This is a genomic window from Variovorax endophyticus (assembly GCF_025376855.1).
Classification (GTDB): domain Bacteria; phylum Pseudomonadota; class Gammaproteobacteria; order Burkholderiales; family Burkholderiaceae_C; genus Variovorax.
Genome location: NZ_JAHUTH010000020.1, coordinates 1 through 107,531, shown reverse-complemented (window position 1 = coordinate 107,531; position 107,531 = coordinate 1). Strand labels below are relative to the sequence as shown.

124 protein-coding genes, 1 tRNA gene and 1 pseudogene (1 of these 126 running past the window's edge) are annotated in these 107,531 nt (G+C 69.7%); 54 read left to right on the top strand and 72 right to left on the bottom strand.

Going from position 1 to position 107,531, the window contains the following annotated elements:
• From KV106_RS24680 to KV106_RS24670, 3 genes are all read right to left on the bottom strand, one after another.
• Window positions 1-390, bottom strand: partial view of a hypothetical protein gene (locus tag KV106_RS24680; RefSeq protein WP_261212994.1) — the 5' portion only. Its footprint begins 354 nt before the window's first position; only the first 390 of its 744 coding nucleotides appear in the window; its start codon is at window positions 388-390; the stop codon falls past the left edge of the window.
• A 72-nt stretch (window positions 391-462) separates the two neighbouring features.
• Window positions 463-1,365 (bottom strand): WYL domain-containing protein, encoded by a 903-nt coding sequence (locus KV106_RS24675; protein WP_261212992.1) that lies wholly within the window; start codon window positions 1,363-1,365, stop codon window positions 463-465.
• 89 nt (window positions 1,366-1,454) lie between these two features.
• Complete coding sequence (locus KV106_RS24670; protein WP_261212991.1) at window positions 1,455-2,012, bottom strand: helix-turn-helix domain-containing protein; 558 nt, start codon at window positions 2,010-2,012, stop codon at window positions 1,455-1,457.
• Here KV106_RS24670 and KV106_RS24665 point away from each other — a divergent pair.
• The 18 genes and pseudogenes from KV106_RS24665 to KV106_RS40110 all read left to right on the top strand — a co-directional run.
• Window positions 2,004-2,231 carry a hypothetical protein gene (locus KV106_RS24665; protein WP_261212988.1) on the top strand — a complete coding sequence of 76 codons (228 nt, stop codon included), beginning with the start codon at window positions 2,004-2,006 and terminating at the stop codon, window positions 2,229-2,231. The two genes, KV106_RS24670 and KV106_RS24665, sit on opposite strands and share 9 nt — an antisense overlap.
• A gap of 47 nt (window positions 2,232-2,278) precedes the next feature.
• Window positions 2,279-2,494: a hypothetical protein gene (locus tag KV106_RS24660; RefSeq protein ID WP_261212985.1), complete on the top strand. Its 216-nt coding sequence runs from the start codon at window positions 2,279-2,281 to the stop codon at window positions 2,492-2,494.
• 46 nt (window positions 2,495-2,540) lie between these two features.
• Window positions 2,541-2,750, top strand: a complete 210-nt coding sequence (locus KV106_RS24655; protein ID WP_261212982.1) for a hypothetical protein — start codon at window positions 2,541-2,543, stop codon at window positions 2,748-2,750.
• Window positions 2,747-3,142 (top strand): Ogr/Delta-like zinc finger protein, encoded by a 396-nt coding sequence (locus tag KV106_RS40010; RefSeq protein WP_314733650.1) that lies wholly within the window; start codon window positions 2,747-2,749, stop codon window positions 3,140-3,142. The genes KV106_RS24655 and KV106_RS40010 overlap by 4 nt, the downstream gene beginning before the upstream one ends.
• Window positions 3,143-3,249: 107 nt before the next feature.
• A complete protein-coding gene (locus tag KV106_RS24645; protein WP_261212981.1) occupies window positions 3,250-3,870 on the top strand; it encodes a hypothetical protein in 621 nt (206 codons plus the stop codon).
• A gap of 3 nt (window positions 3,871-3,873) precedes the next feature.
• Window positions 3,874-4,239: a hypothetical protein gene (locus KV106_RS24640; RefSeq protein ID WP_261212979.1), complete on the top strand. Its 366-nt coding sequence runs from the start codon at window positions 3,874-3,876 to the stop codon at window positions 4,237-4,239.
• 8 nt (window positions 4,240-4,247) lie between these two features.
• The gene (locus KV106_RS24635) at window positions 4,248-6,299 is read left to right on the top strand and encodes a replication endonuclease (protein ID WP_261212977.1); all 2,052 of its coding nucleotides are present in this window, start codon (window positions 4,248-4,250) and stop codon (window positions 6,297-6,299) included.
• 41 nt (window positions 6,300-6,340) lie between these two features.
• Window positions 6,341-6,616 (top strand): hypothetical protein, encoded by a 276-nt coding sequence (locus tag KV106_RS24630; RefSeq protein WP_261212975.1) that lies wholly within the window; start codon window positions 6,341-6,343, stop codon window positions 6,614-6,616.
• Window positions 6,613-6,786 (top strand): hypothetical protein, encoded by a 174-nt coding sequence (locus KV106_RS24625; RefSeq protein ID WP_261212973.1) that lies wholly within the window; start codon window positions 6,613-6,615, stop codon window positions 6,784-6,786. The genes KV106_RS24630 and KV106_RS24625 overlap by 4 nt, the downstream gene beginning before the upstream one ends.
• Window positions 6,783-7,238 (top strand): hypothetical protein, encoded by a 456-nt coding sequence (locus KV106_RS24620; protein WP_261212971.1) that lies wholly within the window; start codon window positions 6,783-6,785, stop codon window positions 7,236-7,238. Before KV106_RS24625 ends, KV106_RS24620 begins: the two co-directional genes overlap by 4 nt.
• A complete protein-coding gene (locus KV106_RS24615; protein ID WP_261212969.1) occupies window positions 7,235-7,345 on the top strand; it encodes a DUF3789 domain-containing protein in 111 nt (36 codons plus the stop codon). The genes KV106_RS24620 and KV106_RS24615 overlap by 4 nt, the downstream gene beginning before the upstream one ends.
• A complete protein-coding gene (locus tag KV106_RS24610) occupies window positions 7,345-7,548 on the top strand; it encodes a hypothetical protein (protein ID WP_261212967.1) in 204 nt (67 codons plus the stop codon). Before KV106_RS24615 ends, KV106_RS24610 begins: the two co-directional genes overlap by 1 nt.
• On the top strand, window positions 7,545-7,802 hold the full coding sequence (locus KV106_RS24605) for a hypothetical protein (RefSeq protein ID WP_261212964.1): 258 nt from the start codon (window positions 7,545-7,547) through the stop codon (window positions 7,800-7,802). The genes KV106_RS24610 and KV106_RS24605 overlap by 4 nt, the downstream gene beginning before the upstream one ends.
• 13 nt (window positions 7,803-7,815) lie before the next feature.
• Complete coding sequence (locus tag KV106_RS24600) at window positions 7,816-8,091, top strand: hypothetical protein (protein WP_261212963.1); 276 nt, start codon at window positions 7,816-7,818, stop codon at window positions 8,089-8,091.
• A 25-nt stretch (window positions 8,092-8,116) separates the two neighbouring features.
• Complete coding sequence (locus KV106_RS24595) at window positions 8,117-8,524, top strand: DUF4406 domain-containing protein (protein ID WP_261212961.1); 408 nt, start codon at window positions 8,117-8,119, stop codon at window positions 8,522-8,524.
• Between the two features lie 89 nt (window positions 8,525-8,613).
• Complete coding sequence (locus tag KV106_RS24590; protein ID WP_409976557.1) at window positions 8,614-10,251, top strand: DNA cytosine methyltransferase; 1,638 nt, start codon at window positions 8,614-8,616, stop codon at window positions 10,249-10,251.
• A gap of 44 nt (window positions 10,252-10,295) precedes the next feature.
• Complete coding sequence (locus KV106_RS24585) at window positions 10,296-10,697, top strand: hypothetical protein (RefSeq protein WP_261212956.1); 402 nt, start codon at window positions 10,296-10,298, stop codon at window positions 10,695-10,697.
• A 132-nt stretch (window positions 10,698-10,829) separates the two neighbouring features.
• Window positions 10,830-11,216, top strand: a pseudogene (locus KV106_RS40110) (recombinase family protein); the annotation flags it as partial.
• A gap of 12 nt (window positions 11,217-11,228) precedes the next feature.
• Here the strand turns inward: KV106_RS40110 and KV106_RS24575 are convergent.
• Window positions 11,229-11,366, bottom strand: coding sequence for a hypothetical protein (locus tag KV106_RS24575; protein ID WP_261212953.1), 138 nt, complete (start codon window positions 11,364-11,366; stop codon window positions 11,229-11,231).
• Between KV106_RS24575 and KV106_RS40105 the strand changes: the two genes are divergently transcribed.
• Complete coding sequence (locus KV106_RS40105) at window positions 11,313-12,428, top strand: recombinase family protein (protein ID WP_409976556.1); 1,116 nt, start codon at window positions 11,313-11,315, stop codon at window positions 12,426-12,428. The two genes, KV106_RS24575 and KV106_RS40105, sit on opposite strands and share 54 nt — an antisense overlap.
• On the opposite strand, the gene KV106_RS24565 is transcribed toward KV106_RS40105, so the two are convergent.
• From KV106_RS24565 to rplN, 18 genes are all read right to left on the bottom strand, one after another.
• Window positions 12,385-12,461, bottom strand: a tRNA-Met gene (locus KV106_RS24565). The genes KV106_RS40105 and KV106_RS24565 overlap by 44 nt on opposite strands.
• A 21-nt stretch (window positions 12,462-12,482) precedes the next feature.
• Window positions 12,483-12,884 (bottom strand): 50S ribosomal protein L17, encoded by a 402-nt coding sequence (gene rplQ, locus KV106_RS24560; protein WP_057593155.1) that lies wholly within the window; start codon window positions 12,882-12,884, stop codon window positions 12,483-12,485.
• A gap of 87 nt (window positions 12,885-12,971) precedes the next feature.
• A complete protein-coding gene (locus KV106_RS24555; protein ID WP_057593154.1) occupies window positions 12,972-13,961 on the bottom strand; it encodes a DNA-directed RNA polymerase subunit alpha in 990 nt (329 codons plus the stop codon).
• 145 nt (window positions 13,962-14,106) lie between these two features.
• Window positions 14,107-14,730, bottom strand: coding sequence for a 30S ribosomal protein S4 (rpsD, locus tag KV106_RS24550; RefSeq protein WP_057593153.1), 624 nt, complete (start codon window positions 14,728-14,730; stop codon window positions 14,107-14,109).
• 130 nt (window positions 14,731-14,860) lie between these two features.
• On the bottom strand, window positions 14,861-15,265 hold the full coding sequence (gene rpsK, locus KV106_RS24545) for a 30S ribosomal protein S11 (RefSeq protein WP_009124825.1): 405 nt from the start codon (window positions 15,263-15,265) through the stop codon (window positions 14,861-14,863).
• A gap of 13 nt (window positions 15,266-15,278) precedes the next feature.
• Entirely contained in the window at window positions 15,279-15,644 is a 366-nt protein-coding gene (rpsM, locus tag KV106_RS24540) for a 30S ribosomal protein S13 (RefSeq protein ID WP_013544105.1), read from the bottom strand.
• A gap of 23 nt (window positions 15,645-15,667) precedes the next feature.
• The gene (rpmJ, locus tag KV106_RS24535; RefSeq protein WP_038201958.1) at window positions 15,668-15,781 is read right to left on the bottom strand and encodes a 50S ribosomal protein L36; all 114 of its coding nucleotides are present in this window, start codon (window positions 15,779-15,781) and stop codon (window positions 15,668-15,670) included.
• Window positions 15,782-15,832: 51 nt separating this feature from the next.
• Complete coding sequence (gene secY, locus KV106_RS24530) at window positions 15,833-17,146, bottom strand: preprotein translocase subunit SecY (RefSeq protein WP_057593152.1); 1,314 nt, start codon at window positions 17,144-17,146, stop codon at window positions 15,833-15,835.
• A gap of 32 nt (window positions 17,147-17,178) precedes the next feature.
• The gene (rplO, locus tag KV106_RS24525) at window positions 17,179-17,610 is read right to left on the bottom strand and encodes a 50S ribosomal protein L15 (RefSeq protein ID WP_057593151.1); all 432 of its coding nucleotides are present in this window, start codon (window positions 17,608-17,610) and stop codon (window positions 17,179-17,181) included.
• A gap of 11 nt (window positions 17,611-17,621) precedes the next feature.
• The gene (gene rpmD / locus KV106_RS24520; RefSeq protein ID WP_057593150.1) at window positions 17,622-17,807 is read right to left on the bottom strand and encodes a 50S ribosomal protein L30; all 186 of its coding nucleotides are present in this window, start codon (window positions 17,805-17,807) and stop codon (window positions 17,622-17,624) included.
• Window positions 17,808-17,842: 35 nt separating this feature from the next.
• Window positions 17,843-18,361: a 30S ribosomal protein S5 gene (gene rpsE, locus KV106_RS24515; RefSeq protein WP_057593149.1), complete on the bottom strand. Its 519-nt coding sequence runs from the start codon at window positions 18,359-18,361 to the stop codon at window positions 17,843-17,845.
• Between the two features lie 18 nt (window positions 18,362-18,379).
• Window positions 18,380-18,745 carry a 50S ribosomal protein L18 gene (gene rplR / locus KV106_RS24510; RefSeq protein WP_057593190.1) on the bottom strand — a complete coding sequence of 122 codons (366 nt, stop codon included), beginning with the start codon at window positions 18,743-18,745 and terminating at the stop codon, window positions 18,380-18,382.
• A 14-nt stretch (window positions 18,746-18,759) separates the two neighbouring features.
• Entirely contained in the window at window positions 18,760-19,293 is a 534-nt protein-coding gene (gene rplF, locus KV106_RS24505; RefSeq protein WP_057593148.1) for a 50S ribosomal protein L6, read from the bottom strand.
• A gap of 24 nt (window positions 19,294-19,317) precedes the next feature.
• On the bottom strand, window positions 19,318-19,713 hold the full coding sequence (rpsH, locus tag KV106_RS24500) for a 30S ribosomal protein S8 (RefSeq protein WP_057593147.1): 396 nt from the start codon (window positions 19,711-19,713) through the stop codon (window positions 19,318-19,320).
• A gap of 20 nt (window positions 19,714-19,733) precedes the next feature.
• Window positions 19,734-20,039, bottom strand: coding sequence for a 30S ribosomal protein S14 (rpsN, locus tag KV106_RS24495; protein ID WP_057593146.1), 306 nt, complete (start codon window positions 20,037-20,039; stop codon window positions 19,734-19,736).
• Window positions 20,040-20,047: 8 nt separating this feature from the next.
• Window positions 20,048-20,587 (bottom strand): 50S ribosomal protein L5, encoded by a 540-nt coding sequence (gene rplE, locus KV106_RS24490; RefSeq protein WP_057593145.1) that lies wholly within the window; start codon window positions 20,585-20,587, stop codon window positions 20,048-20,050.
• Between the two features lie 11 nt (window positions 20,588-20,598).
• Window positions 20,599-20,931 (bottom strand): 50S ribosomal protein L24, encoded by a 333-nt coding sequence (gene rplX / locus KV106_RS24485; protein WP_057593144.1) that lies wholly within the window; start codon window positions 20,929-20,931, stop codon window positions 20,599-20,601.
• Window positions 20,932-20,944: 13 nt separating this feature from the next.
• On the bottom strand, window positions 20,945-21,313 hold the full coding sequence (rplN, locus tag KV106_RS24480; protein WP_057593143.1) for a 50S ribosomal protein L14: 369 nt from the start codon (window positions 21,311-21,313) through the stop codon (window positions 20,945-20,947).
• Between the two features lie 225 nt (window positions 21,314-21,538).
• Here rplN and KV106_RS24475 point away from each other — a divergent pair, with 225 nt between their 5' ends.
• Both KV106_RS24475 and proC read left to right on the top strand, forming a co-directional pair.
• Window positions 21,539-22,723 carry an esterase-like activity of phytase family protein gene (locus KV106_RS24475; RefSeq protein WP_261212928.1) on the top strand — a complete coding sequence of 395 codons (1,185 nt, stop codon included), beginning with the start codon at window positions 21,539-21,541 and terminating at the stop codon, window positions 22,721-22,723.
• The gene (gene proC / locus KV106_RS24470) at window positions 22,720-23,577 is read left to right on the top strand and encodes a pyrroline-5-carboxylate reductase (protein ID WP_261212925.1); all 858 of its coding nucleotides are present in this window, start codon (window positions 22,720-22,722) and stop codon (window positions 23,575-23,577) included. Before KV106_RS24475 ends, proC begins: the two co-directional genes overlap by 4 nt.
• 6 nt (window positions 23,578-23,583) lie before the next feature.
• Here the strand turns inward: proC and KV106_RS24465 are convergent, their stop codons facing one another.
• From KV106_RS24465 to KV106_RS24440, 6 genes are all read right to left on the bottom strand, one after another.
• The gene (locus tag KV106_RS24465) at window positions 23,584-24,099 is read right to left on the bottom strand and encodes a MaoC/PaaZ C-terminal domain-containing protein (RefSeq protein ID WP_057593140.1); all 516 of its coding nucleotides are present in this window, start codon (window positions 24,097-24,099) and stop codon (window positions 23,584-23,586) included.
• Between the two features lie 25 nt (window positions 24,100-24,124).
• Window positions 24,125-25,024, bottom strand: a complete 900-nt coding sequence (ubiA, locus tag KV106_RS24460) for a 4-hydroxybenzoate octaprenyltransferase (RefSeq protein ID WP_057593139.1) — start codon at window positions 25,022-25,024, stop codon at window positions 24,125-24,127.
• A complete protein-coding gene (locus KV106_RS24455) occupies window positions 25,021-25,602 on the bottom strand; it encodes a Dps family protein (protein WP_057593138.1) in 582 nt (193 codons plus the stop codon). Before KV106_RS24455 ends, ubiA begins: the two co-directional genes overlap by 4 nt.
• Before the next feature lie 158 nt (window positions 25,603-25,760).
• Window positions 25,761-26,726, bottom strand: a complete 966-nt coding sequence (locus tag KV106_RS24450; protein ID WP_057593137.1) for a LysR substrate-binding domain-containing protein — start codon at window positions 26,724-26,726, stop codon at window positions 25,761-25,763.
• A gap of 74 nt (window positions 26,727-26,800) precedes the next feature.
• Window positions 26,801-27,196, bottom strand: a complete 396-nt coding sequence (locus KV106_RS24445; protein ID WP_261212921.1) for a tautomerase family protein — start codon at window positions 27,194-27,196, stop codon at window positions 26,801-26,803.
• A gap of 30 nt (window positions 27,197-27,226) precedes the next feature.
• Window positions 27,227-28,030: an SDR family NAD(P)-dependent oxidoreductase gene (locus KV106_RS24440; RefSeq protein WP_261212920.1), complete on the bottom strand. Its 804-nt coding sequence runs from the start codon at window positions 28,028-28,030 to the stop codon at window positions 27,227-27,229.
• A 190-nt stretch (window positions 28,031-28,220) separates the two neighbouring features.
• On the opposite strand from KV106_RS24440, the gene KV106_RS24435 reads away from it, so the two are divergent.
• Window positions 28,221-29,165, top strand: a complete 945-nt coding sequence (locus KV106_RS24435; protein WP_261212918.1) for a GlxA family transcriptional regulator — start codon at window positions 28,221-28,223, stop codon at window positions 29,163-29,165.
• Between the two features lie 9 nt (window positions 29,166-29,174).
• Here the strand turns inward: KV106_RS24435 and KV106_RS24430 are convergent, their stop codons facing one another.
• Window positions 29,175-30,107, bottom strand: a complete 933-nt coding sequence (locus KV106_RS24430; RefSeq protein ID WP_261212917.1) for a LysR substrate-binding domain-containing protein — start codon at window positions 30,105-30,107, stop codon at window positions 29,175-29,177.
• 70 nt (window positions 30,108-30,177) lie between these two features.
• Between KV106_RS24430 and KV106_RS24425 the strand changes: the two genes are divergently transcribed.
• The 4 genes from KV106_RS24425 (at window position 30,178) to KV106_RS24410 (ending at window position 33,074) form a co-directional block, all read left to right on the top strand.
• Window positions 30,178-31,245, top strand: coding sequence for a GntG family PLP-dependent aldolase (locus KV106_RS24425; protein WP_261212915.1), 1,068 nt, complete (start codon window positions 30,178-30,180; stop codon window positions 31,243-31,245).
• Between the two features lie 25 nt (window positions 31,246-31,270).
• Complete coding sequence (locus KV106_RS24420) at window positions 31,271-32,251, top strand: tripartite tricarboxylate transporter substrate binding protein (protein ID WP_261212914.1); 981 nt, start codon at window positions 31,271-31,273, stop codon at window positions 32,249-32,251.
• A gap of 135 nt (window positions 32,252-32,386) precedes the next feature.
• Window positions 32,387-32,944 (top strand): thioredoxin family protein, encoded by a 558-nt coding sequence (locus KV106_RS24415; RefSeq protein ID WP_261212912.1) that lies wholly within the window; start codon window positions 32,387-32,389, stop codon window positions 32,942-32,944.
• Between the two features lies 1 nt (window position 32,945).
• Window positions 32,946-33,074 (top strand): hypothetical protein, encoded by a 129-nt coding sequence (locus KV106_RS24410; RefSeq protein ID WP_261212911.1) that lies wholly within the window; start codon window positions 32,946-32,948, stop codon window positions 33,072-33,074.
• Here the strand turns inward: KV106_RS24410 and KV106_RS24405 are convergent.
• Complete coding sequence (locus KV106_RS24405; RefSeq protein ID WP_057597879.1) at window positions 33,071-33,811, bottom strand: response regulator; 741 nt, start codon at window positions 33,809-33,811, stop codon at window positions 33,071-33,073. The genes KV106_RS24410 and KV106_RS24405 overlap by 4 nt on opposite strands.
• Window positions 33,812-34,077: 266 nt before the next feature.
• On the opposite strand from KV106_RS24405, the gene KV106_RS24400 reads away from it, so the two are divergent.
• The 3 genes from KV106_RS24400 to KV106_RS24390 all read left to right on the top strand — a co-directional run bounded on the left by KV106_RS24400 (window position 34,078) and on the right by KV106_RS24390 (window position 37,820).
• Window positions 34,078-34,497, top strand: a complete 420-nt coding sequence (locus KV106_RS24400) for an organic hydroperoxide resistance protein (RefSeq protein WP_261212908.1) — start codon at window positions 34,078-34,080, stop codon at window positions 34,495-34,497.
• A gap of 56 nt (window positions 34,498-34,553) precedes the next feature.
• Window positions 34,554-35,927 (top strand): ATP-binding protein, encoded by a 1,374-nt coding sequence (locus KV106_RS24395; protein ID WP_261212906.1) that lies wholly within the window; start codon window positions 34,554-34,556, stop codon window positions 35,925-35,927.
• A 114-nt stretch (window positions 35,928-36,041) separates the two neighbouring features.
• Window positions 36,042-37,820, top strand: a complete 1,779-nt coding sequence (locus KV106_RS24390; protein WP_261212904.1) for a cytochrome c biogenesis protein DipZ — start codon at window positions 36,042-36,044, stop codon at window positions 37,818-37,820.
• Between the two features lie 15 nt (window positions 37,821-37,835).
• On the opposite strand, the gene KV106_RS24385 is transcribed toward KV106_RS24390, so the two are convergent.
• From KV106_RS24385 to KV106_RS24360, 6 genes are read right to left on the bottom strand one after another with little or no spacing between them, the layout of a single operon-like run.
• Entirely contained in the window at window positions 37,836-39,287 is a 1,452-nt protein-coding gene (locus KV106_RS24385; RefSeq protein WP_261212902.1) for an aldehyde dehydrogenase, read from the bottom strand.
• A 30-nt stretch (window positions 39,288-39,317) separates the two neighbouring features.
• A complete protein-coding gene (locus tag KV106_RS24380) occupies window positions 39,318-40,043 on the bottom strand; it encodes an ABC transporter ATP-binding protein (RefSeq protein WP_261212901.1) in 726 nt (241 codons plus the stop codon).
• Window positions 40,040-40,798 carry an ABC transporter ATP-binding protein gene (locus tag KV106_RS24375; protein WP_261212899.1) on the bottom strand — a complete coding sequence of 253 codons (759 nt, stop codon included), beginning with the start codon at window positions 40,796-40,798 and terminating at the stop codon, window positions 40,040-40,042. Before KV106_RS24375 ends, KV106_RS24380 begins: the two co-directional genes overlap by 4 nt.
• Window positions 40,791-41,723, bottom strand: a complete 933-nt coding sequence (locus KV106_RS24370) for a branched-chain amino acid ABC transporter permease (protein WP_261212898.1) — start codon at window positions 41,721-41,723, stop codon at window positions 40,791-40,793. Before KV106_RS24370 ends, KV106_RS24375 begins: the two co-directional genes overlap by 8 nt.
• Window positions 41,720-42,595: a branched-chain amino acid ABC transporter permease gene (locus tag KV106_RS24365; RefSeq protein WP_261212896.1), complete on the bottom strand. Its 876-nt coding sequence runs from the start codon at window positions 42,593-42,595 to the stop codon at window positions 41,720-41,722. Before KV106_RS24365 ends, KV106_RS24370 begins: the two co-directional genes overlap by 4 nt.
• 4 nt (window positions 42,596-42,599) lie before the next feature.
• Window positions 42,600-43,733, bottom strand: a complete 1,134-nt coding sequence (locus KV106_RS24360; RefSeq protein WP_261213089.1) for an amino acid ABC transporter substrate-binding protein — start codon at window positions 43,731-43,733, stop codon at window positions 42,600-42,602.
• A 268-nt stretch (window positions 43,734-44,001) separates the two neighbouring features.
• Here KV106_RS24360 and KV106_RS24355 point away from each other — a divergent pair, with 268 nt between their 5' ends.
• Together KV106_RS24355 and KV106_RS24350 are read left to right on the top strand one after the other, a co-directional pair.
• A complete protein-coding gene (locus KV106_RS24355) occupies window positions 44,002-44,958 on the top strand; it encodes an AraC-like ligand-binding domain-containing protein (RefSeq protein WP_261212894.1) in 957 nt (318 codons plus the stop codon).
• 62 nt (window positions 44,959-45,020) lie between these two features.
• The gene (locus KV106_RS24350; RefSeq protein ID WP_261212893.1) at window positions 45,021-45,650 is read left to right on the top strand and encodes a LysE family translocator; all 630 of its coding nucleotides are present in this window, start codon (window positions 45,021-45,023) and stop codon (window positions 45,648-45,650) included.
• 82 nt (window positions 45,651-45,732) lie between these two features.
• On the opposite strand, the gene recG is transcribed toward KV106_RS24350, so the two are convergent.
• From recG to KV106_RS24335, 3 genes are read right to left on the bottom strand one after another with little or no spacing between them, the layout of a single operon-like run.
• Window positions 45,733-47,889, bottom strand: a complete 2,157-nt coding sequence (recG, locus tag KV106_RS24345; RefSeq protein ID WP_409976555.1) for an ATP-dependent DNA helicase RecG — start codon at window positions 47,887-47,889, stop codon at window positions 45,733-45,735.
• An 11-nt stretch (window positions 47,890-47,900) separates the two neighbouring features.
• Complete coding sequence (locus tag KV106_RS24340) at window positions 47,901-49,385, bottom strand: TIGR01777 family oxidoreductase (RefSeq protein WP_261212889.1); 1,485 nt, start codon at window positions 49,383-49,385, stop codon at window positions 47,901-47,903.
• Window positions 49,382-50,053, bottom strand: coding sequence for a DUF4166 domain-containing protein (locus KV106_RS24335; protein WP_261212887.1), 672 nt, complete (start codon window positions 50,051-50,053; stop codon window positions 49,382-49,384). Before KV106_RS24335 ends, KV106_RS24340 begins: the two co-directional genes overlap by 4 nt.
• A gap of 141 nt (window positions 50,054-50,194) precedes the next feature.
• Here KV106_RS24335 and queA point away from each other — a divergent pair, with 141 nt between their 5' ends.
• From queA to KV106_RS24320, 3 genes are read left to right on the top strand one after another with little or no spacing between them, the layout of a single operon-like run.
• A complete protein-coding gene (gene queA, locus KV106_RS24330) occupies window positions 50,195-51,247 on the top strand; it encodes a tRNA preQ1(34) S-adenosylmethionine ribosyltransferase-isomerase QueA (protein WP_261212885.1) in 1,053 nt (350 codons plus the stop codon).
• Between the two features lie 5 nt (window positions 51,248-51,252).
• Window positions 51,253-52,425 (top strand): tRNA guanosine(34) transglycosylase Tgt, encoded by a 1,173-nt coding sequence (tgt, locus tag KV106_RS24325; protein ID WP_261212883.1) that lies wholly within the window; start codon window positions 51,253-51,255, stop codon window positions 52,423-52,425.
• Between the two features lie 59 nt (window positions 52,426-52,484).
• Window positions 52,485-53,261 carry an SDR family NAD(P)-dependent oxidoreductase gene (locus KV106_RS24320; RefSeq protein WP_057596195.1) on the top strand — a complete coding sequence of 259 codons (777 nt, stop codon included), beginning with the start codon at window positions 52,485-52,487 and terminating at the stop codon, window positions 53,259-53,261.
• Between the two features lie 74 nt (window positions 53,262-53,335).
• On the opposite strand, the gene KV106_RS24315 is transcribed toward KV106_RS24320, so the two are convergent.
• From KV106_RS24315 to KV106_RS24285, 7 genes are all read right to left on the bottom strand, one after another.
• Window positions 53,336-53,728 (bottom strand): DUF3597 domain-containing protein, encoded by a 393-nt coding sequence (locus KV106_RS24315; protein ID WP_057596196.1) that lies wholly within the window; start codon window positions 53,726-53,728, stop codon window positions 53,336-53,338.
• Window positions 53,729-53,827: 99 nt separating this feature from the next.
• Window positions 53,828-54,919 (bottom strand): zinc ribbon domain-containing protein, encoded by a 1,092-nt coding sequence (locus tag KV106_RS24310; RefSeq protein WP_261212881.1) that lies wholly within the window; start codon window positions 54,917-54,919, stop codon window positions 53,828-53,830.
• Window positions 54,920-54,956: 37 nt separating this feature from the next.
• Window positions 54,957-55,751 carry a DUF2145 domain-containing protein gene (locus KV106_RS24305; RefSeq protein ID WP_057596198.1) on the bottom strand — a complete coding sequence of 265 codons (795 nt, stop codon included), beginning with the start codon at window positions 55,749-55,751 and terminating at the stop codon, window positions 54,957-54,959.
• Window positions 55,748-56,227, bottom strand: a complete 480-nt coding sequence (locus tag KV106_RS24300) for a hypothetical protein (RefSeq protein ID WP_261212879.1) — start codon at window positions 56,225-56,227, stop codon at window positions 55,748-55,750. Before KV106_RS24300 ends, KV106_RS24305 begins: the two co-directional genes overlap by 4 nt.
• Before the next feature lie 32 nt (window positions 56,228-56,259).
• The gene (locus KV106_RS24295; RefSeq protein ID WP_057596200.1) at window positions 56,260-56,757 is read right to left on the bottom strand and encodes a YiaA/YiaB family inner membrane protein; all 498 of its coding nucleotides are present in this window, start codon (window positions 56,755-56,757) and stop codon (window positions 56,260-56,262) included.
• Window positions 56,758-56,945: 188 nt separating this feature from the next.
• Window positions 56,946-58,886 carry an MFS transporter gene (locus KV106_RS24290; RefSeq protein WP_057596201.1) on the bottom strand — a complete coding sequence of 647 codons (1,941 nt, stop codon included), beginning with the start codon at window positions 58,884-58,886 and terminating at the stop codon, window positions 56,946-56,948.
• A gap of 71 nt (window positions 58,887-58,957) precedes the next feature.
• A complete protein-coding gene (locus tag KV106_RS24285) occupies window positions 58,958-59,815 on the bottom strand; it encodes a hypothetical protein (protein ID WP_057596202.1) in 858 nt (285 codons plus the stop codon).
• A gap of 157 nt (window positions 59,816-59,972) precedes the next feature.
• Between KV106_RS24285 and KV106_RS24280 the strand changes: the two genes are divergently transcribed.
• Window positions 59,973-60,707 carry a helix-turn-helix domain-containing protein gene (locus tag KV106_RS24280; protein ID WP_057596203.1) on the top strand — a complete coding sequence of 245 codons (735 nt, stop codon included), beginning with the start codon at window positions 59,973-59,975 and terminating at the stop codon, window positions 60,705-60,707.
• A gap of 16 nt (window positions 60,708-60,723) precedes the next feature.
• On the opposite strand, the gene pyrF is transcribed toward KV106_RS24280, so the two are convergent.
• The 6 genes from pyrF to KV106_RS24250 all read right to left on the bottom strand — a co-directional run bounded on the left by pyrF (window position 60,724) and on the right by KV106_RS24250 (window position 65,561).
• Entirely contained in the window at window positions 60,724-61,548 is an 825-nt protein-coding gene (gene pyrF, locus KV106_RS24275; protein ID WP_057596204.1) for an orotidine-5'-phosphate decarboxylase, read from the bottom strand.
• Between the two features lie 44 nt (window positions 61,549-61,592).
• Window positions 61,593-62,420 carry a uracil-DNA glycosylase family protein gene (locus KV106_RS24270; RefSeq protein WP_261212874.1) on the bottom strand — a complete coding sequence of 276 codons (828 nt, stop codon included), beginning with the start codon at window positions 62,418-62,420 and terminating at the stop codon, window positions 61,593-61,595.
• A complete protein-coding gene (gene rimI / locus KV106_RS24265) occupies window positions 62,417-62,971 on the bottom strand; it encodes a ribosomal protein S18-alanine N-acetyltransferase (RefSeq protein WP_057597908.1) in 555 nt (184 codons plus the stop codon). The genes KV106_RS24270 and rimI overlap by 4 nt, the downstream gene beginning before the upstream one ends.
• Window positions 62,968-63,696, bottom strand: coding sequence for a tRNA (adenosine(37)-N6)-threonylcarbamoyltransferase complex dimerization subunit type 1 TsaB (gene tsaB, locus KV106_RS24260; protein WP_261212873.1), 729 nt, complete (start codon window positions 63,694-63,696; stop codon window positions 62,968-62,970). The genes rimI and tsaB overlap by 4 nt, the downstream gene beginning before the upstream one ends.
• A complete protein-coding gene (locus KV106_RS24255) occupies window positions 63,689-64,723 on the bottom strand; it encodes a DMT family transporter (protein ID WP_261212872.1) in 1,035 nt (344 codons plus the stop codon). Before KV106_RS24255 ends, tsaB begins: the two co-directional genes overlap by 8 nt.
• Before the next feature lie 67 nt (window positions 64,724-64,790).
• Window positions 64,791-65,561, bottom strand: coding sequence for a DeoR/GlpR family DNA-binding transcription regulator (locus KV106_RS24250; RefSeq protein WP_261212871.1), 771 nt, complete (start codon window positions 65,559-65,561; stop codon window positions 64,791-64,793).
• A 79-nt stretch (window positions 65,562-65,640) separates the two neighbouring features.
• On the opposite strand from KV106_RS24250, the gene KV106_RS24245 reads away from it, so the two are divergent.
• From KV106_RS24245 to KV106_RS24235, 3 genes are all read left to right on the top strand, one after another.
• The gene (locus KV106_RS24245) at window positions 65,641-66,228 is read left to right on the top strand and encodes an NUDIX domain-containing protein (RefSeq protein ID WP_261212870.1); all 588 of its coding nucleotides are present in this window, start codon (window positions 65,641-65,643) and stop codon (window positions 66,226-66,228) included.
• An 8-nt stretch (window positions 66,229-66,236) separates the two neighbouring features.
• Entirely contained in the window at window positions 66,237-67,685 is a 1,449-nt protein-coding gene (gene dacB, locus KV106_RS24240; protein ID WP_261212869.1) for a D-alanyl-D-alanine carboxypeptidase/D-alanyl-D-alanine endopeptidase, read from the top strand.
• Between the two features lie 119 nt (window positions 67,686-67,804).
• Entirely contained in the window at window positions 67,805-69,403 is a 1,599-nt protein-coding gene (locus tag KV106_RS24235; protein WP_261212868.1) for an alpha/beta hydrolase family protein, read from the top strand.
• A 26-nt stretch (window positions 69,404-69,429) separates the two neighbouring features.
• On the opposite strand, the gene KV106_RS24230 is transcribed toward KV106_RS24235, so the two are convergent.
• The 3 genes from KV106_RS24230 to purE are packed head-to-tail and all read right to left on the bottom strand — an operon-like array spanning window position 69,430 to window position 72,159.
• Window positions 69,430-70,431 (bottom strand): L-threonylcarbamoyladenylate synthase, encoded by a 1,002-nt coding sequence (locus KV106_RS24230; RefSeq protein ID WP_057594390.1) that lies wholly within the window; start codon window positions 70,429-70,431, stop codon window positions 69,430-69,432.
• 7 nt (window positions 70,432-70,438) lie between these two features.
• Window positions 70,439-71,620 (bottom strand): 5-(carboxyamino)imidazole ribonucleotide synthase, encoded by a 1,182-nt coding sequence (locus tag KV106_RS24225; RefSeq protein ID WP_261212867.1) that lies wholly within the window; start codon window positions 71,618-71,620, stop codon window positions 70,439-70,441.
• Window positions 71,617-72,159: a 5-(carboxyamino)imidazole ribonucleotide mutase gene (gene purE / locus KV106_RS24220; protein WP_261212866.1), complete on the bottom strand. Its 543-nt coding sequence runs from the start codon at window positions 72,157-72,159 to the stop codon at window positions 71,617-71,619. The genes KV106_RS24225 and purE overlap by 4 nt, the downstream gene beginning before the upstream one ends.
• A gap of 36 nt (window positions 72,160-72,195) precedes the next feature.
• Here purE and KV106_RS24215 point away from each other — a divergent pair, with 36 nt between their 5' ends.
• The 4 genes from KV106_RS24215 (at window position 72,196) to KV106_RS24200 (ending at window position 75,450) form a co-directional block, all read left to right on the top strand.
• Window positions 72,196-73,116, top strand: a complete 921-nt coding sequence (locus KV106_RS24215; RefSeq protein ID WP_261212865.1) for a tetratricopeptide repeat protein — start codon at window positions 72,196-72,198, stop codon at window positions 73,114-73,116.
• A gap of 131 nt (window positions 73,117-73,247) precedes the next feature.
• Window positions 73,248-73,547 (top strand): helix-turn-helix transcriptional regulator, encoded by a 300-nt coding sequence (locus KV106_RS24210; protein WP_057594386.1) that lies wholly within the window; start codon window positions 73,248-73,250, stop codon window positions 73,545-73,547.
• A gap of 41 nt (window positions 73,548-73,588) precedes the next feature.
• Window positions 73,589-74,890: a type II toxin-antitoxin system HipA family toxin gene (locus KV106_RS24205; RefSeq protein WP_261213088.1), complete on the top strand. Its 1,302-nt coding sequence runs from the start codon at window positions 73,589-73,591 to the stop codon at window positions 74,888-74,890.
• A 113-nt stretch (window positions 74,891-75,003) separates the two neighbouring features.
• The gene (locus KV106_RS24200) at window positions 75,004-75,450 is read left to right on the top strand and encodes an META domain-containing protein (protein WP_057594385.1); all 447 of its coding nucleotides are present in this window, start codon (window positions 75,004-75,006) and stop codon (window positions 75,448-75,450) included.
• Window positions 75,451-75,504: 54 nt separating this feature from the next.
• Here the strand turns inward: KV106_RS24200 and KV106_RS24195 are convergent, their stop codons facing one another.
• The 4 genes from KV106_RS24195 to KV106_RS24180 form a co-directional block, all read right to left on the bottom strand.
• Window positions 75,505-76,410 carry a phosphoribosylaminoimidazolesuccinocarboxamide synthase gene (locus KV106_RS24195; protein ID WP_261212864.1) on the bottom strand — a complete coding sequence of 302 codons (906 nt, stop codon included), beginning with the start codon at window positions 76,408-76,410 and terminating at the stop codon, window positions 75,505-75,507.
• Window positions 76,411-76,512: 102 nt separating this feature from the next.
• Window positions 76,513-77,577, bottom strand: a complete 1,065-nt coding sequence (gene fba / locus KV106_RS24190) for a class II fructose-bisphosphate aldolase (RefSeq protein ID WP_057594383.1) — start codon at window positions 77,575-77,577, stop codon at window positions 76,513-76,515.
• A 66-nt stretch (window positions 77,578-77,643) separates the two neighbouring features.
• A complete protein-coding gene (locus KV106_RS24185; RefSeq protein ID WP_082322028.1) occupies window positions 77,644-78,573 on the bottom strand; it encodes an alpha/beta hydrolase in 930 nt (309 codons plus the stop codon).
• Between the two features lie 82 nt (window positions 78,574-78,655).
• Entirely contained in the window at window positions 78,656-79,195 is a 540-nt protein-coding gene (locus KV106_RS24180; RefSeq protein ID WP_261212863.1) for an Lrp/AsnC family transcriptional regulator, read from the bottom strand.
• Between the two features lie 151 nt (window positions 79,196-79,346).
• On the opposite strand from KV106_RS24180, the gene KV106_RS24175 reads away from it, so the two are divergent.
• Complete coding sequence (locus KV106_RS24175) at window positions 79,347-80,363, top strand: 1-aminocyclopropane-1-carboxylate deaminase (protein WP_057594381.1); 1,017 nt, start codon at window positions 79,347-79,349, stop codon at window positions 80,361-80,363.
• Here KV106_RS24175 and pyk read toward each other — a convergent pair whose 3' ends face one another.
• The 3 genes from pyk to KV106_RS24160 form a co-directional block, all read right to left on the bottom strand.
• A complete protein-coding gene (gene pyk / locus KV106_RS24170; protein WP_057594380.1) occupies window positions 80,364-81,812 on the bottom strand; it encodes a pyruvate kinase in 1,449 nt (482 codons plus the stop codon).
• Between the two features lie 100 nt (window positions 81,813-81,912).
• On the bottom strand, window positions 81,913-83,106 hold the full coding sequence (locus KV106_RS24165; RefSeq protein WP_057594379.1) for a phosphoglycerate kinase: 1,194 nt from the start codon (window positions 83,104-83,106) through the stop codon (window positions 81,913-81,915).
• 89 nt (window positions 83,107-83,195) lie between these two features.
• Complete coding sequence (locus KV106_RS24160; RefSeq protein ID WP_093351278.1) at window positions 83,196-84,104, bottom strand: LysR family transcriptional regulator; 909 nt, start codon at window positions 84,102-84,104, stop codon at window positions 83,196-83,198.
• A gap of 106 nt (window positions 84,105-84,210) precedes the next feature.
• On the opposite strand from KV106_RS24160, the gene KV106_RS24155 reads away from it, so the two are divergent.
• From KV106_RS24155 to KV106_RS24125, 7 genes are read left to right on the top strand one after another with little or no spacing between them, the layout of a single operon-like run.
• On the top strand, window positions 84,211-84,756 hold the full coding sequence (locus KV106_RS24155) for a VOC family protein (protein WP_057594377.1): 546 nt from the start codon (window positions 84,211-84,213) through the stop codon (window positions 84,754-84,756).
• On the top strand, window positions 84,749-85,870 hold the full coding sequence (locus KV106_RS24150) for an alpha/beta hydrolase family protein (RefSeq protein WP_057594376.1): 1,122 nt from the start codon (window positions 84,749-84,751) through the stop codon (window positions 85,868-85,870). Before KV106_RS24155 ends, KV106_RS24150 begins: the two co-directional genes overlap by 8 nt.
• A gap of 15 nt (window positions 85,871-85,885) precedes the next feature.
• Complete coding sequence (locus KV106_RS24145; RefSeq protein ID WP_261212861.1) at window positions 85,886-87,541, top strand: FAD-dependent monooxygenase; 1,656 nt, start codon at window positions 85,886-85,888, stop codon at window positions 87,539-87,541.
• The gene (locus KV106_RS24140; RefSeq protein WP_261212860.1) at window positions 87,538-87,747 is read left to right on the top strand and encodes a DUF2783 domain-containing protein; all 210 of its coding nucleotides are present in this window, start codon (window positions 87,538-87,540) and stop codon (window positions 87,745-87,747) included. The genes KV106_RS24145 and KV106_RS24140 overlap by 4 nt, the downstream gene beginning before the upstream one ends.
• Window positions 87,744-88,718, top strand: a complete 975-nt coding sequence (locus KV106_RS24135; RefSeq protein WP_261212859.1) for an MBL fold metallo-hydrolase — start codon at window positions 87,744-87,746, stop codon at window positions 88,716-88,718. The genes KV106_RS24140 and KV106_RS24135 overlap by 4 nt, the downstream gene beginning before the upstream one ends.
• Window positions 88,719-88,765: 47 nt before the next feature.
• Window positions 88,766-89,749, top strand: a complete 984-nt coding sequence (locus KV106_RS24130; RefSeq protein WP_208512578.1) for a Bug family tripartite tricarboxylate transporter substrate binding protein — start codon at window positions 88,766-88,768, stop codon at window positions 89,747-89,749.
• Window positions 89,750-89,784: 35 nt separating this feature from the next.
• Window positions 89,785-90,729, top strand: coding sequence for an NAD(P)-dependent oxidoreductase (locus KV106_RS24125; RefSeq protein WP_261212854.1), 945 nt, complete (start codon window positions 89,785-89,787; stop codon window positions 90,727-90,729).
• On the opposite strand, the gene KV106_RS24120 is transcribed toward KV106_RS24125, so the two are convergent.
• The 5 genes from KV106_RS24120 to def are packed head-to-tail and all read right to left on the bottom strand — an operon-like array spanning window position 90,713 to window position 93,780.
• A complete protein-coding gene (locus KV106_RS24120; RefSeq protein WP_057594370.1) occupies window positions 90,713-91,051 on the bottom strand; it encodes an AzlD domain-containing protein in 339 nt (112 codons plus the stop codon). The two genes, KV106_RS24125 and KV106_RS24120, sit on opposite strands and share 17 nt — an antisense overlap.
• The gene (locus KV106_RS24115) at window positions 91,048-91,788 is read right to left on the bottom strand and encodes an AzlC family ABC transporter permease (RefSeq protein ID WP_261212852.1); all 741 of its coding nucleotides are present in this window, start codon (window positions 91,786-91,788) and stop codon (window positions 91,048-91,050) included. The genes KV106_RS24120 and KV106_RS24115 overlap by 4 nt, the downstream gene beginning before the upstream one ends.
• Before the next feature lie 7 nt (window positions 91,789-91,795).
• On the bottom strand, window positions 91,796-92,755 hold the full coding sequence (gene fmt, locus KV106_RS24110) for a methionyl-tRNA formyltransferase (RefSeq protein ID WP_261212850.1): 960 nt from the start codon (window positions 92,753-92,755) through the stop codon (window positions 91,796-91,798).
• The gene (locus tag KV106_RS24105; RefSeq protein ID WP_261212848.1) at window positions 92,752-93,255 is read right to left on the bottom strand and encodes a hypothetical protein; all 504 of its coding nucleotides are present in this window, start codon (window positions 93,253-93,255) and stop codon (window positions 92,752-92,754) included. Before KV106_RS24105 ends, fmt begins: the two co-directional genes overlap by 4 nt.
• A gap of 3 nt (window positions 93,256-93,258) precedes the next feature.
• Window positions 93,259-93,780 (bottom strand): peptide deformylase, encoded by a 522-nt coding sequence (def, locus tag KV106_RS24100; protein WP_057594367.1) that lies wholly within the window; start codon window positions 93,778-93,780, stop codon window positions 93,259-93,261.
• Between the two features lie 160 nt (window positions 93,781-93,940).
• Between def and KV106_RS24095 the strand changes: the two genes are divergently transcribed.
• The 3 genes from KV106_RS24095 to KV106_RS24085 all read left to right on the top strand — a co-directional run bounded on the left by KV106_RS24095 (window position 93,941) and on the right by KV106_RS24085 (window position 96,972).
• The gene (locus KV106_RS24095; RefSeq protein ID WP_261212847.1) at window positions 93,941-95,155 is read left to right on the top strand and encodes a LysM peptidoglycan-binding domain-containing protein; all 1,215 of its coding nucleotides are present in this window, start codon (window positions 93,941-93,943) and stop codon (window positions 95,153-95,155) included.
• Window positions 95,156-95,171: 16 nt separating this feature from the next.
• On the top strand, window positions 95,172-96,326 hold the full coding sequence (gene dprA / locus KV106_RS24090; RefSeq protein ID WP_261212846.1) for a DNA-processing protein DprA: 1,155 nt from the start codon (window positions 95,172-95,174) through the stop codon (window positions 96,324-96,326).
• A gap of 127 nt (window positions 96,327-96,453) precedes the next feature.
• Window positions 96,454-96,972 carry a Smg family protein gene (locus KV106_RS24085; RefSeq protein ID WP_057594364.1) on the top strand — a complete coding sequence of 173 codons (519 nt, stop codon included), beginning with the start codon at window positions 96,454-96,456 and terminating at the stop codon, window positions 96,970-96,972.
• A 13-nt stretch (window positions 96,973-96,985) separates the two neighbouring features.
• Here the strand turns inward: KV106_RS24085 and KV106_RS24080 are convergent, their stop codons facing one another.
• The 5 genes from KV106_RS24080 to KV106_RS24060 form a co-directional block, all read right to left on the bottom strand.
• The gene (locus KV106_RS24080; RefSeq protein ID WP_057594363.1) at window positions 96,986-99,352 is read right to left on the bottom strand and encodes a DUF1631 family protein; all 2,367 of its coding nucleotides are present in this window, start codon (window positions 99,350-99,352) and stop codon (window positions 96,986-96,988) included.
• Between the two features lie 165 nt (window positions 99,353-99,517).
• Window positions 99,518-100,471 (bottom strand): protein translocase subunit SecF, encoded by a 954-nt coding sequence (gene secF, locus KV106_RS24075; protein ID WP_093351319.1) that lies wholly within the window; start codon window positions 100,469-100,471, stop codon window positions 99,518-99,520.
• Window positions 100,472-100,483: 12 nt separating this feature from the next.
• Window positions 100,484-102,376 carry a protein translocase subunit SecD gene (secD, locus tag KV106_RS24070; RefSeq protein ID WP_261212845.1) on the bottom strand — a complete coding sequence of 631 codons (1,893 nt, stop codon included), beginning with the start codon at window positions 102,374-102,376 and terminating at the stop codon, window positions 100,484-100,486.
• A gap of 93 nt (window positions 102,377-102,469) precedes the next feature.
• Window positions 102,470-102,802 (bottom strand): preprotein translocase subunit YajC, encoded by a 333-nt coding sequence (yajC, locus tag KV106_RS24065; protein WP_057594360.1) that lies wholly within the window; start codon window positions 102,800-102,802, stop codon window positions 102,470-102,472.
• Between the two features lie 331 nt (window positions 102,803-103,133).
• Window positions 103,134-106,736 carry an indolepyruvate ferredoxin oxidoreductase family protein gene (locus KV106_RS24060; RefSeq protein ID WP_261212843.1) on the bottom strand — a complete coding sequence of 1,201 codons (3,603 nt, stop codon included), beginning with the start codon at window positions 106,734-106,736 and terminating at the stop codon, window positions 103,134-103,136.
• Between the two features lie 178 nt (window positions 106,737-106,914).
• On the opposite strand from KV106_RS24060, the gene KV106_RS24055 reads away from it, so the two are divergent.
• Window positions 106,915-107,391: an Lrp/AsnC family transcriptional regulator gene (locus KV106_RS24055; protein ID WP_057594358.1), complete on the top strand. Its 477-nt coding sequence runs from the start codon at window positions 106,915-106,917 to the stop codon at window positions 107,389-107,391.
• Window positions 107,392-107,531 lie beyond the last annotated feature (140 nt).

The window sequence follows — 107,531 nt, the reverse complement described above, 5'->3', positions numbered from 1 at the left end:
TTTGTCAAACTCTACATTTGCCCAGAGTGCGTACTGCTCCTTCAGCTTTGTCCAGCCTCCTTGACCGTCTACTTCCATTTGAAATCGGAAAAGCAAAATCTCCATCGGCCCTTTACTAGTCCGCCCTTGTGATATTCCCAATTTAACCTGCTCTTCAACTTCATCCCAAATCTTCTCAGACAAGGCGCTTCGCAAAGCACCTTCGACAATTGAAGCGTTGAGATTCAGCAATGCCAAAGAGTATCTGTAGTTTCCATAATTCTGAGAGAGTCGGACTTTCCCGCCTTCGCTAATGGGATCGTGCGGCTTCTGTTTTTGCTTGTATTCGAGCGCAAGACGCTCGTAGGCCTGAAGCAAGCTAAAACTGGTCTCAAAGCCCTTGAAGTGCATATGATGATTTTCTTATTAAGAAATACAAAATTCGTCCTTTTGCCGATTTATTAAACAAGACTTGATCGGCAATCAAACCATGCCTCTGAACGCGGCCTCATCAATAACCGCGATGCCGTGCGCCTCGGCCTGCGCAAGCTGCTGTCGGCCTGCCAAATTTCCGGTCACCACGTAGTCGACCGTGCGACTGATCCTGACGCGGACATCCATGTCTGCAGCTTCAGCCAATTCCGCGAGTTCGGCATACTGGTTCGCGCCGAAGCCTGCGAAGAAAATCGAAGTCTGCCAACCGGGCCGACGCACGCGGCCAGCTTCTTCTTGCTCAGCAACAAAGCTGCTGACCTCAAGCGACCTTGCCGGGCGACCGAGGCGTCGATACATCTCTGCTGGAGAAACCAGCTCGCCGGTGGCCATGATCGTCACCTGCCCCTGAATTCTGTCCAAGCGGAAGGTTCGAGACGCACGCGCCTCGCTGCAATGACCTTCGACGTACTCATCGTGACCTTCGAAGCCGTGACGCTCGACTCGAACGGTCCGGCGACCCTCGGAACCGTCCGACTTGCGATAAGCGAATGCGACGGTGTTTTCCGCTGAACGGTCCTTGGGCTTCTGTTGCGGCGCAGCGGCTAGAGGAAGAGGCGGAGCTGCCCGCTTGGCGACTTCGTCCGGCACGGCTGGGGCCTTCTTTAGGCTCGTCGGGAATTCGTGCGCCGTCACTCGCCAGTACGCGAAGAGCACCACGAGGACGGCGAAGAGGAAGGCAAGCCGATCGACGAGCGCTATCCCCTCCGCGGCTCCCATGGCCAACGTCAGCAACGCAAGTGCAGCGGCAACGCCCCCCGACGCGGCAGCGAGGAAATGGGCAGGAAGCGAGCGCCAGCCGCGCCGAGAAAGCGCTGCACGGGTGCGACGCCAACCCCAGGTGCAACCTGCGACCGTCACAAGCAAGAACGTCAGCGCCCAAGCGGTTCGCATTCGGCAGTCCCTAATCCGCCGCGTCGGGTGCGGCATCCCTCATCGTTATCAGCACCCAACGCACGAGCGTTGTGACCGCCCACCCCCAACTACCCGTTGGCCCTCTTCGGCTGCGGTTGCGCGAGCGCATCAAGAACGCTGCGCGCAGCTGCGCGTCCTCGTTCATCGGCCGCGCCGTAGTTGTCCAAAAGCGCAGCTTCTTCGCGAGTCACTTCGCGCATCACGGTTTCCCCCGCCGCGTCACCATCCTGCTGGCCAGCTTCAACGGAAGCCCTGGCACGCCGGGCTCGGACTCCCGTCACCAGATAGGCGACATCGACGCCGAGCGCAGCGATGCGCTCCAGATAGGCGGCATCCGGCGAGCGGTGGCCGTTCTCATAGTTGGACTGTGAGTTCAAGCCAACACCGCCAGCCTTCGCCATCGCGGCCTGAGAAAGCCGCAGCCGGTCGCGCTCGGCTTTCAAGCGTTCAGAAAAATCAGGCATCCGCCCCCAACGCCCGCGCACCTCGGGCACCCACTGCACACACGAAATCGCATCGGAACCCACACGAAACCGCACAAATCGTTTGACACATGCGGTTTCGTGGGTGTAAATTCCGCCGCGCACACACATTAAACCGTTCGGGATATTAAACGCATGGCTCACACCGCCCGCCGCCGTGGTCGCCCGCAGCTAGCTCCGGAAAACCGCCTCGTCAACGAAGCGCCGATCGCCATGCGTCTGGCCCCTGCCGAAAAAGAGCGCACCCAGCAGTACGCCGCGCAGGAAGGCCGATCCCTCGGCAACTTCGCGCGCCTCGTCTACCTCAAGGGCCTCGACCAGTACGAAGCCGAGCGCGCCCGCACCGGCGCCGCTACCGCCTAACCCGCACCACCAGCCACACACCTCCTTTGCCCGAAGGAATTTCAACGATGTACCCCGACAACAAGCGCCTCCGCGACAAGCGTCTCACCGTGCGTTTCGACGACTACGAGGAAAAGCTACTGCGCGCGCTGGCCAACTACCTGGGCGAGCAGCCGACCACGCTCGTTCGCGAGTTGGCGCTCCGTCAGGCAGAAGAACTGCTCGGAGTGAGCCGCGAGCCGATGGCTGACGGCTCCGTGAGTCTGCCCCGCGCCGCGGGTTAAAGCCAGTCGCCAAATCGAGGCGCAGAGCCTGCCGCAACACCGCCGAATGGCAGACAAAAAGATGACGTGTCACCAGATCGACCTTAACGACGCCGAGCACGCGATGCTCGACCGGGTGCGTCGTGCCAAGGGTCTGGACACCATCGCGGACACCGTCGTCTGGCTCGCCAAGGCGCGTTTGCGCAAGGGCGTCGAGAACATCACCGGCCGCCGCCGCGGCCCGCGCTTGGTCGCATCAGGGGGGAAGTCGAAATGACCGCATGCGATCACGATCAGGCGGCCGACGCCAGCAACCGCTACATGCGGATCACCATCGAGTGCCCGCACTGCGGCACGCGCTGCGTCGCCGTCGACAGCCGCGCCATGAGCAAGACCATGCGCGAGATCACCTATCGCTGCCGCAACTGGGCATGCGGGTTCACGGGGGTCGCAACGCTCGAATTCCAGCGCGTGCTGGTGCTCTCCAGCATCCCCGCGGCAGACGTTTCGCTGCCGCTCTCGCGCCACATCAAGCGCGGCCAGTTGGCTCTGCAGCTGGCGGACGAAGGCAACGTCGCCGACGACGAAGCCGCGTACCTCGCGAACCTGCACACGCCCATCAGCGACTGGGGCACCGGCAGCGCCATGCCGGCGGCCCCGCCGGACTGATCTAGTCCCGCGCCCCTCGGCGCGCCTGCCCCCACCACGCAACCGCCACGCGCCTTTTTCAAGGCGTGCGGCCCTTCTCACGCCTTTTTCGCCCTGGAGTCGCTGTCATGTCCACCAACGCCCGCCGCTATAGCCCCGCCACTGAGCGCATCAAGGTGCCGACGCTGCCGAAGATCACCCGCGAGGAATCGGAGCGCCTGCCGCTGCTCGATCGCGTGCTGCTGCAGGAGCACACGCGCCATGCGCACCGGCTGGCCGAGATCCGCCGCGTGGCCGACAAGCTGGCCGACCTGGACCCGATCGTCCGCGCCGCCAAGGCCGACGGTGCAGACATCGACGTCAACGCCCTGACCACCGGGTACGGCCGCTATGGAGCGGCGGAAGAGTACAGCCGCAACGGCGTGCAGCCCGTGGTCCTGAAGACACACGACGGCTTCATCAGCTACCGCAATCCCGCCGTGCAGAACGCCGTGGCCAACGCGCTGTTGCGCGCCGGCTGGCGCATCGTGCACGTCAGGGCTGAGGGAAGCCCGATCACGCGGGATCAACTGGTCTTCATGCGTGGCCGTCGGGCAGTGGAAACGACATGCCTGCGCGAGTGGGTCGCTGAGGCGATCGAGGCCGGCCACATCACAGCCGCCACGCATGGGAAGCACCCGGCGCAGGACACCGGCACGCCGCTGAATGCGGGCCTTGCCGGCGACGCGCGTGCCGCCTGCGCTCCCTGACGCATGCCCGCCGAGCCACCAGAGCACCCAGCGCCCAGCGGTCCACCCGAGCCAATCGTCTACATCCCCGATGGCAAGCCGAACCCCTTCTATGCCAGGCACGCCGCGCGTCTCGCAGAGCTGCGAGAAGAGTTCGCGCGCGGCACATGCAGCGCCAGAAACATCGTCGCCGCAGAACGCGAGTGGGAGGGTATCTCCGAGCGCTCGCGCGCAATGCTGCTCTTCTGGGCCGGCTACGACGTCGACGGCATCCGCGTGGCCGTCAAGCGCGCATGGCGCGAGCTGCCGCCTCTTGAACGCACTGCCGTCAGCGACGCCATCCGCGAGCTGCAGAGCGAGCTGCGCACGGTCTTCGCGCTGACCTTGTAGGCCACACCATGCGCGTCGTCGTCACCCGCCACACCAAGCCCGATCCGGTCTTCTGGATGCGGAAGAGGTCCAGCCTCCCGCACGACCAGCACGTTGCGAAAGTGGCGCGGGGGATGGACGCGCGACTACGCGGCGGACTGCCGCCGCAGTGGGCGCCGGCCTTCGATCTCATCATGCCGCTCAAGCCGACCGTACGCGCCATCGGCGGCGACTGGCTGAGCTGGAACCTCGCGCGTGTCGACGCGATGCGTGCTTTCGAGCACGAGCACAAAGACATCCTCCATTGGGCCGTCGGCGATTCCGAGGTCTGCGCCCGCGCCCGCCGCTGCGCAAGCACCATCGACGACATGCTCAACGGGCACTCGATGCCAATGAGCCTGCAGGACCGGCTCGACGTGGTGCTCGACTACTGCGAGCGCCTCGGCGTCGACAAGCCCAACGCGAAGACGCCCGAGGGTCTGATCGCCCGCGGCCTCAACGAACAGTGGTGGCGGCGCGCGCTGCGCCGCAAGGTCGCGCGCACTGTGGAGCACGCGGCCATCAAGCTCGCCGTCGTCCATCACAAGAACGGCGGCTATGCGAGTGACGAAGCGTGCCGACGCCGCGTCGACCAGAACAAGCGCAATGCCGAACTGCTGGCCCGCGTGAAGATGCGCAACGAAGCCGGCCAGGTCTACAGCTTGGCCGAGCTGGCGGCCCTGTCGCCCAGCAACCGCGACATCCGCCGCGGCGAGCTGATGACGCGCATTCGCGGCTGCGAGGAATTCGCCGATGCCAACGGGCATCACGGTCTCTTCTTGACGCTGACGTGTCCAAGCCGCTTTCACGCCGTGCTGTCGGGCGGAAAGTCGCGCTGGGCCAAGCCGACACGCAACGGCAAGTACGAGGGCGAGTCGCCGCGCGACGCACAGCAGTGGCTGTGCGGCATGTGGGCCAAGGCCCGCGCCAAGATGGCACGCAAGGGCGTGGCCGCCTATGGCTTCCGCGTGGCCGAGCCGCATCACGACGGGTGCCCGCACTGGCATGCGCTGCTGTGGTTCCACACGCCCGAGGATGCGCAGCTCGCGAAAGACATCATCAGCGGCTACTGGCTGAGCGATGCGGGGGATGAGCCCGGCGCCGTGCGCAACCGCTGCAAGTTCATCGCGATGACACGCGGCGGCGCCGCCGGCTACGTCGCGAAGTACGTGGCCAAGAACATCGGCGCCGAGGACGGCGGCGACGCTGGCGTCGGTCAGCACACCGACACCATCGACGGCTTCGAGCACGTGATGGACACCCGCGAGTTCAAAGGCTGGCAGCGCGTCGACGCCTGGGCCAGCACCTGGGGCATCCGTCAGTTTCAAGCGATCGGCCAGCCGAGCGTGACGGTGTGGCGCGAAATGCGGCGCATCACCAAGGACCAGATCGAACACGCGCAGCTGCGCCTCGACTTCGGCGACAGCGCGGCCATCAAAGCATGGTGGGCCTGCCACAAGCAAGGCGCGATCCAAGCCTCATGGGAGGGCTACGTGCGCGCGCAAGGCGGCATGTGTCGCAAGCGCCGCGACTGGATGCTGCGCGCCGCGGTTCGTGTGACCGAGGGCAGCACGAACTGCTACGGCGAGACCATCGACCGCAAGGCTGTCGTCGGCGTCGAAACGCGCGTCGGGCACTGGCTCGTGAGCCGCCGGCAGGCGTGGCTTTCCTGCGCCGGCGAAGCCGCGCAGGACAAGGGCCAGCGCGAAGCGCTGGGCCGCCCTTGGACTCGTTTCAATAACTGTACGGTCCGCCTCACGGGCGAGCCGCAAAAACTGCTGATGCGCGGCGGCGAGGCTTGGCCCGAGGCCTTCGACACCCTCGAAATCGAGGCCCCCGAGCCGCCGAAGCCCACCACGCCGGCACCGGCCGAGCAGATTCACGACATCGAAGGCGAGCGCACCACGTTCCGCATGCCTCGGTGCGTCCAGATCACGCCCGCCGCACCCGTGGCCAGCACCGCCAACAGCCTCGACGCGCTGCTCGCGCGCATGAAGGCCTTCGCTCCGCACATGAGCGAGCTGGGCGCCGGCGGCCAATGAATCCCCCCACCAGCTCAACCACCAACCGGAGCCGCATCACCATGCCACGCACCAGCACTGCCGCCGTCGTTCCGATCGCGCAGCACAAGCCCTACGTTCCCCCGATGGCGCACAAGGTGCACATCACCGCGCCCTACCTGCCGGCCTGCGCCACCGACGTGGCCGCCACCATCGAGCGCGTGCGCAATCTGCTCGCGAGCCAGGCGGCCAGCCGGCGCAAGCCGCGGCGCGCCGGCGCCCGTCCCGAGTCGCAGGCCGACATGTTCCCGTCGACCGCCCTGCGCGTCGTTGAGGTGCCGCGGAGGAAGGCGGCATGAACGCGCACCGTCTGAACCATCACGACATTCAGGCCGTGAAGACCTTCGAAGCGCGCGCCGAGCGCAAGGCACGCGCGAAGAGGTTCGCGGATCGCATCGCCGTCGTGGCCAGCGCGCTGATCGTGCTGGCGCTGCTGGTCCCGAGCATCTTGGGATGGGCGACGCGATGAGTGCCGCACGGCGCACGCCGCCGACTTTGACGCACCGCGAGCGCGGCCTCGTCGACGCGCTCGGGCGCGCGCGCTCGCTGCTTGCCACTGTCGAGGGGCAATACACCGGCGAGTTCCAACAACGCATTCGAGACGTCGTTGAGCTGTCGCGGCTTCTTCTGTCTGAGGCTACCGGTGCATTCGATGGAGAGGCGCGCGCCGTGCGACACACGCCGGGCGGCCAGTGCGACGAGTGCGAAGGGTTTTGTTTGGTGCGCACCGCGCAGCACACGACGGCACCGCTGGCGGACCGCGAGCGCGCGATCCTCGGCGCGCTCAAGGTCATCAAGTCGAACCTGCTGCATCAGCGCCGTTTCGGTTCCGAGTCGCTTGGCGCGTGGCGCATGAGCGCGACGAATGCCGAGGCTGACATCGAAGAAGTCATAGCCAGGGCGGCTGGGAGCGGCGCATGAACGCGCTCTCCTTCTTCGTCGGCCTGATCGTTGGCACGTTCATCGGCGTTGCAGTGATGTGCCTGATGCGCGTGGCTGGGAGCGAGAGAGTGGAGGGGACGGACTGATGTTCGGCGTTCGCTTCTTCAAGCTCAAGCCACCGCCCGAGGTCGACTTCCTGCTGCGGCTGGTTGGAACTACCGATCTGCTGCTGCTCGCCGACATGTTCGCAGAGGCACGCGACCAGTTCGGCGACCTTCGACTGATGGACGCGGTCAACGCGCGCATGCAAGAGCTGATCGCTCGCACTGCGAAAGGATCGCGCGCGTGAACGCATCGACCATCACCATCATGGCCGTGTCGCCGCTTTGCGTCGGCCACGGGACGCCGATGAGGTCATCGCTGGCCACTCCGTTTCGAGCATGCGAGCTGTGCATGCACTCGATGTCGGAGCGGCAGCAGCTGCTCTGCGACAGCGCCGCGACGCGCCTCGCCGGCGGTCCGCAACCCGTCGACGTCGCGCGCTCGACGTTCGGCAGCTGTGGCCCGAATGCTCGGCACCTCGACATGCCGGCCTGGCACTGAGGTCCCCACTGCAATGGCCTCGCCACTCGATCCCACCGAACAGCAGCTGCGCGATGCGTGCGCGCGCATGGCGCAGCGCTTCGGATGGACCGATGGCTTTGACGTCGTGATGCAGGACGCGCGCCGTGGTCGCCTTGTGCGACTTGCAGTCGCGCACCCGAGCGCCGCCGACCTTGCCACAGCGCATGCATCGCGCTCCCGCGCGCGGCCCACCTTCCAGCCGCCTCCCGCTGGCGTGCCCTTCCTCGATCGCAAACGCGCTGCCTCGGGCGAGCGCGACGACGACTGAATTTTTCACCTCAACCGCTGAGACTATGACCACCAAGCCAACTCCCACGTTCATCGGCGTCGACCTCGGGCACGAGCGAGACATCTCCTTCGCCTGTGCATTGCCGCCCGTGCATCGCGTCTATGTCGCTGGGCCGATGACCGGCTACGCCGAACTCAACTTCCCGGCGTTCCAGACCGAGGCCGCCGCACTGCGCGCCGCCGGGCTGTTCGTCATCAACCCCGCCGAGATCAACGTCGACCCCAGCGCCGGCTGGAGCGCATGCATGCGCGCCGACATCGCGCAGCTCGTGACCTGCGACCGCATCCATCTGCTGCCCGGCTGGTCGCGAAGCACGGGCGCAACGCTGGAGCATCACATCGCGCGCGCGCTGGGCCTGGTCGTCACGCTGGCCGAAGGCGCCGAAGCCACTGTGCAGGAGGCGCGGCAGTGAACAGCACCATTGAAATCCTGCATGGCCACCTGTTTTGCGGCCTGGGCGGCGGAGCCAAGGGCTTCAACGCGGCGAGGCCGAAGCTCGGGATGCAGCGCGCACGCTTCCGCTGCGCCGGCGGCATCGACAACGACGCCGCGGCAATCCGAGACTTCACGCGCGCCGCGGGCGTGGCCGGCACCGTGCTGGATATGTTCGACCGCGATCAATACATCGCGTTCCATGGCGTGCAGCCTCCCGCCGACTGGCGCGAAGCCACGCCGGCGGACATACACGCGGCCTTCCATCACGAGCGGCCGCACATCGTTTTTCTCTCGGCCCCCTGCAAGGGCTTCAGCGGCCTGCTCGCGGAGGGCAAGAGCAAGACCGAAAAATATCAGGCGCTCAACCGCTTGACGTTGCGCGGCATCTGGCTGCTGCTCGAAGCGTACAAGGATGACCCGGTCGAGTTGCTGCTCTTCGAGAACGTGCCGCGGATCGCGACGCGTGGCCGCCATCTGCTAGATCAGATCGGCGACCTGTTGCGCGCCTATGGCTATGCGGTCGCGGAGACCACGCACGACTGTGGCGAGCTGGCCGGCCTGGCACAGAGCAGGAAGCGATTCCTGCTGGTGGCTCGCCACGTCGGCAAGGTCGCGCCGTTCCTCTACGAACCGGCGAAGAAGTCGCTGCGCGCCGTAGGCGACGTGCTGGGCCGCATGCTGCTGCCTGGCGATCTGCGCGCCGGCCCGATGCACCGCGTTCCGTCGCTCCAGTGGAAAACGTGGGTTCGGCTCGCGTTCGTGCGAGCCGGCGGCGACTGGCGAAGCCTGAACGGCTTGGCTGTGGAGGACGGCTACCTGCGCGACTACGCGATCGCGCGGCAGCTGCCGGCGGCGGCGGTCGCGGTTGATGACATTCGCTTCGTGCAGTCGCACCTGTGGAAGGATGGTCAGGCGCTGGGCGTTCGGCGGTGGGAAGACAGCACCGGCGCGATCGCTGGTCAACAGGGCCCGCTTCAGGGTGCCTACAGCGTGGCCGATCCTCGCCATGCCGGGCCTGCGAAGCATTCGAACGAGTTCCGCATCGTTGACTGGGGCGGAGCATCCAATGCAGTGACCAGTGCGCACGGCACCGGGCAGGCAGTGGCGGACCCGCGGCCGGGCTGGGAACGCCACAGCAACAACCTCGTCGTCGAAGACTGGGAAGCATCTTCGCGCGCTGTCATCGCAGGGGGGAAGGGCGTGCAGGGCGGATGGCTCTCGGTAGCTGACCCCCGGCCGGACATGCACCGCTCCGCGGGCGATGCCTACCTGACGGGGGGCCACTACGGTGTCATCGCGTGGGAGGGCCTGAGCGGCGCAGTTAGCGCGTCGGCATGCCACGACAACGGCAGATGGAGCGTTGCCGATCCAAGGCCGATGCCAGCGCAGGCCGAGAAGATGGTGTGCCGCATCGAGGCGCTGGACGGTACATGGCACCGGCCCTTCACCACGCTGGAGCTTGCCGCACTGCAGTCGCTGGTCGATCCCGAGGAACAGCTCGAACTCGACGGGCTGAGCGATCAGGCCTGGCGCGAGCGCATCGGCAATGCTGTCCCGCCAGCAGCGGCAACGGCGATCGCCGAGGAGATGGGGCGTACGCTCATGCTCGCGTGGAGCGGCGAGACCTTCGCGCTCGGCAGCACGCCGATATGGGTGCGCAATGTCGCTGTCGCGCTGAGCCTGCCCGGAGGTGCCACGCAATGAAGAGCCGCCCGGCATTCAGCCTTGACCGCCGCTGCAGCGCTGCCATGCGCCGCATCGATGCCTTCATCGATGAGCGGGTTGAGGCGGAGAAAGCACACGTCGCGTCTGACTTTCAGCGGCTGCGCCGCGCGCGTGGACTTCCACCGATCGCGCTTGCCGGCTGGAAGCACTACCGCATGCCCGAGCGATTCGCCTGCCCGGAGTGCGGCGGCCGCGTTGCCATCGAGGTGGACGAATGGAGCGAGGCCACCGGCATTCCTTCCGCTGGCGGCGTGCGAGTCTTGTGCATCGCCGAAGAGGACGAACTCGATCGTGCGATGCAGGCGGGCGATGATCTGACATGGATGCACCGCCACTGGCAAGACCTCGGATGGATGGGTTTGATTCGACGCGTCGAGCGGTTCTGCGCTTCTTCGGTGCGCGTGGTCGAGGAGGCCAGCCGGTGAAAGAACGAGCTGTGCCGGCCCGAAATCCGGGCGCGGCTACCATGCGCCACCCAGCAGACCGCGCCGCCGCTCGTTCTCGGCTGGTCGAAATCATCGCCCGTCAACTCGTCAACCAGACCATCCAAGAACGACATGCGAACCTGCCTGTACGCCCGATACAGCACTGACAACCAGAGCCAGAACAGCATCGAGGACCAGCTACGCGCGTGCCGCGAGCGCGCTGCTCGCGAGGGCTGGACGATCGCGATGGTCCACGCCGACGAAGGCATCAGCGGCGCGACGCCTGTGGCTCTGCGCGCTGGCGGAAAGGCATTGCTGGCCGACGCGCTGGCCGATCGGTTCGACGTCTTGATCGTCGAAGGGCTCGACCGCATCACCCGCGACCTGGCGGAGCAAGAGCGCACCGTCAAGCGACTGGAGCACCGAGGCATCCGCCTTATTGGCACCGCAGACGGCTACGACACCCAGGCCGCCGGCCGCAAGGTGATGCGCATCGCGCGCGGGCTGGTGAACGAGCTGTACCTCGATGACCTACGCAAAAAAACTCACCGCGGCCTGCAGGGACAGTTCGAGCGCGGTATGGCCGCGGGCGGACGGACCTACGGATACACCAGCGTGCCGGTCGAGGGTGGCCACCGCATCGTGATCGACGAAGAGCAGGCGAAGCATGTGCGCTGGATCTACGAGCAGGTTGCCGCCGGCGTCACGCTGCGCAGCATCGTCTACACGTTGAACGCTCAAGGCGTGCCGAGCCCGCGCGGCAACGGCTGGGCCGCCAGCGCATTGGTGGGCAATGCCAAGATGGGCGACGGCCTGCTCAACAATGAGATCTACATCGGCCGCCTCGTGTGGAACAGGCGCCAGTGGCTCAAGGACCCGGACACGGGGAAGCGCCTACCGGTGGCGAGGCCTCGCGAAGAATGGCTCGTGCGCGAATCGCCGGACCTGCGCATCATCGACCAGGCGCTTTGGGACCAGACCCGCCCGAACGAACTCAAGCGCGGCAATCCGACACGCGGCCGCCCGCATGGCACGCTGTTCGGTGGCCTGCTCCGCTGCGACGCGTGCGGCGGTCCCATCACGGCGATCAATGGGAGCCGATACGGCTGCAGCGCGCACAAAGACAAGGGACCGACCGCGTGCGGCAGCTCGGCAACCTGGCGCCGGACCGATGTCGACCAGCGCCTGCTGGCAGAGCTGCGCGAGGATCTGCTCAGCCCGGAAGCACTCGCCGAGGTTCAGACCACCGTCAAGCGCCTGCTGGCCGAGCTGGATGGCGGGCAGGAGCGTGCGCAGGCGGCCGCTCGCCGGCGCGGCGTTGAGCTCGACCGCGAGATACAGCGCATCGTGGATGCCATCGTCGCCGTTGGCGCAAGCGAGGCACTGGCGGCACGCCTTCGCGATGCGGAGCTCGAGCGGAAGACTTTGCAGGCCACGCTGGAACAGTCGCCCGCGCCGCTGGCCAGCGCCGGCGAGATCGCTGCGCGCTACCGGCAGCTGGTCATGAACCTGAAGGAGACGCTGAGCGGCGATGCGACCACTGTGTCGCAGGCCAGGCCCGTCATCGCGGGCCTGCTCGGCTCGGTCACGCTGCTGCGTGACGCGGACACCGGCGAGAGCTGGGCCCGAATGAAAAATCCCGCCGAGCAACTGCTCGTAGCAGCTGCTGGCGGGACGTCTCTAATGATGGTTGCGCGAGCAAGATTTGAACTTGCGACCTTTGGGTTATGAGCCCAACGAGCTACCAGGCTGCTCCATCGCGCGGCAAGAGATAAATTATAGCACTTATTCCGCGGCGTTCTGCTCGGTGGCAGCAACTTCGCTCACTTCAGGGCGATCGACGAGTTCGACCAGCGCCATCGGCGCGTTGTCGCCCACGCGGAAACCCATCTTGAGGATGCGGGTGTAGCCACCGGGACGCGCGGCGAAGCGCGGGCCCAGTTCGCCGAACAGCTTCACGACGGAGTCGCGGCTGCGCAGGCGGTCGAAGGCCAGGCGCTTGTTGGCGACGGTGGGCTTCTTGGCGAGCGTGATCATCGGCTCGATGACGCGGCGCAGTTCCTTGGCCTTGGGGACCGTGGTCTTGATGACTTCGTGCTCGATGAGCGAGTTCATCATGTTCTGCAGCATCGCGAGGCGGTGCGAGCTGGTGCGGTTGAGTTTGCGGAGTCCGTGTCCGTGACGCATGGTGCTTTCCTTTGCTTTTTGAAGAACGGGCAGCCGTGTCAGGTACTGCCCGGTGCACTGGCCCTTTTCAGAGGGCCGTTAAAAAAATCAACGCTTGTCGAGGCCGGCCGGCGGCCAGCTTTCGAGCTTCATACCCAGGGTCAGGCCGCGCGAGGCGAGCACTTCCTTGATTTCGTTGAGCGACTTGCGACCCAGGTTCGGGGTCTTGAGCAGCTCGTTCTCGGTACGCTGGATCAGGTCGCCGATGTAGTAGATGTTTTCGGCCTTCAGGCAGTTGGCCGAACGCACGGTGAGCTCGAGCTCGTCGACCGGGCGCAGCAGGATCGGGTCGAACTGCTGTGCGCTGCGCGGTGCCGGGGCATCGAAGGCGGCCAGTTCGCCGCCTTCGAGCTGCGCGAACACGGCGAGCTGCTCGACCAGGATCTTGGCCGAGGCGCGCACGGCGTCTTCGGCGGTGATCGCGCCGTTGGTCTCGATTTCGACCAGCAGCTTGTCGAGGTCGGTGCGCTGTTCGACGCGGGCGCTTTCGACGGTGTAGCTCACGCGCTTCACGGGCGAGAACGAAGCATCGAGAACGATGCGGCCGATCGACTTGGTCGGCTCGTCCGCATAGCGGCGCATCGTGCCGGGCACGTAGCCGCGGCCCTTCTCGACCTTGATCTGCATGTCGAGCTTGCCGCCTTGCGACAGGTGGGCGATCACGTGGTCGGGATTGATGATCTCGACGTCGTGCGGGGTCTGGATGTCCGATGCCAGGACCGCGCCTTCGCCGTCCTTGCGCAGGCTCAGCGTGACTTCATCGCGGTTGTGGAGCTTGAACACCACGCCCTTGAGGTTCAGCAGGATGTTGACGACGTCTTCCTGCACGCCATCGATCGACGAGTACTCGTGCAGAACGCCGGCGATCGTGACTTCGGTGGCCGAATAACCGACCATGGACGACAGCAGCACGCGACGCAGCGCGTTGCCGAGCGTGTGGCCGTAGCCGCGCTCGAAAGGCTCGAGCGTCACCTTGGCCTTGTTGGCCGCGAGTTGCTCGACCTGGATGGTCTTGGGTTTCAGCAGGGTGGTTTGCATGCAGACTTCCTCTCAATACCCCCGGCTCGTTACACCGGTAAGGCTGGTGAAGCGCCTGGCCCGCAGCGCGCGTGCGGCACGAACCAGGAACGGGAACAACAAAAACAGGACTCCCGCCGCCGCTTGCGCGGTGCGGGAGTGGAAATCAACGCGAATACAGTTCGACGATCAGCGATTCGTTGATGTCCGCGGCGAACTCGTCGCGGTCCGGGACCTTCTTGAAGGTGCCTTCGGCCTTGTCGGCATTCACGTCGACCCAGCCGGGGATACCGACTTGCTGGGCGAGTTGCAGCGCTTCGACGACGCGGTTCTGCTTCTTCGACTTCTCGCGCACGGCGATCACGTCGCCGGTCTTCACCAGGTACGACGGGATGTTGACCGACTGGCCGTTCACCGTGATCGCCTTGTGCGACACGAGCTGGCGCGCTTCGGCGCGGGTCGAGCCGAAGCCCATGCGGTAGACGACGTTGTCCAGGCGCGACTCGAGCAGGAACAGCAGGTTGGCGCCGGTGTTGCCACGGCGGCGATCGGCTTCTTCGAAGTAGCGGCGGAACTGCTTCTCGAGCACGCCGTACATGCGCTTGACCTTCTGCTTCTCACGCAGCTGCAGACCGTAGTCCGAGGTGCGCTGACCCGAGGTGCGGCCATGCTGGCCGGGCTTGGAGTCGAACTTGGCCTTGTCCTGGATCGAGCGGCGGGCGCTCTTCAGGAACAGGTCGGTGCCTTCGCGGCGGGAGAGTTTGGCCTTGGGGCCGAGGTAGCGTGCCACGTCTTTTCCTTTGTTTGCTGCCGCAGTCGCCTGCGGGAGCCATCGACAACAGAGCGCCGATGGCGGTGGGCTTAGTTAAAAAACAAATGCGCAGCCGCTTTGAAACGGCTGCGCCTGAGGGGGCTGACGCTCAGATGCGACGACGCTTCTGGGGGCGGCAGCCGTTGTGCGGAACGGGCGTCACGTCGGCAATGGAATTGATCCGGATGCCGAGCGCAGCCAGTGCGCGCACCGACGATTCGCGACCGGGGCCGGGGCCCTTGATCTCGACGTCGAGGTTCTTGATGCCTTGTTCGACAGCAGCACGGCCGGCCACTTCCGAAGCGACCTGCGCGGCGAACGGGGTCGACTTGCGCGAGCCCTTGAAGCCCTGGCCACCCGACGAAGCCCACGACAGGGCGTTGCCCTGGCGATCGGTGATCGTGATGATGGTGTTGTTGAACGAGGCGTGCACGTGGGCGATGCCGTCCGCAACGTTCTTGCGAACCTTCTTGCGAACGCGCTGTGCGGCGTTGTTGGCAGGAGCTTTAGCCATGCTGTTTCAATCCTTACTTCTTCAGGGACTGCGCTGCCTTGCGCGGACCCTTGCGGGTGCGGGCATTGGTGCGCGTGCGCTGGCCGCGCATCGGCAGGCCGCGACGATGACGGAAGCCGCGGTAGCAGCCGATGTCCATCAAGCGCTTGATGTTCATCGTCGTCTCGCGGCGCAGGTCGCCTTCGATCGTGAACAAGGCGATCTGGTCGCGGATCTTCTCGAGATCGGCGTCGGTCAGATCCTTGATCTTCTTCGAATATTCGATGCCGCTCGCTTCGCAGATCTGACGGGCGCGGGTGCGACCGATACCGAAGATGGCGGTCAGGCCGATCTCAGCGTGCTTGTGCGGCGGAATGTTGATGCCAGCAATACGTGCCATGTGCGTCCTCTAATACTCTTTGATCAACCCTGGCGCTGCTTGTGGCGCGGGTCGGTACAGATCACGCGCACCACACCCTTGCGGCGGATGATCTTGCAATTACGGCAGATGGTTTTGACCGAAGCCGAAACTCTCATTTCACTCTCCTAAATCTCTGTTCAACCGGCGGGGGGACGGTGCCCTGTGCCTTACGAAGTCTTGAAATTGGCCTTCTTCAGCAGCGACTCGTACTGCTGGGACATCATGTAGTTCTGCACCTGGGCCATGAAGTCCATCGTGACGACCACGATGATCAACAGGGAGGTACCGCCGAAGTAGAACGGAACGTTGTACTTCAGGATCAGGAACTCGGGCAGCAGGCAGACGAAGGTGATGTACACCGCGCCGGCCAACGTCAGGCGAACCAGGATCTTGTCGATGTAGCGCGCCGTCTGGTCACCCGGGCGGATGCCCGGAATGAACGCACCGCTCTTCTTCAGGTTGTCGGCGGTCTCGCGGCTGTTGAACACGAGGGCCGTATAGAAGAAGCAGAAGAACACGATCGCGGCGGCATACAGCAGCACGTAGATCGGCTCGCCCGGGCGCAATGCGCTCGCCACGTCCTTGATCCAGCGGAACCCGCCTTCGCCGGTGCTGAACCAGCCCACCACCGTCGCCGGCAGCAGAATGATCGAGGACGCGAAGATCGGCGGAATCACGCCGGCCATGTTCAGCTTCAGCGGCAGGTGCGACGACTGACCGCCATACACCTTGTTGCCGACCTGGCGCCGCGCATAGTTCACGAGGATCTTGCGCTGGCCGCGTTCGACGAACACCACGAAGTAGGTGACCAGCACCACCACCGCGACGATGAACAGCGCGATGATCACGTTCATGGCGCCGGTACGCACCAGCTCCAGCAGACCGCCGATGGCGTTCGGCAGGCCGGCCGCGATACCCGCGAAGATCAGGATCGAGATGCCGTTGCCCAGGCCGCGTTCGGTGATCTGCTCGCCGAGCCACATCAGGAACATCGAACCGGCCGTCAGGCTCACCATGGCGGTGATGCGGAAGCCGAAGCCGGGCGAGATCACCAGGCCGGCCGACGACTCGAGCGCCACCGCGATGCTGAACGACTGGAACAGCGCCAGACCCAGTGCACCGTAGCGGGTGTACTGCGTGATCTTGCGACGGCCCGCCTCGCCTTCCTTCTTCAATTGCTCGAAGCTCGGAAGCACGTAGGTCATCAGCTGCATGATGATCGACGCCGAGATGTACGGCATGATCCCCAGCGCAAACACCGTGAAACGCGACAGCGCGCCACCCGAGAACATGTTGAACAGGCTCAGGATGCCGCCCTGCTGCCCCTGGAACAACGCCGCGAGCTGGTCGGGGTTGATGCCGGGCACGGGAATGTGCGCGCCGATCCGGTAGACCACGAGCGCGAGCAGCAAGAAGACCAGCCGGCGACGCAGGTCGCCGAACTTGCCCGTCTTTGCGATCGTTGCCGCGTTAGTTGCCACGAGGAGCTTCTTTCAGTCCGAAGGTCTGTCGATCAGGCGACGCTGCCGCCGGCCGCTTCGATCGCGGCCTTGGCACCAGCGGTGGCACCGACGCCCGTCAGCTTGACGGCCTTGGTGAGTTCACCGGTCTTGATGACCTTCACCACCTTGGCGAGCTGGCCCACGAGGCCGGCTTGCTTCAGGGCGAGCACGTCCACTTCGGCCAGGCCGAGCTGCTCGAGAGCGGCCAGCGTGACTTCGGCGTTGAACTTGAGCGATTGCGACTTGAAGCCACGCTTCGGCAGACGGCGCTGCAGCGGCATTTGACCGCCTTCGAAGCCGACCTTGTGGAAACCGCCTGCGCGCGACTTCTGGCCCTTGTGGCCGCGACCCGAGGTCTTGCCCAGGCCGGAACCGATACCGCGGCCGACACGGCGCTTGGCGTGCTTGGCGCCATCCGCCGGCTTGATGCCATTGAGTTCCATGTCAGTCTCTCTTACAGAACTTTGACCAGATAACTGATCTTGTTGATCATGCCGCGCACCGCGGGGGTGTCCTGCAGCTCGCTCACGCTGTTGAGCTTGCGCAGACCCAGGCCACGGACGGTGTCCCGGTGCGATTGCTTGGTGCCGATCGGGCTCTTGACCAGTTGCACCTTCAGGGTTTGTTGTTGCGTCGTCATTTGAATGCTTCCTTCAGCCTTGCAAGAGCTCGCGCTCAGGCGAAGAGTTCTTCGACGGTGAGGCCGCGCTTGGCAGCCACTTCGGACGCGGTCGTCGAGTTCTTCAACCCGTCGAGCGTGGCACGAACCATGTTGTAGGGATTCGACGAACCATGGCTCTTGGCCACGATGTCGGTGATGCCCATGACTTCGAACACGGCGCGCATCGGGCCGCCGGCGATGATGCCGGTACCCTTGGGAGCCGGGTACATCACGACCGTCGAGGCACCGTGGTGGCCCTGCACCTGGTGATGCAGCGTGCCGTTCTTGATCGGCGCCTTGAACAGGTTGCGACGGGCTTCTTCCATCGCCTTCTGCACGGCGGCGGGCACTTCCTTCGACTTGCCCTTGCCCATGCCGACGCGGCCATCGCCGTCACCGACCACGGTCAGCGCCGCGAAACCGAGGATACGACCACCCTTCACCACCTTGGTGACGCGGTTGATCGCGATCATCTTCTCGCGCAGACCGTCCTCGGGGCCTTCGTTCTGCGTTCTTGCCTGAATCTTTGCCATTTTGAATCTCGTGTCCGGTTAGAACTGCAGGCCGGCTTCGCGGGCTGCATCGGCCAGCGCCTTGACGCGGCCGTGGTACGCGAAACCTGCGCGGTCGAAGGCAACCTTCTCGACGCCGGCAGCCTTCGCCTTTTCGGCGATGCGCTTGCCGATGGCCGTGGCCGCAGCGGTGTTGCCGCCCTTGCCCGAGCCGCCGAGCGCGGTACGCACTTCGGCTTCGGCGGTGGAGGCCGTGGCCAGCACCTTCGAGCCGTCGCCGGAGATGACGGTCGCGTAGATGTGCAGGTTGGTGCGGTTCACCGTCAGGCGAGCCACGCCCTGCGTCGCGATGCGGATGCGGGTCTGGCGCGAACGGCGGAGACGCTGTGCTTTTTTGGTCAACATCATTTTGCTGCCCCTTACTTCTTCTTGGTCTCTTTGATCACGATCTTCTCGTCCGCATAGCGGATACCCTTGCCCTTGTAGGGCTCGGGCGGACGAACGGCACGGATCTCAGCGGCCACTTGGCCGACGCGCTGGCGGTCGGCACCCTTGATCACGATTTCGGTCGGGGTCGCGGTGGCCACCGTGATGCCTTGCGGCATGTCGATGTTGACCGGGTGCGAGTAACCGACTTGCAGATTCAGCTTGGAACCCTGGGCGGCGGCCTTGTAGCCCACGCCGATCAGGTTGAGCTTCTTCTCGAAGCCCTTGGTCACACCGACCACCATGTTGTTCACCAGCTGGCGGATCGTGCCGCTCATCGCATTCGCTTCGCGCGAATCGTTGGCGGGCTCGAAGTTCAGCTTGCCGTCCTTGCTGACGACGTTGACCAGTGCGTTGCGCGCGAGGCTGAGCGAACCGCCCGTGCCCTTGACGCTGATCTGGTCTTCCTTGATCTGCACATCCACGCCTTGGGGGATGGCGACCGGCGATTTTCCTACTCGGGACATTTCAGTTTCTCCTCGATGTCTCGGTCAGGCGACGTAGCACAGCACTTCGCCACCGACACCGGAGGCGCGCGCCTTGCGGTCGGTCATCACGCCCTGGGGGGTCGTGACGATCGCAACGCCGAGGCCGTTCTGGACTTGCGGAATGGCCGAGCTGGCCTTGTAGACGCGCAGGCCGGGGCGGCTCACGCGTTCGATGCGCTCGATCACCGGACGACCGGCGTAGTACTTCAGCGAAATCTCGAGCTCGCTCTTGCCGGCTTCGGTCTTGACCTGGAAGCCGTCGATGTAGCCCTCGTCCTTCAGGACTTGTGCGATCGCGATCTTCACCTTGGAAGACGGGACCGACACGGTGGGCTTCGCCACCATCTGCGCGTTGCGGATACGCGTCAGCAGGTCGGCAATGGGATCACTCATGCTCATGTTGTTTGCTCCTGCCTGGCTTACCAGCTGGCCTTGATGACACCGGGGATGTCACCGTTGAATGCCAGTTCGCGGATCTTGGCGCGGGCCAGACCGAATTGACGGAAGGTGCCGCGCGGACGACCGGTGATTTCGCAACGGTTGCGTTGACGCGTGGGGTTCGCGTTGCGCGGGAGCTTTTGCAGTGCCAGGCGGGCGGCTGCGCGCTCTTCTTCGGTCTTCTTGAGGTCGTTCGAGGCGGCCTTCAGTTCGGCGTGCTTGGCGGCGAACTTGGCAACCAGCTTGTCGCGCTTGAGTTCGCGCTGGATCAAAGATGCTTTAGCCACGGATCACCTCAGTTCTTGAACGGGAAACGGAAGCCGGCGAGCAGCGCCTTGGCTTCTTCATCGGTCTTGGCCGTCGTCGTGATGCTGATGTTCAGACCACGCAGGGCGTCGACCTTGTCGTACTCGATCTCGGGGAAGATGATCTGCTCTTTCACGCCGATGTTGTAGTTGCCACGGCCGTCGAATGCACGACCCGAGATACCGCGGAAGTCGCGCACGCGGGGCAGGGCCACGGTGACGAAGCGGTCCAGGAATTCGTACATGTGCACGCCGCGCAGCGTGACCATGCAGCCGATGGGCTGGTTCTCGCGGATCTTGAAACCGGCGATGGCCTTCTTCGACTTGGTGACCACGGGCTTCTGGCCGGCGATCTTGGTCAGGTCGGCGACGGCGTTGTCGAGGACCTTCTTGTCGGCGACGGCTTCACCCACGCCCATGTTGAGCGTGATCTTGGTGAGGCGGGGGACCTGCATCGGCGAGGTGTAGCCGAACTTCTCGGTCAGGTCTTTCGCGATCTTTTCGCGATAGTGTTGTTGGAGACGTGCCATCTGAGTACCTCTTAGGCGATCTTGATTTCTTCGCCGCTGGACTTGAAGACACGCACTGCGACGCGCTTGCCTTCGGCATCCTGGCTCACCTTGATGCCCACGCGATCGGCCTTGCCGGTCGCGGCATTGAAGATCGCCACGTTGGATTGGTGAATCGGCATGGCCTTCTCGACGATGCCACCGGTCGTGCCCTTGAGCGGGTTCGGCTTGGTGTGCTTCTTGACGAGGTTGATGCCTTCGACGAGCACGTGCGAGTCGTCCTTGCGCAGCGTGACGACGCCACGCTTGCCCTTGTCGCGGCCGGCCAACACGATGACCTGGTCGCCTTTGCGAATCTTGTTCATGGCGTTGTTGTCCTCAGAGAACTTCGGGTGCCAGCGACACGATCTTCATGAACTTCTCGGTGCGCAGTTCGCGCGTCACCGGTCCGAAGATGCGGGTGCCGATCGGCTCCAGCTTGGCGTTGAGCAGCACGGCGGCATTGCCGTCGAACTTGACGAGCGAGCCGTCGCCGCGGCGGATGCCCTTGGCGGTGCGCACGACCACGGCGCTGTAGATCTCGCCCTTCTTGACGCGACCACGCGGAGCGGCTTCCTTGACGCTGACCTTGATGACGTCGCCCACGCTGGCATAACGCCGCTTGGAGCCACCGAGCACCTTGATACACAGGACGGACTTCGCGCCTGTGTTGTCGGCCACTTCGAGCCGGGATTCAGTTTGGATCATTTCTTGATATTCCCAACTTGTACCAATGCGCGGCCCGGAGGGATTCGCGTGTCTCGCATCGGTCAGTCTTGGGCCCGCCGTCCGCGCCTCGAACCACTCGAAGCGCTTCCCGTTTGGGCTGAAATCTTCGCCTTTTTGAAGCGAAGCCCGCGATTGTGGCACCCGGCTGCGTCGATGTCAACTGCCTTCTTCGGGCCACCCGCCAAGACACTAGACTCGGGCCCCGTGCGCCCTCCAGCCTCCACCCCCTCCTTCTCGACCACCCGCCGCCTCGTGCTGGGCGGACTCGCGGGGGCGGCCGGCGCCCTGGCGCTGGGCACGGCCGGCTGCGGCAGCCCGGCAGCCATGCCCGCCTCCGGCCGGCTGCGCCGCCTCGCGGAAGCGCGCTGGCCGCACCGGCTCTCCATCGGCGGCACGCCGGCGGGCGGACTCTCGGGCATCGACTTCGACGCCCGCACAGGTGAGTACCTGCTGCTGAGCGACGACCGGTCGGATCTGGCACCCGTGCGCTTCTATATGGCGCGCTGGCCCGCGCCCTGGAGCGCCGCGCCCGAAGCCACCGGTGTCGTCGAACTGCAACGCCCGGGCGGAGGCCCCTGGCCTTCGCGCCGCCAGGCCATCGCCGGCCTGCCGGTGCCCGACCCCGAATCGCTGCGCCTGCGGCCCGACACCGGCACCGTGCTGTGGAGCAGCGAGGGCGACCTCGCGCGCGGCTTCGGGCCCGCGCTCTACGAATCGGCGCGCGATGGCCGCTTCCTGCGCGAGTTCGAACTACCCGCCATGTTCCGCCCCGACCCGACCCAGCGCCGCGGCCCGCGCGACAACCTCGCCTTCGAGGGCCTCGCGCTCACGCCCGACGGCCGCACGGCCTGGCTGGCGATGGAGAACGCGCTGATCCAGGACGGCCCCGTGCCCACGATCGACGCCACCGGCGGCCCCTGCCGCTTCACGCGCATCGACCTGGCCAGCGGCCGGGCGACCGGCCAGATCGCCTACGTGCCCGACGCGATCCCCCTGCGTCCGCTGCTGCCGGGCACCTATGCCGACAACGGCGTGAGCGAGGTGCTGATGATCGACGCGCACCGCATGCTGGTGCTCGAGCGCGCCTACGCGGCCGGCACCGGGAACTCGCTGCGCCTCTATGAAATAGACACCCGCGGCGGCGGCGACGTGCTGGGCCTGGAGGCGCTGGCGCCGGGCAACCACCGCCCGGTCGCCAAGACCCTGGTCGCCGATTTCTCCCGGCTCGGGGCCGACAACGGCCTCTCGCGCCTCGACAACAGCGAGGGCATGTGCTGGGGCCCGCCGCTGCCCGGTGGCGGGCGGACGCTGATGATCGTCAGCGACGACAATTTCAACCCGCTGCAGATCACGCAGTTCGCCGCCTTCGAATTCATCGACCGACCATGACCATCGCCGCCACCTTCCTGCCCCGCAACGCCCCCGCGCCGCTGCCGCCCGTCGCCTTCATCGGCGGCGGCAACATGGCCAGCGCCATCATCGGCGGGCTGATCCAGCAAGGCACGCCGGCCGCCTCGTTCGAGGTGGTCGAACCCTTCGAGGAGGCGCGCGCCCGGCTGTCCAACACCTTCGGCATCGCGGCCCAGCCGGCCGCCAGCGAGGCGCTCGCGCGCTGCGCGGTGGTGGTCTGGGCGGTCAAGCCTCAGACCTTCGCCGAGGCCACGCGCCCGGTGCGCGCCTTCGCCGGGAACGCGCTGCACCTGAGCGTGGCCGCGGGCATCCCGTCCGACAGCATCGCCCGCTGGCTGGGCACCGAGCGCGTGGTGCGCGCCATGCCGAACACGCCGGCGCTGGTCGGCCAGGGCATGACCGGGCTGTTCGCGCGCCCCGGTGCCGACGGCGCCGACCGCGCGCTGGTCGGCCAGCTGCTGGCGCCCACCGGCGAGCTGATCTGGGTCGACCAGGAGCCCGCGCTCGACGCCGTGACCGCGATGTCGGGCTCGGGCCCGGCCTACGTGTTCTATTTCATCGAGGCCATGACCGAGGCCGGCATCGAGATGGGCCTCGCGCCCGAGCAGGCGCAGCGGCTGGCGATCGGCACCTTCACCGGCGCCTCGGCGCTGGCCGACAGCGCGCACGAGCCGCCCGCGGTGCTGCGCGAGCGCGTGACTTCCAAGGGCGGCACCACCTACGCGGCGATCAGCGCGCTGCAGCAGGCCGACGTCAAGGGCCAGTTCAAGACCGCGATTCGCGCGGCGCAGAAGCGCGCGGCCGAGCTCGGCGAGGAATTCGGCCGCGGCTGAGAGCCGTCAGGCCGGCGGCGCGTCGAAGGTGCCCGCCAGCGCGCGCGGGCCGAGGAAGAACAGCCAGTCGGCCGCCAGCGTGACGGTGCCGTCCTCCAGCTCGAGCTGCAGCGCTTCCTTCAGCAGGAAGCTGTCGCCGGGCTTGGGCGTGACCTCCGCGATGCGCACGCGCGCCCGGAAGCGCGCGCCCACCGGCATCGGCCGCACGAAGCGCAGGCGGTCGAAGCCGTAGTTCAGCGCATGGTTGGTGTCGAAGGGCAGCAGGCTGCGCATCGCCTCGCCGCTGAGCTTGATCAGGTGCGAGACCTGGAAGAAGCCCTGCACGATGGCGCCGCCGTAGCCGGCCTCGCGCGCCGCGCGCTCCGGATCGAGATGGATCCACTCGCCCTCACCGTCGCCCGAGAGTTCGGCATAGCGCGCCACCATGTCCTGTGTGATGCGGTGCCACTCCGAATGGGCCTCCCGGCCGATCCGGGCGCGCAGCTGCGCCAGGGTGGCCTCGGCGTCGGGCGCGTGCTGCATGCGGTCTCGTTTCCGGGGCCGTGGATCAGCGCAGGCCGTAGCCGGCCACCACGCCGGCGAAGACCGCGAAGCCCAGCCAGTGGTTGAGCCGGAAGGCCTGGAAGCAGCCTTCGCGCGTGCGATCGCGGATCAGCCGCCAGTGCCAGGCCGCCTGCCCCGCCGCGATCGCGATCGCGAGGTAGAACGCGACGCCGAGCCCGCGGCTCGCGCCGGCCCAGGTCCACACGGCGAGAAAGACCGCATAGCTCGCCATCACCGCAGCCACGTCGAAGCGGCCGAAGGTGATGGCCGAGGTCTTCATGCCGATCTTGAGGTCGTCGTCGCGGTCGACCATCGCGTACTCGGTGTCGTAGGCCAGCACCCAGAACAGGTTGCCCGCCAGCAGCCACCAGGCGAAGGCCGGCACCGTAGCCTGCACGGCCGCGAAGGCCATCGGAATGCCGAAGCTGAACGCGATGCCGAGCACCGCCTGCGGGATCGACACGAAGCGCTTCGCATAGGGATAGACCAGCGTGACCGCGAGCGCGGCGAACGACCAGTACACCGTGACCCGGTTGGTCGTGAGCACCAGGCCGAAGGCCACCAGCGCGAGCACGGCGCCGAGCAGCAGCGCCTCGCGCACCGAGATCTCGCCGCTGGTCACGGGCCGCTGCGCGGTGCGCTTCACATGGCGGTCGAAGTCGCGGTCGGCCACGTCGTTGACGCAGCAGCCCGCGCTGCGCATGAGGATCGTGCCGAGCACGAACACCGCGACCAGGTGCCAGCCCGGCCAGCCATCGGCCGCGAACCAGAGCGCGCCGAGGCTGGGCCACAGCAGCAGCAGCCAGCCCGCGGGACGGTTCCAGCGGATCAGGTCGAGGTACACGGCAAAACGCCCGCGGCGTGGCGCGGGCGTGAGGCCGTGGGGAGCGGTGCCGGGGTTCAATCCTCGAGCAGCGAACGCAGCATCCAGGCGGTCTGGTCGTGCACCGTGCAGCGCGCGGTCAGCATGTCGGCCGTCGGATCGTCGCCGGCTTCCTCGGCCACGGGGATGAATTCGCGCGCGATGCGCGACACGGTCTCGTGGCCCTTCACGAGGATGCGCACCATCTCCATCGCCTTGGGCGGGTCCTGCGGCACGTCGGGCACGGTGGCGATCTTGCTGAACTCGGCGTACGAGCCCGGCGCGTAGTGGCCCAGCGCGCGGATGCGCTCGGCGATCACGTCGGTCGAGTTCCACAGCTCGGTGTACTGCGCCATGAACATCGCGTGCAGCGAGTTGAAGTGCGGACCCGTCACGTTCCAGTGGAAGTTGTGGGTGGTGAGGTAAAGCGTGTAGGTGTCGGCGAGCACGCGGCTCAGGCCTTCGGCGATGGCCGCGCGGTCCTGGCGCTCGATGCCGATGTTGATGATCGGCGCATTGCGGCTGCCGGACTCCTGCGCGACCACCGCGCCGCCCTTCTTGGGCACCTTGCCGGCGGAGGAAGCGGGAGAGGGCTTGGTTTTCTTGGGAGCTTTGGCCATGGCAAAAGATCTTTCTTCAAGTTGGGAGTGACACCGGAATTCTCGAAGCCGGCGCGCGGCTTCGCAACAGCGTCACTCTATCGCAGCGTTCGAGATTCCAGGCTTGCGGCGGCGTAGGCCGAGGTCGCGAATTCGCCTGCTCCCGCGCCACATCCAGCTCAGGAGAGCCGCTTCACGCCCGGCAGCTCGCAGGCATAGATCGCGTTGCGCAGCGCCGCGATCGCCTCGTAGCGCGTGAAGGTGCGCCGCCATGCGAGCACCACGCGGCGCGTGGGCGGATCGCGGTCCTGCGCATCGCGCACCGGCAGGTAGCGCACCATCTGCTCCGATTCCTTGCGGCCCTTGCCCCTGGGCTTGAGCGCTTCGGCCGGCACCGACAGCCGCGGCACCAGCGTCACGCCCATGCCCGAGGCCACCATGTGCTTGATGGTCTCGAGCGACGAGCCCTCGAAGCTCTTGCGGATGCCCTCGGCATTGCTCGAGAAGCGCGCGAACTCGGGGCAGACCTCGAGCACGTGGTCGCGAAAGCAGTGGCCCGTGCCCAGCAGCAGCATGGTCTCGCTCTGCAGCTCTTCGGAGGTGATCGACTCGCGGTCGGCGAACTTGTGCTTGACCGGCAGCGCCGCCACGAAGGGCTCGTCGTACAGCGGCGCCATCGCGAGGCCGGTGTCGGGAAAGGGCTCGGCCATGATCGCGCAGTCGATCTCGCCGGCGCGCAGCATCTCGAGCAGCTTGACGGTGAAGTTCTCCTGCAGCACCAGCGGCATCTGCGGCGTGCGCGAGATCACCTGGCGCACGAGGTCGGGCAGCAGGTAGGGCCCGATGGTGTAGATCACGCCGAGGTTCAGCGGCCCGGCCAGCGGGTCCTTGCCGCGCTTGGCGATCTCCTTGATGCTGGCCGCCTGGTCGAGCACGCTCTGGGCCTGCTGCACGATCTGCTCGCCGAGCGGCGTGACCGTGACTTCGCCGGCGCTGCGCTCGAAGAGCTTGACTTCGAGTTCGTCCTCGAGCTTCTTGATGGCCACCGAGAGCGTGGGCTGGGACACGTAGCAGGCTTCGGCCGCCTTGCCGAAATGGCGCTCCCTGGCCACGGCAACGATGTATTTGAGTTCGGTGAGGGTCATAGCTTGCGTCAATTATGCGCAAGGCACCGTGACCGCTCGCCGTCAGGGGTCGGGCGCCGCCGAAGCGGCGCGCGTCAGGCCTCCCCGGGCGTCCAGTCCGGGCTGTAGCCGCCGAGCGTGGGGTGGTACATCTCGTCGCCCGTGTGCTGCGTGAACTCGACGTTGAGCCGGTCCTCGCGCAGGCCCAGCAGCTCGATGCAGTGGGCGCACAGCGCCTTGGCGAGCGCCATGCGCAGCTCGGGCGGACGGCCGTGGCGGATGTCCAGCATCATCAGCGAGACCGGCACCGGCGGGCCTTCCGGGTCGGGAATGCGCCAGAGCCCGCCCTCGCCGAGCTCGCGCACCGCGACGCTGATGCGGCGGATGTCCACCGACATCATCTCGGCGTAGGTGCGGCTCATGCGTTCGGCCAGACGCTGCTTGAGCTCGCTCGGGTAGTGGTCGTTGACGTCCAGCTGGAGGTACGGCATGCGGGGCTCCTGGAAAGAAGAAAAGAGGACTCAGCGCGCCAGACCATAGCGCGCCGCCGGAACGGCGTTGGCGAACTTCGGCGCCAGCGCGCGGCGATCGGCCTCCCACTGCGTCCACCGCTCGCCCTCGTGCAGGCCCGGGATGGTCACGCGCTCGCCCGCGTCGAGGCCCGCCAGCGCGGCGTCCACCAGGTCCGCGGCCGACATGGTGCTGGCCGATTCCTTCTGCGGCGCATAGCCCGCGACGTCCCAGAACTCGGTGGCCGTGGCGCCCGGCATCACGGTCTGGATGCGCACGCCCTTGTCGCCCAGGTCGCGCTGCAGCGTGTGACCGAAGCCGATCACATAGGACTTCGACGCGCTGTAGACCCCATTGAGCATCTCGACCGCGACGCCGACCACCGAGGCGATGTTGACGATCGTGCCGGCCTTGCGCCGCACGAACGCGGGCGCCACGGCATAGCTCAGGCGCGTGAGCGCCGTGACGTTGAGCGCGATCATGTGCTCCATGGTGTCGGCATCGTCCGCGAGGATGGACGCGACCGAGCCGATGCCGGCGTTGTTGACCAGCATCGTGAGGGACTCGTCGGTGCGCAGCACTTCCTCGACGCGCGAGCGCGCCGCCGGGTCGGTCAGGTCGGCGACGAGGGTCGTGATGTGGCGGCCGGTGGCGGCGCGCAGTTCGTCCGCCAGCGCGCGCAGCCGCTCGCCGTTGCGGGCCACCAGGATCAGGTCGTGGCCGCGCCGGGCCAGGCGGTCGGCGTAGACGGCACCGATGCCGGTGGAAGCGCCCGTGATCAGCGCGGTGCCTGGGGAGGTCGTGGAAGAGGTCATGGAATTCACCTTGGAAGAGAGCGGGCCGGCGGGCTGCCGGCGCCTGGAAGTCATCGTAGAAATCGCACCGGATTTCCTCAATGTCATAGATGCAAGGTTTTAGGACACCGCCCGGCAGCACCGCGCGAAGCGCCGCAGAATGGCGCGCTTGCACGACATGCAAGTTTTCAGGTCACTCGAGGAGCGCGAAATGCACAGCGTCGGATTGCTCGTCTACCCCGGCTTCCAGTCCCTGGCCCTGGCGGTGGCCACGGCCTTCGAATACGCCAACCTGATGAGTGGGGCGGCCGCCTATGACTTCGCCGTGGTGTCCGAACCCGGTGGCGCGGTGGCCTCGTCGCAGGGCTTCGCAGTGCAGACCGAGGCCTGGGGCGAACGCGTGTTCGACACCCTGATCGTGGCGGGCGACAACGAATGCCGCCTGCCGCCGCGCAGCCTGATCGAGCGGGTCCGCGCCTCGGCCGCACGCTCGCGCCGCATGGCCTCGATCTGCACCGGCGCCTTCGTGCTGGCCGAAGCGGGTCTGCTCGACGGCCGCAAGGCGACCACCCACTGGCTGCATGCGCGCGCCTTCAGGGAGCGCTATCCGCGCGTGCAGATGGAGGAAGACCGCATCTTCGTCATCGACGGGCCGGTCTGGACCTCGGCCGGCATGAGCGCGGGCCTCGATCTCGCGCTCGCGGTGATCGAGAAGGATCTCGGCCGCAAGCTGGCGCTGACGATCGCGCGCAAGTTGGTCATCTACCAGCGCCGCGGCGGTGGCCAGTCGCAGTTCTCGACCCTGCTCGAGCTCGATGCCAAGTCCGATCGCGTGCAGACGGCCCTGGCCTATGCCAGGGAGAACCTCGCCGCCGACCTCTCGGTGGAGGTGCTGGCCAACGCGGCGCACCTGAGCCCGCGCCAGTTCAGCCGCGTGTTCCGCGAGGAGACCGGCCAGCCGCCGGCCAAGGCGATCGAGCGGCTGCGCGTGGAGGCCGCGCGCCTGATGATGGAAACCAGCCGCCACCCGATCGAGGTGATCGCGCGCGAAACCGGGTTCGGCGACCGCGAGCGCATGCGACAGGCCTTCCTGCGCGCCTTCGGGCAGCCGCCGCAAGCGATCCAGCGCATCTCGGCCAACGCCGAGCTGGTGTAGCCGGCGGCTTCAGCGCCGGTACGGCCGGATCACCTCGAGGTCCGACGCGATCACCGCGCGCACCTGGTCCGCGAAGGCGCTCACCAGCCGCGAATCCGGTGCATCGGGTGGCAGCAGCAGCGCGAGCCGCACCGGGATCGCGGGCACGAAGGCGCGCACCGCGAGTTCGAGGTTGCGCCGCTCCTCGAGCGCCGCCAGCGGATTGAGCACGCTGACGCCCAGGCCCGCGGCGACCAGCGCGCAGACCGAGGCACCGAGGTCCGACTCCAGCACCGTGCGCGTGCGGGCGCCGGCGGCCGCCAGCACGCGGTCGATGCGTTCGCGCGGCGCGCTGCCGAGCGGGAACGAGACGAAGGCCTCGCCCTCGAGGTCGGCCGCCGCGACCTGCTTGCGCTTCGCGAGCCGGTGCCCGATCGGCAGCACGGCCACGCAGTCCATGGTCAGCAGGGTCTGGACCTGCATGCCCGGCACGTCGTCGCCGTAGAGGATGGCCAGGCCGAGCTCGCACAGGCCCGAGCTGACCCAGGTGTTGACGGTGGCGGCCGCGCCCGAGTGGATGGTGAGCAGGGTCTCGGGATGCTCGGCCTTGAACTGCGCGACGGCCTTGCTCAGCAGCCCGCCCGCGATCCGCGGCATGGCGGCCACCGCGAGCCGGTCGCCGCCGAAGGAGCGGATGTTCGAGGCCGCGCCCTCCAGGCCCTCGAGCCCGACGAAGGCTTTCTCCACGTCCTGGAAGAAGCGCTTGCCGTCGAGCGAGGGCAGGAGGCGCGTGCCGCGGCGCTCGAACAGCAGGAAGCCGACGATGGCCTCGAGCTGCGACACCAGCCGGCTGACCTGGGGCTGCGAGGTGTGGAGCCGGCGCGCGGCCTCGGTCATCGAGCCCGTCTGCATGACGATGCGGAAGGCCTCGATGTGCTTGAGCGTCATGCGGCGGGTCGTCATATCAAAATTGTATGACGCACCCTCTACAAGGAATTTTGCGTATCCGGGCGGCGCGCGAATACTCGCCGCCATGACTGGCAACGACGCGACCGCACCCTCCGATCCTCCCGGCGTGGACCTGCGCAGCGACACCGTCACGCGGCCCACGCCCGCGATGTACGAGCGCATGCGCAGCGCGCCGCTGGGCGACGACGGCCTCGACGGCGACCCGACCGCGCGCGAACTCGAGGCGCTGGTGGCGCGCACGCTCGACAAGGAGGCCGGCCTCTACGTGCCCACGGCCACCATGGGCAACCTGCTGGCCGTGCTCGCGCAGACCGAGCGCCAGGGCCAGGTGCTGCTCGAGGCCACGGCCCACATGTTCCTGACCGAGCGCGGCGGCGCCACGCTCGCGGGCCTGGCCTACCTCGGCATCGCGGGCACGGCCGGCGCGATGGACCTCGACGAACTCGATCGCACCCTGCGCCGCCCCGGCGGCCTGCGCACCGAGCTCGTCGGCATGGAGACCTCGCACGCGAACGCGGGCGGCGCCGTGCCGCCGCTCGAGCACATGCGCGCGGTGCTGGAGGCCGCGCGGGGCGCGGGCGCGCGCGTGCACCTCGACGGCGCGCGGCTGTTCAACGCGGCGGTCGCGCTCGAGGTGGCGCCCGCCGCCATCGCGCGCTTCGCCGACAGCGTGTCCGTCTGCCTCTCGAAGGGCCTGAGCGCGCCGGCCGGCGCGGTGCTGGTCGGCACCGCGGCGACGATCGAACGCGCGCGGCGGCTGCGCAAGATGCTCGGCGGCACGCAGCGCCAGGTCGGCGTGGTCGCGGCGGCCGGGCTCGAGGCCATCGAGACCATGGCCGACCGGCTCGCCGACGACCACCGCCAGGCGCGGCGGCTGGCCGAGGGCCTGGGCGGCCTCCGGCCCGGCGCGCTGCGCACCAACACGCCCGCCACCAACATCGTGCTCGCCGACCTGCCCGCGCACGGCCCCGACAGCGCGGCCTGGACGCGCGCGCTGCGCGGGCACGGCGTGCTGGTGCGCGCCTGGGGCAGCCACCGGCTGCGCCTCGTGACGCACCGCCACATCGACACCGCCGGCGTCGACGCCGCCATCGCCGGCTTCCGCCGCGCCGCCGACGCCCTGCTCGGCTGAGCCGCCCCCTTCCAGGAGATCCACCATGCCCACCCTGTCCCGCCGCGACTTCGTCGCCACCTCCCTCTCGGCCGCGGCCCTGTCGCTCGGCCGCCCCGCCTTCGCCAATGACTACCCGAGCCGCCCGATCCGCTTGGTCGTGCCCTATGCGCCCGGTGGCGGCTCCGATGTGGTCGGGCGCCTGGTGGCGCAGAAGCTGACCGAGTCCAGCGGCTGGAACGTCATCGTCGACAACAAGGCCGGCGCCTCCGCCATGATCGGCACCGATGCCGTGGCCAAGAGCGCGGCCGATGGCTACACGCTGCTGATCGCCGATGCCGCGCACGCCACCAACGCGGCGGTGCAGCCGCGGCTGCCCTTCGATTCGATCCGGGACTTCGCGCCGCTCACGCTGATCGGCTCCTCGCCCCAGTTGCTGGTGGCGCATCCGTCGTTCCCCGCCAACTCGCTCAAGGAGCTGCTGGCGCTGCCGCGCGAGCAGGTGCGCCAGTACGGCGTCGGCACGCCGGGCCAGGGCTCGGCGCCGCACCTGCTCTACGAGCTGCTCAAGCTCAAGACCGGGATGGAGCTGGTGCACGTGCCCTACAAGGGCGGCGCGCTCGCGCTGACCGATGCCATCGGCGGCCAGGTGCCGATGGTGATCAACTCGGTGCCGGCCTGCATGCCGCACATCGAGGCGAAGCGGCTCAAGGTGCTCGCCATCGCGAGCACGGCGCGCGATCCCAAGCTGCCGCAGGTGCAGACCTTCGCCGAGAGCGCGCCCGGCATCGTCGGCAGCGTCTGGTACGGCCTCATGGTGCCCGCGAAGACGCCCGCCGACGTGCAGCAGCGCCTGAACGCCGCGCTCGCCAAGGTGCTCGACCTGCCCGAGGTCAAGGCCCGGCTGGCCGATGCCTTCATCGACCCGATGCCGCGCGGCAGCCAGGCCTTCGCGAAGCACCTGAACGACGAGATCGCGCGCTGGCAGGCGGTGGTGAAGCAGACGGGATTCACGCTCAACAGCTAGCAGCGTGCAACGTACTGTGCGGCTTGCGCCCCACGGATACACAGGCATACGCAGCGCGCGCGGCAGCGGCGGCGGGCGTCGAAGAATCGCCGCATCGATTCTTCCACCGCCTCTTTCTCACCCGAAGGAACCGCCATGCGCATCCCCGCCGCACCGCTCGCCATCGCCGCCGCCATCGCCGCCTCGGTGGCTTTCGTCACCCTCGCCGCGCCGCCCGGCGGCGGCGACATCCCCGCCGCGCAGGCCGCGCCCGCGCCGGCCTTCACCAACATCGACACCTGGCTCAACTCGCCGCCGCTGGACATGGCGGCGCTGCGCGGCAAGGTGGTGCTGGTCGACTTCTGGACCTACACCTGCATCAACTGCCTGAACCACCTGCCCTACGTCAAGGACTGGGACGCGAAGTACAAGGACCAGGGGCTGGTCGTGGTCGGCGTGCACACGCCCGAGTTCGCCTACGAGAAGTCGACGCAGAACGTGAAGGACGCGATCCAGCGCCTGCAGATCCGCCACGCGGTCGCGCAGGACAACGGCTACGGCACCTGGAAGGCCTTCCGCAACCAGTACTGGCCGGCCGTCTACCTGATCGACAAGCAGGGCCGCATCGTCTATTCGCACTTCGGCGAGGGCAGCTACGGCACCACCGAGAAGAAGATCCAGGCGCTGCTGGCCGAACCCGCACCGGCGTCCTGAGATGAAGAAGCTCTGGTTCGCCCTGCTGTTCCTCGCGGGCGGCTTCGCGCACGAAGTCCGCCAGCCGACGAACTGCCAATGCATCTCGACCCGCTCGGCGACGGGTCCTTCGAAACGAAAAGGCGCCTAGTCGCGCGCCTCGACCGCCGCGGCCAGCACGTAGCCCTCGCTGCGCACCGTCTTCAGGTAGCGCGGCTCGCGCGCATCGTCGCGCAGGCGCTGGCGCAGCCGGCTCACCAGCAGGTCGATCGAGCGCTCGAACAGCTCGGCCTCGCGGCCCTGGGTCAGGCTCAGCAGCTGGTCGCGGCTCAGCACCTTCTGCGGATGGTCGAGGAACACGCGCAGCAGCCGGTACTCGGCGCCGCTGAGCGCGACCATGGTGCCGCTCTCGTCGAGCAGGTGGCGCTCCACGGTGTCGACCTGCCATTCGCCGAACACCAGCTTGCGCGCGGCCTCGGCCGAGCCCATGTTGGGCGGCAGCATGCGGGTGCGGCGCATCACCGAGCGGATGCGCGCGAGCAGCTCGCGCGCCGAGAAGGGCTTGGCCAGGTAGTCGTCGGCGCCCATCTCCAGGCCCAGGATGCGGTCGGCCTCCTCGCTGCGCGCGGTCAGCATCAGGATCGGCGTGGCCTTGTACTTGCCGGTGCGCAGGTCGCGGCACAGCGTCAGGCCGTCCTCGCCCGGCAGCATCAGGTCGAGGATGATGAGGTCGAAGGGCCCCGAGTCCTCGAGCGCCGCGCGCATGTGGCGCCCGGTCGGCACCGCCACCACGCGCAGGCCGTTCTTCACCAGGTAGGTGCTCAGCAGTTCGCGGATCTCCCGGTCGTCGTCGACGATGAGGATGTGGTCGGAGGGCCTGGTGTTCATGGCGCGGTCTCTGGGTTGTCGTGCAGCGCAATGTAGCCGCCGGCCGGCGCGCGCCAGCGGCTTTTGTATGTCCAAGTATCCGGCGCGGCGCGGCGCCACATGCCGTTGCATTCGGGGCTGGCCGCACCCTGGGGCGTGAAACGTACTGTGTGCGTTTTTCGCGCGGATACACAGGCATACGCAAGGCGCACCGCGGGGATGGTCGCGGCCCAAGAATCCGTTCCGTTCGACGAACAGACCCTTCTTCATCCATCCAAGGAACCACCATGAGCCAGATCGACAAGGTCCTCTACACCGGCAAGACCCACACCACCTCCGGCGGCCGCGACGGCAGCGCGCGCAGCAGCGACGGCCGGCTCGACATCCAGCTGTCCTCGCCCGGCTCCGCCGGCCAGGGCACCAACCCCGAGCAGCTGTTCGCGGCCGGCTGGTCGGCCTGTTTCATCGGCGCGATGGGCCTGGCCGCCGCGAAGCAGAAGATCGCGCTGCCGGCCGACCTGAGCGTGAACGCCGAGGTCGACCTCGGCAGCGGCACCGGCGGCTACTTCCTGCAGGCCCGGCTCGACGTGAGCATCCCGGGCCTGGACCGCGAGGTGGCCCAGGGCCTGGTCGACGCGGCGCACCAGACCTGCCCGTACTCGAAGGCCACGCGCGGCAACATCGACGTGACGCTGCGCCTGGTCTGAGCCGCGGCGCGCCGGCCGATGCCGGCGCCTTCCTCCACCCGTCTATAAAGGCGTCCATGTCCACCCCCGCCAGCCCCGCCGCCAGCCAGGCCGCCCCCGTCCGCCGCGGGCTGCGCCGGCTGGTCCCGCGCTCGCTGTTCGCGCGCGTCACGCTGATCATCGTGGTCGGCCTCGCGATCGCGCAGGCCCTGACCTTCGGCGCGATCAACTACGAGCGCGGCCTCGCGATGCGCGAGCTGATGATGATCGGCATCGAGCGCGACATCGCGAGCTCGGTGGCGCTGCTCGATCGCCTGCCGGCCGGCGAGCGCGCGGACTGGCTGGCACGGCTGGAGCGGCGCAACTACCACTTCACGCTCGGCGGCGAGGCCGGCGGCAACGCGCCGGCCTCGGCCTCGCTGCGCCAGTTCGGCGAGGCCATCATGGACGCGATGCGCCCGTTCGAGATCGTGAAGATCGGCGAGGTGGGCCATCCCGCCGGCGGCCTGGAGATCCAGGTGCGGCTGCACGACGGCTCGGCGCTGATCGTGCATGCGCGCCGCGTCGACATGCCGATGTCGCCCTGGCTGATGTGGGGCATGGCGGTCCAGCTGCTGGTGCTCGCGTTGTGTGCCTGGGCCGCGGTGCGGCTGGTCACGCGGCCGCTGGCGCAGCTCGCGAGCGCGGCCGACGAACTCGGGCCCGACCTCAAGGGCCGGCCGCTCGACGAGCACGGCCCGAGCGAGGTGGCCCATGCCGCGCGCGCCTTCAATGCGATGCAGCAGCGCATCTCGGGCTACATGTCGGAGCGCGTCGAGATCCTGGCCGCGATCTCGCACGACCTGCAGACGCCGATCACGCGCATGCGGCTGCGCACCGAGCTGATGGACGCCACGCCCGACCGCGACAAGTTCCGCCAGGACCTCGACGCGATGAAGTCGCTGGTGCGCGAGGGCGTGACCTATGCGCGCACGCTGCACGGCGCGACCGAGCCGCCGCTGCGCGTGGATGCCGATGCACTGGTGCAGAGCATGCTCGCCGACTACGAGGACGCGGGCCAGCCGGTGCGGCTCGAGGGCCGTGCCGGCGCGCCGATCGTGACCCGGCCCAACGCGCTGCGCCGCATCCTCGCCAACCTGATCGACAACGCGCTCAAGTTCGGCACCGAGGTCAGCGTGCGCGTGCAGCCCGAGGCCGCGGGCGGCCAGCTGCGCATCGCGGTGGTCGACAACGGCCCGGGCATCCCGGCCGACGAGCTCGACGCGGTGCTCAAGCCCTTCTACCGCGTGGAGAGCTCGCGCAACCGCGACACCGGCGGCACCGGCCTGGGCCTGGCGATCGCGCAGCAGCTCGCGACCGCGATGGGCGCGCAGCTGCGGCTGGCCAACCGGCCCGAGGGCGGGCTCGAGGCCAGCCTGCTGCTGGGCACGCGGCCCGCGCCGGGCGACTGAGCGCACACAACCCACCACGGCGACATCCGACGGCGGCCCCGCGACGCGAGGCCGCGGGGGATGCGCACGCCCCTTCCCCACCGATCCATCCACGACCCAACCAGGAGCGCCACCATGCTCGTTCTCATCGTTGCCTACCTCGGCGGGGTGCTCACCATCCTGAGCCCCTGCATCCTGCCGGTGCTGCCCTTCGTGTTCGCGCGCGCCGACCGCCCGTTCCGCTCGCACGGCCTGCCGATGCTCGCGGGCATGGCGCTGGCCTTCGCGGCCGTCGCCACCCTCGCGGCCGTGGGCGGCGGCTGGGTGGTGGCGCTCAACGAGTGGGGGCGCTACGCGGCGATCGCGCTGCTCGCGCTGTTCGGCCTCACGCTGCTGCTGCCCGCGCTGGCCGACCGGCTGAGCCGGCCGCTGGTGGCGCTCGGCTTGCGGCTGGCCGACGCGCCCACCGGCGGCTCGGTGTTCTCGCCGCTGCTGCTGGGCGTGGGCACGGGCCTGCTGTGGGCGCCCTGCGCGGGGCCGATCCTGGGCCTGATCCTGACCGGCGCCGCGCTCAACGGCGCCAGCGCCGGCACCTCGCTGCTGCTGCTGGCCTACGCGGCCGGCGCCTGCACCTCGCTGGCGGCCGCGCTGCTGTTCGGCCACCGGATGTTCGCGCGCATGAAGGCCTCGCTGCGCACCGGCGAATGGCTGCGCCGCGCGGCCGGCGCCGCGGTGCTCGCGGGCGTGGGCGCGATCGCGCTCGGGCTGGACACCGGCCTGCTGAGCCGGCTCTCGGGCGGCGGCACCACGGCGCTCGAACAGGCGCTGCTCGACCGCCTCGGCCCGCCGAAGCCCGCCGTGCCGCAGTCCGCGCGCCAGGACCGCGGCGGACTGATGCTGACCAGCGCCGAAGCCCCCGCCCCCGCCTTCACGCCGCGCCCCCTGCGCGACCAGGGCCCGTTCCCCGCGCTGGCCGGTGCCACCGAATGGATCAACTCGCCGCCGCTCACGCCCGAGGCGCTGCGCGGCAAGGTGGTGCTGGTCGACTTCTGGACCTACTCCTGCATCAACTGCCTGCGCACCCTGCCCTACCTGCGCGCCTGGGCCGAGAAGTACAGGGACGCCGGCCTCGTGGTGGTGGGCGTGCACACGCCCGAGTTCGCCTTCGAGAAGCGCCCGGCCAACGTGCGCCGCGCGGTGAAGGACCTCGAGATCGGCTTCCCGGTCGCGGTCGACAGCGACTACGCGATCTGGCGCGCCTTCGGCAACCAGGCCTGGCCGGCCTTCTATTTCGTCGACGCGCAGGGGCGCATCCGCCACCAGCTGTCCGGCGAAGGCCAGTACGCGAAGTCGGAGCAGGTGATCCAGCAGCTGCTGGCCGAGGCCGGGCAAACGCGCGTGGCGGCCGCGGGGCTGGTCGCGCCGCGGGGCCTGGGCACGCAGGCCGCGCCCGGCACCGAGCCCGTGCGCTCGGGCGAGACCTACATCGGCCAGGAACGCGCCGAGGGCTTCGCCTCGCCGGGCGGGCTGGTCGCGGGCCGCACCCATGCCTACCAGGTGCCGGCCGCGCTGCGCCTCAACCAGTGGGCGCTGGCGGGTGACTGGGCGGTCGATGCCGAGCGTGCGGTGCTCGCGCGCCCGGGCGGGCGCATCGCCTACCGCTTCCAGGCGCGCGACCTGCACCTGGTGCTCGGCCCCGCGGCCGACGGCAAGCCGGTGCGCTTCCGCGTGCGCATCGACGGCCAGCCGCCCCTGGCCGACCACGGCTTCGACACCGACGCGCAAGGCGTGGGCACGGTCGACGCGCAGCGGCTCTACCAGCTGGTGCGCCAGCAGCAGGGCGCGCGCGAGCGGCTGTTCGAGATCGAGTTCCTCGATCCCGGCGCGCAGGCCTATGCATTCACCTTCGGCTGAAGCCGGCGCGGTGCTTCAGAACGGGTAGTGCCACGGCGTGGTCTGCACCGTGAGCCAGCGCAGCTCGGTGAAGGCTTCCACGCCGGCCTTGCCGCCAAAACGGCCGTAGCCCGAGGCCTTCACGCCGCCGAAGGGCATCTGCGCCTCGTCGTGCACCGTGGGGCCGTTGACGTGGCAGATGCCGGCCTCGATGCGGCGCGCCACGTTCCAGGCGCGCGCGATGTCGCGGCCGAACACGGCCGACGAGAGGCCGAAGGCGTTGTCGTTGGCGGTGGCGATCGCGGCCTCGGTATCGGCCACGCGCACGATGGCCTTGAGCGGACCGAAGGTCTCCTCGCCGTAGACGCGCATCGCGGGCGTCACGCGGTCGAGCACGGTGGCCGGCATCAGCGTGTTCCCGGCGCGGCCGCCGCACACCAGCACCGCGCCCTGGGCCAGCGCGTCGTCGATCAATGCGTTGCAGCGCTCCACGGTCGCCATGTCGACCACCGAGCCCAGCACCACCGGGCCCTCGCGCGGGTCGCCCAGCGGCAGGCTCCTGGCGCGCGCCGCGAATTTGGAAACGAACTCGTCGGCGATGCGCTCGTCGAGCACGATGCGCTCGGTCGACATGCAGATCTGGCCCGAGTTGGCGAAGGCGCCGAACACGGCGGCATCGACCGCAGCGTCGATGTCGGCATCGTCGAGCACCACGAAGGGCGCCTTGCCGCCGAGTTCGAGCACGGCGGGCTTGAGGTGGCGCGCGCAGGTCTGCGCGATCAGCCGGCCCACGCGCGTGGAGCCGGTGAAGTTGACGCGCCGCACCGCCGGGTGCGCGACGATCGTGTCGACCACCTCGGCCGCGTCGGCCGGCGCGTTGGTCACGAAGTTCACCGTGCCCGGCGGCAGGCCGGCGTCGTGCAGCGCATCGACGATCAGCGCATGGGTCTGCGGGCACAGCTCCGAGCCCTTGAACACCACCGTGTTGCCGCAGGCCAGCGGCGTGGCGAGCGCGCGCACGCCGAGGATGACGGGCGCGTTCCACGGCGCGATGCCGAGCACCACGCCGGCCGCCTGGCGCACGCCCATCGCGAGGCTGCCGGGCACGTCGGAGGGAATCACCTCGCCGCCGATCTGGGTGGTGAGCGCGGCCGCCTCGGTCAGCAGCCCGGCCGCGAGGTGCACATTGAAACCGGCCCACAGCGCCGAGGCGCCGGTCTCGCGCGCCATCGCCTGCACGAAGTCGTCGTGGCGCGCCTCGATCGCCTGCGCGGCCTTCAGCAGCAGCGCGCGGCGCTCGCCGGGGCCGGTCTGCGACCAGGCGCCGAACGCTCGTTGCGCGGCCTCGACCGCGGCGACGGCATCGCGCGCGGTGGCGGCGGGGGCGCGCGTGGCGACGGCGCCATCGAGCGGGTTGCGGCGCTCGAAGACGGCGCCGCCTTCGGCCGGACGGCGTTCGCCGCCGATGCACATGAGGATGTCGGTCATGGGAAAGTCCTTGGCTGGAAGAAAGAAGGTTCAGGCGACGCCGAGGTAGGCCTGGCGCACCGCGTCGGAATCGAGCAGCGCGCGGGCCTCGCCCGCGGCCACGATGCGGCCGCGCTCGAGCACGTAGCCGCGATCGGCGGCCTGCAGCGCCTTGCGCACGTTCTGCTCGACCATCAGCACGGTCACGCCCTGGTCGGCGATGCGGCGCACGATGGCCAGCAGCTCGTCGACCATGCGCGGCGCGAGGCCCAGCGAGGGCTCGTCGAGCATCAGGAGGCGCGGCCCGCTCATCATGGCGCGCGCCACCGCCACCATCTGCTGCTCGCCACCGCTCATGGTGCCGGCCAGCTGCTTCGCACGCTCGCGCAGCCGCGGGAAGTCGTCGAAGGCGCGCGCCAGCCGCTCGGCGCGCAGCGCGGCCGGCACCAGCCAGCCGCCGAGCTCGAGGTTCTCGGTCACCGTCATCTGCGCGAACAGCTGGCGGCCCTCGGCCACCAGCGCCATGCCGCGGCGCACGCAGGCGGTGGCGTCGCCCGCGGGCAACGCCACGCCGTCGAGCAGCGCCTCGCCGCGGCGCGGCAGCAGGCCGGCCAGCGCCTTCAGCAGCGTGGTCTTGCCGGCGCCGTTGGGGCCCAGCACCACGGTCACGCCGGGCTCGGCCTCGAGGTCGAGCCCCTGCACCACCTCGAAGCCGTGGTAGCCGGCGCGCAGGCCGCGCACGGCGAGGCGGCTGCCGTCGTTCGATGCAACGCTCATGCCGTGGCCTCCATCTCGTCGCCCAGGTAGGCCTCGATCACCTCCGCGTTGCGCACCACCTCGGCGGGCGTGCCGTCGGCGATCTTGCGGCCCTGGTGCAGCACCAGCACGCGCTCGACGTACTTCAGCAGGGTGGTCACCGCATGCTCGATCCACACCACGGTGAGCCCGTGCCCGTCGCGCAGCCGGCGGATGCGCTGCGCCATGGCCTCGACCTCGGCCTCGGTGAGCCCGGCCGCGACCTCGTCGAGCAGCAGCACGCGCGGCCGCGTGCCGAGCGCCATGCCGATCTCGAGCAGCCGCTGCTGCGAGGGCGTGCCCTCGGCCGCGAGCCGGTCGGCGAACGCGCCCAGGCCCAGCATGTCGAGGATCTCCCCCACGCTCGCGAGGCCCGGCAGCGGCGCGCGGTGCCGGCCCGCGAACTGCATGCCGAAGCGCACGTTGTCCTCGAGGCTCATGCCGGCCATCACGCGCGGCGTCTGGAAGGTGCGCGCGATGCCGTGCGCGGCGAAGCGGTGCGGGCCGCGGCGCGTGAGGTCGATATCTCCCTCCACCAGCAGTTGCCCGCCGGTGGGCATCACCACGCCCGAGATGGCGTTGAAGAAGGTGGTCTTTCCCGCGCCGTTGGGACCGATGATGCCGACCAGCTCGCCGGCATGCAGCGCGACGCTGACCGCGTCGACGGCGGTGAGGCCGCCGAAGCGCACGCTGACCTCGCGCGCCTCGAGCAGCAGGGGTCGCGCGGCCTCAGACATGGCGCGCTCCCTTCGCCTTGCGCCGCCACAGCGACGCCAGCCCCTCGGGCAGGTACATCACGCACAGGATCAGCAGCAGCCCCAGCACCATCATGTAGCCGTAGGGCAGCTGCAGCCGCAGGGTCTCGGACAGCACGCTGAACACCACGGCCGCGAGCACCGGCCCGCCGATGCTGGCGGCGCCGCCGATCATCGCGATCAGCACGGTCTGGAAGCCGATGAAGGGGCTGAAGACGGCGGCCGGCTCGATGTAGGTCCAGCGCACCGCCATCGCCGCGCCGACCGCGCCCGCGAAGGCCGCGGTGAGCGCGAAGCCGGCGATCTTCACGCGCCGCGTGTCCACGCCCAGGGTCTGGGCGCGCTGCTCGTCGGCACCGATGCCCGCGAGCGCGAGGCCGAAGCGGCTGCGCTTCACGGCCATCGCGGTGGCGATCGCGAGCACGGCGATCGCGAGCACCGTGAGGTAGACCGTCTCGTTGGACGGCACCTCGGTCAGCACCCGGCCCACGGTGCCCGAGACCTGCTTCTCGACGAAGGTCAGCGCATGCCGGATCAGCTCGGTCATGCCGAAGGTCAGCACCGCGAAGTAGGTGCCGCGCAGGTGCAGCACGGCCGCGCCCATCAGCAGCGCGACCGCGCTCGCGATGGTGGCACCGCCGAGGATCACCAGCGGCCAGGGCAGCACGTCGAGCAGCACGGCGCTGGCATAGGCGCCGAGGCCGAAGAAGGCCGAGGTGGCGAGCGACAGGTAGCGCGTGGCGCCGCAGAACAGCGACCAGCTCGTGGCCAGCGCGATGTACATCAGGCAGCCCAGCGCCACCGAGCTCAGGAACTCGCTGGCGATCCAGGGCACGCAGGCGGCGAGCGCGGCGGCGGCGCCGAGCAGCAGCCACGGCCGCGCGGAAGAAGAGGACAGGGAACTCATCGCGAGAACAATCCGTTGGGCCGCCAGATCAGCACGCCGATGAACACGGCGTACGACAGCAGCATCTTGAGCGAGGGGCTGGTGAAGTACATGCCCAGCGCCTCGACCACGCCGAGCAGCAGGCCGCCGACCAGGCTGCCGGCGATGCTGCCGAAGCCGCCGAGCGTGATGACGATCAGCGCGGTCACGGTGTAGGGTTCGCCCATCGAGGGCGAGATCTCGTAGGTCATCGACAGCAGCGCGCCGGCCACGCCCGAGAGGCCCAGGCCGATGCCGAACATCAGCGGATGCAGCCGCCGGGTGTTGATGCCGACCAGTTGCGCGCCGGTGGGCGACTGCATCAGCGCGCGCACCGCCTTGCCCAGCAGGGTGCGCTTGAGCAGCGCCACCAGCACCAGGCTCAGCGCGAGCGCCACGCCGAACAGCACCAGCTTGTTGGCCGTGAAGCGCATCGCGCCGAGCTGCACCGGCTCGGCCAGGTAGTCGTAGCCGCGCAGGTCGCCGCCCCACACCAGCAGCGCGGTGTTCTGCACCAGGAACATCAGGCCGAAGCCCACCATCAGGCTGCGCGCCTCGAACACCTCGACGTTGGGCGCGCGCGCCGCCACCTGCCGAAAGCACAGCCAGTGCACCGCCATGCCCAGCGCCATCAGCAGCGCGAAGGCCACCGGCACGAACAGCAGCGGCGAGATGCCCAGCGCGGTGTGGGCCCACCAGGTCAGGAAGGCGCCGAGCATCAGGAACTCGCCGTGCGAGATGTTCATGATGCGCATCAGCCCGTACTGCAGGTTCAGGCCGATGGCCACCAGCGCGTAGATGCCGCCCGAGATCAATCCGCCGGCCAGCAGCTCGGCCCATCCTCCGAAGGACATGCGGCTACTTCCAGGCCGGCTTGGGCGCGAGCTGCGCGGTGGCGCGGTCCTTCGGCCACACGACCTCGAACTCGCCGCCCTGCCATTGCGCGACGGTGCCGGGCACCGAGGCGTTCTCGCTGCCCTCGAAGCGGATCGGCCCGAGGATGGTCCCGAACTCGGTCTTCGCGATGTGCTCGCGCAGCGCCTTGCGGTCCAGCCCCACGCTGGCCACCGCCTGCTGCAGGATCTCGAGGCCGGCCCAGGCATGGCCGCTGGCCCAGCGGTCGGGCTCCTTGCCGAACTTCTTCGTGTGGGCGTCGAAGTAGGCCTTGGCGCCGGGGCTGGTCTTGCCGTTCCACGAGCCCATGCCGATCACGCCCTCGGTGTTGGCGGCCATCACGTTCTTGTAGAGCTGGAAGGCGGTGCCGACCGAGGCATAGAAGAACTTCGGGTTGAAGCCCACCTCGCGCGCCTGGCGGCTCGCGAGGATGGTGTCGGGCGGATAGGTGATGCCGATGAAGGCATCGGGATTCAGGTCCTTGATGCCGCGCAGCACCGGCGCCAGGTCCTTCACGCCGAGCGGATAGCTCTTGCGCTCCACCACCTGGATCTGCGTCTTCTTGAGCGCGTTGTTGAGCGCGGCGAAGTTCTCGAGGCCGAACAGGTCGTCCATGTAGACGATGGCCACGGTCTTCGCGCCCTGGGCCACCAGCAGGTCGACCAGCGCGCCCATCATCTTGTCGGGCTGCTGCAGCAGCGAGAAGAAGTACGGCAACCGCATGTCGATGAGCTTGCGCGACAGCGCGGTGGGCGCGAGCAGCGGATAGCCGAAGCGGTTGGCCAGCGGCGCGACCGCGAAGTTGGCGCCCGAGCCCCAGGGCGGCAGCACCAGGTCGACCTTGTCGCTGCCCATGAGCTTCTCGAAGGTGCGCACGCAGGTCTCGGTCTCGCTGCGGTCGTCGTAGCCGATCAGCTCGATCGGACGCCTGGCGCCGCCCTTCACCGCGAGGCCGCCGGCCGCGTTGACCTGCTCGGCCCACAGCAGGTAGTTGGGCTCCTGGCTCACCTGCGCGCCCGCGGCCCAGGGACCGGTGCGGGCGATGGCATAGCCGATGCGCACCGGCGCGCCCTGCTGGGCGAACAGGCGCGGCGCCATGGCGGCGGCGCCGAGCGCGGCGGCGCCCTGGATCCAGCGGCGGCGAGGGGTGTGGAACACGGCGGTCTCCTTCGATGTTCGGGTCGTGCGGCGCCCGGTGCGGGCCCTGCCGGCATCGTAGGAACGGCCCCGCGCGCTCGCTGTGCCGGCGGTGCACAAAGCGCTTGTCCCAGCGTGCAGCCGGCTAGTGGTTAACCCGCAAGGCGAGGCGGCGCCCGCGCGGCCCACAATGGGCGCCCCATCCACCCCCAATGCCTCCCGCCGCGCCATGACCGCATCGCAACTGCTGTCGACCGACGAAGTGCCGCCGCGCGAGCGCGGCCCGGCGTGGTGCGAGTGGGTGTACCGCCACTTCGGCGGCCTGGGCTCCGACCTCTACGGCGACGAGGTGCCGTTCGACGGCCACCTGGCGGCCTCGCGCGCGGGCGACGTGATCCTCACGCGCCTGGAGGCCAACCGCCACCGGGTGCTGCGCACCGCGCAGATGGCGCGCCTGAGCGACGCGGCCTACCTGAAGATCGTGGCGCCCTGGCAGGGCTCGGCCGAGGTGGTGCAGAAGGGCCGCGCGGCGGCAGTGCGCTCGGGCGGCTGGACGCTCTACGACACCACGCTCGACTACACGGTGGCCAACCCCGAGCGCAGCGACCACCTGATCGTGATGCTGCCCAAGGAACAGCTGGCCCTGCCCTCGCTGCCGCTCGCGCAGCTGGTGGCGCGGCGCATCGGCGGCACCAGCGGCATCTCGCGCGTGGCGCTCGAGACCATGCGCAGCACCTACCAGGAGCTGCCCTCGATGAGCGAGGCGGCCGCGCGCGGTGCGGGCGAGCTGCTGATCCAGCTGGTGCGGCTGTCGCTGATGGAGCTGGCCGGCCAGCACACGCAGCAGACCCAGCGCGAGGCACTGGCCGACCGCATCCGCCACCACGTGGCGCAGAACCTGCACGACCCGGCCCTGTCGGTCGAGGGCATCGCGCAGGCGCTGCGCTGCAGCAAGCGGCTGCTGCACGGCGCCTTCGCCGATGGCGAGGACACGCTCGCGGGCTACATCCAGCAGCAGCGGCTGGCCGCCAGCATCCGCGCGCTGCGCGACCCGGCACGCGTGGCCGAGCCCGTCACCGCCATCGCGCTCGCGGCCGGCTTCGTGAACCTCTCGCACTTCAGCCGCGTGTTCCGCGCCCACACGGGCCTGAGCCCGAGCGATTTCCGGCGCCAGGCGCTCGGCTGAAGCCGGCGGTCCGCGGCGCTGCGGATAATGGCCGCCTCCTCCCGACCTCCACCGCAGACGCCATGACCCTGTCCGCCTACCTGCTGTTCCTGCCGGCCTGCTTCGCCATCAACATGGCCTTCGGCCCCAACAACCTGCTCTCGGTGAGCAACGGCGCGCGCTACGGCATCGCGCAGGCCGTGACCGCCGCGGCCGGCCGCCTGGTCGCCTTCGCGCTGATGATCGCGATCGCCGGCCTGGGCATGGGCGCCGTGCTGGTGGCGTCCGAGCTGGCCTTCGACATCGTCAAGTGGATCGGCGCCGCCTACCTCGTGTGGATCGGCATCCGGCTGCTGCGCGCGCCCGCGCCCGAACTGGCGCAGCAGGCGCGCGAGCTCGCGGGCCCGCCGCCGATGCGTGTGCTGGTGCGCCAGGAGTTCACCGTCGCCGCCGGCAACCCGAAGGCGATCCTGGTGTTCACCGCCTTCTTCCCGCAGTTCGTGATGCCGGGCGCCTATGCTTCGAGCTACCTGCTGCTGGGCCTGACCTTCCTGGTCTTCGAGGTGGTGGCGATCGCGCTCTATGCGCTGCTCGGCGCGCGCATGCGCCGGCTGGCCGGCGGCAGCCGCGCGATGCGCTGGTTCAACCGCGTGAGCGGCAGCATGATGATCGGCTTCGGCTGCCTGCTGGCGTTGACGCGGCGGCCGAGCTGATCGCTCCACCCGTTCAGGCTGAGCCTGTCGAAGCCTCGCGCAAGGCTTCGACAAGCTCAGCCCGAACGGATCGTTGCCCGACTCAAGCCTTCAGGTACTCGGCCTTGGTGCCGAGCCAGCGGTCGATGTGCCGCCGCGCCAGCTCGGGATGCTGCTCGAGCATGCGCGGCGCGAGTTCGCGCGCCCAGTCGAGCAGCAAGGTGTCGGTCGTGAGGTCGGCGAAGCGCAGCAGCGGCGCGCCCGACTGGCGCGCGCCGAGGAACTCGCCGGGCCCGCGGATCTCGAGGTCGCGGCGCGCGATCTCGAAGCCGTCGCTGGTCTCTGCCATCGCGCGCAGCCGCGCGCGCGCCGCCTCGCCGACGCGGCCGCTGTCGCCGGGCGCATAGAGCAGCACGCAGGCCGAGGCCGCAGCGCCGCGGCCCACGCGGCCGCGCAGCTGGTGCAGCTGCGACAGGCCGAAGCGCTCGGCATGCTCGATCACCATCAGCGAGGCATTGGGCACGTCCACGCCGACCTCGATCACCGTGGTGCTCACCAGCACGTGCATCTGGTTGGCGGTGAAGGCGGCCATCACCGCCTGCTTCTCGGCCGTGGGCATGCGCGAATGCAGGAGGCCGACGTTGACCTGCGGCCCGAGCAGGTCGGCCAGCTCGTCGCGCGTGGCGGTGGCGTTGCGCAGGTCGACCGCCTCGCTCTCCTCGATCAGCGGGCAGACCCAGTAGACCTGCCGGCCCTGCTCGATCTGCGACTGGATGCGCGCGATCACCTCGTCGCGCCGGTGCTCGGCCACCAGCCGCGTGACGATCGGCGTGCGGCCCGGCGGCAGCTCGTCGAGCGTGGAGACGTCGAGGTCGGCGTAGTAGCTCATCGCGAGCGTGCGCGGGATCGGCGTGGCGCTCATCATCAGCAGGTGCGGCTCGAGCTCGTCGCGCGCCTTGCCGCGCAGCGCCAGCCGCTGCGCCACGCCGAAGCGGTGCTGCTCGTCGATGATCGCCAGCGCGAGGTTGTGGAAGCGCACCTTCTCGGAGATCACGGCATGGGTGCCGATCACCAGCGCGGCCTCGCCGCTCTCGACCGCCGCGCCCATGGCGTCGCGCTCCTTCTTCTTCTGGCTGCCGGTGAGCCAGGCCACGCGCAGGCCGCGCTCGGCCAGCAGCGGATCGAGCCAGCCGACCAGCTTGCCGAAATGCTGGGCCGCGAGGATCTCGGTCGGCGCCATCAGCGCGCACTGGAAGCCCGCGTCGATGCAGCGCGCCGCCGCGAGCGCGGCCACCACCGTCTTGCCCGAGCCCACGTCGCCCTGCAGCAGCCGGTGCATCGGCAGCTCGCGCCCGAGGTCGCGCGCGATCTCCTCGCCCACGCGCGCCTGCGCGCCGGTCAGGCCGAAGGGCAGCACGGCCAGCAGCGCGTCGTGCAGCGAGGCCTTGCCGCCGACGGGCGCGGCCGCCATGTCGAGCATCGGCGCGCGCTGCGCCGCGCGCTCCATGCGCGCCTGCATCTGCGACAGCTGCTGCGCCAGCAGCTCCTCGGCCTTGATGCGCTGCCAGGCCGGATGGCTGTGATCCTCGAGCGTGGCCATCGCCACGTCGGGCGTCGGGTAGTGCAGGAAGCTCAGCGAGGCGCGCAGGTCCCAGGCGCCGCGCAGGCCGATCTGCACCGGGATGGTCTCGTCGAGCACCGCGCGCGCGAGGCCCGAGCGCACCTCGCGCCGCAGCACCGGCTGCGCGAGGCCGGCCACGGTCGGATAGACCGGCGTGAGCGCCTCGGGCAGCGCGGTGCCCGCGGCCTTGACCGTGGGATGCATCATCTGCCGCCCGACGAAGCCGCCGCGCACCTCGCCGCGCACGCGCACTCGCGCGCCCACCGCGAGCTGCTTCTGCTGCGAGGGATAGAAGTTGAAGAAGCGCAGCTGGCAGGTCTCGCCGCCGTCGTCGATGGTCACGATGAGCTGGCGCCGCGGCCGGTAGGCCACCTCGGCTTCGGTCACCACGCCCTCGATCTGCGCGGTGTCGCCGTCGCGCGTGTCGGCCAGCCGCACCACGCGGGTCTCGTCCTCGTAGCGCATCGGCAGGTAGAGCGCGAAGTCGATGTCGCGCACCAGGCCGAGTTTGCGCAGCGCGCGCTGCACGACGCTGAGGCCGCTGCCCGGTGGGCCGGCCGGAGCGGCGGGTGCAGGCGTGGCGGCGCCCGGTGCGCTCGGCGCGGCGGCGGGTGTGGAGGCTTTCTTCTTGGCGGGCACGGACAGGTCTTCTAGCGTGGACGGCAAAGGTCCGTCAAGGCGCCGCGCGCATCGGGAAACATGAACTGGAAGCCGCCGCGCAGCAGCCGCGCGGGCACCACGCGCTGGCCTTCGAGCAGCAGGTCGGCCTGCTCGCCGAGCAGCAGCTTCACGGGCGCCGCGGGCGTGGGCATCCAGCAGGGGCGATGCAGCACCTCGGCCGCGACGCGCGTGAAGTCGTGCTGGCTCAGCGCCTGCGGCGCGGTCACGTTGAAGGCCTGCGCGGCCGGCGTGCCACCCTCGCGTTCGATCTGGCTCCAGGCATGCGCGAGCGCGCGCACCAGGTCGTGCACATGCACCCACGACAGCCACTGCCGCCCGCTGCCCAGCCGCCCGCCGACACCGAGCCGCACCGGCAGCAGCAGCAGCGAGCCCTGATGGCCCAGCACGAAGCCGAAGCGCATGCAGGCCACCTGCACGCCCAGCGCGACCGCGGCCTGCGCCGCCTGTTCCCAGCGCTGGCACAGGCGCGACATGAAGATGTCCTGCGGCGGCGCCTCCTCGTCCAGCGCGGCGGCATCGCCCTGCGGCTGCACGCCGTAGTAGCCGATGGCCGAGCCCGACAGCAGCAGCCAGGGCTTGCGCGGGCGCGCGGCCATCCATTCGACCAGCTGCCGCGTCAGGCCCTCGCGGCTGGCCAGCAGCTGGCGCTGGCGCCGCTCGCTCCAGCGCGCGCCGAGGATGCGCGCGCCCGCGAGGTTGACCACCACCTCGATCTCCTCGGCCGCGGGCAGCTCGGCCAGCGACTGCACGCAGCGCACCGCGCCGCCGAAGTTCCAGGCCGCCGCGCGCGCATCGCGCGTCCACACCGTGACCGCATGACCGTCGGCCAGCAGGTGGCGCACGAGGATCTGGCCGATGAAGCCGGTGCCGCCCGTGACCAGCACGCGCCGCGGCCGCGCGCCGAAGCGCACCGGCGCCTCGGTCTCGCGCACCCGCGCCTGGCGTCGGCGCCGCAGCAGCGCGCGCGCCGCGAAGGCATCGCGCAGCCCCGACACGCCCACCCCCACGCCGCACAGCGCGAGGAAGGCGCCGAGCCAGCCCTGCGGCTGCCAGGCGAGCGCGGTCGGCTCGGCGGCCCAGCCGACCGCCGCCAGCGCCAGCAGCGCGATGAAGGCGCCCGCGTTGATCGCCAGCACCGTGTGCGTGACACGCTCGGTGGCCGGCAGCAGGCGGCTGCGGTCCTCGACCACGAAGTCCCACAGCGTGAGCACGATCTCGACGCCGAACACGGCGAGCAGCACCCAGGCCCAGGCGCCATGCCAGGCCCAGGACGAGAGGCCGATGAACAGCAGGCAGTAGATCGACGAGCGCGTGGCATGGATCGCGAGCTCGCGCCCGGCCGAGGCGCGCCGCGGCAGCGCCTCGGTGCCCTCGTGGTGATAGAGCGTGTCGAAGGCGCCGAGCGCGCCCTGGGCCGCCATCAGCTGCAGCGCCAGCAGGTGCGTGTCGATCATCCGGGGGCGGACACTTCCTCGAACACGCCGACCTGGGTGAAGGTGGTGCCCATCAGCGGGTGGCGGATCTCGATGCGGATGTTGAAGCGCTCGGGCGTCTCGTTGTGGTGCCAGAGGAAGGTCTTGCCCGGCGTGAGCAGGCCCGGCAGCGGGATGCGCCAGCCGAGCAGCTGCCAGAAATAGCCGTCGCTCTGGAAATGCAGGCTGCCCTTCTCCACGCTGAGCACCAGCTTCATGCCCAGCCCCATGCCGACGTACTCGAGCACCTCGCCGCGCTCGCTCTCGCGCATGAAACTGGTGAACTGGATCGGCCGGCGCCCGTGCAGCCGGTAGATGCGCTGCTTGTAGATCGCGGGGTCGCCGGGCTTCGCGTAGACCTGGATCTCGACCGGGAAGTCGGCGTCGCTGTAGGGGATCAACGCGCCCTGGATCAGCGGCTGCGTGAGATGGCCCAGCAGCCGGCCGAAGCGCGAGCAGCGCAGCTCGCTGAGCGTGCCCCGGTAATGCAGCGCCTTGCCGGGCGAGGGGTTCTTGTCGAAGCGGCGGCGGATGTCGGCATGCAGGCCCTGCCAGGCGGCGCCGAGGATCTTCTTGAAGAGCTCGCCCTCGGAGGGTCCGGGCGCGGACCCGGCCTCCTGCGAAACGCGCGCTGCATGTGTATCGACCATGCGGCGATTCTGCCTCGCCGGCCCTCGCCCGACCCCGCGGCGGCGCCCGGTTTTCGCGCCATGGGACAATCGCCGCCTCGCTCTCCGAACGGCCCCTCGCGGCCACCTTCTTGGAACGGGCCCGTCCGGCCCTCAAGCATCATGCGCGCCTTCACGCTCTCCGATTTCGATTTCGCCCTGCCGCCCGAGCTGGTGGCGCAACACCCGGCCACCGAACGCACCGCCTCCCGCCTGCTCGACGGCACCGGCCCCGCACCGTCCGACCGCATCTTCCGCGACCTGCCCTCGCTGCTGCGCGAGGGCGACCTGCTGGTCTTCAACGACACCCGCGTCGTCAAGGCGCGCCTGTTCGGCGAGAAGCCGACCGGCGGCAAGCTCGAGCTGCTGGTCGAGCGCGTGCTGCAGGGGCAGGAGGTGGTGGCCCACATGAAGGTCAGCAAGAAGCCGCCCGTGGGCACCACGCTGCAGATGGTCGGCGGCTTCCGCGCCACCCTGCTCGGCCGCTGGCCCGAGGAGGACGGCGCCCTGTTCCGCTTCGCCTTCGAGAGCGACAGCGGCGAGAACCCCTACCTGCTGATGGAGCGCTGCGGCCACGTGCCGCTGCCGCCCTACATCACGCACGACGACTCGGCCGAGGACGAGCGCCGCTACCAGACCGTGTTCGCGCGCGTGCCCGGCGCCGTGGCCGCGCCCACCGCCGCGCTGCACTTCGACGAGGGCCTGCTGGCCGCGCTCGAGGCGCGCGGCGTGCGGCGCGCCAACGTCACGCTGCACGTGGGCGCCGGCACCTTCCAGCCCGTGAAGACCGAGAACATCGCCGAGCACACCATGCACGCCGAACGCTACGAGGTGCCCGAAGCCACGCAGCGCGCCATCGCCGAATGCAAGGCGCGCGGCGGCCGCATCGTGGCCGTGGGCACGACCACCGTGCGCACGCTCGAGTCGTGGGCCAGGAGCGGCGAGGCCGCGGGCGACACCCGCATCTTCATCACGCCGGGCTTCGCCTTCGCGCACGTCGACCTGCTGATCACCAACTTCCACCTGCCCAAGAGCACGCTGATGATGCTGGTCTCGGCCCTCGCGGGCTACGAGCGCGTGATGGCGCTGTATGCGCACGCCATCGCGCAGCGCTACCGCTTCTTCAGCTATGGCGATGCGATGCTGCTCGCGCGCCAACCGAGAACAGAGGACTGACCCCCATGCTGAACTTCGAACTCCTCAAGACCGACCCCGACAGCCACGCGCGCCGCGCCACGCTCACGCTCAACCACGGCGTGGTGCAGACGCCGATCTTCATGCCCGTGGGCACCTACGGCACCGTCAAGGGCGTGATGCCGCGCAGCCTCGAGGAGATGGGCGCGCAGATCATCCTGGGCAACACCTTCCACCTGTGGATGCGCCCGGGCCTGGACGTGATGCAGAGCTTCGGCGGGCTGCACCAGTTCGAGAAGTGGAACAAGCCGATCCTCACCGACTCGGGCGGCTTCCAGGTCTGGTCGCTGGGCGCGATGCGCAAGATCAGCGAGGAAGGCGTGAAGTTCGCGTCGCCGGTCAACGGCGACAAGCTGTTCCTCACGCCCGAGGTCTCGATGCAGATCCAGACCATCCTCAACAGCGACATCGTGATGCAGTTCGACGAGTGCACGCCCTACGACACCAAGGGCCACATCACGACCGAGGCCGAGGCGCGCATCTCGATGGAACTGAGCCTGCGCTGGGCCAAGCGCTGCCAAGCCGAGTTCGAGCGGTTGCAGAACCCGAACGCGCTGTTCGGCATCGTGCAGGGCGGCATGTACGAGAACCTGCGCGAGGAATCGCTGACGGCGCTGGTCGACATGGACTTCCCCGGCTACGCCATCGGCGGGGTGAGCGTGGGCGAGCCCAAGGAGGAGATGCTGCACATCATGGGCCACACGCCGCACCGGCTGCCCGCGCACAAGCCGCGCTACCTGATGGGCGTGGGCACGCCCGAGGACCTGGTGCAGGGCGTGGCCGACGGCGTCGACATGTTCGACTGCGTGATGCCCACGCGCAATGCGCGCAACGGCACGCTGTTCACGCGCTTCGGCGACCTCAAGATGCGCAACGCGCGCCACAAGAGCGACCCGCAGCCCATCGATCCGAGCTGCACCTGCCACGCCTGCGCGGGCACATCGGGCGTGAGCTGGAACGACGGCGGGCGCGAGGGCTTCAGCCGCGCCTACCTGCATCACCTCGACCGCTGCGGCGAGATGCTCGGGCCGATGCTCACGACCATCCACAACCTGCACTACTACCTGAACCTGATGCGCGAGATCCGCGAGGCGCTCGACGCGGGAACGTTCACGGAATTCCGCGCGCGCTTCAAGTCGGAGCGGGCACGGGGCGTCTGAGACGCGACGCGCGTTCCGCGCTAACCTCGCGGGCTTCCAGGCTGTCGTCTTCCACGCCCATGAGCACCGCACCCTCGCCCTATACCGCGCGCTATCCCTCGCTCGCCGAGCGCACCGTCTTCATCTCGGGCGGCGCGAGCGGCATCGGCGAATCGCTGGTGCGGGCCTTCCATGCGCAGGGCGCGAAGGTCGGCTTCTGCGACATCGACAGCGCCGCGGGCCAGGCGCTCGCGGGCCAGCTGCGCGGCGAGCATCCCGCGCTGTTCCTGCCCTGCGACGTGACCGACACGGCCGCGCTGGGCGCCACCATCGACGCGGTGCGCTCGCACTTCGGGCCGGTGGGCGTGCTGCTCAACAACGCGGCCAACGACCGCCGCCACGAGATGGCCGACGTCACCGACGAGGACTTCGACCGGCTGGTGGCCGTGAACCTCAAGCACCAGTTCTTCGCCGCGCAGGCGGTGGCGCCCGACATGCGCGCGCTGGGCGGCGGCTCGATCGTCAACTTCGGCTCGGTCAGCTGGATGATGAAGGGCCGCGGCTACCCGGTCTACCAGGCCTGCAAGGCCGCGGTGCGCGGCCTCACGCGCTCGCTGGCGCGCGACCTGGGCAAAGAGAACATCCGCGTCAACACGATCGTGCCGGGCTGGGTGATGACCGAGCGGCAGCTGCGGCTGTGGGTCAAGCCCGAGTCGGGCGCGGAGATCGATGCCGCCCAGTGCCTGCCGGGCCGCGTGATGGGCGAGGACATCGCGGCGATGGCGCTGTTCCTGGCGGCCGACGATTCGCGCATGTGCACGGCGCAGGACTACGTGGTGGACGCGGGCTGGACCTGAGCGCCATCTCGCACCACCAAAAGAAAAAGCCCGGCACTGCCGGGCTTTTTTGCTGGACGCGGGCCGCGCGCGGATCAGTCGCGCAGTTCGGCCGGCACCTTGCCGCCGTTGGCCGCCAGCTTGGTCATGACCTGGCGGTGCAGCCAGATGTTCATCTTGGCGCTGTCGCTGGTGTCGGCGCCGTAGCTCAGCTCGGCCGCGAGCTGCTTGCGCGCGTCGAGGCTGCTGTCCAGGCCCAGCAGCTTCATCAGGTCGACGATGGAGGTGCGCCAGTTGAGCTGCTTCGCGCCCGGCATGCCGTCGAGCAGGGCCTCGACGTCGACCACCGTGATGGCCGGCGGCGGTGCGGCGGCGGCCGGGGCACCCGCGGGTGCCGGTGCGGCGGGGGCAGCGGGTGCCGTGGCCGGCGGTTGCGCGGCCTGCGCGGACGGGAAGATCTTGGAAAGGATGCTGCCGAAGATGCTCATTGCGCGTACTCCTTCGAGATGAGACGGGGGACGGACCGGGGCTGCGGCCGCGAATGCGGCGCAGCGGGCGGTTGTAGCACGAGCGCGTGACCGCCCTCCTCAGGCCGCGGGTTGCGGCGGGGTCCGGGGCGTGAAGGATTTCGCGTCCGGCTCCGACGATGCGGCCGAGGCACCGCAGGCATGGCAGAAGCGCGAGAAGGCACTCTTGCGCGTCTCGCAGACCTCGCAGTGGTCGTGCAGGCCGATGCCGCAGTGCGGGCAGAAGTCGATCGCCGTGTTCTTCAGGTCCACCGGCCGCTCGCAGCCGGGGCACACGCCCTTGTCGAGCCGCGCCAGCGCGGTGTCGTAGCTCAGTTCCTCGCGCCGCACCTGGTCGGGCTGCTGCTCGGCCAGCTTCTGGCGCGCGAGGTAGTTGTTGAGCGCGACGATCGCGTAGCGCCCCACCAGCACCGTGATCACGATGCCCACCGCGTAGCGCACGTAGCCGCCGTAGCTCGGCAGGTAGGGCACGAGTTCGACGAAGAAGGCGAACAGCGCGAACAGGATGAAGCCCCAGACGAAGGGCCACCAGGTGCTCTTGCGCTTCTTCACGAACAGCCAGCCCGCGACCACCAGGAGCGGCAGCGTGAGCGCGAGCCGGTAGGCGAACACGCGCAGCTCGATGCGGCGGTACTCGGCGTCGAGCTTGAGCTGCGCGTCGCGCTCCAGCTCGGCCAGCGCGGTGCGCGCGCGCTGCTCGGCCTGGCGCGCGTCGAGCATGCGCTGCTGCTGCGCGTTGACCTGGCGCTGCACCGCCTCCTCCTTCTGCTTGATGGCGTCGAGCGCCTTGGTGCGCGCGATCAGCTCGGGATCCTGGTCGGGCTGCGCGGTGGCGCGGCGCGTGGCGATCCAGTTGCCGAAGGTCTCGCGTGCATTGGCGCCGGCCTGCTGCGCGGCCTGCAGCTGCAGCCGGATCTGGTCGAGGTCGCGCGAGGCCTGCAGCTCGGCGGCCTCCGAGGCCTTGACGGTGGCGCGCAGCGGATCGGCCGCGCGGTGGTCGATGAAGTCCTCGATGGTGCGCACGCGCTCGACCTGCGGCAGGTCGCCCACGATGGTGCTGCCCAGCCCGATCAGGAAGCCCGCGAACACCAGCGCCACCAGCCAGAGGCCGCGGCGGAACCATTTCTCGGAGAGGCGCAGGGATTTGCTCATGTCGTCGTTCCTTCCATTCTTCTCGTGCGGGCCGTGCTCACAGCTTGAACGCCACCGGCGCCGCGCCCAGGCCCGCGCGCTGCAGCCATTCGAACACCGAATCGACGGTCACGGTCTCGATGCGGTCCGAGAAGCGCTTGTCGTTGGGATGGTCGTCGAAGGCGATGTTGGCCGAGCCGATGCGCCCGCCCAGGCGGGTCAGCGGGCCGAGCTTCAAGGTGGTGGGCTCGTAGCCCTTGAACTGCAGCCAGGCCTGCGCCTGCGAGCGATTGGCGATGGTGGCGGGCTCCATCGCGGCGGCCAGCGTCTCGAGCGCCCACTGGTTCGACTGCTGGTACTTGCGGCCCCAGGCGTAGCTGACGACGCTGTAGGGCGCGACATGCAGCCGCACCAGGCGCGGCGTCGGCTCCTGCAGCGCGGCCAGCAACTGCGCCTGCACCTGCGGCGTGGGCACGACCCAGGCGGTCTCGTAGCGCCAGAGGTCGTCGAGGAAGAACTCGCCGAGCCCCTGGCGGTAGACCGCCGCCACCGCGGTGCCGCACTGGTTGAGCTTGTGCACCACGCGCCACGGGCCGGCCTCGGTCTTGTAGGCCAGGCCGAGGTGCGAGTAGCGCAGGCCGTACTTGCTCAGGTCCTGGCCGGCGCGCGCCAGCACGACGACGCGCGCGCCGCTGGCGTCGAGCTGCTGCGAGGTGCGCTCGGCCAGCTCCATGCCCTTGGCGATCAGCGCGGCGCCGGGCTTGACCTGCTCGCACGAGCGGCCGGCCTGCGCCTGCGTCGCCGCGGCGGCCACGGCGAACGCGGCCAGCGCCAGGAAAGCGGCGCGCTTCATGACAGCCTCTCGTTGGCCAGCAGCGCGCGGCCGATGGCGTTGGGCACGAAGGCCAGCACCTCGCCCGCGGCCGAGAGCACGACGCCGGTGCCGATCACGCTGACGACGATGGCGGTGCCGACCGCGGTCGAGGCGCCCTGCGCCACGCGGCCCGCCACCTTGACGCTGGCGCGCGCGCCGTCGGCGGCGCGTTCGAGCACGTAGACCGTGCCGTCGGCCGAGGCCTCGACGGCGACCACGGTCAGGATCGAGCCGCCGACCGAGAGCGCGGCCGGCACTTCGCCGGCCTTGGCGGCCGAGGCGCCGGCGGCACCGACCGCGGAGGCGCCGACCAGCACCGAGGCCACGGGCAGCATCGACAGCGCGATGGAGGCATCGCTCTGGGCGCGGGCCACGGGCGCCGCGAGCGCGGCGAAGGCGGTGCAGGCGGCCACGAGGACGGTGGCCAGGGACTTGCGGGCGAAAGCGGTGTTCATGATCGGACTCCTTGCGTGCGGGGTGCGGGCGGTCATTCGGCGGCCGGGGTCTGGGCGGCTTCGACGCGGGCGGCGTGGCGGCCTTGCAGGCGGGCTTCGGCGAGGTCGGCCTCGTGGCGGTCGCGCAGGGTCTTGGCCAGCGTGAAGGCCGAGCTGATCAGGAACAGCCAGCTCACGCCGAGGAAGGCCTTGTAGGTGTCGTTGATCTCCATGCGCAGCAGGCCCCAGCCGGTCAGCAGCATCGCGACGAAGAAGCTGCCCCAGACGACCAGCTTCCACATCGGCAGGTCGCGGCCGGCGGCATGCTGGTTGTCGCGCACGAACTTCGACAGCACGAAGGCCGTGCTCAGGCAGAACACATAGCCCATCACCATGAAGGCCCGGTCCAGTGCCTCGCCCGGCAGCCAGCTCAGGCCGGTCGCGCAGAGGAAGACGGCGATCGCGAAGGACGCCCAGACCTGGAACTGCCAGGCCCGCGTGTCGCGCTGGACCGGAGCGGTGGTGATGGTGTTGGCTATATGGGTTTGCATGAGTGCCTCGCGGCGTAGTGAAGGTGGGCGGATGATGGTCCGCCCCCGCGCCGCGGGACTCGAATGATTCGACCGGTTCAGCGTTTCGGCTCCGGCAGTATCTCCAACGGATACTTTTCGGGGTATCTCGCCCCCCCAAGAGAAAGGCCGCCCGAAGGCGGCCCGTGTCCGTGCGCGCGATCCCGGATTCAGGGCTGCAGCAGCCCGCCCACGCGCTGCTGCAGCAGCTCGGGCCGCACCTCGGCCGGCGCCACCGGTGCGCCGACGTTGAGGCCCACGCGGCTGAAGAAGCCGCGGCGGAAGGGCTTGACCATCGCCACCGGCTCGCCGCCGCGCAGCTCGATGCGGCTGAAGAACGAGCCCCAGAGGTTGGTCAGCGCCATCGGGATCACGGGCGGCTCGATGCCCTCGGCGCGCGCGCCGTCCACGATCTTCATCACGCCGCCCTTGAAGGGCTGCAGCGCGCCGTCGCGCGTGATCGCGCCCTCGGGGAAGATCGCCAGCAGGTCGCCCTCGCGCAGCACGCCGAGCGCCTTGGCGAAGGCCGCCTCGTAGGCCGCCGGGTCTTCCTTCTGCGGCGCGATCGGGATCGCCTTGGCGAGCTTGAACAGCCAGCCGAGCACCGGCACCTTGAAGATGCGGTGGTCCATGATGAAGCGGATCGGCCGCGGGCTCGCGGCCATCAGCAGCACCGCGTCGATGAAGCTCACGTGGTTGCACACCAGCACGGCCGGGCCCTCGACGGGGATGTGCTCGTCGCCCCGGATGTCGAAGCGGTAGACGAAGCGCGACAGCACCCAGGCCACGAAGCGCAGCAGGTACTCGGGCACCAGCATGAAGATGTAGAAGGCCACCACCGCGTTGGCGATGCCGGTGAACAGGAAGATCTGCGGGATGGTGAAGCCCGCGCCCAGCAGCGCGCCCGCGATCACCGAGCTGCCGATCATGAACAGGGCATTGAGGATGTTGTTGGCCGCGATGATGCGCGCGCGGTGCGTGGGCTGGCTGCGCAGCTGGATCAGCGCGTACATCGGCACGCTGTAGAGGCCCGCGAACAGCGACAGCAGCGCCAGGTCGGCCATCACCCGCCAGTGCGCGCTCTGGTGCAGGAAGGCGCCGAGCCCCATCTCGGGCACCGCGGGCAGGCCGCGCGCGGCGAAGTACAGGTCGATCGCGAACACGCTCATGCCGATGGCGCCCAGCGGCACCAGCCCGATCTCGACCTGGCGCCGGCTCAGCGTCTCGCACAGCAGCGAGCCGACGCCGATGCCGATCGAGAACACCACCAGCAGCAGCGAGGCGACCTGCTCGTTGCCGTGCAGCACCTCCTTGGCGAAGCTCGGGAACTGGCTCAGGAACACGGCGCCGAAGAACCACATCCACGAGATGCCCAGCAGCGAGCGGAACACCACGATGTTCTCGTGCGCGAGCTTGAGGTTGCGCCAGGTCTCGCTGACCGGGTTCCAGTTGACGACCAGCTTCGGGTCGGTGGCGGGTACCGGCGGGATCGCCTGCGCCACGGCGCGCCCGGCCAGCGCCAGGGCCACGCAGGCGACGGCCACGCTCAGGTGGCCGATCTGCGGCACCGCCACCAGCAGGCCGCCGGCCACCTGGCCCAGCAGGATCGCGATGAAGGTGCCCATCTCGACCATGCCGTTGCCGCCCGTGAGCTCGCGCGCGTCGAGCACCTGCGGCAGGTAGGCGAACTTGACCGGGCCGAACAGGGTGGAGTGCAGGCCCATGAGGAAGACGCAGCCCAGCAGGATCACCGCGTCGGCGCGCACGAAGCCCCAGGCCGCGATCAGCATGATCGCGATCTCGAGGTTCTTGACGAAGCGGATCATCTTCGTCTTGTCGAACTTGTCGGTGAGCTGGCCCGCGGTGGCCGAGAACAGCAGGAAGGGCAGGATGAACAGCGCGCCGATCACCAGCCCCGCCATCGAGGGCTGCATCCAGCTGAGCTGCAGCTGGTAGGTCACCATCACGGTGAAGGCGAACTTGAACAGGTTGTCGTTCGCCGCGCCCGCGAACTGGGTCCAGAAGAAGGGCGCGAAACGCCGCTGGCCGAGCAGCGCGAACTGGTTGGCGTGGGCATTCGCCTCGGGCGGGGCAGCGGCGGGCGTGGTCATTCGGAAGCTTCTCCTCTTGGCGGCTCCGCGCGGCCCCCGGCGGGGAACGCTCGCGGGGCCGGGGGCTGTCGTCAGGCCGTCAGGGCGGCCGCGCCGGGATTGTGCCGCAGGGCCACGGCGCGCCAGCCGCTGTCGAGCCGCTTGAGCGCGGCCAGCACCGGCAGCGCGGCCAGGGCGGCGCACAGGTGCTTGAGCGTGTGGCCCGAGATCACGCCGTGCGTGGCCTCGTAGATCGGCTGGTCGGCCAGCTCGAAGGCCTTGGCCAGCACGTAGGCCGCGATCACCCAGCCCAGGCGCAGGCCGACGGCGCCGGGCATCGGCCGCGACAGCGCCAGCGTGAGCACCAGCGCCATGCCGCCGAACTGCACCAGCGCCCAGGGCAGCACGTTGCCGGTCTCCTGCGCGATCTCGGCCGACAGCAGGCCGGTGGTGAGCACGAACCAGGCGGCCGGCCAGCCGGCGCGCTGGCTCACGCGCTCGCAGACCGCCACCCCGATCAGGCCGGCGAAGGCGACCGCCATGCCGGCGCGGTCGGCCGCCAGCCGCGGCGCGTCGGGCGCCAGGTGATAGAAGGCCGAGCCGGCGGCGGTGGCGATCAGGCCGGCGAAGAAGAGCCAGGCGCAGTCGAGCGTGTTGTCGGGCGGATCGCTGGCCGGCGGCGCGAGCGGGAAGCCGGCCAGCGCCTCGTGGTGCGCGCGGTCGATGCGGTTGAGCCAGTACAGGCCCCAGCAGCCCATGAGGACGAAGGGCAGGTTGCTCAGCACGTCCATGGCGTTGGGCAGGCCGTGCCAGGAACGGGTGTCGGCGAAGACCAGGGCGATCGCGACCTCGGCGGCCGGCAGCGCCGGGCCGACGATGCCGATCAGGAGCAGCAGGCCCAGGAAGAAGGCCAGGCCACGTTCGCGGCGTGTCAGGGAGTGGAGGAGCATGTCTGTTCTCGAAGTTGGGTGACGGCGGGATGGCCGATCGGTTGGCGGGCGGAATTTAGTTGCCAGCCTCTCCCCAGGCATCGAGAATCGATACGAGGCACTATTTCACACCCATCGGTATCTCCAACCGATACCCAACCGGAACCCCGCCACCTTCATGAGTACCACCGTCGACCTCGTCCAGGCCCTGAAGAACGAACTCAAGAGCGCCCGCATGACCTACGCCGACCTGGCGCGCTCGCTCGACATGGCCGAGTCCAGCGTCAAGCGGATGCTGGCCAAGAGCGACATGCCGCTGTCGCGCGTGGACGCCATCTGCCGCGCGCTGAAGATCGATTTCGCCGAGCTGGCGCGGCGTGTGGCCGACGCCCAGCCGCTGCTCAAGGAACTGACGCACGAGCAGGAGAAGGCCGTGGTCAAGGACAAGAAGCTGCTGCTGGTGGCGATCAGCGTGCTGAGCCAGTGGACGCTGGAGCAGATCGTGACGGCCTACCGGATCAGCGAGGCCGAGTGCATCGGCTTCCTGGCCCAGCTCGACCGCATCGGGATCATCGAACTGCGGCCGCTGAACCGGTATCGCCTGAAGCTCGCCAAGACCTTCCGCTGGCGCCCGCACGGGCCGGTGATGGAGTTCTTCCGCGAGAACGTGGTGCTCGACTACTACCGCGGCGGCTTCGACGGCCCGGCCGAGGGCCTGCTGCTGGTGCACGGCTCGATCAGCCGTTCGCTGGCGCCGGCCTTCCTGGAGCGGCTGCAGCGCGTGGCGCAGGACTTCGCGCAGCAGCACCAGACCGACCAGAAGCTGTCGCCCAAGGACCGCGAGGGCTACACGCTGCTCTTGGGGATGCGCAACTGGGAGTTCGAGCTGTTCACGCGGCTGCGGCGGGCCTGAGCCCGGGCCGCCGGGGTCAGGCCTTGGCGGCTTCGAGCGTGTCGCGCGTGGTCCGCGCCGCGGCGCGCGCGGCCTCGGCGAAATCGTCGCCCGACGAGGCATAGATGATCGCGCGCGAGGAGTTCACGACGATCGGCGCGTCGGCGCGCCAGCCGGCGCGCACGGTGGCAACCGCGTCGCCGCCCTGGGCGCCGACGCCCGGAATCAGCAGCGGCACCGTCGGCGCCAGCGCGCGCACGCGCTCGATCTCGGCCGGGTAGGTGGCGCCGACCACGAGGCCGAGCTGGCCGTTGAGGTTCCACGGGCCCTGCGCCAGCCGCGCGACGTGCTCGTAGAGGAAGGGCTGGCCCTCGACGCTCGCCAGCCGCTGGCCCTGCAGGTCGGACCCGCCGGGGTTGCTGGTGCGGCACAGCAGGAACGCACCCTTGCCGTGGTGGCGCAGGTAGGGCTCGACCGAGTCGAAGCCCATGAAGGGCGAGAGCGTGACCGCGTCGGCGCCGTAGCGCTCGAAGGCCTCGATGGCGTACTGCTCGGCGGTGGAGCCGATGTCGCCGCGCTTGGCGTCGAGGATGGTCGGCACCTGGGGCGCGTTGCGGCGCATGTGCTCCATGAGCCGTTCGAGCTGGTCCTCTGCGCGGTGGGCCGCGAAGTAGGCGATCTGCGGCTTGAAGGCGATGGCGAGGTCGGCCGTGGCGTCGACGATGCGGGCGCAGAAGTCGTAGATGCGGCGCGCGTCGCCCTTGAACTGCCCCGGGAACTTCGCCGGCTCCGGATCGAGCCCCACGCAGAGCAACGAACCGTTTGTTTGCTGCGCGGCGGCAAGCTTGTCGAGGAAAGTCATGGGGGGCGATTTTAAAGGGGGCTCCCGACGGCCCCCGCCCCGGCTCAGCCCGCCTCGGGCTGCTGCTGCGCGGCCGCCAGGCACAGGTCGGCCCAGGCGCGGCCCTTGTCGACCGGATTGCGCAGCAGGTACGCCGGGTGGTAGGTGGCGACCACCGGCACGCCCGCCAGCTGCGCCGCCTGGCCGACCCGGCCGCGCAGCTTGCCCAGCGGCTCGCCGCTCTGCATCAGGCCCTGCGCGGCCAGCGGACCCATGGCCAGCACCAGCCGGGGCGCGAGCGCCGCGGCATGTTCGGCGAAGGCCTCGTCGAGCGGGCGCGGGCCGCCGGGCTGGCCCGAGGCCACGCCGCGGTGCAGGCGCATCAGGTGCACCGGCGTGCCGCCCTCGTGCAGCTTGAGCGCGCGCAGCATGTTGTCGAGCAGCCGGCCGGCATCGCCCGCGAAGGGTTCGCCGTGGCGGCCGTCGGCCTCGGGCGGCATGTCGGCCAGCACCAGCCAGCCGCCCTGCGGCGCAACGCCCTCGGCGGCGTCGGCATAGAGGCGGCGCGGCGCCTCGACCAGCACGGCCGCGCCGTGGCCGGCGGGAACCGGCGCCGGGCGCGGCGGCGGCGCGGCCACGGGCGCGCGCGCGGCGGCCGGGGCACGCGGCGCGACCGGTTCGGGTTCGGGCACGGCGTCGTCACGGGCGTCATAGCGGGCGTCCGGCGGCGGCATGTCGATCGGTTCGGCCTCGTCCTCCACCACCGGCGCGGGCGCCACGGCCACGGGGACCTCGGCCGCCTCGGGCACCGGCCACCAGACCTTCACGCCCATCTCGTCGAGCATCGCGCGCTGGCGCGCGTCGAGCCGCAGGGTCTGCACGGCGGCGTTCATCGCAAGGCTCCCCAGGCACTGCCTGTTTCGTTGAGGCGCATGCTCATGACGATCGCATCCTCGCGGCCGCCCTCGGCGCCCGGGTAGTAGCCCTTGCGCACGCCGACCGTGCGGTAGCCCTGGCGCAGGTAGATGTCGAGTGCGCGCCGGTTGCTCTGGCGCACCTCGAGCCACAGCCACTGGGCGCCCTGGGCGCGCGACCAGCCGGTCAGCGCCTCGAGCATCAGCGGCGCCCAGCCCTGGCGCTGGAAGGCCGGCGCCACGGTGATGTTGAGCAGGTGCACCTCGTCGACGCCCTTCATGGCCACGAAGTAGCCGATCAGCATCTCGCCGAGGCTGGTGACCGGCGAGAGGCGCGCCGCCTCGATGCCGGTGCCGGCGACCGGCGCCAGCAGGCACTGGCAGTGGTAGCCGACGGCGATCGAGTCGGTGAAGTTGGCGCGCGTCCAGGGATGGCTGTAGGCCGTCTGCTCGACGGCGCAGACGGCGTCGAGCCGCTCGATGGTGAGCGGCTCGAGGCGGGCTTCCACGGGTTGCGGGAGGGCGCTCATGCGGTCGCGGGCGGTGTGTTGTGGTGGGCGGCGGCCGCCTTGATGGCGGCACGCTCCTCGGTGGTTTGCGCCACTTTATCGCGAACGTAGAGCGGCCAGGCCTGCGCCGCGGGCACGGTGCGGCCTGCCGCCAACAGCGCGGGGGCCAGGCGCAGCATGGCGGCGGCCGTGGGCAGCACCGCGTGGCGCGCGGCGGCGGCCGGCAGGCGCTCGCCGTAGGCGGCGAAGGCATTGCCGGCCAACGCCCAGCCAGCCGGCACCACGAGCGATTCGGGCGCCATCAGCAGCGGGCCCTCGGCGCCGGCGGCGGGCTCGCCGAGCGGGCCATGGGCCTCGAAGTCGTAGCGCGCGGCGTAGATCTCCTCCATGCGCGCGTCGAGCAGCGCCACCGTGCGCTGCGCGCCGAAGGCATGGCGCGCCTCCTCGGCCACGGCCAGCAGGGTGTCGACCGGCAGCAGCGGCACGCCCGAGCCGAGCGCCAGGCCCTGCGCCACCGCGCAGGCGGTACGCAGCCCGGTGAACGAGCCCGGGCCGCGGCCGAAGGCGATGGCGTCGAGCCGCGCCAGCGCGAGGCCGGCCTCGGCCAGCAGCTGCTGGATCAGCGGGATCAGCGTGGCCGAGGACTGGGCGCCGCCCGCGCCCTCGTGGGTCCACACGCGCTCGCCGCGGCGCACCGCGATCGACAGCTGCTCGGTGCTGGTGTCGAAGGCCAACACATCAGGCATCGCGACGCCCTCCCGCCACCGCGGCCACGGCCGGCACCAGGCCGGCGGCGCGCGCGGGCGCCGGCTTCTGCACGCCGAACAGGATGCCCGCGGTCACCAGCAGCAGGCCGGCGATCAGGTTCCAGTAGAGCGGCTCGTCGAGCCACAGCACCGCGCCCAGCGCCGACAGGCCGGGCACCAGCGCCGTGATCATGGTGGTGCGCACCGGGCCGAAGTGCTGGACCATCTTCGTGAAGGTGATGCCCGACACCACGACCGAGCCGATGCCCTGGAACAGCATCTGGAACGCCAGCTCGCCCCAGGGCGCGCTGCCGATGCGGCTGGCAACCCAGCCGCCGGCCACCAGCAGGCTGTAGACCGGCACGTAGCTCAGCAGCGCGAACACGGTGATGGCGATGGTGGCGCGCACGGCGTCGAGGCCGTGGCGGCGCACCACGATGCTGTAGCAGGCCCAGCAGAAGGCCGCGGCCATGAACAGCAGGTCGCCCTTCCAGACCTCGCCGCCCTCGAAGGCATGCAGCAGGCTGCGCCCGCCCACCAGCAGGTCGCCGGCGACGATCAGCGCCAGCCCGAGCGCGCGCGCCGGCGTGATGCGGTCGCGCAGCACCAGCGCGGCCAGCAGGGTGGTCCACAGCGGCAGGCTGCCGGGCAGCAGCACCGAGGCATGGCTGGCCGGCGCGAAGAAGAAGCCGCAGTAGGCGCACACGGCATAGGCGACGCCGCCGAACACGCCGGCCATGGCCGTGACGCGCAGCGACAGCGGCGACAGGCCGAAGAAGGAGGCCGCCGCCTGCGCGCCGCCCGCGCGGGCGCGCATCACGAGCCACGCGCCCCAGGGCACCAGCACCAGGCTGGCGCCGCAGATGCGCGCGAAGGCGATGTCGAACGGGGACAGCGAGCGGCCGGCCGAGGCGCGCGCGATGACGATGAAGGCGGTCCACACCAGCACGGTGATCACGGCCGCGCCGATGCCGACGGTGCGGGGGGAGAGACGGGCAGGGGGAGACATCGGGGGCGCGGCGGGCATCCTCGGGATTATCGAGGGGCCCCGCGGACTGCGCCCGGCGGGGGACGAATCGCGACCCGCGGCGGGGTCAGCCGGCCGCGCCGTCGCCGCGCACGATCGCCAGGCCGGCCCGGCGCAGCGGCGCCAGCGCCTTCTCGGGCGCCTGGGGCGACACCAGCAGCCGCGCGGCCGCGCGCACCGGGTTCACGACCCAGGCCGAGGCCGCGCCCAGCTTCTCGGACGAGGCCAGCACCACGGTCTCGGCGGCCGCCGCCATCAGCGCGCGCTTGATCTCGGCCTCCTCGCTGTCGCCGGTGGTCAGGCCGGCCTCGGCATGCACGCCGGTGACGCCCAGGAAGAAGAGGTCGGCATGCACGCGCGAGATGGCGTCCATCGCGGCCGCGCCCACCGCCACCATCGAATGCCGGAACAGCCGCCCGCCGATCAGCAGCAGCTCGAGCCGGTCATGGCCGGCCAGTTCGGCCGCCACCAGCGGGCTGTGGGTGACGACGGTGGCGCGCAGGTCCAGGGGCAGGTGGCGCGCGAGCTGCACGGCGGTGGTGCCGCCGTCGACGAACACCACCTGGCCCGGGCGCACCATGCGCGCGGCGGCGCGGCCGATGGCCACCTTCTCCCCGGGCGCGATGCGCTGGCGGCCCGCGAGGTCGGCCTCGGCCGGTGCCAGCGGCAGCGCGCCGCCGTGCACGCGCTGCAGCCGGCCCTCGGCGGCGAGCTCGCGCAGGTCGCGCCGGATCGTGTCTTCCGACAGGCCCAGCGCCTCGCTGAGCGGCTTGGCGACCACCTGGCCGTCGCGCGCCAGGACCGAGAGGATGTGTTGCTTGCGCTGCCGGGTGAGCATGGGCCGATGGTAGCGTCGGCTTCACGCGACTGCACGAATTTTCTTGTTATTGCACGAATTCGCACCTATGCTCGCCGCCATGACCCTGCAAGACCGCGTCCGGGTGCACGAAGTCACCCTTCTCTCCGACAACTGGTACACGCTGAAGACCACGGCCTTCGACTGGCGCCGCAACGACGGCAGCTGGCAGCGCATGCACCGCGAGACCTACGACCGCGGCAACGGCGCCACCCTGCTGGCCTACAACCGCGCGCGGCGCACGGTGCTGCTGACGCGGCAGTTCCGCTACCCGGCCTTCGTCAACGGCTGGGACGACCTGCTGATCGAGGCCGCGGCCGGCCTGCTCGACAACGCGGCGCCCGAGGAACGCATCCGCGCCGAGGTCGAGGAAGAGCTCGGCTACCGGCTGGGCACGGTGCACAAGGTCTTCGAATGCTTCATGAGCCCGGGCTCGGTGACCGAGAAGCTGCACTTCTTCGTCGCCGAGTACGAGCCCTCGATGCGCGTGGGCGCGGGCGGCGGGCTGGCCGAGGAGGGCGAGGACATCGAGGTGCTCGAGTTCGGCATCGACGAGGCGCTGGCCATGGTGGCCGACGGCCGCATCGCGGACGCGAAGACGATCCTGCTGCTGTACCACGCGCGGCTGCATCTTTTCGCGCCGGGATAATGGGCCGCATGCCCGCTGTCACCGTCGCACGCTTTTCCTTTCCCCGTCCTTCCCGCGCGCTCTGCGCCATCGCGCTGTGCCTGGCGGCCGGCGCCCACGCCCAGCAGCCGCAGCCGCTGCCGGCCGAGGTCGATGCCGCGCTGGCCCGCGCCAAGCTGCCGCGCGACGCCGTGACCATGCTGGTCGCCGATGCCGACGGCCTGCGCCCGCCGCGGCTGGCCTGGCGCACGCAGGTGCCTGTGAATCCCGCCTCGATCATGAAGCTGGTGACCACCTACGCGGCGCTCGACCTGCTGGGCGCGGCCTACACCTGGAACACGCCGGTCTACGTCGAGGGCAGCATCGCCAACGGCGTGCTCAACGGCAACCTCTACATCAAGGGCCAGGGCGATCCCAAGCTGGTGATCGAGCGCATGTGGCTGCTGCTGCGCCACGTGCAGGGCCTGGGCATCACGAGCGTGAGCGGCGACATCGTGATCGACCGCAGCGCCTTCGAGAACACGGTTGAGAACGACCCTGGCGCCTTCGACGGCGAGCCGCTGCGCCCCTACAACGCCTCGCCCGATGCGCTGCTGCTGAACTTCAAGTCGGTCAACATGAGCTTCGTGCCCGACCGCGGCGGCCAGTTCGCGCGCGTGAGCTACGAGCCGCCGCTGGCGGCCGTGGCGATGCCGCAGACGGTGCCGCTTTCGCCCGGCGAATGCGGCGACTGGCGCACGGCGCTGCGCGCCGACTACGGCGATCCGAACCGCATCCGCTTCAACGGCGGCTTTCCCGCCGCCTGCGGCGAGAAGAGCTGGGCCGTGGCCTATGCCGATCCGCGCAGCTACGCGCTGCGCGCCATCGGCGGCCTGTGGGCCGAGATGGGCGGGCGCGTGGGCGGCCAGATGCGCGAGGGCCGCGTGCCCGCGGGGCTCAAGCCGGCGTTCGAGTTCGCCTCGCCGCCGCTGCCCGAGGTGATCCGCGACATCAACAAGTACAGCAACAACGTGATGGCGCAGCAGGTGTTCCTGACCCTCGGCCTCACGCAGAAGAACCGCGGCACCTTCGAGGCCTCGCGCGGCGCGCTGGTGCAGTGGTGGCGCGAGCGCATCGGCACCGGCGAGGCGCCGCCGGTGTTCGAGAACGGCTCGGGCCTGTCGCGCGACGAGCGCATCAGCGCGGCCGCGCTCGGCAGGATGCTGCAGGTGGCCTGGCGCTCGCCGGTGATGCCCGAGCTCGTGGGCTCGCTGCCCGCGCTCGGCGTGGACGGCACCCTGCGCAAGCGCACGCTGCGCTCGGGCGGCGCCGCGCACCTGAAGACCGGCACCCTGCGCGACGCCTCGGGCATCGCGGGCTACGTGCATGGCGCGAGCGGCCGGCGCTACGTGCTGGTGGCGATCGCCAACGCCGAGAACGCGGGCGCGGCGCGCGCGGCCTTCGACGCGCTGGTCGACTGGACCGCGCAGGACAACTGAACGACCGCGGGCCCGGCGGCCTGTACTGAAAACGTTGTGCAGGCAAGCACTGCTTGCATGGCACCGGGGCACTGACAGAATCGAACGCCCGTTCGTTCGAAGATCCAGGAGACCCCGACGTGCCAAGCCTCGTACCGCCACCCTCCCCTTCCCGCAACCTGCTCGCCGCCGCCTTCGCGAGCGCGACGCTGCTGCTCTCGGCCTGCGGCGGGGGCGGCGGGGGCGGCGGCTTCGGCATCGGCACCTTCCCGCCCGCGCCGCCGCCGCCCGAGGACACCGGCCGCGGCTCGGTCGTGACCAATCCGCCCGAGCGCGTGCTGAGCCTGTCGGCCGGCGATTTCCGCACGCTGCTGCAGCTCGACGACAAGGGCAAGGCGCTGCTGCAGGTGTCGGGCACGCCCAAGTGCGGCATCGACACGCGCTACCTCGAATACCGCACCGTCGGCGGCAAGGGCGAGGCCACCAACGCCACGGCCGCCATCATGGTGCCGCGCGGCGGCGACGCGGCCTGCAGCGGCCCGCGCCCGATCGTGCTGTACGCCCACGGCACCAACGCCGCGCGCGACTACAACATCGCCAAGTGGGCAGACGTGAACCAGGCCGCCGCCGGCGAGGGCGTGGTGGTCGCGGCCATGCTGGCGGCGCAGGGCTTCATCGTGGTGGCGCCCAACTACGCGGGCTACGACAAGTCGACGCTGCCCTACCACCCCTACCTCAACGGCGACCAGCAGGGCAAGGACATGGTCGATGCGCTGACCGCCGCGCGCAAGACCTTCGCCAACATCGACGCCTCGGACGCGGGCTCGCTGTTCGTCACCGGCTATTCGCAGGGCGGCTACGTGGCGCTGGCCGCGCACCGCGAGCTGCAGGCCACGGGCAAGACGGTGACGGCCTCGGCGCCGCTGTCGGCCCCCTCGGCCATCAGCCTGCTGGTGGACTACAACTTCAAGGGCTGGCCGGCGCTCGGCAGCACGCTGTTCGTGCCGCTGCTGTCGACCAGCTGGCAACAGCAGTTCGGCGACGTCTACAGCAACACCAGCGACATCTACGAGGCGCAGTACGCGACCGGCATCGACACCCTGCTGCCCAGCCTCACGCCCACCAGCACGCTGATCGCGCAGGGCAAGCTGCCGCAGCTCGCGCTGTATCCGGCCGGCGCCACGCCCGGCCCGGTCGATCCCTCGCTGTCGATCTTCTACGGCGCCGGCAACCTGGTGCGCCAGAGCTACCTGACGCGCGCCTCCAACGACATCGACGGCAGCCCCTGCCCCGGCAACGCCCTGAAGGCCACCCCCGCCTCGCTGAACTCGGCCACGCCGCTCGACTGCGCGCCCACGCTGGGCTTCCGCAAGGCGGCGCGCGCCAACGACCTGCGCAACTGGGTGCCGGCCAGGCCGGTGCTGATGTGCGGCGGCGCGCAGGACCCGACCGTCAACTTCCTGAGCACCCAAGCCACCGCCGGCTACTTCCGCGCCAAGGGCGTGCCGTCGGAGCGGCTGACCGTGGTCGACCTCGAGGACAGCGCGACCACCGACGCCTACTCGGCCGCGCGCGCCGGCTTCGCCCAGGCCAAGGACGTGCTCGCGCAGAGCACCGGCGGCAGCGACGCCGACAAGGCGCGCGCCGTGATGCTGGCCTACCACGGCACGCTGGCGCCGCCGTTCTGCCTGGCGGCGGCACGCGGCTTCTTCCAGGGCGTGCTGGCGGTGGGGGGCTGAGGCTGGGAGGCTGCCCGATCCCGATTTCAGGCCGCGGCGGCCCGCTGCAGGCGGTCGCGCACGCCCTCCCACTCGGGCGTGTCGGGCGGCGTCTCGACCCAGATCAGCTTGACGCCCTCGGCGTCGAACTCGCGCAGCACCGCGAACAGCTGCTGCGCGCTGGCGGCGGCGTCGTCGGGCATGCGGCGCTGCACGACGCGCTGCGAACGGCTGCGCACGGCGCTGCGGGTCCAGATCGCGATGTGGGCGGCATTGGCGCCCAGCACGTCGAGGCCGGTCTGGATCGCCTTGGCGTCCATCAGCCGCACCTTGGCGTCGGGCGCGTAGTGCGCCTCCAGCGTGCCCGAGGCGCGCGGGTCGGGCATCGCCATGAGCTCGCGGTCGCGCAGGCGTTCGCCGCAGGCGGCCTCGATCTGCGCGCGCGTGATCAGCCCCGGGCGCAGCAGCACCGGCGCGCCGCGGCTGCAGTCGACGATGGTCGACTCGATGCCGACCTCGCAGGCGCCGCCGTCGAGCACCGGCACGGTGTCGCCGAATTCGCCGAACACGTGCTGCGCGGTGGTCGGGCTCACGCGGCCGAAGCGGTTGGCGCTCGGGCCCGCGAGGCCGGGCACGCCCTGCTCGGCGCAGGCCTCGAGCAGCGCCTGCGCCACCGGGTGCGAGGGGCAGCGCAGGCCGATGGTGTCCTGCCCGCCCGCGGCGGCGGCGGCCACGCCGGGCTGGCGCGTGACGATCAGGGTCAGCGGTCCGGGCCAGAAGGCCTGCACCAGCTTCTGCGCGAACGGCGGCAGCGGCTGGGCGAAGCGCGACAGCGCCTCGGTGCCCTTGGTGCCGGCGGCCACGTGCACGATCAGCGGATGGTCGGCCGGCCGGCCCTTGGCCTGGAAGATGCCGGCCACGGCCGCGTCGTTGCTGGCGTCGGCACCGAGGCCGTAGACGGTTTCGGTGGGAAAGGCCACCAGCCCGCCGGCGCGCAGGATGCGCGCCGCCTCGGCGATGGCTGCGGGCGATGGGCCGTCGAGGATCATGCGGCCTTCATGCCACCGGCGGCAGGCCGAGCAGCAGCGCGACCTGCGAGGCGATGGCGCGCACCTGGTCGGCGTCGGCGCCGGTGAAGGTCAGGTGGCCCATCTTGCGGCCGCGGCGCGGTTCGATCTTGCCGTACAGGTGCAGGTGGGCGCCGGGCAGCGCGAGCACCTCGCTCCAGCGCGGCGAGACCGGCTTGTCGTCGCAGGCCGAGAACCACAGGTCGCCCAGCAGGTTCAGCATCACGGCCGGGCTGTGCTGGCGCGGCATGGCCAGCGGCAGGCCGGCCAGGGTGCGCACCTGCAGCTCGAACTGCGACACGTCGCAGGCCTCCATGGTGTAGTGGCCGCTGTTGTGCGGGCGCGGCGCCATCTCGTTGACCACCAGCGAGCCGTCGGCCAGCACGAAGAACTCGACGCACAGCACGCCGACGTAGCCGAGGCCGTTGGCGATGTTCTTGGCCGCGGTGATCGCGGCCTGGGCCACGGTCTTGGGCATGTTCTGGCCATGCACCTCGGTCACGGCCAGGATGCCGTCGCGATGCAGGTTGCGCTGGGGCGGGAAGTGCACCAGCTGGCCGTCGCGGCCGCGCGCCACGATCACCGAGCATTCGAAGTCCAGCGGCAGCAGCTTCTCGAGCACGCAGGGCACGCAGCCCGTGGCCTGCCAGGCCTCGACCAGCTCGGCGCGCGTGCGCACGCGCTGCTGGCCCTTGCCGTCGTAGCCCAGGCGCGCGGTCTTCAGGATGCCGGGCAGGAGCCGGTCTTCCACCGCCGCCAGCTGGGCCGCGGTCTCGATCGCCGCGTAGGGCGCGCAGGCCACGCCGCAGCGGCCGAAATGGGCCTTCTCGGCGATCCGGTCCTGCGCGATCGCGATCGCCGGCGCGGCGGGCGCCACCGGCCGCGCCACCGCGAGGTGCTCGAGCGAGGGCGCGGGCACGTTCTCGAACTCGGTGGTCACGGCGTCGGCCAGGCCGGCCAGCCGCGCGAGGCCGTCGACGTCGCCGTAGTCGGTGTGGATGTGGTGGTGGCTGACCCGGCCGGCCGGGCTGTCGGCATCGGGGTCGAGCACCGCGGTGAAGTAACCCATGCGCTGGGCGGCATGCACGAACATGCGGCCGAGCTGGCCGCCGCCGAGCACGCCGAGCGTGGCGCCCGGGAGGATCGGCAGGTCACCTTTGCTGTTGCTCACAGGGCACCTCCGCCTTGCGGCGAGAAAGGAGAAACCGGGGCCGGCTCCACGGGCGGCAACGCCATGGCCTCGGCCGCGGCGGTCTGGGCCGCGCGGAAGGCGTCGAGCCTGGCGCGCAGGCCGGGGTCGTTGACGGCCAGCATCGAGACCGCGAACAGCGCCGCGTTGGCCGCGCCCGCGTTGCCGATGGCGAAGGTGGCGACCGGCACGCCCTTGGGCATCTGCACGATGCTGTAGAGGGAATCGACGCCCTGCAGGTGCCGGCTGGCGACCGGCACGCCGAGCACCGGCACCGTGGTCTTGGAGGCCAGCATGCCCGGCAGGTGGGCCGCGCCCCCCGCGCCGGCGATGATCGCCGCGACTCCGCGCCCGGCGGCGCTTTCGGCGTACGCGAAGAGCGCATCCGGCATGCGGTGGGCGGAGACCACCTTCGCTTCGTGGCGGATGCCGAATTGCTGGAGAATCTCGACCGCGTTGCGCATCGTCTCCCAATCGGAGCTCGAGCCCATCACCACACCGACCTGAATGGTTTCGTTCATGGTTCCAATTTTACGTTTCACCCCCAGTTGTTCCCGATGATCGACATCACTCTCGAAAATTTCCAGGACGAGCTGATCGAAGCCTCCCTCGCCCGGCCGGTGCTGCTGGACATCTGGGCCGAATGGTGCGGCCCCTGCAAGCAGCTCGGGCCGGTGCTCGAAAAGCTCGAGGTGGAGTACGCCGGACGCTTCACGCTGGCCAAGCTCGACGCCGACAAGGTGCCGCAGATCTCCTCCCAGCTCTCCGAGATGTTCGGCGTGCGCAGCATCCCGTTCTGCGTGATGTTCAAGGACGGCCAGCCGGTCGACGGCTTCGTCGGCGCCATTCCCGCCGAGAAGATCCGCGAATTCCTCGACAAGCACGTGCCCGGTGCCGACGAGGCCGAGGCCGCCGCCGAGGAAGAGGCGGCGCAGGAGGCGCTGGCCGAGGGCGACACCGAGGGCGCGCTCGAGAAGCTGCAGCACGCGGTGGCCACCGACCCGGCCAACGACGACGCGCGCTTCGACTACGTGAAGCTGCTGCTGCAGCTCGACCGCGCCGACGACGCCAAGGTGGCCTTCGCGCCCGTGATCGCCAAGGCCTCGGTGGTGCGCCGCTTCGATGCGCTGCAGCGCTGGATGGACGCGATCGATTTCGCGGCCCCGCCCACGGGCGCGGCACCCGCGTTGGCCGAGCTCGACGCGAAGATCGCGGCCAACAAGCGCGACTTCCAGGCCCGCTTCGACCGCGCCCGCCTGCTGGTCGCGCAGCAGCAATGGACTGCCGCGATGGACGAGCTGCTCGAGATCCTGATGCGCGACAAGAGCTGGAGCGAGGAACTCGCGCGCAAGACCTACGTGGCGATCCTCGAGCTGATCGAGCCGCCGAAGGTGAAGGTGGCCGACGGCCAGATCCCGCCCGACGATCCGACCGTGGCGACCTACCGGCGCCGGCTCAGCAGCGTGGTGCTGAGCTGAGGCGAGTGAATCAAAAGCGCATTTGAATGCGCAACTTCATTGAAAAGCGACTTTAGAGTCGCTTTTTTAATTGCTGATTCGCTTCCATATAGCTACTATCAATACTCTTTTTTCCTGAAAAGATCACTCTAATGATCCATCTGATCCAGGAACTCGAGCAAGCCCGCAAGGCGGCCGGCCTGAGCCAGGAGGCGCTGGCCAAGGCCGCCGGGCTGTCGCGCATGACGGTGCAGCGCATCGAGAGCGGCCAGATCGACCCGCGGCTGTCGACCTTGCTCGAGATGGCGCGCGTGCTGGGGCTCGGGCTGATGCCCGTGCCGACGGCGCTGCGCCCCACGCTCGAGGACTTCGTGCGCGCGGGCGGCCGGCTGCTCGGCCAGCCGGCCGGCATCGAGGCGCCGCCCTCCATCGCCCAGAGCCTCGGCCCTTGACCGCCGGCGCCGCCTTCGGCACCAGCATCCGCTACCTGCGGATGTACCTGCACGCCCCGGGCGGCGATGCCTCGCGCCGGCGCTCCATCGGCTGGCTCTCGCAGTACGGCGACATCCTGCGCGTCTCGTTCGACCCCGGCTACGTCGACGACCCGGCGCGCCCCACGCTGTCGCTGGCCTACCGCGGCGCCGACGAGGCCGCCACGCGCGCCATCCTGGGCTCGGCGCGCGATGCGCGGGTGTCGCGCGGCGACGGCCACTGGCCCGCCTACTTCCAGAACCTGCTGCCCGAGGGCCACAACCGCGAGCGCCTCGCCCGGCAGCGCGGCTGCCGCGCCGACGACGAGTTCGAACTGCTGGCCGCCGCCGGGCACGACCTGATGGGCGCGATCGAGGTCGAGCCGGTGCCGCCGACCGAGGGCATTCCCGACACGGTGCGGCACTGGCACACCGCGCTCGGGCTCGACGTGCTCGAGCCCGGCTTCGTCGAGCTGCCGGTGGAGGACGCGGCCGCCATCCCCGGCGTGGTGACCAAGTTCTCGGCCGTGCAGGATGGCCGGCGCTACGTGGTGCGGCGCCACGGCGCGGCCGGCTCCTTCATTCTCAAGCTGCCGACCGTGCGCCACCCCGACCTGGTCGCGAACGAGATCGCCGGCTACCGCCTGTGCGGCGCGCTCGGCCTGGACTGCGCCGAGGCCAGCGTGATCGGCCGCGCCGACGCCGACCTGCCCGAGCAGTTGCCGTTCGAGCAGATCCTCGCGGTGCGCCGCTTCGACCGCACGCCCGACGGCGGGCGCATCCACATGGAGGAGTTCGCGCAGGTGCTGCAGTACGAGCCGCGCCAGAAGTATGGCCGTGGCCTCGCGATCGACGGACCCGCGATGCTGCGCGTGCTCGACCGGCTGTCGCCGAACCCGGTGGCCGACGTGCGCGAGTTCGTGCGCCGCATCGTCGCCTTCATCCTGCTGGGCAACAGCGACGCCCACCTGAAGAACTGGGCGCTGCGCTATCCCGATGGCGTGGCGCCCGTGCTCGCGCCGCTCTACGACCCGGTCTGCGTGGCCGCCTTCTTCGAGCAGGTGCCCGGCGGCGACTACGCGGTCAACCGCGCCATCGACGCCAAGCTGCGCGGCTTCTGCTGGGCCGCGCTCGAGGCGCTGCTGCGCGACGCCGGGCTGCTGCGTCCCGCGCGGCTGCTCGCGATCGCACGCGACACGGTGCGCCAGGCGCGCGCCGAGTGGCCGGCGCTGCTGGCCGACGAGGCCATCCCGCCCGCGGTGCGGCGCTGCGTGCAGGCGCGGCTCGATGGCGGCGTGGCGCTCGCGGCCGACCTGCCGCGCTGAGCGCGCGGGCCTGCGAACACCCACTGGCCCCCGGCGTTGGCGAGCCACGCCGGCTCGCATACGATCACACCGATTTCACCTTGTTGCAGATTCGTCAAAAGGACCGACCGGCCATGCGCTTCTCCGCCCGCCCTGCCGCCCTGCGCGTGCTTCCCACCCTCGCCGCCACCGCGCTCGCGGCACTGCTGACCGCCTGCGGCAGCGGCATCAACCTCGACGAACCGATCGAAGGCCCGGTGTGGCGCCTGTCGCAACTGGGCGAGGAAGCGATCGCGCCGGGCAGCGACGCCCAGCTGCAGTTCGACCGCGCCAACGCGCGCGTCACCGGCTCGGGCGGCTGCAACCGGATTTCGGGCTCGTACACGCGCACCGGCAGCGCCCTGCGCATCGGCCAGATCGCCGCCACCCGCATGGCCTGCGCCGACCCGGTGCGCGGTGCGACCGAGGCGCAGTTCCTCGCGGTGCTGCAGGGCACGACCAGCTACCGGCTGGCGCCCGGACGGCTGACCTTGCTCGACGCGGGCGGACGCACGGTGGCAACCCTGAGTTCGGGACGCTGAAAAGGAAAAGGGCCGGAGAACCGGCCCTTTCTTTGAATACGAAACCCGGCCCGCTCAGGCCGTCAGCCGCTCCAGCGCCTCGCGGTACTTGGCGGCGGTCTTCTCGATCACCTCGGCCGGCAGGCGCGGCGCCGGCGGCGTCTTGTCCCAGGGCTTGCCGTTGATCTTCGTGGCCTCGAGCCAGTCGCGCACGAACTGCTTGTCGTAGCTCGGCGGGTTGGTGCCGGCGGCCAGCGCGGCCTCGTAGCCCTCGACCGGCCAGTAGCGCGAGCTGTCGGGCGTGAGCACCTCGTCCATCAGCACCAGCGTGCCGGCCTCGTCGAGGCCGAATTCGAACTTGGTGTCGGCAATGATCATGCCCTTGGCCAGCGCGATCTGGGCCGCGGTCTCGTAGATCGCGATGCTGGTCTCGCGGATCTGCTGCGCGAGCTTGGGGCCGACGATCTCGACCACGCGCTCGTAGCTGATGTTCTCGTCGTGCTCGCCGGCCGCGGCCTTGGCCGCGGGCGTGAAGATCGGGCGCGGCAGCTTGCTCGCGTTGGTCAGGCCCTCGGGCAGCGGCACGCCGCAGACCGCGCGCGATTCCTGGTATTCCTTCCAGCCGCTGCCGGCCAGGTAGCCGCGCACCACGGCCTCGACCGGGATCGGCTTCAGGCGCTTGACCAGCATCGAGCGGCCCGTGACCTGGGTGACTTCCTCGGGCTTGACCACGCTCTCGGGCGCGTCGCCGGTCAGGTGGTTGGGGCAGAGCTGGCCGAGCCGCTCGAACCACCACAGCGCCATCTGCGTGAGGATCTCGCCCTTGCCGGGGATCGGCTCGCCCATGATCACGTCGAAGGCGCTGAGCCGGTCGCTCGCGACCATCAGGATGCGGTCCTCGCCGACCGCGTAGTTGTCGCGCACCTTCCCGCGCGCAAGCAGGGGCAGGCTCTGGATGGAGGAGGTGTGGACGGTGGTCATGGGCAGGGACGGCGAACGGTGAAAAACGGGAGACGGTGAAGCGGATTGTGCGCGCAGAAAAAAGCCACCGCGAGCGGTGGCCGGCGATTCACGGCAAGCGGCTCAGACCACTTCTTGCGCGAGTTCGCCCTTGGCGTACTTGGCGGCGACGATCTGCAGCGATTCGCCCTTGATCTTGGGCGCCTGGCCTTCGCAGCCGAACTCGATGTAGCGCTGCTTGCAGATCTGCTTGGCGGCTTCGCGCGCGGGCTTGAGCCACTCGCGGGCATCGAACTTCTCGGGGTTCTCGGCCATGAACTTGCGCACCGCGCCGGTCATCGCGAGGCGGATGTCGGTGTCGATGTTGATCTTGCGCACGCCGTACTTGATGGCTTCCTGGATTTCCTCGACCGGCACGCCGTAGGTTTCCTTCATGTTGCCGCCGTACTGGCGAATGATCTCGAGCAGGTCCTGCGGCACCGACGACGAACCGTGCATCACCAGGTGGGTGTTGGGCAGGCGGGCGTGGATTTCCTTCACGCGCGAGATCGACAGGATGTCGCCGGTGGGCTTGCGGGTGAACTTGTAGGCGCCGTGGCTGGTGCCGATGGCGATGGCCAGCGCGTCGAGCTGCGTGGCCTTCACGAACTGGGCGGCTTCCTCGGGGTCGGTCAGCAGGGCCGAGTGGTCGAGCACGCCCTCGGCGCCGATGCCGTCTTCCTCGCCGGCCATGCCGGTCTCGAGCGAGCCCAGGCAGCCCAGTTCGCCCTCGACGGTGACGCCGACCTTGTGGGCCAGCTGCACCACCTTGCGGGTCACGTCGACGTTGTAGTCGAACGAAGCCGGCGTCTTGCCGTCTTCCTTGAGCGAGCCGTCCATCATCACGGACGAGAAGCCGAGGTCGATGGCGCCCTGGCAGATGGCCGGGCTCTGGCCGTGGTCCTGATGCATCACCAGCGGGATCTGCGGATAGGCCTCGATGGCGGCCTGGATCAGGTGCTTGATGAAGGCTTCGCCGGCGTACTTGCGGGCGCCCGCGCTGGCCTGGAGGATCACGGGCGCGCCGACTTCCTTGGCCGCTTCCATGACGGCCTGCACCTGTTCGAGGTTGTTGACGTTGAAGGCCGGAATGCCGTAGCCGTTGGCGGCTGCATGGTCCAGCAGTTCGCGCATCGAGACGAGTGCCATGGGGAAATACCTCGCGGGAAATAGGGTGAGAAGACGGGGAAAAGACGAGAGAAAACTGCCGCGATTCTACCGAGCGCCCTTGTGGGACGGGACTGACGGCAACCCGAGGAACTCGACGACCGGCGGCAGCACCGGCCCGCCGAGCCACTGGATGGGCTTGCCGAAGGCGCCCATCAGCGTGACGTGGCTCAGGTTGTCGAACACCCGCACCTCGACCGGCACGCCCGCGGCGCGCAGCGCGGCGGCCAGCGGCAGGGTGTTGCGCTCGGGGTAGACCAGGTTGTCCTTGGCCGCGGCCATCAGCAGCGTGCGCGGCGCGCCCGGCGTGACGTGCGCGAGCGGCTGCGAGTCGGCCGGCGTGCGGGGCCAGTCGAAGGCGACGCGGGTCTGCGGATCGCCGATGGGCAGGAAGTCGTAGGGCCCGGCCAGCCCGATCCAGCCCGCGAGCTGGCGCGGACTGGCGCCGAGCTCGCCGAGCCAGCGGCCGTCGAGCGCGACCATGGCCGCGTTGTAGCCGCCCGAGCTGTGGCCCATCACGTAGACCTGCTTCGGGTCGGCGCCGAGCTGGGCCGCGTTGTCGAGCGCCCATTTCACCGCCAGCGCGCTGTCGCGCACGAACACCGGGTAGGTGTGGCGCGGCGACAGGCCGTAGTCGGGCACCACCACCACCGCACCGCGCGCGGCCAGCGCCTCGCCGAGGAAGCGGTAGCTCTCGCGGTCGCCGGTGGTCCAGGTGCCGCCGAAGAAGAACACCACCAGCGGCCGCCGGCCGCGCGCGGGCACGGTGTCGGGCAATGGCTGGTAGACGTCGAGCTGCTGGCGCGGCGCGGGCCCGTAGGCGATGTCGCCCTGGAACTGGTAGGTGTCGGTGGGCACCAGGCCGTTGAGCAGCTTGATCGGCGAGCAGGCCGCCAGCGCGGTGGCCGCGGCGACGCCCAGGGCGGTGGTCAGGGCACGGCGGCGCCGGCGGATCGACGCAAGGACGGGAAAGGTCATCGAAGGGGTACGCGCGGGAAGGGACGCCGGTTTCGCGGCGCGGCGAAGCGCCGATTGCAGCGCATGGCGCGCGCGCCGCGTGTCAGAGAGGCAGCTGTGTGGTCGACAGCACCTGCTTGAGCACGACGAAGGTCCGGATCTGGCGCACGCCCGGCAGGTAGAGCAGTTGCTCGGCATGCAGCCGGTTGAAGCTGTCGTTGTCGCGCGTGCGCACCAGCATGAAGTAGTCGAACTCGCCCGTGACCACGTGGCACTCGAGGCAGCCCGAGACCTTCTGCGCGGCCTTCTCGAAGTCGGCGAAGGAGTCGGGCGTGGAGCGGTCGAGCACCACGCCGATCATCACCAGCATGCCCATGTCGAGCGCCTGCGCGTCGAGCAGCGCGACCACGCCCCTGATCAGGCCCGAGGCCTTGAGCCGCTCGACGCGGCGCAGGCAGGCCGGCGCGCTGAGGCTGACCTTGGCGGCCAGCGCGACGTTGGACATCGAGGCGTCGCGCTGCAGCGCACGCAGGATCGCGCGGTCGGTGCGGTCGAGCGCGGCGGCCGCCGAAACGGCGGGCGTGGGGGCCTGTTGCGGCTTGACGGAACGTGCAGGCGAGGAACGCAATTTTGTTGTGCTCATGGAGACTTTGGCGCATCAAATGGCTTCGATTCCCGCATCTTGATTTCTTTTGGTTCGCAAGGCCATCTAATTTTGCAACCCTGTTGCTCCACCTTCTTCCTACCATCGGCTCCATCGCCCTTCCCCTGTGCTTCACCCTGGAGTCTTGCCGATGAACCTGAAGAAATTCCCCCGCCACGTGCTGACCTTCGGCCCGACGCCGATCCATCCGCTCCGGCGCCTGAGCGCCCACCTCGGCGGCAAGGTCGAGCTCTATGCGAAGCGCGAGGACTGCAACAGCGGCCTCGCCTTCGGCGGCAACAAGACGCGCAAGCTCGAGTACCTGATCCCCGAGGCGCTCGAGGGCGGCTACGACACGCTGGTGTCGATCGGCGGCATCCAGTCGAACCAGACCCGGCAGGTGGCCGCGGTGGCCGCGCACCTGGGCCTGAAGTGCGTGCTGGTGCAGGAGAACTGGGTCAACTACTCCGACGCGGTGTACGACCGCGTGGGCAACATCGAGATGTCGCGCATCCTCGGCGCCGACGTGCGGCTCGACGCGGCCGGCTTCGACATCGGCATCCGCAAGAGCTGGGAGGACGCGATGGACAGCGTGCGCCAGGCCGGCGGCAAGCCGTTCCCGATTCCCGCGGGCTGCTCCGAGCATCCGCTGGGCGGGCTGGGCTTCGTGGGCTTCGCCGAGGAAGTGCGCCAGCAGGAGGCCGAGCTCGGCTTCAAGTTCGACTACATCGTGGTCTGCTCGGTCACGGGCAGCACGCAGGCCGGCATGGTGGCGGGCTTCGCGGCCGACGGTCGGGCCGACCGCGTGATCGGCATCGACGCCTCGGCCAAGCCGCAGCAGACCTTCGAGCAGATCCTGCGCATCGCGCGCAACACGGCCGAGCTGATCGAGCTGGGCCGCGAGATCACCGAGCGCGACGTGGTGCTCGACCGCCGCTTCGGCGGCCCCGAGTACGGCCTGCCGAACGAAGGCACGCTGGAGGCGATCCGCCTGAGCGCGCGCTTCGAGGGCATGCTGACCGACCCCGTGTACGAGGGCAAGTCGATGCACGGGATGATCGAGAAGGTGCGCCTGGGCGAATTCCCGGCCGGCTCACGCGTGCTCTATGCGCACCTGGGCGGCGTGCCCGCCCTCAATGCCTACAGCTTCCTGTTCCGCAACGGCTGATCAGCTCGCGCGGCAGATCTTCAGCATGTTGGTGCCGCCCGGCGCGCCCATCGGCTCGCCGCAGGTGATCGCGTAGACGTCGCCGCTCTGCACGATGCCGCGCTTCTTCAGATGCGCCTCGGCCTGCTCGAGCGCGGTATCGCGGTCGCTTTCCGAATCCATCAGCAGCGGGCGCACGTTGCGGTAGAGCGCCATCTTGCGCTGCGTGGCCAGGCGCGAGGTCAGCGCGTACATCGGGATGTGGGCGCGGTGGCGGCTCATCCACAGCGGGGTCGAGCCCGACTCGGTCAGCGCGACGATGGCCTTGGCGCCCAGGTGATGGGCGGTGAACAGCGCGCCCATGGCGATCGACTGGTCGATGCGCGCATAGGACTGGCCGCTGAAGTCGGCGTCGAGCTGCTTGTCCTCCGCGGCCTCGGCGGCCTCGCAGATGCGGCTCATCTCCTGCACGGTCTCGAGCGGGTAGCGGCCCGAGGCGGTCTCGGCCGAGAGCATCACGGCGTCGGTGCCGTCGAGCACCGCGTTCGCCACGTCGCTGACCTCGGCGCGCGTGGGCACGGGGTTGGTGATCATCGACTCCATCATCTGGGTCGCGGTGATCGCCACCTTGTCCATGTCGCGCGCCATGCGGATCATCTTCTTCTGCAGCGCCGGCACCGCGGCATTGCCGACCTCGACCGCGAGGTCGCCGCGCGCGACCATGATGCCGTCGCTGGCGCGAAGGATCTCCTCGAGCCGCGGGATCGCCTCGGCGCGCTCGATCTTCGCGATCAGCCCGGGCTTGTGGCCGTACTCGGCCGCGGCCACGTTGCACAGCTGGCGCGCCATTTCCATGTCGGTCGCGTTCTTCGGGAAGCTCACGGCCACGTAGTCGGCCTGGAAGCTCATCGCGGTCTTGATGTCCTCCATGTCCTTGGCCGTGAGCGCCGGCGCCGTGAGGCCGCCGCCCTGCTTGTTGATGCCCTTGTTGTTCGAGAGCTCGCCGCCGAGCTTGACGGTGGTGTGCACCGCCTCGCCGCGCACGGCGTCGACCACCAGCACGATCAGGCCGTCGTTGAGCAGCAGCCGGTCGCCGGCGCGCACGTCGCGCGGCAGGTCCTTGTAGTCGAGGCCCACGGCATCGATGTCGCCGGGCTCGGTGCGCGAGGCGTCGAGCACGAACTTCGCGCCCGGCTCGAGCCAGATCTTGCCCTGCGCGAACTTGCCCACGCGGATCTTCGGGCCCTGCAGGTCGGCCATGATCGCGACCTCGCGGCCGGCCTTGCGCGCCGCCTCGCGGACCATGGTGGCGCGGTCGATGTGGTCCTGCGCCGTCCCGTGGCTGAAGTTGAGCCGGACCACGCTGACCTTGTGGATGATCATCTGCTCGAGCAGCTCGGGCGTGCTCGACGCGGGGCCGAGCGTGGCGACGATCTTGGTGGCGTGGCGGGGAAGGCGGTCGGTGCTCATGGATTTATCTCCGTTTTTGTATCCGCTACTGTATACACTTTATGTGTCGCGTGGAAGACACCGCGCGAATCGATGGCATCCGCGCGAGCCTTCCGCGCTCTCAGCCCGCGGCGCGCCTGGCCAGGATCTCGAAGGCCGGCAGGGTCTTGCCCTCCAGCACCTCGAGGAAGGCGCCGCCGCCGGTCGAGATGTAGCCCACGTCCTTCTCGATGCCGTACTTGGCGATCGCCGCGAGGGTGTCGCCGCCGCCGGCGATCGAGAACGCGCTGCTCTCGGCGATCGCCTGGGCGATGGCCTTGGTGCCGCCCGCGAAGGCGTCGAACTCGAACACGCCCACCGGGCCGTTCCAGACGATGGTGCCGGCCTCGCGCAGTTGCGCGGCCAGTTGCGCGGCCGTCTTCGGGCCGATGTCGAGGATCAGGTCGTCGTCGGCCACCTCGCCGGCCGCCTTGACGGTGGCGGGCGCGTCGGCCGCGAAGGTCTTGGCCGTGACCACGTCGACCGGGATCGGCACGTCGGCGCCGCGCGCGCGCATCGATTCGATCACCGACTTCGCCTGGTCGACCAGGTCGGGCTCGGCCAGCGACTTGCCGATCTTCAGGCCGGCCGCGAGCAGGAAGGTGTTGGCGATGCCGCCGCCGACGATCAGCTGGTCGACGTTGGCCGACAGGCTCTGCAGGATCGTGAGCTTGGTGCTGACCTTGGAGCCCGCGACGATCGCCACCAGCGGGCGCTTGGGCTGGGCCAGCGCCTTGGTGATGGCGTCGATCTCGGCCGCCAGCAGCGGGCCTGCGCTCGCCACCTTGGCGAACTGCGCGATGCCGTAGGTGGTGGCCTCGGCGCGGTGCGCGGTGCCGAAGGCGTCGTTGACGTAGATGTCGGTCAGCGCGGCGAGCTTGCGCGCGAGCGCCTCGTCGTTCTTCTTCTCGCCCTTGTTGAGGCGGCAGTTCTCGAGCAGCACGACCTGGCCCGGCTTCACGTCGACGCCGTCGACCCAGTTCGCGACCAGCGGCACCTCGCGGCCCAGCAGCTCGCCCAGGCGCTTCGCGACCGGCGCCAGCGAATCCTCGGGCTTGAACTCGCCCTCGGTCGGGCGGCCCAGGTGCGAGGTGACCATCACCGCGGCACCGGCGTCGAGCGCCAGCTGGATGCAGGGCACCGAGGCGCGGATGCGGGTGTCCTCGGTGATGTTGCCGGCATCGTCCTGCGGCACGTTGAGGTCGGCACGGATGAAGACGCGCTGGCCGGCGGCTTTGCCCTGGGCGCAGAGGTCGGTGAATCGAAGAACGTTCATGGTCTGGATGGGATGGATACGGGTCGCCCCGCATTGTAGGTAGGGCCTCACTGCGCGACTGTGCGTCTCGTGACGCCGGCCGATGCTTTTCAGGCCTCGCCCCGCTCGCTCGCGAAGCGCTCCAGAATTTGCACGAAGCTGGCCGCCGCGGGCGACAGCGAACGCCGCGCCGCGCCGTAGACGCAGACCTCGCGATGGAAATCGGGCGCCTCCAGCCGCACCATGCGCAGCCCGTGCGCCTGCACCAGCGGCGCCGAGTAGGTCGGGCACACGGTCAGCCCGAGCCCCGAGGCCACCATGCCGAGCGCGGTCGTCATGTACGACACCTCCTGGGTGCCGGGGCGCTGCATCCAGGCGCGCTCGGCGCTCGCGAGTTCGGGCAGCACGCGCTGGCGGAAGTCGCGCGTGGGCGCGATGAAGGTGTAGGGCGCCAGTTCGGCCCAGCGCACCTTGCGCCGCCCCTCGAAGGCGTGGCCGGGCGGGCAGATCAGCCAGTGGCGGTCGCGCAGCAGCGTGCGGCGCTCGATCAGCGCCGGGTCGACCTCGAGGTCCTGCCCCACGGCCAGCTCGACCTCGCCCGCGAGGATGCCGTCGAGCAGGTGCTCGGGCAGGGTGTCGGCCAGCCGCACCTCCACGTCGGGGTATTGCGCGCGATACACGGCGATCACGCGCGGCATCAGCGTGCAGGCCATGAGCTGCGGCGCGGCCAGCCGCAGCAGGCCCTTCTTCTTGTCGCGCAGCTCGGTCACGCCGGCCACCGCGCCCGCGAGGTCGCCGAGCAGCCGGTGCACCGAGGGCAGGAACTCGCGCCCGGCCTCCGACAGCAGCACGCGCCGCGTGTGGCGGTCGAGCAGTTGCACGCCCATCTCGCGCTCGAGCTCGCGCACCAGCACGCTGAGCGCCGACTGGGTCAGGTGCAGCTGCTGGGCCGCGGCGGTGAAGCTGCCGGTCTCGGCGACGGCGGCGAAGGCGCGCAACTGGCGCAAGGTCAGATTCATATGGCTATTTCATCAATCGATGAATTAATTTCGATTGCATCATAGGTCCGGCCATCGCCCAATACCGGCTCGGACGACCCCGATGGCCGTCCCGGAGACAAGCCCGATGCCGACCCCATCCGCCGCGCCCCCGATCCGGGGCCTGCACCATTTCGCCTGGCGCTGCCGCGACAGCGAGGAAACCCGCCGCTTCTACGAGGACCTGCTCGGCCTGCCGCTGGTGCACGTGATCAAGAGCGACCACGTGCCGAGCACCGGCGAGTACTGCCCCTACGTCCACATCTTCTTCCGGATGCGCGACGGCTCCTTCATCGCCTTCTTCGACCTCGGCGACGACATCGCCGCGCTGCCCTCGCCCAACACGCCCTCGTGGGTCAACCACATCGCGCTGCGCGTGGACGGCGTGCCCGACCTGCTGGCCGCCAAGGCCCGGCTCGAGGCCGCGGGCGTCGAGGTGCTGGGCATCACCGACCACCACATCATCGAGTCGATCTACTTCTTCGACCCCAACGGCATCCGCGTGGAACTGACCACGCCCACCGTGCCGCAGGCCGAGATGGACGCGCACGCGCTGCGCGCCCATGCCGACCTCGACGCCTGGACCGCGCGCAAGGCGCAGCTGCTGGCCGCGAAAGGCACGGCCGATGCCTGAACTGCAACTCGCCGTCATCGACGTCAAGCCGGGCGCGGCGCTCGAGAGCCAGTCGGGCCTGCAGATGCTGCGCCCGCGCATCTACGGCGCGTACCGCGCGCCCGCGGGTCCGAAGCGCATCGCGGCGATCGTGATGCATCCCACCAGCAACTTCATGGGCCACTACCTGATCGCGCCGCTGGCCGAGCGCGGCATCTGCTGCATGGGGCTCAACTCGCGCTACGCCGGCAACGACACGGTGCTGCTGATGGAGCGCGCGATCCAGGACCTGGGCGCCGGCGTGCAGTACCTGCGCGCGGCCGGCTACGAGAAGGTGTTCCTGGTCGGCAACTCGGGCGGCGCCGCGCTCGCGGCCTTCTACCAGGCGCAGGCAGAGCGGCTCACGGCCACGCACTTCCCCGACGGCGACCCCACCCACCTGCACCCCGGCGACCTGCCGCCGGTCGACGGCATCGCGCTGTGCGCCGCGCACCTGGGCCGCACGCGGCTGATGCGCGACTGGATCGATCCCTCGGTCACCGACGAGCACGACCCGCTGTCGGTGGACCCCGAACTCGACATGTACGACGCGCGCCATCGCGTGCCCTACGACGCCGACTTCCTCGCGCGCTTTTCCGCCGCGCAGCAGGCGCGGCTCGCGCGCATCGAGCAGTGGTGCCTCGACCGGCTCGCGCTGCTGCGCGGCACCGTGGGCGCGCCGCGCGACCAGACCTTCATCGTCTACCGCACCCACGCCGATCCGCGCTGCGTCGACCTCTCGCTCGATCCCAACGACCGCCTGCCCGGCAGCGTCTGGGGCGATGCGCGCCAGGTCAACTACTCGGCCAACGCGATGGGCCGCACCACCTCGCTCACGGCCTTCCTGTCGCAGTGGTCCTCGCGCTCGCAGGCCGACGGCCCCACCAACCTCGCGCGCACCACGGTGCCCAAGCTGCTGCTGACCTACACCGGCGACCAGTCGACCTTCCCGAGCACGCGCGATGCCTGGCTGGCCGCGGGCGGCGCGCGCATCCGCAACGTCGACATCGTCGGCGGCAACCACTACCTCGCGGGCCAGCCGGAACTGGTGCCGAAGGCCGCCGACGCGATCGCCGAGTTCGCGCATTCGCTCTAGTCACGCAGGCAAGCCATGGAAGAAAACTTCGCTTTCGCGCCAGCCTACGAACTGCCGAGCTGGCCCTTCGTGCCGCCGCCCGAGCTGGCCAGCGGCCAGGTGGTGCGCCACCCGCTCGTGATCGTCGGCGCCGGCCCCTCGGGCCTCACGCTGGCCTGCGACCTCGCCCAGCGCGGCGTGGGCGCCGTGCTGCTCGACGAGGACGACACCGTCGGCGTGCGCGGCGCCTCCTCGCGCGGCATCTGCTATGCGCAGAAGAGCCTGGAGATCTTCGAGCGCCTGGGCATCTTCGAGCGCATCGCGGCCAAGGGCATCACCTGGTCCTTCGGGCGCACCTTCTCGGGCGAGCAGGAGGTCTACAACTTCAACCTGCAGACGGCCAGCGTCTCGCGGCAGCCGCCCTTCATCAACCTGCAGCAGTTCTACATCGAGTGGTTCCTGGTCGAGCGCATCCTCGAGCTCGGCCTCACCGACCTGCGCTGGAAAAGCCGCGTGACGCGCGTCGAACCGATCGCCGACGGCGTGCGCCTCGAGGTCGAAACGCCCGCGGGCCGCTACACGATCGAGGCCGACCGGCTGATCGACGCCACCGGCGCCAACAGCGCGATCCGCACCGGCCTCGGCATCGAGGCCCATGCCTCGCACAGCACCGACCGCTGGTGCATCAGCGACGTGCGTTTTCGCAAGCCGCTGCCGACCGAGCGCTGGACCTGGGTCGACGCACCCTTCAACGAGGGGCGCGGCGTCTGGCAGCACCTGATGGCCGACGGCGTCTGGCGCATCGACTACCAGATGCCCGAGGACTGCGACACCGCCTACATCAGCCGGCCCGAGGTGGCCGGCGCGCGGCTGCGCGAGCAGTTGGGGCCGGGCGTGGAGTTCGAGTTCGTCTGGATCGGCCCCTACGGCTACCGCGACCACCTGCTCGAGCGCTTCCGCCATGGCCGCGTGTTCTTCATCGGCGATGCCGCGCACGTGGTGAGCCCCTTCGGCGCGCGCGGCGGCAACAGCGGCATCCAGGACGCGGCCAACCTCGGCTGGAAGCTCGCGCTGGTGGCGCGGGGCCAGGCCGGCGACGCGCTGCTCGACAGCTACGACGCCGAGCGCCAGCCGGCCGCGCGCGAGAACCTGCAGGTCACGAGCCGCTCGGCGCGCTTCCTCGCGCCGCGCTCGCCGGCCGAGCACACGCTGCGCCGCGCCGTGGTCGCGCTGGCCGCGCGCTTTCCGTTCGCGCGCGCCCTGGTGAACACCGGGCGCATGTCGGTCGCCAACGACTACCCGGCCGCGCCGCAACTGCCCGCGGGCGGCCGCACGGTGCAGAACCTGCCGCTGCGCCGGGCCGACGGCCGCGACACCACGCTGATGCAGCTGCTGGCCGAGGACACGCGCTGCATCGGCCTGTGGTTCGCGCCCACGGCGGATGCGGCGCGGGCCGCGCTCGATGCGACGGCGGGACTGCCGCTGCGCCTGCTCGCGGTCGGCGGCACCGGCCACGGCCTGCCCGCGCTGCAGCCCGACGACCGGCTCGCGGCCCACGTCGGCGCGGGCGAGCCCGGCAGCTTCGTGCTGGTGCGCCCCGATGCCTACCGCGCGCGCGTGCTCGCGCAGGCCACGCCCGAGGCCATCGCCGACGCCGTCCGCACCGCCCTTGCCCTCGATCCCGCGCCATGAACACCGAACTCCGCATCCCCGATCCCGACGGCTTCTATGCCGCGCTGCTGGCCGCGCACGAAGGACGCAGCGAGGCGCAGAGCGCCGATCTCAACGCCCGCCTCGTGCTGCTGCTGGCCAACCAGTGCGCCGACCAGGCGGTGCTGCTGGACTGCATCCGCGCGGCCGCCGAAGAAGAACATTCCACGAGCCCCCACCCCGCATGACCGCCAACGTCTCCTTCGCCTCCGCCTCCGACACCCGCGAGCAAAAGCCGCAGCTGCGCGAGCTCGCGCCCGGCGCCTTCGGCTACATCAGCGACTTCGATCCCAACTGCGGCTTCGTGGTCGGCGACGAGCAGGTGGTGCTGATCGACACCCGCCCCACGCCGCGCATGGCGCGCGACTTCCTCGCGGCCATCCGCACGGTGACCGACAAGCCGATCCGGACCATCGTGCTGACCCACTACCACGCGGTGCGCGTGATGGGCGCGAGCGCCTTCGACGAGGTCGAGCAGATCGTCGCGAGCGCGGGCACGCTCGACTGGATCCGCACGCGCGGCCAGGCCGACTTCGATTCGGAAGTGGGCCGCTTCCCGCGCTTGTTCGCGGGCCTCGAGGAGATCCCGGGCCTGACCTGGCCCACCCTGAGCTTCCAGAACGAGATGAGCCTGTGGCTCGGCCCGCGCCCGGGCACCGGCCGCGAGCTGCGGCTGATGGCGCTGGGCCGCGGCCATTCGAGCGGCGACACCGTCGCCTGGCTGCCCGATTGCGGCCTGCTGTTCTCGGGCGACGTGGTCGAGAACCACTGCGGCGTGTACGCGGGCGACGCCTACATCGGCGACTGGGCCGGCACGCTCGACGCGGTGCGCGCGCTGCGCCCGCGCGTGCTGGTGCCGGGCCGCGGCGCGGTGCTGCAGGACGAGGCCGCCTGCGCCGAGGCGATCGACCTGACCAAGGCCTTCCTCTCGACCCTGCTCGACAGCGTGCGCGCCGGCATCGCCGCGGGCGAGGCGCTCAAGGGCTGCTTCGCGCGCGCCGAGGCCGCGATGAAGCCGCGCTTCGGCCAGTGGCCGGTGTTCCAGCACGTGCTGCCCTTCGACGTCTCGCGCGCCTACGACGAGTTGCGCGGCATCGAGCACCCGGTGGTGTGGACCGCCGAGCGCGACCGCGAACTCTGGCAGACGCTGCACGCGTAGGCCGCCACGATTTCCCCTGAAGAAAAAACCACCCCGGAGACAAACCGATGAAGCGCTTCCTGCCCCTGATCGCCCCCGTGCTCGCCGCCTTCGCGCTGGCCGGCGCCAGCCTCGCGTCGGCCCAGAGCGGCCCCTATCCGAACCAGCCGATCAAGTGGCTGGTGCCCTATGCCGCGGGCGGCGGCACCGACAACATCGCGCGCCAGCTCGCCGATGCGATGCAGCCCTCGCTGGGCCAGCCGGTGGTGATCGACAACCGCCCCGGTGCCTCGACCAACATCGCGGTCGGCCTGCTGATGCAGTCGAAGCCCGACGGCTACACGATCATGCAGGCCGAGAACGCGGCGCTGCTGTTCAACGAGCACATGTTCGCCAAGCTGCCCTACAAGCCCGCGAGCGACTTCACCTACATCGGCGCCATCGGCCGCATTCCGCTGGCGCTGGTGGTGCGGCCCGACTTCCAGGGTAAGACCCTCAAGGACTTCGTCGCCTACGTGAAGGCCAACGGCGACAAGACCAACTACGCCTCGCCGGGCATCGGCACGCCGCACCACATGGCGATGGAGCTGTTCAAGCAGAAGGCCGGCCTGTCGATCACGCACGTGGCCTACAAGGGCGGCGCGCCGGCGCTGCAGGACATCATGGGCGGCCAGGTGCCGATGATGATGCTCGACCTCACGGCCGCGCTGCCCTATCTCAAGACCGGCAAGCTGCGCGCGCTGGCGATCGCGCTGCCGCAGCGCGCCAAGGGCCTGCCCGAGGTGCCGACCTTCGCCGAGCTCGGCTATCCGGAAGTCAACGCCTTCGCCTTCCACGGCCTGATCGGCCCGGCCGGCATGCCGCCCGAGGTGGTGAACCGGCTCAACGCCGAGCTGCACAAGGCGCTGCAGACGCCGCGCATCCAGCAGGTGTTCAGCGAATTCGGCTTCGAGGCGCTGCCCGGCACGCCGAAGGAGTTCCAGGAAATGGCGCGTTCGCAGAGCGCTTACTGGGGCCAGGTGATCAAGACTTCGGGCGTGCAGCTCGACTGAACACGCTCTTCATCCGACTGCTTTTTCTCTCATTCATGTCCAACGAACCCTCTCCTGCTTCGACCGCGCGCGAGCGCGTCGGCTTCATCGGCCTCGGCGTCATGGGCGCGCCCATGGCCGGCCACCTGGCGCGCGCCGGCCACGCGGTCTCGGTCTACGACCTCGCGCCCGGCGCGGCGCAGCGGCTCGCCGAGTCGCAGCCCGGCATCACGGCACGCGCCAGCCTGCGCGAGGTGGCGGCGCACAGCGACGTCATCGTGACCATGCTGCCCAACGGCCGCGTGGTGCGCGAGGTGGTGTTCGCCGACGACGGCCTGCTCGCGGGCTGGGCGCGCGGCGGCCTGCTGCTCGACACCTCCTCGGCCGAACCGTGGATCACGCGCGAGACCGCCGCGCGGCTGGCCGAGCACGGCATCGCGATGGTCGACGCACCGGTCTCGGGCGCGGCCTGGGGCGCGCAGGCGGCCGAGCTGGTGTTCATGGTCGGCGGCGCACAAGCCGACGTGGCGCGCGCGCGGCCGCTGCTCGACGCGATGGGCCGCGCGGTGTTCCACCTGGGCGCGCTCGGCGCCGGCCACACCATGAAGTGCCTCAACAACCTGATCACCGCCGTCACGCTCACGGCCACGGCCGAGGGGCTGGCGATCGGCACCCGCGCCGGGCTCGATCCGGCCGTGATGACCGACGTGCTCAACGAGGCCACCGGCGGCTCGTGGATCACGCGCACGCACATCCACCAGCGCGTGATCAGCCGCAGCTTCGACGATCCGTTCAAGCTCGAGCTGATGCTCAAGGACATGGGCATCGCGGTCGACCTGGCGCGCGAACTCGGCATGCCGGCGCCGATCAGCGAGGAGGGCCGCCGGCTGTGGCAGCAGGCCGATGCCGCGCGCGGACCCGGCGTGAGCGTGAGCGAGCTGGTGCGCTGGGTCGAGACCGAGGCCGGCACCGAGATCCGCTCGGCTACCAGCCCCAGATGAGGTGCAGCGGCAGGTACACCGCCATGCCGGCCAGCATGGTGCCGAGCACGCCGCGGCGCCAGTAGTAGTAGGCCGCGCCGACCACGGTGGCGTAGATGCGCGCGTCGTGCAGCGAGGTGATCAGGTGGCCCTGCGTCATCACGATCTCGGGCGCGATCACGCCGGCCAGCGCAGCGGCCGGCGCATAGTGCAGCGCGCGGTGCGCCCACTCGGGCAGGCCCCAGGGCCGGTCGAGGATGAAGAAGAAGCAGCGCGTGAGCACGGTGACGCCGGCCAGGCCGACGATCACGGCGAGCGTCCAGAGGTCGGTCTCGCCCTTCACTTGTCGTCCTCCGCGGCGGGGTCGAGGCCGAACTGCTTCTCGAGCCAGAAGCACAGCAGCACCGCCACGCCGATGGCGGCCACGATGTTGAGCTTGAGCGGCAGCGCATAGGCCGCCACCGCCGTGGCGCCCGCGATCAGCGCCGCGAGGATGCGCAGCCGCGTCGTGGCCATCGAGCAGACGATCGCCACCAGGCTCAGCACGCCCGCGAAGCCCAGGCCCCAGCTCTGCGGGATCAGGTTGGCCAGCGCGATGCCCAGCAGGCTCATGCCCATCCAGGCGCACCAGGTCACGGCGTAGTTGCCCGTGAGGTAGGCCTCCTGCGCGAGCCGTTCCTCGTCGGTGACCGGTGGCGCCGGGTACTGCTTCGTGAACAGCGCATAGCTCATGTCGGCCGTGAGGTAGCCGTGCAGCATGCGGCGCCAGCGCGACATGTGCATCAGGTAGGGCCGCAGGTGCAGGCTGAAGACCACGAAGCGCAGGTTGACGCAGAAGCCGGTCGCCAGGATCACCCAGGCCGGCGCGCCCGCGAACAGCAGCGGAATGGCCGCGAGCTGCGAGCTGCCCGCGTAGACCAGCAGCGTCATCGCCACGGCCTCGAGCACGCTCATGTTCGACTTGACCATGGCCACGCCGGTCATCAGGCCCCAGGCGCCGATGCCCAGCGCCACGGGGGTCATGTCGCGCACGCCCACGCGGAACTGCGGGCGGCGCCGGATGGCGGCCGACAGGAACATCAGGCGCTCACCCGAACACCTGGCCGGTCTTCAGGTCGAAGCCACGCAGGAAGTCGGCGACGCCCAGGCGCTTGCCGCCCGGTCGCTGGAGCTCGGTGACGGTCACGACCGCATCGGCGGCCGCCACCGCGATGCCGTCGCCGGTCACCGCGAGGATGGTGCCGGGCGCGTCCGAAACCGTGCCGGCCACGGCATGCGCGGCCCAGAGCTTGATGGTCTCGTTCTCGAGCGGGCTGTTGGCGCCCGGGAAGGGATCGAAGGCGCGGATGCGGCGCACGATCTCGGCGGCGGGCCGCCGCCAGTCGATCAGCGCTTCCTGCTTCTCGACCTTGTTGGCGTAGGTCACGCCCTCGGCCGGCTGCGGCGTGCGCACCAGCCGGCCTTCGGCGGCGCCGGCCAGCGCCTCGACGATCATGCGGCCGCCGAGCGCGGCCAGCCGGTCGTGCAGGCGGGCGGTGTTGTCCTCGCCGATCTCGAGCGCCTCGACCGACAGCATGTCGCCGGTGTCGAGGCCGGCATCCATCTGCATGATCGTGATGCCGGTGCGCGCGTCGCCGGCCTCGATGGCGCGGTGGATCGGCGCGGCGCCGCGCCAGCGCGGCAGCAGGCTGGCGTGGATGTTGAGGCAGCCCAGGCGCGGCAGGTCGAGCACCCACTGCGGCAGGATCAGGCCGTAGGCCGCGACCACCATCACGTCGGCGCGCGCCGCCAGCAGGGCCTCGCGCGCGGCGGCGGCCTCGTCGGGGTACTTGCCGTCCAGCCGCAGGCTGCGCGGCTGCGCCACGGGCCAGCCCCTGGCCAGCGCGCATTGCTTGACCGGCGAGGCCTGCAGCTTCATGCCGCGGCCGGCCGGGCGGTCGGGCTGGGTCAGCACCAGCGCCACGTCATGGCCGGCGGCCGCGATGGCCTCCAGCGCGACGCGCGCGAACTCGGGCGTGCCCGCGAAAACGACGCGCAGCGGGCTCACCAGCGCAGCCGATCGAAGTCGAGGTCGTCGCCCGTGTGATAGCGCCGCACCACGCCGGCGGGATCGATGTAGATATGGAGCAGGCGGCGCTCGTTCACCGCCTTGTAGCGCCAGGTCCAGACATTGCCGTCGAAGGAGGTCACGCGGCGGATCTCGTAGGGGCGGCCGTAGAAGGCAATGACATCGTTCTGGCGCCACTTGTCGACCTGGATGTCATGGTCGAAGCGGCGCTCGTCGAGCACCTGGGTCACCGAGACCACCTTGCCGCTGGCGTCGACGTCGATGTCGGTGACCTCGAAGCCGGCCGGCGTGCGCGAGTACTGCAGCCGCTCGCCGCCGCCGTTCAGCGGATAGCGGCCCGTGGGCTCGCCCAGGCGCTGCAGGGTTTCGGCGGCCGAGGTGCCGGGGACGATGCGGGTGGGTTCGCTGGCGCAGCCGGCGAGCGCCAGCAGGACGGCGGCGCAGAGGAGGGGCAGGCGGCTCGAGGCACCGAAGCGCATCGCTCAGGCCCTGCCTTCGCGCAGGTCCTCGCGCTGTTGCTTGAGCAGCTTGCTCTTGATGCGGTTGCGCTTGAGCGGCGACAGGTATTCGACGAAGACCTTGCCCAGCAGGTGGTCGAGTTCGTGCTGGATGCACACGGCCAGCAGGCCCTCGGCCTCGAGGCTGCGCAGCTCGCCGTCGAGGTCGAGCGCCTGCACCTTGACCGAGGTCGAGCGCTCGACGCCGTCGTAGATGCCGGGCACCGAGAGGCAGCCTTCCTCGTTGACGACCTTCTCGTCGCTGGCCCAGGTGATCTCGGGATTGATCAGCACCAGCGGCTGGTCGCGCTCTTCCGACACGTCGATGACCACGACCCGTTCATGCACGTTGACCTGGGTCGCGGCCAGTCCGATGCCGTTGGCGTCGTACATGGTCTCGAGCATGTCGGCCACCAGGGCCTTGATGCGCGCGTCCACGCCCTGCACGGGCTTGGCGACCGTGTGCAGGCGCTTGTCCGGGTAACTCAGAATGATTCGTTTGGCCATGAAATCGGGGGGAAGTTGTGGCTATTTTCGCCAATTCGGCGGCCCCAGGCCGCGCGTTTGCCGGATAAACGTTGCCCTTCCGGGGGCTTGGCGCCAGAATTCGTAGCAAATTGTGAGATTCGTATGCGCCGCGATACGTCGCGCGCTCACCCATCCAGACATGAAAAAGCTCCCAATCCCGGCTCGCCGCCCGAACCTCTCCGCCTCCCTGGCAGCCCTCGCGGTCGTTGCGGCGGGTGGCGTCGGCACCACGGCCTGGGCGCAGAATTATCCGATCACCGCGCAGCAGCGCGCCACGGCCCAGCAGACCGCGCAGGCCGGCGTGCCGCTCAGCGAGCTGGCGCCCAACGCGCCCGACGAATACACGGTCAAGCCCGGCGACACGCTCTGGGCCATCTCGCGCCTGTACCTGCTACGCCCCTGGCGCTGGCCCGAGCTCTGGGGCATGAATCTCAACGAGATCGCGAACCCGCACCGCATCTACCCGGGCCAGGTGCTCTACCTCGACAAGAGCGGCGGCCGCGCCCGCCTCACCACCCGCCGCGGCGTCGGCGGCGAGGGCGGCACCATCAAGCTCACGCCGCGCACGCGCTTCGACTCGCTGGCCGGCATGGCGCTGCCCACGCTCAACCCGAGCCTGATCGAGCCCTTCCTCAGCGAGCCGATCGTGGTCGACGAGAACACGCTGCAGGCCGCGCCGCGCATCGTGGCCGGCAACGACAGCCGCGTGCTGCTGTCGCGCGGCGACCGCGCCTATGCACGCGGCGAGAAGGATTCGCCGCTGCTCGAGGTGCCGGGCCCGATCCAGCATTTCCGCGTGTTCCGCAGCGCCACGCCGCTCAAGGACCCCGGCACCGGCGAGATCCTCGGCTACGAGGCCCAGTACCTGGGCAAGGTCCAGCTGCAGCGCGGCGAGTCGACCACGGTCGAGACCAAGGACGAGAAGGACTACATCACGGTCGTGCCCGCCACCGTCGACGTGATCGCGGCGCGCGAGGAAATCCGCGCCGGCGACCGCCTGCTGCCCGAGCCGCCGCGCCAGCTGCTGAGCTACGCGCCGCGCGCGCCGTCCACGCAGGTCGAGGGCCGCATCGTCTCGGTCTACGGCAACGCGGTGCAGTTCGCGGCGCAGAACCAGGTGGTGGCCATCAACAAGGGCACGCGCGACGGCATCGACAGCGGCCATGTGCTGGCGATCCTCAAGAACGGCGAGACCATCCTCGACCGCACGGGCGACAGGAAGGAAACCATCAAGCTGCCGAACGAACGCATCGGCCTGCTGATGGTGTTCCGTCCCTTCGAGAAGGTCTCGTACGCGCTGGTGCTCGAAATCAACGACACCCCGCGCGCCGGCGACTTCATCGTCAACCCCTGACCCACCCGGTTCCCGCGTGGACCGCGCAGAACTCGCGGGCTGGCTGCGGCTGTCGCTGACGCCGGGCATCGGCGACGGCGCCGCGCGCCGCCTGCTGGCCGCCTTCGGCCTGCCGGCCGATGTCTTCGCCCAGAGCGAGACCGCGCTGCGGCAGGTCGTGAGCGAAGCCCAGGCCGCGGCGCTGCGGCAGATGCCGCCCAACCTGCAGGCGCTGATCGACCAGACCCAGCTATGGCTGCGCCAGCGCGACGACGGCGCCGACACGGTGGTGCGCCGCATCGTCACGCTCGGCGACCCCGGCTATCCGCGCTCGCTGCTCGAGACCGCCGACCCGCCGCTGATGCTGCACGTTCTGGGCGCCGAAGCTTTCGACCTGACCCAGCTCGGCCACAGCCTCGCCGTGGTCGGCAGCCGCAACCCGACGCCGCAGGGCGCCTCGAACGCGCGCGCCTTCGGCCGCGCGCTCGGCGAAGCCGGCCTGCCCGTGATCTCGGGCCTGGCGCTCGGCGTGGACGGCGCCGCGCACCAGGGCGCGCTCGACGCGGCCGATGCCGCGGGCACCGGGCCGCGGCTCGCCACGGTGGCGGTCGTCGGCACCGGGCTCGACCGCGTCTATCCGGCACGGCACCGCGAGCTCGCGCAACGCATCACGCAGCAGGGCCTGATCGTGAGCGAGTTCCTGCTCGGCACGCCGCCGCTCACGCAGAACTTTCCGAAGCGCAACCGGCTGATCGCGGGACTCGCGCGCGGCACGCTGGTGGTCGAGGCGGCACTGGCCTCGGGCTCGCTGATCACGGCGCGGCTCACCTCCGAGCAGGGCAAGGAGGTGTTCGCGATCCCCGGCTCGATCCACTCGCCGCAGTCGCGCGGCTGCCACGCGCTGATCCGCCAGGGCGCGAAGCTGGTCGAGTCGGTGGCCGACATCCTCGAGGAATTGCAGCCGCTCGCGCAGCAGCCATCGCCGGACGCCTTCAGGCCCTGGAGCGGCGGCACGGACCACGGGGATCCGTTGCTCGAGGCCCTGGGCTTCGATCCGGTGAGCCTCGATGCACTGGGCGCGCGCACCGGCTGGAGTGCCGCGGCGCTGCAGGCCCGCATGCTCGAGCTCGAACTCGACGGCCGCGTGGCGCGCCTGCCGGGCGGGCTGTTCCAGCGCATGGGTGCGGCCTGAGCGCACGAACGCGCACCACCCGCCACCGTCGCGCACGGCCTCGCGGGCGGCCATCGGTATTTACGCCGATCCTTGCATTTGCACCACGCGTCGCGTCGTGTCCATGATCGTGGGCTATATTGGGCCCATGTTCGAAGTGCTCGTGTTCGTCTACGAAAACTACTGGCGCAGCGATGCCTGCCCTGAACCCGAACAATTGAGCCGCAAGCTCAGCGCCCACGGCTTCGAGGCCGAGGAGATACGCGATGCCTTGCAATGGCTCGATGGCCTGAGCCTCGCCACGCAAGGCGTGCAGCTCAAGCGCAACGACGAGGAGGGCCGCAGCGTCACGGTCGCGTTGCGCAGCAGCGCCGAGGCCACGCGGCCGCAATCGCCCGATTCGATGCGCGTGTATTCGCAGGCCGAGCAGGACCACCTGGGCGCCGAGTGCCTGGGCTTCATCCAGTTTCTCGAAGGCTCGAACGTGCTGCCCTGCGACATGCGCGAGATCGTGGTCGAGCGAGCGATGGCCGCGCCAGGCGCGCCGGTGGCGCTCGACGAGCTCAAGATCATCGTGCTGATGGTGCACTGGAGCACCGGCATCGAGCCCGATGCGCTGGTGCTCGACGAGCTCTGCGAGAGCCACGAAGGCCGGCTCGCGCACTGAGCCCTGCGGCGCCTCAGTTCAACAGGCGCTCGGGATTCGCGTCGAGCTTCGCGAGCGCCTCGCGCGTGGCGCGCACCGTCAGCGTTTCTTCCTCGGCCGGCGTCAGCAACCCGGCCTGCAGGTAGGACGCGAGCCGCCCGGCCTGGATCAGGAAGCTGCGCCCGTCGGCCGAGGCGAACAGGTGCAACTGCTTGCGGTCGCTGCGCCAGACGAACTGGACCTGGCTCACGCGGTCGTTGTGGTCGAGCATGAACCAGGTGCCCACCTGCAGCTCGTTGGCCCAGGCCAGCATGTCCTCGCTCGCCCGCGCGCCCGCCGTGTCGGCCACGACCTCGATCGCGCTCGCGTCCACGCCGAGCAGCAGCTCGATGTTGGTGGCGTCGAGCGGCAGGTCGGCATCGCCGCCGCTGTCGCTCACGAAGTCCTCGAGGTGCGCGAGCCGCTCGGCCATGGCCTCGATCTTGGCCTGCGGGATGGCCTCGGTCTTGAGCATGAAGGCATCGGACAGCGTGGCGCCGATGGTCTTGATGTAGGCCTCCTGCGGCTCGTCGACGATGCCCAGCAGCGCCATGCCCTGGCGCAGCCGCTGCAGCAGCTGCGGCAGGTCCTGGATCACACGCGCGCGGTCGGTACGGCTGGGCTTGGCGCTCGCGGCCCACACCAGTTCGGAGGCGGCGCGCTTGAGCGTCACGGTCTGCTCGTCCTGGCCGCCGTAGCGCAGCGCGGCGATCGCCAGTACCTCGGCCCAGACCTTGAACAGGAACTCGCGGATCTCGTCGCGCACCGGCATGTCGTTGAGCATCTTGCGCAACTCGATGGTGTACTGGATCGCCATCGTCTCCTTCTGCTCGACCTGCTGCGCCACGCTCATCACGCGCTGCGCGGTGTCGCTCTGCGTGAGGTAGCGGTTGAGGAAGGCGACGAATTCGTCGAACACCAGCTTGAAGACGCGCTGCCCGGTCTCGGGGTACTGCTCGATCACCTGTACCACGCGCTTGATCTCGTTCTCGAGCGCGCTGCCCGAGATCGCGGCCGCGTCGAAGCCCATCACGCACGAGCCCATGCGGTCGATCAGCATGCGCGCGGGATGCTGCAGCGTGCCGAAGAACTCGGGCTCGGCGATGGCCACGCGCAGCACCGGCATCTGCAGCCGCGCGAACCACACGCGCGCCGAGAACGGAATGCGCTCCTCGGCCAGGATGGCCTGGAACATCAGCGCGACGATCTCGACCGTGGCCTTGTCGGCGGTGGTCGGCGCGCGCTTCTTGAGTTCGGTGCTGCGACGGCGCAGGTCGACCGCGCTCTGCTGGATCAGCGTGGCCTGCTCGCCCGGGGCATCCAGGTACTGGGTGGCGGCCGCGCGGTAGGCGGCCTCGGCATCGGCGATGGCGCCCGCGAAGGTGCGCGAGAAGGGCCGCGGCGCGCCGAAGTCGGCGCCGCCGGCAGTGCCGCGGCCGTCGATACCGATCGACGAGGCCGGCTGCGTGCTGTTGCCGGTGTCGCCGCCGATGCGGCCGGTGACGAAGCGCTTGAGGTTCAGCAGCGCGGTCTGGGCGCGCTGGCGAGCCGTGGCGAGCGGCGAGCCGCCGGAGGGCACGCCGCCGCCGCGCTGGAACGTGCCGGGCACGGAGGCCGTCGACGACATCGCGCCGCCCGGCGCCACGGGGCCGCCGGCTTGCCAAACGCCCGCTGCGCCCGGAGCACCCGGGCCGGTCGCACCACCCGTGCGCCGCACGAAGCTCTTGAGGTCGATCTCGGGCATCACGCCGTTGGCGACCAGGTGGGCGTTGGCGTCTTCATAAGCCTTGGCGACCACGTCGACCAGCTGCGCCTGCACCGTCTCCTGCACGCGGGCCCAGAGCTGGCGGCTCAGGCCGGCGGCCAGCCATTGCTCGACCAGCAGCTTGGCCAGGGTCTCGGGCTTGAGCACGTCCTTGCCGTCGAGCTCGCTCGTGCCCTCGAGGTGCTGGATGCGCAGCCGCAGGTCGCTGAGCTCGAAGCTCGCGCGGTCGTGGATCACCTGCGCGAGGCGCGAGGAGAGGATGTTGCTTTCCACCACCTCGTCGCCGATCAGCTCGAGCCGCAGCATCTGCGTGTGCGAGGTCGAGCTGTGGAAGCCGCTGGGGCCGCTCTCGCCGAGCGCCTTGCGCCAGCCGGTCTGCGCGAGCGACACCCATTGCGAGGCATTGCCCTGGAACGCCACGAAGTCGTCGCGGTGCTCCTGCATGGCGCGCGCGCTGCCGACTTCGGAAGCCAGCTGGGTCAGGCGGTCGCGGACGGCGCGGGCCAGCGGAACGATGGCGCCTTCCGTCGCCAGCACGAAACGCTCACGCGTCTCGCGAGCGAGCTGCAGGGACGAGGCTGATCGCGCAATGCTCATTGAGGAAGATCAGGGGGCAGGTACCGGTTTCACCCGACAGACGCGAGCTTGCATCGGGAAGCGCATCCGCACAAGGGTGCGCGCCCGGTCGCGTTGCATGGGCGCCTCGCGGCGAAGGACGGGCCCGACTTTACCTTGCCCAGCGCACGCCGCAGGGGCGCCGCTTCAGACCACCGCGCCGGCGTTCGGATCGTCCGGATCGCCGTCGCGCTTGACCGGGCCCTTGATCAGGTCCTCGCGCTTGATGCCGAGCCACATCGCAATGGCGGCCGCCACGAAGCACGACGAATAGATGCCGAAGCAGATGCCGATGGTGAGCGCCAGCGCGAAGTAGTGCAGCGTCGGGCCGCCGAAGAAGAACATCGACAGCACCACGAGCTGCGTGGAGCCGTGGGTGATGATGGTCCGGCTGATGGTCGAGGTGATCGCGTTGTCGATGATCTCGGTGGTCGTCATCTTCCGGTAGCGCCGGAAGTTCTCGCGGATCCGGTCGAAGATCACGACCGATTCGTTCACCGAGTAGCCCAGCACCGCCAGCACCGCCGCCAGCACGGCGAGCGAGAACTCCCACTGGAAGAAGGCGAAGAAGCCCAGGATGATCACCACGTCGTGCAGGTTGGCCAGCACGGTGGCGAGCGCGAACTTCCATTCGAAGCGGAACGCCAGGTAGATCATGATCCCGACCACCACCATGCCCAGCGCCTTCAGGCCGTTGGTGGTGAGCTCCTCGCCCACCTGCGGGCCGACGAACTCGATGCCGCGCTGCGTGGCGGAAGGGTCGATCGCCTTGAGCGCGGCCATCACCGGCACGCTCTGCTGCTCGGCGCTCATGCCCTGGCGCGCCGGCAGGCGGATCTGCACGTCGCGCGAGCTGCCGTAGTTCTGCACCAGCACTTCCTGGTAGCCGAGCTTGCTCACGGCGTCGCGGATCTTGCCGACGTCGGCGGGCTGCGAATAGGCCACCTCCATCACGGTGCCGCCGGTGAACTCGACCGACAGGTGCAGGCCGCGGTGCATCAGGAAGAACACCGCCAGCGCGAAGGTCGCGAAGGAGATGATGTTCAGCACCAGGGCATGGCGCATGAACGGAATGGTGCGGTGGATGCGGAAGAACTCCATGGCCTTCTTTCCTTACTTGGCTTGGGCCACGGACGTGCCGTCGGCGGTATCGGTCTTGGGGCGCCAGACGGTGCCGATCGACACGCTCTTGAGCTTCTTCTTGCCGCCGTACCAGAAGTTCACGATGCCGCGCGAGAAGAACACGGCCGAGAACATCGAGGTCACGATGCCCAGGCAGTGCACCACCGCGAAGCCGCGCACCGGACCCGAGCCGAAGGCCAGCAGCGCGATGCCCGCGATCAGCGTGGTCACGTTGGAGTCGAGGATGGTGCCCCAGGCGCGGTCGTAGCCGGCGTGGATGGCCGCCTGCGGCGAGGCGCCGTTGCGCAGCTCCTCGCGCACGCGTTCGTTGATCAGCACGTTGGAGTCGATCGCCACGCCGATCGCGAGCGCCATGGCCGCGATGCCGGGCAGCGTGAGCGTGGCCTGGATCATCGACAGCAGCGCGACCAGCAGCAGCAGGTTGACCGCCAGCGCGATCGACGAGAACAGGCCGAACAGCGCGTAGTACACGCACATGAAGACCATGATCGCCAGGAAGCCGTACATCACGGACTTGATGCCCTTGTCGATGTTGTCGGCGCCCAGCGTCGGGCCGATGGTGCGTTCCTGGATGATTTCCATCGGCGCGGCCAGCGAGCCGGCGCGCAGCAGCAGCGCGAGGTCGTTGGCCTCGCTCACGCTCATCGAGCCCGAGACCTGGAAGCGGTTGCCCAGCTCGCCGTTGATCGAGGGAGCCGTGAGCACTTCGCCCTTGCCCTTCTCGAAGATCATCATCGCCATGCGCTTCTTGTAGTTCTCGCGGCTGACGTCGCGCATGATGTTGCCGCCCTTGGCATCCATCGTCAGGTCGACCTTGGGCTGGTTGCTCTGCTGGTCGAAGCCGGGCTGCGCGTCGGTGAGGTTCTCGCCGGTGACCAGCACCTGCTTCTTGACGATCACCGGGCGGCCCGCGCGGTCGAAGAACTTCTCCGAACCGAAGGGCACCGGCCCGCCGCTGAGCTCGGCCGCGCGGCCTTCGGACGATTCGTCGACCAGGCGCATCTCGAGGGTGGCGGTGCGGCCGAGGATTTCCTTGGCCTTGGCCGTGTCCTGCACGCCCGGCAGCTGCACCACGATGCGGTCGATGCCCTGCTGCTGGATCACGGGTTCGGCCACGCCGAGTTCGTTGATCCGGTTGTGCAGCGTGGTGATGTTCTGCTTGAGCGCGGCGTCCTGCAGACGGCGCGCGGCCTCGGGCTTGATGGTGGCGACGAGGCGCCAGTTGCTGCCGTCCGGACCGTCGGTGGTCGTGAGGTCGGGGAACTGGTCCTGGATCAGCTGCTTGGCCTTTTCCAGCGCCGCGGCGTCGCGGAAGGTCACCTCGACGGCCTGGCCGTTGCGGCTCACCTGGGTGCCGCGGATGTCCTTCGAGCGGAAGTTGGTGCGCAGGTCGCTCGCGAAGGACTCGGCCTTCTTGTCGATGGCGCCCTTCATGTCGACCTGCAGCAGGAAGTCGACGCCGCCGCGCAGGTCGAGCCCCAGGTACATCGGGAAGGCATGCAGCGCGGTGAGCCACTTGGGCGAGCGCGACACCAGGTTCAGCGCCACCGTGTAGGGCGGGTCGGCGGCATCGGGCACCAGCGCGTGCTGGATCAGGTCGCGCGCCTTGAGCTGCTCGTCGGGGCTGGCGAAGCGCGCGCGCAGCGAAACGCCGTCGAGCGTGATCAGATCGGGCACGAGGTTGCCCGCCTTCAGGGCCTCCTCGACGCGGGTCTGGGTGGCGGCGTCGACCTTGACGGTCGACTTGGCCGACGAGACCTGCACCGCAGGCGCCTCGCCGAAGAAATTGGGCAGGGCATAGATCAGCCCCACGAGCAGCACGATCACGATGATCGCGTACTTCCAGACCGGGTAACGGTTCATGAGATCGCGCTTTTCAGAGACGGCAGGAACGGGACACGGCGTGACTTGAGGTCCGGGGCAACGAAGCGCAAGACCGGGCCACGCTTTTCTTTCTTATTTGACGGCGCCCTTGGGCAGCACCTGCACCACCGAGCTGCGCTGCACCTTGATCTCGACGCCGTTGGCGATCTCGAGGCCCAGGTACTGGTCGCCGACCGAGGTGATCTTGCCGAGCACGCCGCCGGCGGTGGCGACTTCGTCGCCCTTGACCAGCGCCTCGATCATGGCGCGGGCTTCCTTCTGGCGCTTCATCTGCGGGCGAATCATGACGAAATACAGCACCACGAACATGAGCACCAGGGGGAGCATGCTGCCCAGTGAGGACATCATGTCGCCGCCTCCGGCAGCGGGAGCGGCGGTCTGGGCGAAAGCAGTAGAAATGAACAAGGAAGTCTCCAACAGAGGGAAGAGGTAAGGGCGCCGGCGCGAGCCGCGCTCGGGGTCTGGCGACACCAGGGCCTTCAACGGGCCAGGGGTCCACGGGCACGGGCCGCAAATCGAAGCTCGGCGGACGGGGGCCGCGCACAGCACCGGGCATTGTATTCGTGGCGAAGCGCCGCCCCGCGCGCTTATCCGGCGCGAGGCGGTGGGCATTCGAAGTGAGGGAGGCGCTCCTGGATTGCTATGTTTTGGATAGCATCGATCCTAAGCGGTGCCTGTGACAGCACCGTTTCGGCGCCTGACCCGCTGGCGCGGGCCCGCGCCGGCGGGCGCGCGCTCAGGCTGCGGCGCGCTCGGCCCGGGGCTGGCGCCACCTGGCCAGCAGCTCGTTCCAGCGGATGCGCGCGGCCTCGAGGTTGCGCTCCTTCACGTGGCCGTAGCCGCGGATCTGCTCGGGCAGCGTGGCGATCTCGAGCGCCAGCGCATGGTTGTCGGCGCGCAGCGCGCCGATCACCTCGTCGATGCTCGCGCGGTACTCGCCGATCAGCGCACGCTCGGTCTTGCGCTCCTCGGTGCGGCCGAACACGTCGAAGGCGGTGCCGCGCAGGCCCTTGAGCTTCGCCAGCAGCCTGAAGCCCGTCAGCATCGAGGGGCCGAACTTCTGCTTCACGAGCTGGCCCTTGGCGTTCTTCTTCGCGATCAGCGGCGGCGCGAGGTGGTAGTTGAGCTTGAAGTCGCCCTCGAACATGCCCTCGATGCGCTCGAGGAAGGCGCGGTCGGTGTGCAGCCGCGCGACCTCGTACTCGTCCTTGTAGGCCATGAGCTTGAACAGGTAGCGCGCGACCGCCTCGGTCAGCGAGCTCTTGCCGGTCAGGCTGGTCTCGGCCTGCTGCACCTTGGCGACGAAGCGGCGGTACTCGTCGGCATAGGCCGCGTTCTGGTAGCCGGTCAGGAACTCGACGCGGCGCGCCACCAGGCTGTCGACGCTCTCGCGCTTCTTGAACTCGATCACCTGGCCGGGACGCACGCGCTTTTGCAGCTCGTCGGGCCGCACGGCGGCCTGGCGGCCCCATTCGAAGGCGGCCTTGTTGTTGTCGATCGCCACGGCGTTGAGCTCGATCGCGCGCATCAGCGACTCGTGCGCCAGCGGGATCCAGCCCTTCTGCCAGGCGTAGCCCAGGATCATCGGGTTGACGTAGATGGTGTCGCCCATCAGCGCGGTCGCGGCCGCGTCGGCATCGAAGGCGCCAACGCCTTCGGCACCCACGGCGCGCGCAATCTCGGCGGCACAGGCGTCCTCGGGGTTCTGCCAGTTGGCATTGCGCACGAAGGCCGCGGTGGGCGTGCTGTGCGTGTTGAGCGCCACGTGGGTGCGGCCCTCGCGCATGCGCGCCATGGTCTCGCCGTTCACCGACACCAGCGGGTCGCAGGCCAGGATCAGGTCGGCCGCCGCGGTGCCCACGCGGGTGGTGCGGATGTCGCCCTGGGTGTCGCCGATCAGCACGTGGCTCCAGGTGGCACCGCCCTTCTGCGCCAGGCCGGCCGCGTCCTGCGTGACGATGCCCTTGGCCTCGATGTGCGCGGCCATGCCCAGCAGCTGGCCGATGGTGATCACGCCGGTGCCGCCGACACCGGCCACCACCACGCCCCAGACCTTGCCGCCGTCCAGCGACGGGATCGCGGGCTCGGGCAGCAGACCGAACTCGGCCGGCGTGGCCGCCTTGTTCTTCGCCTTCTTCTTGAGCTGGCCGCCCTCCACGCTGACGAAGCTCGGGCAGAAGCCCTTCAGGCAGCTCATGTCCTTGTTGCAGGTGCTCTGGTTGATCGCGCGCTTGCGGCCGAACTCGGTCTCCAGCGGCTCCACGCTCAGGCAGTTGCTCTGCACGCCGCAGTCGCCGCAGCCTTCGCAGACCAGCTCGTTGATGACCACGCGCTTGGCCGGGTCGACGGCCGTGCCCCGCTTGCGGCGGCGGCGCTTCTCGGTGGCGCAGGTCTGGTCGTAGATGATGGCCGTGGTGCCGGGCATCGCGCGGAACTCGCGCTGGATCTCGTCGAGCAGGTCGCGGTGCTTGACCTGCACGTGGTCGCCCGGGATGCTGACGCCCTCGTACTTCTCGGGCTCGTCGGTCACGATCACGACCTTCTTCGCGCCCTCGGCGTGCAGGCTCTCGGCGATCTGCAGCACCGAGTGGCCCTCGGGGCGCTCGCCCACGGTCTGGCCGCCGGTCATCGCGACGGCGTCGTTGTAGAGGATCTTGTAGGTGATGTTCACGCCGGCCGCGATGCTCTGGCGGATCGCCAGCAGGCCGCTGTGGAAGTAGGTGCCGTCGCCGAGGTTGGCGAAGATGTGCTGGTCGGTCGTGAACGGCTGCTGGCCCACCCACGGCACGCCCTCGCCGCCCATCTGCGTGAAGCCGATGGTGGAGCGGTCCATCCAGGTCGCCATGAAGTGGCAGCCGATGCCGCCCATGGCGCGCGAGCCCTCGGGCACCACGGTGCTGGTGTTGTGCGGGCAGCCCGAGCAGAACCAGGGCTGGCGCGCGTCCTTCACGCCCTCGGCCTGGATCACCTGCATCGAGCGCTCCTTGGCCTCGAGGATCGCGAGCTGCGCGTCGATGCGCGCCGCCATGTCGGAGCCGGCGGGCAGCAGGCCCGTCTTCTTGAGGCGCCCGGCGATGGCCTTGGCGATCAGCGCCGGGTTCAGGTCGGCATTGGCGCGCAGCAGCGTGTGGGCGGTCGGGTTGGGCATCGACCATTCGCCGCCCGAGTAGCCCTCGGCCGCGTGCACCTCGCCCTCGTCGAACTTGCCGACCACGTTGGGCCGCACGTCGGAGCGCCAGTTGTAGAGCTCTTCCTTGAGCTGGTATTCGATGACCTGGCGCTTCTCCTCGACCACCAGGATCTCCTGCAGGCCGGTCGCGAACTCGCGCGTGAGCTGCGCCTCGAGCGGCCACACCACGCCCACCTTGTGCAGCCGGATGCCGAGCTGGCGGCAGGCCGCGTCGTCCAGGCCCAGGTCGATCAGGGCCTGGCGGGTGTCGTTGTAGGCCTTGCCGCTGGCCATGATGCCGAAGCGGTCGTTCGGACCCTCGATCACGTTGTGGTTGAGGCGGTTGGCGCGGATGTAGGCCAGCGCGGCATACCACTTGTAGTGCATGAGCCGGGCTTCCTGCTCCAGCGCATGGTCGGGCCAGCGGATGTGCAGGCCGCCGGGCGGCATCTCGAAGTCGGTCGGGATCACGATGTCGACGCGCTCGGGGTCGATCATGGCCGTGGCGCTCGACTCGACGATCTCCTGGATCGTCTTCATGCCCGACCACACGCCCGAGAAGCGGCTCAGCGCGAAGGCGTGGATGCCGAGGTCGAGGATTTCCTGCACGTTGGCCGGGAAGAACACCGGCGTGCCGCAGGCCTTGAAGATGTGGTCGCTCTGGTGCGCTGCCGTGCTGCTCTTGGAGATGTGGTCATCGCCGGCCACTGCGATCACGCCGCCCCAGGCGGTGGTGCCCGCCATGTTGGCGTGCTTGAAGACGTCGGAGCAGCGGTCCACGCCCGGGCCCTTGCCGTACCAGATGCCGAAGACGCCGTCGAACTTGTTGGTGCCCTGCGGCGAGAAGCCCAGCTGCTGGGTGCCCCACAGCGCGGTGGCCGCGAGTTCCTCGTTCACGCCGGGCTGGAAGACGATGTTCTGTTCCTTGAGGAACTTGCTGGCCTTCCACAGCGCCTGGTCGTAGCCGCCGAGCGGCGAGCCGCGGTAGCCGCTGATGAAGCCGGCCGTGTTCTTGCCGACCTGCTTGTCGCGCAGGCGCTGCAGCATCGGCAGCTTGACCAGGGCCTGGACCCCGCTCATGAATGCGCGCCCGTAGTCGAGGCTGTATTTGTCGTCGAGCGTGACGGTTTCTAGCGCGCGGCGGATGTGCTCGGGCAGCGGGGCATTCATGTCTGTCGTCTCCGTGGTGGCAGGGCCTTGTGGGCCTGGCTGATAGGTGCGGGTCTGTGCCCGGTCGGGCGCGAGCCCATGATCACGCAAAGTGTATGCCGGGGTCCGCGACAGGTGTTTGCTTTCCATGCCCCCAAAAAGCCACTTCCAGAAAGAAGATTGCTTAATATCGATGCTTATGGAAAGCATTGACAAGTTCGACCTTGCCATCCTGCAAGAACTGCAGACCGACGGCCGCCTCACCAACGCCGAGCTTGCGCAGCGCGTGGGCCTGTCGGCAGCGCCCTGCTGGCGCCGCGTGCGCGCGCTGGAAGAGGCCGGCTTCATCAAGGGCTACCGCGCCGAGATCGACCGGCACAAGATCGGGCTGGGCGTGCTCGCTTTCGTGCGCGTCGACACCGAGCGCGTCACCAACGAAGCGACCCGCAAGCTCGAGGACGCCATCCGCAAGATGCCCGAGGTCGTGGCCTGCCACTACATCAGCGGCACCGGCACCTTCGAGCTGCAGGTGGTGGCGCGCGACCTCGACGGTTTCTCCGCCTTCGCGCGGCAGCACCTGATGAACCTGCCGAACGTGAAGGACCTGCACACCAGCTTCTCGCTCGGCGAGGTGAAGGCGAGCAGCGCGCTGCCGCTGGGGCACCTGGCGAAGTAGCGGCGGCCATGACTTTTCTCCGCCCCGCGGCGCTTTTGTGAGCGCTCGCTTGCGGGGATGACCATTGTTTGCAGTGCCAACGCGATGGCGCTTGCACACTGCGCGACCTCGTTCCCTGGGAGGTCACGCCGATGTCGAAC

Coding starts and splice junctions, on each gene's coding strand:
- KV106_RS24675 (WP_261212992.1), bottom strand. CDS start 1,365: ATGCGAACCGCTTGGGCGCTGACGTTCTTGCTTGTGACGGTCGCAGGT.
- KV106_RS24665 (WP_261212988.1), top strand. CDS start 2,004: ATGGCTCACACCGCCCGCCGCCGTGGTCGCCCGCAGCTAGCTCCGGAA.
- KV106_RS24660 (WP_261212985.1), top strand. CDS start 2,279: ATGTACCCCGACAACAAGCGCCTCCGCGACAAGCGTCTCACCGTGCGT.
- KV106_RS24655 (WP_261212982.1), top strand. CDS start 2,541: ATGGCAGACAAAAAGATGACGTGTCACCAGATCGACCTTAACGACGCC.
- KV106_RS40010 (WP_314733650.1), top strand. CDS start 2,747: ATGACCGCATGCGATCACGATCAGGCGGCCGACGCCAGCAACCGCTAC.
- KV106_RS24645 (WP_261212981.1), top strand. CDS start 3,250: ATGTCCACCAACGCCCGCCGCTATAGCCCCGCCACTGAGCGCATCAAG.
- KV106_RS24640 (WP_261212979.1), top strand. CDS start 3,874: ATGCCCGCCGAGCCACCAGAGCACCCAGCGCCCAGCGGTCCACCCGAG.
- KV106_RS24635 (WP_261212977.1), top strand. CDS start 4,248: ATGCGCGTCGTCGTCACCCGCCACACCAAGCCCGATCCGGTCTTCTGG.
- KV106_RS24630 (WP_261212975.1), top strand. CDS start 6,341: ATGCCACGCACCAGCACTGCCGCCGTCGTTCCGATCGCGCAGCACAAG.
- KV106_RS24625 (WP_261212973.1), top strand. CDS start 6,613: ATGAACGCGCACCGTCTGAACCATCACGACATTCAGGCCGTGAAGACC.
- KV106_RS24620 (WP_261212971.1), top strand. CDS start 6,783: ATGAGTGCCGCACGGCGCACGCCGCCGACTTTGACGCACCGCGAGCGC.
- KV106_RS24615 (WP_261212969.1), top strand. CDS start 7,235: ATGAACGCGCTCTCCTTCTTCGTCGGCCTGATCGTTGGCACGTTCATC.
- KV106_RS24610 (WP_261212967.1), top strand. CDS start 7,345: ATGTTCGGCGTTCGCTTCTTCAAGCTCAAGCCACCGCCCGAGGTCGAC.
- KV106_RS24600 (WP_261212963.1), top strand. CDS start 7,816: ATGGCCTCGCCACTCGATCCCACCGAACAGCAGCTGCGCGATGCGTGC.
- KV106_RS24595 (WP_261212961.1), top strand. CDS start 8,117: ATGACCACCAAGCCAACTCCCACGTTCATCGGCGTCGACCTCGGGCAC.
- KV106_RS24590 (WP_409976557.1), top strand. CDS start 8,614: ATGCAGCGCGCACGCTTCCGCTGCGCCGGCGGCATCGACAACGACGCC.
- KV106_RS24585 (WP_261212956.1), top strand. CDS start 10,296: ATGCGCCGCATCGATGCCTTCATCGATGAGCGGGTTGAGGCGGAGAAA.
- KV106_RS24575 (WP_261212953.1), bottom strand. CDS start 11,366: ATGCTTCGCCTGCTCTTCGTCGATCACGATGCGGTGGCCACCCTCGAC.
- rplQ (WP_057593155.1), bottom strand. CDS start 12,884: ATGCGTCACGGACACGGACTCCGCAAACTCAACCGCACCAGCTCGCAC.
- KV106_RS24555 (WP_057593154.1), bottom strand. CDS start 13,961: ATGCAAACCACCCTGCTGAAACCCAAGACCATCCAGGTCGAGCAACTC.
- rpsK (WP_009124825.1), bottom strand. CDS start 15,265: ATGGCTAAAGCTCCTGCCAACAACGCCGCACAGCGCGTTCGCAAGAAG.
- rpsM (WP_013544105.1), bottom strand. CDS start 15,644: ATGGCACGTATTGCTGGCATCAACATTCCGCCGCACAAGCACGCTGAG.
- rpmJ (WP_038201958.1), bottom strand. CDS start 15,781: ATGAGAGTTTCGGCTTCGGTCAAAACCATCTGCCGTAATTGCAAGATC.
- rplO (WP_057593151.1), bottom strand. CDS start 17,610: ATGGAACTCAATGGCATCAAGCCGGCGGATGGCGCCAAGCACGCCAAG.
- rpmD (WP_057593150.1), bottom strand. CDS start 17,807: ATGACGACGCAACAACAAACCCTGAAGGTGCAACTGGTCAAGAGCCCG.
- rpsE (WP_057593149.1), bottom strand. CDS start 18,361: ATGGCAAAGATTCAGGCAAGAACGCAGAACGAAGGCCCCGAGGACGGT.
- rplR (WP_057593190.1), bottom strand. CDS start 18,745: ATGTTGACCAAAAAAGCACAGCGTCTCCGCCGTTCGCGCCAGACCCGC.
- rplF (WP_057593148.1), bottom strand. CDS start 19,293: ATGTCCCGAGTAGGAAAATCGCCGGTCGCCATCCCCCAAGGCGTGGAT.
- rpsH (WP_057593147.1), bottom strand. CDS start 19,713: ATGAGCATGAGTGATCCCATTGCCGACCTGCTGACGCGTATCCGCAAC.
- rplE (WP_057593145.1), bottom strand. CDS start 20,587: ATGGCACGTCTCCAACAACACTATCGCGAAAAGATCGCGAAAGACCTG.
- rplX (WP_057593144.1), bottom strand. CDS start 20,931: ATGAACAAGATTCGCAAAGGCGACCAGGTCATCGTGTTGGCCGGCCGC.
- rplN (WP_057593143.1), bottom strand. CDS start 21,313: ATGATCCAAACTGAATCCCGGCTCGAAGTGGCCGACAACACAGGCGCG.
- proC (WP_261212925.1), top strand. CDS start 22,720: ATGACCATCGCCGCCACCTTCCTGCCCCGCAACGCCCCCGCGCCGCTG.
- KV106_RS24465 (WP_057593140.1), bottom strand. CDS start 24,099: ATGCAGCACGCGCCCGACGCCGAGGCCACCCTGGCGCAGCTGCGCGCC.
- KV106_RS24455 (WP_057593138.1), bottom strand. CDS start 25,602: ATGGCCAAAGCTCCCAAGAAAACCAAGCCCTCTCCCGCTTCCTCCGCC.
- KV106_RS24450 (WP_057593137.1), bottom strand. CDS start 26,726: ATGACCCTCACCGAACTCAAATACATCGTTGCCGTGGCCAGGGAGCGC.
- KV106_RS24445 (WP_261212921.1), bottom strand. CDS start 27,196: ATGCCGTACCTCCAGCTGGACGTCAACGACCACTACCCGAGCGAGCTC.
- KV106_RS24440 (WP_261212920.1), bottom strand. CDS start 28,030: ATGACCTCTTCCACGACCTCCCCAGGCACCGCGCTGATCACGGGCGCT.
- KV106_RS24435 (WP_261212918.1), top strand. CDS start 28,221: ATGCACAGCGTCGGATTGCTCGTCTACCCCGGCTTCCAGTCCCTGGCC.
- KV106_RS24430 (WP_261212917.1), bottom strand. CDS start 30,107: ATGACGACCCGCCGCATGACGCTCAAGCACATCGAGGCCTTCCGCATC.
- KV106_RS24425 (WP_261212915.1), top strand. CDS start 30,178: ATGACTGGCAACGACGCGACCGCACCCTCCGATCCTCCCGGCGTGGAC.
- KV106_RS24420 (WP_261212914.1), top strand. CDS start 31,271: ATGCCCACCCTGTCCCGCCGCGACTTCGTCGCCACCTCCCTCTCGGCC.
- KV106_RS24415 (WP_261212912.1), top strand. CDS start 32,387: ATGCGCATCCCCGCCGCACCGCTCGCCATCGCCGCCGCCATCGCCGCC.
- KV106_RS24410 (WP_261212911.1), top strand. CDS start 32,946: ATGAAGAAGCTCTGGTTCGCCCTGCTGTTCCTCGCGGGCGGCTTCGCG.
- KV106_RS24405 (WP_057597879.1), bottom strand. CDS start 33,811: ATGAACACCAGGCCCTCCGACCACATCCTCATCGTCGACGACGACCGG.
- KV106_RS24400 (WP_261212908.1), top strand. CDS start 34,078: ATGAGCCAGATCGACAAGGTCCTCTACACCGGCAAGACCCACACCACC.
- KV106_RS24395 (WP_261212906.1), top strand. CDS start 34,554: ATGTCCACCCCCGCCAGCCCCGCCGCCAGCCAGGCCGCCCCCGTCCGC.
- KV106_RS24390 (WP_261212904.1), top strand. CDS start 36,042: ATGCTCGTTCTCATCGTTGCCTACCTCGGCGGGGTGCTCACCATCCTG.
- KV106_RS24385 (WP_261212902.1), bottom strand. CDS start 39,287: ATGACCGACATCCTCATGTGCATCGGCGGCGAACGCCGTCCGGCCGAA.
- KV106_RS24380 (WP_261212901.1), bottom strand. CDS start 40,043: ATGAGCGTTGCATCGAACGACGGCAGCCGCCTCGCCGTGCGCGGCCTG.
- KV106_RS24375 (WP_261212899.1), bottom strand. CDS start 40,798: ATGTCTGAGGCCGCGCGACCCCTGCTGCTCGAGGCGCGCGAGGTCAGC.
- KV106_RS24370 (WP_261212898.1), bottom strand. CDS start 41,723: ATGAGTTCCCTGTCCTCTTCTTCCGCGCGGCCGTGGCTGCTGCTCGGC.
- KV106_RS24365 (WP_261212896.1), bottom strand. CDS start 42,595: ATGTCCTTCGGAGGATGGGCCGAGCTGCTGGCCGGCGGATTGATCTCG.
- KV106_RS24360 (WP_261213089.1), bottom strand. CDS start 43,733: ATGGCGCCGCGCCTGTTCGCCCAGCAGGGCGCGCCGGTGCGCATCGGC.
- KV106_RS24355 (WP_261212894.1), top strand. CDS start 44,002: ATGACCGCATCGCAACTGCTGTCGACCGACGAAGTGCCGCCGCGCGAG.
- KV106_RS24350 (WP_261212893.1), top strand. CDS start 45,021: ATGACCCTGTCCGCCTACCTGCTGTTCCTGCCGGCCTGCTTCGCCATC.
- KV106_RS24340 (WP_261212889.1), bottom strand. CDS start 49,385: ATGATCGACACGCACCTGCTGGCGCTGCAGCTGATGGCGGCCCAGGGC.
- KV106_RS24335 (WP_261212887.1), bottom strand. CDS start 50,053: ATGGTCGATACACATGCAGCGCGCGTTTCGCAGGAGGCCGGGTCCGCG.
- queA (WP_261212885.1), top strand. CDS start 50,195: ATGCGCGCCTTCACGCTCTCCGATTTCGATTTCGCCCTGCCGCCCGAG.
- tgt (WP_261212883.1), top strand. CDS start 51,253: ATGCTGAACTTCGAACTCCTCAAGACCGACCCCGACAGCCACGCGCGC.
- KV106_RS24320 (WP_057596195.1), top strand. CDS start 52,485: ATGAGCACCGCACCCTCGCCCTATACCGCGCGCTATCCCTCGCTCGCC.
- KV106_RS24315 (WP_057596196.1), bottom strand. CDS start 53,728: ATGAGCATCTTCGGCAGCATCCTTTCCAAGATCTTCCCGTCCGCGCAG.
- KV106_RS24310 (WP_261212881.1), bottom strand. CDS start 54,919: ATGAGCAAATCCCTGCGCCTCTCCGAGAAATGGTTCCGCCGCGGCCTC.
- KV106_RS24305 (WP_057596198.1), bottom strand. CDS start 55,751: ATGAAGCGCGCCGCTTTCCTGGCGCTGGCCGCGTTCGCCGTGGCCGCC.
- KV106_RS24300 (WP_261212879.1), bottom strand. CDS start 56,227: ATGAACACCGCTTTCGCCCGCAAGTCCCTGGCCACCGTCCTCGTGGCC.
- KV106_RS24295 (WP_057596200.1), bottom strand. CDS start 56,757: ATGCAAACCCATATAGCCAACACCATCACCACCGCTCCGGTCCAGCGC.
- KV106_RS24290 (WP_057596201.1), bottom strand. CDS start 58,886: ATGACCACGCCCGCCGCTGCCCCGCCCGAGGCGAATGCCCACGCCAAC.
- KV106_RS24285 (WP_057596202.1), bottom strand. CDS start 59,815: ATGCTCCTCCACTCCCTGACACGCCGCGAACGTGGCCTGGCCTTCTTC.
- KV106_RS24280 (WP_057596203.1), top strand. CDS start 59,973: ATGAGTACCACCGTCGACCTCGTCCAGGCCCTGAAGAACGAACTCAAG.
- pyrF (WP_057596204.1), bottom strand. CDS start 61,548: ATGACTTTCCTCGACAAGCTTGCCGCCGCGCAGCAAACAAACGGTTCG.
- KV106_RS24270 (WP_261212874.1), bottom strand. CDS start 62,420: ATGAACGCCGCCGTGCAGACCCTGCGGCTCGACGCGCGCCAGCGCGCG.
- rimI (WP_057597908.1), bottom strand. CDS start 62,971: ATGAGCGCCCTCCCGCAACCCGTGGAAGCCCGCCTCGAGCCGCTCACC.
- tsaB (WP_261212873.1), bottom strand. CDS start 63,696: ATGCCTGATGTGTTGGCCTTCGACACCAGCACCGAGCAGCTGTCGATC.
- KV106_RS24255 (WP_261212872.1), bottom strand. CDS start 64,723: ATGCCCGCCGCGCCCCCGATGTCTCCCCCTGCCCGTCTCTCCCCCCGC.
- KV106_RS24250 (WP_261212871.1), bottom strand. CDS start 65,561: ATGCTCACCCGGCAGCGCAAGCAACACATCCTCTCGGTCCTGGCGCGC.
- KV106_RS24245 (WP_261212870.1), top strand. CDS start 65,641: ATGACCCTGCAAGACCGCGTCCGGGTGCACGAAGTCACCCTTCTCTCC.
- dacB (WP_261212869.1), top strand. CDS start 66,237: ATGCCCGCTGTCACCGTCGCACGCTTTTCCTTTCCCCGTCCTTCCCGC.
- KV106_RS24230 (WP_057594390.1), bottom strand. CDS start 70,431: ATGATCCTCGACGGCCCATCGCCCGCAGCCATCGCCGAGGCGGCGCGC.
- purE (WP_261212866.1), bottom strand. CDS start 72,159: ATGAACGAAACCATTCAGGTCGGTGTGGTGATGGGCTCGAGCTCCGAT.
- KV106_RS24215 (WP_261212865.1), top strand. CDS start 72,196: ATGATCGACATCACTCTCGAAAATTTCCAGGACGAGCTGATCGAAGCC.
- KV106_RS24210 (WP_057594386.1), top strand. CDS start 73,248: ATGATCCATCTGATCCAGGAACTCGAGCAAGCCCGCAAGGCGGCCGGC.
- KV106_RS24205 (WP_261213088.1), top strand. CDS start 73,589: ATGTACCTGCACGCCCCGGGCGGCGATGCCTCGCGCCGGCGCTCCATC.
- KV106_RS24200 (WP_057594385.1), top strand. CDS start 75,004: ATGCGCTTCTCCGCCCGCCCTGCCGCCCTGCGCGTGCTTCCCACCCTC.
- KV106_RS24195 (WP_261212864.1), bottom strand. CDS start 76,410: ATGACCACCGTCCACACCTCCTCCATCCAGAGCCTGCCCCTGCTTGCG.
- fba (WP_057594383.1), bottom strand. CDS start 77,577: ATGGCACTCGTCTCGATGCGCGAACTGCTGGACCATGCAGCCGCCAAC.
- KV106_RS24185 (WP_082322028.1), bottom strand. CDS start 78,573: ATGACCTTTCCCGTCCTTGCGTCGATCCGCCGGCGCCGCCGTGCCCTG.
- KV106_RS24180 (WP_261212863.1), bottom strand. CDS start 79,195: ATGAGCACAACAAAATTGCGTTCCTCGCCTGCACGTTCCGTCAAGCCG.
- KV106_RS24175 (WP_057594381.1), top strand. CDS start 79,347: ATGAACCTGAAGAAATTCCCCCGCCACGTGCTGACCTTCGGCCCGACG.
- pyk (WP_057594380.1), bottom strand. CDS start 81,812: ATGAGCACCGACCGCCTTCCCCGCCACGCCACCAAGATCGTCGCCACG.
- KV106_RS24165 (WP_057594379.1), bottom strand. CDS start 83,106: ATGAACGTTCTTCGATTCACCGACCTCTGCGCCCAGGGCAAAGCCGCC.
- KV106_RS24160 (WP_093351278.1), bottom strand. CDS start 84,104: ATGAATCTGACCTTGCGCCAGTTGCGCGCCTTCGCCGCCGTCGCCGAG.
- KV106_RS24155 (WP_057594377.1), top strand. CDS start 84,211: ATGCCGACCCCATCCGCCGCGCCCCCGATCCGGGGCCTGCACCATTTC.
- KV106_RS24150 (WP_057594376.1), top strand. CDS start 84,749: ATGCCTGAACTGCAACTCGCCGTCATCGACGTCAAGCCGGGCGCGGCG.
- KV106_RS24145 (WP_261212861.1), top strand. CDS start 85,886: ATGGAAGAAAACTTCGCTTTCGCGCCAGCCTACGAACTGCCGAGCTGG.
- KV106_RS24140 (WP_261212860.1), top strand. CDS start 87,538: ATGAACACCGAACTCCGCATCCCCGATCCCGACGGCTTCTATGCCGCG.
- KV106_RS24135 (WP_261212859.1), top strand. CDS start 87,744: ATGACCGCCAACGTCTCCTTCGCCTCCGCCTCCGACACCCGCGAGCAA.
- KV106_RS24130 (WP_208512578.1), top strand. CDS start 88,766: ATGAAGCGCTTCCTGCCCCTGATCGCCCCCGTGCTCGCCGCCTTCGCG.
- KV106_RS24125 (WP_261212854.1), top strand. CDS start 89,785: ATGTCCAACGAACCCTCTCCTGCTTCGACCGCGCGCGAGCGCGTCGGC.
- KV106_RS24115 (WP_261212852.1), bottom strand. CDS start 91,788: ATGTTCCTGTCGGCCGCCATCCGGCGCCGCCCGCAGTTCCGCGTGGGC.
- KV106_RS24105 (WP_261212848.1), bottom strand. CDS start 93,255: ATGCGCTTCGGTGCCTCGAGCCGCCTGCCCCTCCTCTGCGCCGCCGTC.
- def (WP_057594367.1), bottom strand. CDS start 93,780: ATGGCCAAACGAATCATTCTGAGTTACCCGGACAAGCGCCTGCACACG.
- KV106_RS24095 (WP_261212847.1), top strand. CDS start 93,941: ATGAAAAAGCTCCCAATCCCGGCTCGCCGCCCGAACCTCTCCGCCTCC.
- KV106_RS24085 (WP_057594364.1), top strand. CDS start 96,454: ATGTTCGAAGTGCTCGTGTTCGTCTACGAAAACTACTGGCGCAGCGAT.
- KV106_RS24080 (WP_057594363.1), bottom strand. CDS start 99,352: ATGAGCATTGCGCGATCAGCCTCGTCCCTGCAGCTCGCTCGCGAGACG.
- secF (WP_093351319.1), bottom strand. CDS start 100,471: ATGGAGTTCTTCCGCATCCACCGCACCATTCCGTTCATGCGCCATGCC.
- secD (WP_261212845.1), bottom strand. CDS start 102,376: ATGAACCGTTACCCGGTCTGGAAGTACGCGATCATCGTGATCGTGCTG.
- KV106_RS24060 (WP_261212843.1), bottom strand. CDS start 106,736: ATGAATGCCCCGCTGCCCGAGCACATCCGCCGCGCGCTAGAAACCGTC.
- KV106_RS24055 (WP_057594358.1), top strand. CDS start 106,915: ATGGAAAGCATTGACAAGTTCGACCTTGCCATCCTGCAAGAACTGCAG.